The 106,169-nt window shown below is 44.0% G+C and carries 89 protein-coding genes; 54 read left to right on the top strand and 35 right to left on the bottom strand.

The window, feature by feature from the left end:
• Positions 1 to 10,722, top strand: a 10,722-nt coding sequence (locus R7P80_RS09160; RefSeq protein ID WP_225491575.1) for a cadherin-like domain-containing protein, incomplete at its 5' end; no start/stop codon positions are given.
• A gap of 183 nt (positions 10,723 to 10,905) precedes the next feature.
• Here R7P80_RS09160 and R7P80_RS09155 read toward each other — a convergent pair.
• The 3 genes from R7P80_RS09155 to yccS form a co-directional block, all read right to left on the bottom strand.
• Positions 10,906 to 11,208 carry a hypothetical protein gene (locus R7P80_RS09155; protein WP_176311502.1) on the bottom strand — a complete coding sequence of 101 codons (303 nt, stop codon included), beginning with the start codon at positions 11,206 to 11,208 and terminating at the stop codon, positions 10,906 to 10,908.
• 80 nt (positions 11,209 to 11,288) lie between these two features.
• Complete coding sequence (locus tag R7P80_RS09150; protein ID WP_005376575.1) at positions 11,289 to 11,519, bottom strand: hypothetical protein; 231 nt, start codon at positions 11,517 to 11,519, stop codon at positions 11,289 to 11,291.
• Positions 11,520 to 11,708: 189 nt separating this feature from the next.
• Positions 11,709 to 13,862, bottom strand: a complete 2,154-nt coding sequence (gene yccS, locus R7P80_RS09145) for a YccS family putative transporter (protein WP_005376573.1) — start codon at positions 13,860 to 13,862, stop codon at positions 11,709 to 11,711.
• 324 nt (positions 13,863 to 14,186) lie between these two features.
• On the opposite strand from yccS, the gene helD reads away from it, so the two are divergent.
• Positions 14,187 to 16,256 (top strand): DNA helicase IV, encoded by a 2,070-nt coding sequence (helD, locus tag R7P80_RS09140; protein WP_005376572.1) that lies wholly within the window; start codon positions 14,187 to 14,189, stop codon positions 16,254 to 16,256.
• Positions 16,257 to 16,333: 77 nt separating this feature from the next.
• Here helD and R7P80_RS09135 read toward each other — a convergent pair whose 3' ends face one another.
• Both R7P80_RS09135 and torT read right to left on the bottom strand, forming a co-directional pair.
• Positions 16,334 to 16,789: a methylglyoxal synthase gene (locus R7P80_RS09135; protein WP_005376571.1), complete on the bottom strand. Its 456-nt coding sequence runs from the start codon at positions 16,787 to 16,789 to the stop codon at positions 16,334 to 16,336.
• 64 nt (positions 16,790 to 16,853) lie between these two features.
• Positions 16,854 to 17,903 carry a TMAO reductase system periplasmic protein TorT gene (gene torT / locus R7P80_RS09130; protein WP_080960073.1) on the bottom strand — a complete coding sequence of 350 codons (1,050 nt, stop codon included), beginning with the start codon at positions 17,901 to 17,903 and terminating at the stop codon, positions 16,854 to 16,856.
• A gap of 43 nt (positions 17,904 to 17,946) precedes the next feature.
• Here torT and torS point away from each other — a divergent pair, with 43 nt between their 5' ends.
• On the top strand, positions 17,947 to 20,910 hold the full coding sequence (gene torS, locus R7P80_RS09125) for a TMAO reductase system sensor histidine kinase/response regulator TorS (protein ID WP_064369292.1): 2,964 nt from the start codon (positions 17,947 to 17,949) through the stop codon (positions 20,908 to 20,910).
• A 50-nt stretch (positions 20,911 to 20,960) separates the two neighbouring features.
• Here the strand turns inward: torS and R7P80_RS09120 are convergent, their stop codons facing one another.
• The 3 genes from R7P80_RS09120 to R7P80_RS09110 all read right to left on the bottom strand — a co-directional run bounded on the left by R7P80_RS09120 (position 20,961) and on the right by R7P80_RS09110 (position 23,992).
• On the bottom strand, positions 20,961 to 21,152 hold the full coding sequence (locus R7P80_RS09120) for a hypothetical protein (protein ID WP_005376565.1): 192 nt from the start codon (positions 21,150 to 21,152) through the stop codon (positions 20,961 to 20,963).
• 18 nt (positions 21,153 to 21,170) lie between these two features.
• Positions 21,171 to 23,525: a fatty acid cis/trans isomerase gene (locus R7P80_RS09115; protein ID WP_225491576.1), complete on the bottom strand. Its 2,355-nt coding sequence runs from the start codon at positions 23,523 to 23,525 to the stop codon at positions 21,171 to 21,173.
• Positions 23,526 to 23,605: 80 nt separating this feature from the next.
• Positions 23,606 to 23,992, bottom strand: a complete 387-nt coding sequence (locus R7P80_RS09110) for a winged helix-turn-helix domain-containing protein (protein WP_225491577.1) — start codon at positions 23,990 to 23,992, stop codon at positions 23,606 to 23,608.
• Positions 23,993 to 24,298: 306 nt separating this feature from the next.
• Here R7P80_RS09110 and R7P80_RS09105 point away from each other — a divergent pair, with 306 nt between their 5' ends.
• Complete coding sequence (locus tag R7P80_RS09105; protein ID WP_005376560.1) at positions 24,299 to 25,846, top strand: arylsulfatase; 1,548 nt, start codon at positions 24,299 to 24,301, stop codon at positions 25,844 to 25,846.
• A gap of 135 nt (positions 25,847 to 25,981) precedes the next feature.
• Here the strand turns inward: R7P80_RS09105 and R7P80_RS09100 are convergent, their stop codons facing one another.
• On the bottom strand, positions 25,982 to 26,839 hold the full coding sequence (locus R7P80_RS09100) for a LysR family transcriptional regulator (protein WP_025767859.1): 858 nt from the start codon (positions 26,837 to 26,839) through the stop codon (positions 25,982 to 25,984).
• Positions 26,840 to 26,979: 140 nt separating this feature from the next.
• Between R7P80_RS09100 and R7P80_RS09095 the strand changes: the two genes are divergently transcribed.
• From R7P80_RS09095 to yegS, 11 genes are all read left to right on the top strand, one after another.
• Positions 26,980 to 28,506 (top strand): arylsulfatase, encoded by a 1,527-nt coding sequence (locus R7P80_RS09095; RefSeq protein ID WP_017635363.1) that lies wholly within the window; start codon positions 26,980 to 26,982, stop codon positions 28,504 to 28,506.
• Positions 28,507 to 28,612: 106 nt separating this feature from the next.
• A complete protein-coding gene (locus tag R7P80_RS09090; protein WP_033906479.1) occupies positions 28,613 to 29,914 on the top strand; it encodes an anaerobic sulfatase maturase in 1,302 nt (433 codons plus the stop codon).
• An 85-nt stretch (positions 29,915 to 29,999) separates the two neighbouring features.
• Positions 30,000 to 30,983 carry an AAA family ATPase gene (locus tag R7P80_RS09085; protein ID WP_213961550.1) on the top strand — a complete coding sequence of 328 codons (984 nt, stop codon included), beginning with the start codon at positions 30,000 to 30,002 and terminating at the stop codon, positions 30,981 to 30,983.
• Positions 30,984 to 30,995: 12 nt separating this feature from the next.
• Entirely contained in the window at positions 30,996 to 31,958 is a 963-nt protein-coding gene (locus tag R7P80_RS09080; RefSeq protein ID WP_046875998.1) for a DUF58 domain-containing protein, read from the top strand.
• Entirely contained in the window at positions 31,959 to 32,537 is a 579-nt protein-coding gene (locus R7P80_RS09075; protein WP_054729304.1) for a DUF4381 domain-containing protein, read from the top strand.
• The gene (locus R7P80_RS09070) at positions 32,530 to 33,600 is read left to right on the top strand and encodes a vWA domain-containing protein (RefSeq protein ID WP_104980600.1); all 1,071 of its coding nucleotides are present in this window, start codon (positions 32,530 to 32,532) and stop codon (positions 33,598 to 33,600) included. The genes R7P80_RS09075 and R7P80_RS09070 overlap by 8 nt, the downstream gene beginning before the upstream one ends.
• Positions 33,593 to 35,323, top strand: a complete 1,731-nt coding sequence (locus R7P80_RS09065; RefSeq protein WP_225491578.1) for a VWA domain-containing protein — start codon at positions 33,593 to 33,595, stop codon at positions 35,321 to 35,323. Before R7P80_RS09070 ends, R7P80_RS09065 begins: the two co-directional genes overlap by 8 nt.
• Complete coding sequence (locus tag R7P80_RS09060; RefSeq protein ID WP_213877263.1) at positions 35,320 to 36,621, top strand: BatD family protein; 1,302 nt, start codon at positions 35,320 to 35,322, stop codon at positions 36,619 to 36,621. Before R7P80_RS09065 ends, R7P80_RS09060 begins: the two co-directional genes overlap by 4 nt.
• A 49-nt stretch (positions 36,622 to 36,670) precedes the next feature.
• Positions 36,671 to 37,096 carry a bifunctional diaminohydroxyphosphoribosylaminopyrimidine deaminase/5-amino-6-(5-phosphoribosylamino)uracil reductase RibD gene (locus tag R7P80_RS09055; protein ID WP_132937209.1) on the top strand — a complete coding sequence of 142 codons (426 nt, stop codon included), beginning with the start codon at positions 36,671 to 36,673 and terminating at the stop codon, positions 37,094 to 37,096.
• A 172-nt stretch (positions 37,097 to 37,268) separates the two neighbouring features.
• Positions 37,269 to 38,174: a LysR family transcriptional regulator gene (locus R7P80_RS09050; RefSeq protein WP_053349403.1), complete on the top strand. Its 906-nt coding sequence runs from the start codon at positions 37,269 to 37,271 to the stop codon at positions 38,172 to 38,174.
• Between the two features lie 8 nt (positions 38,175 to 38,182).
• Entirely contained in the window at positions 38,183 to 39,085 is a 903-nt protein-coding gene (gene yegS / locus R7P80_RS09045) for a lipid kinase YegS (protein ID WP_053303508.1), read from the top strand.
• Between the two features lie 81 nt (positions 39,086 to 39,166).
• Here the strand turns inward: yegS and R7P80_RS09040 are convergent, their stop codons facing one another.
• The 4 genes from R7P80_RS09040 to R7P80_RS09025 form a co-directional block, all read right to left on the bottom strand.
• Complete coding sequence (locus R7P80_RS09040; protein ID WP_225491579.1) at positions 39,167 to 39,502, bottom strand: YgiW/YdeI family stress tolerance OB fold protein; 336 nt, start codon at positions 39,500 to 39,502, stop codon at positions 39,167 to 39,169.
• 15 nt (positions 39,503 to 39,517) lie between these two features.
• Entirely contained in the window at positions 39,518 to 40,165 is a 648-nt protein-coding gene (locus R7P80_RS09035) for an AcfA family outer membrane beta-barrel protein (protein ID WP_172563767.1), read from the bottom strand.
• Positions 40,166 to 40,328: 163 nt separating this feature from the next.
• On the bottom strand, positions 40,329 to 41,942 hold the full coding sequence (locus R7P80_RS09030; RefSeq protein ID WP_225491580.1) for a VRR-NUC domain-containing protein: 1,614 nt from the start codon (positions 41,940 to 41,942) through the stop codon (positions 40,329 to 40,331).
• A gap of 67 nt (positions 41,943 to 42,009) precedes the next feature.
• Positions 42,010 to 43,242 (bottom strand): OFA family MFS transporter, encoded by a 1,233-nt coding sequence (locus R7P80_RS09025; RefSeq protein WP_005388232.1) that lies wholly within the window; start codon positions 43,240 to 43,242, stop codon positions 42,010 to 42,012.
• Positions 43,243 to 43,820: 578 nt separating this feature from the next.
• On the opposite strand from R7P80_RS09025, the gene R7P80_RS09020 reads away from it, so the two are divergent.
• Positions 43,821 to 44,177: a hypothetical protein gene (locus R7P80_RS09020; protein ID WP_005376535.1), complete on the top strand. Its 357-nt coding sequence runs from the start codon at positions 43,821 to 43,823 to the stop codon at positions 44,175 to 44,177.
• Positions 44,178 to 44,279: 102 nt separating this feature from the next.
• Here R7P80_RS09020 and dcuC read toward each other — a convergent pair whose 3' ends face one another.
• The gene (gene dcuC / locus R7P80_RS09015; protein ID WP_170896952.1) at positions 44,280 to 45,647 is read right to left on the bottom strand and encodes an anaerobic C4-dicarboxylate transporter DcuC; all 1,368 of its coding nucleotides are present in this window, start codon (positions 45,645 to 45,647) and stop codon (positions 44,280 to 44,282) included.
• A gap of 359 nt (positions 45,648 to 46,006) precedes the next feature.
• Positions 46,007 to 47,131, bottom strand: a complete 1,125-nt coding sequence (locus R7P80_RS09010) for an acyl-CoA desaturase (protein ID WP_225491581.1) — start codon at positions 47,129 to 47,131, stop codon at positions 46,007 to 46,009.
• 271 nt (positions 47,132 to 47,402) lie between these two features.
• Between R7P80_RS09010 and R7P80_RS09005 the strand changes: the two genes are divergently transcribed.
• Positions 47,403 to 47,951: a GNAT family N-acetyltransferase gene (locus R7P80_RS09005; protein WP_005376525.1), complete on the top strand. Its 549-nt coding sequence runs from the start codon at positions 47,403 to 47,405 to the stop codon at positions 47,949 to 47,951.
• Positions 47,952 to 48,040: 89 nt separating this feature from the next.
• Here the strand turns inward: R7P80_RS09005 and R7P80_RS09000 are convergent, their stop codons facing one another.
• Positions 48,041 to 48,658 (bottom strand): HAD family hydrolase, encoded by a 618-nt coding sequence (locus R7P80_RS09000; RefSeq protein ID WP_054701759.1) that lies wholly within the window; start codon positions 48,656 to 48,658, stop codon positions 48,041 to 48,043.
• 363 nt (positions 48,659 to 49,021) lie between these two features.
• Between R7P80_RS09000 and R7P80_RS08995 the strand changes: the two genes are divergently transcribed.
• Positions 49,022 to 51,067 carry a response regulator gene (locus R7P80_RS08995; RefSeq protein ID WP_033906489.1) on the top strand — a complete coding sequence of 682 codons (2,046 nt, stop codon included), beginning with the start codon at positions 49,022 to 49,024 and terminating at the stop codon, positions 51,065 to 51,067.
• Positions 51,068 to 51,170: 103 nt separating this feature from the next.
• On the opposite strand, the gene cqsA is transcribed toward R7P80_RS08995, so the two are convergent.
• Together cqsA and ylqF are read right to left on the bottom strand one after the other, a co-directional pair.
• Positions 51,171 to 52,352 carry an alpha-hydroxyketone-type quorum-sensing autoinducer synthase gene (gene cqsA / locus R7P80_RS08990; protein ID WP_225491582.1) on the bottom strand — a complete coding sequence of 394 codons (1,182 nt, stop codon included), beginning with the start codon at positions 52,350 to 52,352 and terminating at the stop codon, positions 51,171 to 51,173.
• Positions 52,353 to 52,689: 337 nt separating this feature from the next.
• Positions 52,690 to 53,634 (bottom strand): ribosome biogenesis GTPase YlqF, encoded by a 945-nt coding sequence (gene ylqF, locus R7P80_RS08985; protein ID WP_005376521.1) that lies wholly within the window; start codon positions 53,632 to 53,634, stop codon positions 52,690 to 52,692.
• 447 nt (positions 53,635 to 54,081) lie between these two features.
• Here ylqF and R7P80_RS08980 point away from each other — a divergent pair, with 447 nt between their 5' ends.
• From R7P80_RS08980 to R7P80_RS08960, 5 genes are all read left to right on the top strand, one after another.
• A complete protein-coding gene (locus R7P80_RS08980; protein ID WP_225491583.1) occupies positions 54,082 to 57,747 on the top strand; it encodes an ATP-binding protein in 3,666 nt (1,221 codons plus the stop codon).
• A complete protein-coding gene (locus R7P80_RS08975) occupies positions 57,731 to 58,897 on the top strand; it encodes an EAL domain-containing protein (protein WP_025767844.1) in 1,167 nt (388 codons plus the stop codon). Before R7P80_RS08980 ends, R7P80_RS08975 begins: the two co-directional genes overlap by 17 nt.
• Positions 58,890 to 59,486, top strand: coding sequence for a response regulator transcription factor (locus R7P80_RS08970; RefSeq protein ID WP_025767843.1), 597 nt, complete (start codon positions 58,890 to 58,892; stop codon positions 59,484 to 59,486). Before R7P80_RS08975 ends, R7P80_RS08970 begins: the two co-directional genes overlap by 8 nt.
• 9 nt (positions 59,487 to 59,495) lie before the next feature.
• Complete coding sequence (locus R7P80_RS08965) at positions 59,496 to 60,866, top strand: GGDEF domain-containing protein (RefSeq protein ID WP_005376517.1); 1,371 nt, start codon at positions 59,496 to 59,498, stop codon at positions 60,864 to 60,866.
• A 157-nt stretch (positions 60,867 to 61,023) separates the two neighbouring features.
• A complete protein-coding gene (locus tag R7P80_RS08960; RefSeq protein ID WP_025767842.1) occupies positions 61,024 to 61,911 on the top strand; it encodes a LysR family transcriptional regulator in 888 nt (295 codons plus the stop codon).
• Here the strand turns inward: R7P80_RS08960 and R7P80_RS08955 are convergent.
• Positions 61,908 to 62,516 carry a response regulator transcription factor gene (locus R7P80_RS08955; protein WP_025767841.1) on the bottom strand — a complete coding sequence of 203 codons (609 nt, stop codon included), beginning with the start codon at positions 62,514 to 62,516 and terminating at the stop codon, positions 61,908 to 61,910. The two genes, R7P80_RS08960 and R7P80_RS08955, sit on opposite strands and share 4 nt — an antisense overlap.
• A 683-nt stretch (positions 62,517 to 63,199) precedes the next feature.
• On the opposite strand from R7P80_RS08955, the gene R7P80_RS08950 reads away from it, so the two are divergent.
• Complete coding sequence (locus R7P80_RS08950) at positions 63,200 to 64,180, top strand: chemotaxis protein (RefSeq protein WP_025767840.1); 981 nt, start codon at positions 63,200 to 63,202, stop codon at positions 64,178 to 64,180.
• Positions 64,181 to 64,229: 49 nt separating this feature from the next.
• Here R7P80_RS08950 and R7P80_RS08945 read toward each other — a convergent pair whose 3' ends face one another.
• Positions 64,230 to 64,760, bottom strand: coding sequence for a prepilin-type N-terminal cleavage/methylation domain-containing protein (locus R7P80_RS08945; protein WP_042520741.1), 531 nt, complete (start codon positions 64,758 to 64,760; stop codon positions 64,230 to 64,232).
• A gap of 444 nt (positions 64,761 to 65,204) precedes the next feature.
• Here R7P80_RS08945 and R7P80_RS08940 point away from each other — a divergent pair, with 444 nt between their 5' ends.
• The 4 genes from R7P80_RS08940 to R7P80_RS08925 all read left to right on the top strand — a co-directional run bounded on the left by R7P80_RS08940 (position 65,205) and on the right by R7P80_RS08925 (position 68,058).
• Positions 65,205 to 65,927, top strand: a complete 723-nt coding sequence (locus R7P80_RS08940) for a sulfite exporter TauE/SafE family protein (RefSeq protein WP_042520743.1) — start codon at positions 65,205 to 65,207, stop codon at positions 65,925 to 65,927.
• Positions 65,928 to 66,030: 103 nt separating this feature from the next.
• Positions 66,031 to 66,936, top strand: coding sequence for an EamA family transporter RarD (rarD, locus tag R7P80_RS08935; protein WP_170890129.1), 906 nt, complete (start codon positions 66,031 to 66,033; stop codon positions 66,934 to 66,936).
• A gap of 208 nt (positions 66,937 to 67,144) precedes the next feature.
• Entirely contained in the window at positions 67,145 to 67,531 is a 387-nt protein-coding gene (locus tag R7P80_RS08930) for an MAPEG family protein (protein WP_005376510.1), read from the top strand.
• Entirely contained in the window at positions 67,525 to 68,058 is a 534-nt protein-coding gene (locus R7P80_RS08925) for a DNA mismatch repair protein (protein ID WP_158173471.1), read from the top strand. The genes R7P80_RS08930 and R7P80_RS08925 overlap by 7 nt, the downstream gene beginning before the upstream one ends.
• Positions 68,059 to 68,342: 284 nt before the next feature.
• Here the strand turns inward: R7P80_RS08925 and R7P80_RS08920 are convergent, their stop codons facing one another.
• The gene (locus R7P80_RS08920; RefSeq protein ID WP_170890128.1) at positions 68,343 to 69,707 is read right to left on the bottom strand and encodes an endonuclease/exonuclease/phosphatase family protein; all 1,365 of its coding nucleotides are present in this window, start codon (positions 69,705 to 69,707) and stop codon (positions 68,343 to 68,345) included.
• Positions 69,708 to 70,101: 394 nt separating this feature from the next.
• Here R7P80_RS08920 and R7P80_RS08915 point away from each other — a divergent pair, with 394 nt between their 5' ends.
• The gene (locus R7P80_RS08915; RefSeq protein WP_005376506.1) at positions 70,102 to 70,416 is read left to right on the top strand and encodes a DMT family transporter; all 315 of its coding nucleotides are present in this window, start codon (positions 70,102 to 70,104) and stop codon (positions 70,414 to 70,416) included.
• A gap of 79 nt (positions 70,417 to 70,495) precedes the next feature.
• Here the strand turns inward: R7P80_RS08915 and R7P80_RS08910 are convergent, their stop codons facing one another.
• Positions 70,496 to 71,401 carry a DMT family transporter gene (locus tag R7P80_RS08910; RefSeq protein ID WP_005376505.1) on the bottom strand — a complete coding sequence of 302 codons (906 nt, stop codon included), beginning with the start codon at positions 71,399 to 71,401 and terminating at the stop codon, positions 70,496 to 70,498.
• A gap of 168 nt (positions 71,402 to 71,569) precedes the next feature.
• Here R7P80_RS08910 and R7P80_RS08905 point away from each other — a divergent pair, with 168 nt between their 5' ends.
• The 3 genes from R7P80_RS08905 (at position 71,570) to R7P80_RS08895 (ending at position 74,243) form a co-directional block, all read left to right on the top strand.
• Entirely contained in the window at positions 71,570 to 72,028 is a 459-nt protein-coding gene (locus R7P80_RS08905) for an NUDIX hydrolase (RefSeq protein WP_005376504.1), read from the top strand.
• Positions 72,029 to 72,132: 104 nt separating this feature from the next.
• Positions 72,133 to 72,705: a GNAT family N-acetyltransferase gene (locus R7P80_RS08900; protein WP_054574614.1), complete on the top strand. Its 573-nt coding sequence runs from the start codon at positions 72,133 to 72,135 to the stop codon at positions 72,703 to 72,705.
• 125 nt (positions 72,706 to 72,830) lie between these two features.
• On the top strand, positions 72,831 to 74,243 hold the full coding sequence (locus R7P80_RS08895) for a coniferyl aldehyde dehydrogenase (protein WP_054577837.1): 1,413 nt from the start codon (positions 72,831 to 72,833) through the stop codon (positions 74,241 to 74,243).
• 175 nt (positions 74,244 to 74,418) lie between these two features.
• Here R7P80_RS08895 and R7P80_RS08890 read toward each other — a convergent pair whose 3' ends face one another.
• The gene (locus tag R7P80_RS08890; RefSeq protein WP_054577838.1) at positions 74,419 to 74,898 is read right to left on the bottom strand and encodes an aminoacyl-tRNA deacylase; all 480 of its coding nucleotides are present in this window, start codon (positions 74,896 to 74,898) and stop codon (positions 74,419 to 74,421) included.
• Positions 74,899 to 75,054: 156 nt separating this feature from the next.
• Here R7P80_RS08890 and R7P80_RS08885 point away from each other — a divergent pair, with 156 nt between their 5' ends.
• From R7P80_RS08885 to R7P80_RS08870, 4 genes are all read left to right on the top strand, one after another.
• Positions 75,055 to 76,596, top strand: coding sequence for a glutamate synthase-related protein (locus tag R7P80_RS08885; protein WP_225491584.1), 1,542 nt, complete (start codon positions 75,055 to 75,057; stop codon positions 76,594 to 76,596).
• A 186-nt stretch (positions 76,597 to 76,782) separates the two neighbouring features.
• On the top strand, positions 76,783 to 78,957 hold the full coding sequence (gene katG / locus R7P80_RS08880; protein WP_225491585.1) for a catalase/peroxidase HPI: 2,175 nt from the start codon (positions 76,783 to 76,785) through the stop codon (positions 78,955 to 78,957).
• 153 nt (positions 78,958 to 79,110) lie between these two features.
• Positions 79,111 to 79,563 (top strand): antitoxin Xre/MbcA/ParS toxin-binding domain-containing protein, encoded by a 453-nt coding sequence (locus R7P80_RS08875; protein WP_005376498.1) that lies wholly within the window; start codon positions 79,111 to 79,113, stop codon positions 79,561 to 79,563.
• A 1-nt stretch (position 79,564) separates the two neighbouring features.
• The gene (locus R7P80_RS08870) at positions 79,565 to 80,035 is read left to right on the top strand and encodes an RES family NAD+ phosphorylase (RefSeq protein ID WP_005376497.1); all 471 of its coding nucleotides are present in this window, start codon (positions 79,565 to 79,567) and stop codon (positions 80,033 to 80,035) included.
• Between the two features lie 79 nt (positions 80,036 to 80,114).
• Here R7P80_RS08870 and R7P80_RS08865 read toward each other — a convergent pair whose 3' ends face one another.
• Positions 80,115 to 81,965, bottom strand: a complete 1,851-nt coding sequence (locus tag R7P80_RS08865; protein WP_225491586.1) for an acyltransferase family protein — start codon at positions 81,963 to 81,965, stop codon at positions 80,115 to 80,117.
• 241 nt (positions 81,966 to 82,206) lie between these two features.
• Here R7P80_RS08865 and R7P80_RS08860 point away from each other — a divergent pair, with 241 nt between their 5' ends.
• On the top strand, positions 82,207 to 82,482 hold the full coding sequence (locus R7P80_RS08860) for a nitrogenase-stabilizing/protective protein NifW (protein ID WP_033906505.1): 276 nt from the start codon (positions 82,207 to 82,209) through the stop codon (positions 82,480 to 82,482).
• A gap of 117 nt (positions 82,483 to 82,599) precedes the next feature.
• Here R7P80_RS08860 and R7P80_RS08855 read toward each other — a convergent pair whose 3' ends face one another.
• Entirely contained in the window at positions 82,600 to 83,700 is a 1,101-nt protein-coding gene (locus R7P80_RS08855) for an alkene reductase (protein ID WP_225491587.1), read from the bottom strand.
• An 11-nt stretch (positions 83,701 to 83,711) separates the two neighbouring features.
• A complete protein-coding gene (gloA, locus tag R7P80_RS08850; protein WP_005376490.1) occupies positions 83,712 to 84,098 on the bottom strand; it encodes a lactoylglutathione lyase in 387 nt (128 codons plus the stop codon).
• A 211-nt stretch (positions 84,099 to 84,309) separates the two neighbouring features.
• Between gloA and R7P80_RS08845 the strand changes: the two genes are divergently transcribed.
• Positions 84,310 to 84,738, top strand: a complete 429-nt coding sequence (locus R7P80_RS08845) for a PaaI family thioesterase (protein WP_225491588.1) — start codon at positions 84,310 to 84,312, stop codon at positions 84,736 to 84,738.
• Between the two features lie 26 nt (positions 84,739 to 84,764).
• Positions 84,765 to 85,154: a MazG nucleotide pyrophosphohydrolase domain-containing protein gene (locus R7P80_RS08840; RefSeq protein WP_005376487.1), complete on the top strand. Its 390-nt coding sequence runs from the start codon at positions 84,765 to 84,767 to the stop codon at positions 85,152 to 85,154.
• Positions 85,155 to 85,197: 43 nt separating this feature from the next.
• On the opposite strand, the gene R7P80_RS08835 is transcribed toward R7P80_RS08840, so the two are convergent.
• A complete protein-coding gene (locus R7P80_RS08835; RefSeq protein WP_225491589.1) occupies positions 85,198 to 86,073 on the bottom strand; it encodes a universal stress protein in 876 nt (291 codons plus the stop codon).
• A 215-nt stretch (positions 86,074 to 86,288) separates the two neighbouring features.
• Here R7P80_RS08835 and R7P80_RS08830 point away from each other — a divergent pair, with 215 nt between their 5' ends.
• Positions 86,289 to 87,632 carry a magnesium transporter gene (locus tag R7P80_RS08830; protein WP_225491590.1) on the top strand — a complete coding sequence of 448 codons (1,344 nt, stop codon included), beginning with the start codon at positions 86,289 to 86,291 and terminating at the stop codon, positions 87,630 to 87,632.
• Here R7P80_RS08830 and R7P80_RS08825 read toward each other — a convergent pair.
• A complete protein-coding gene (locus R7P80_RS08825) occupies positions 87,609 to 87,833 on the bottom strand; it encodes a hypothetical protein (RefSeq protein WP_225491591.1) in 225 nt (74 codons plus the stop codon). The genes R7P80_RS08830 and R7P80_RS08825 overlap by 24 nt on opposite strands.
• Positions 87,834 to 87,922: 89 nt before the next feature.
• On the opposite strand from R7P80_RS08825, the gene R7P80_RS08820 reads away from it, so the two are divergent.
• The 5 genes from R7P80_RS08820 (at position 87,923) to def (ending at position 92,005) form a co-directional block, all read left to right on the top strand.
• Positions 87,923 to 88,459 (top strand): AAA family ATPase, encoded by a 537-nt coding sequence (locus R7P80_RS08820; protein ID WP_170890120.1) that lies wholly within the window; start codon positions 87,923 to 87,925, stop codon positions 88,457 to 88,459.
• Positions 88,460 to 88,572: 113 nt separating this feature from the next.
• Complete coding sequence (locus R7P80_RS08815) at positions 88,573 to 90,018, top strand: AGE family epimerase/isomerase (protein ID WP_170890119.1); 1,446 nt, start codon at positions 88,573 to 88,575, stop codon at positions 90,016 to 90,018.
• Positions 90,019 to 90,437: 419 nt separating this feature from the next.
• Positions 90,438 to 90,767 (top strand): YceK/YidQ family lipoprotein, encoded by a 330-nt coding sequence (locus R7P80_RS08810; protein WP_017820979.1) that lies wholly within the window; start codon positions 90,438 to 90,440, stop codon positions 90,765 to 90,767.
• 32 nt (positions 90,768 to 90,799) lie between these two features.
• Positions 90,800 to 91,264 carry an ABZJ_00895 family protein gene (locus R7P80_RS08805; protein WP_017635325.1) on the top strand — a complete coding sequence of 155 codons (465 nt, stop codon included), beginning with the start codon at positions 90,800 to 90,802 and terminating at the stop codon, positions 91,262 to 91,264.
• 234 nt (positions 91,265 to 91,498) lie between these two features.
• Positions 91,499 to 92,005: a peptide deformylase gene (gene def, locus R7P80_RS08800; RefSeq protein WP_017635324.1), complete on the top strand. Its 507-nt coding sequence runs from the start codon at positions 91,499 to 91,501 to the stop codon at positions 92,003 to 92,005.
• Positions 92,006 to 92,077: 72 nt separating this feature from the next.
• Here the strand turns inward: def and R7P80_RS08795 are convergent, their stop codons facing one another.
• On the bottom strand, positions 92,078 to 92,485 hold the full coding sequence (locus R7P80_RS08795) for a helix-turn-helix domain-containing protein (protein ID WP_021707542.1): 408 nt from the start codon (positions 92,483 to 92,485) through the stop codon (positions 92,078 to 92,080).
• Positions 92,486 to 92,569: 84 nt separating this feature from the next.
• On the opposite strand from R7P80_RS08795, the gene R7P80_RS08790 reads away from it, so the two are divergent.
• The 4 genes from R7P80_RS08790 (at position 92,570) to R7P80_RS08775 (ending at position 96,213) form a co-directional block, all read left to right on the top strand.
• Complete coding sequence (locus tag R7P80_RS08790; protein WP_170890118.1) at positions 92,570 to 93,073, top strand: DUF2938 domain-containing protein; 504 nt, start codon at positions 92,570 to 92,572, stop codon at positions 93,071 to 93,073.
• A 226-nt stretch (positions 93,074 to 93,299) separates the two neighbouring features.
• The gene (locus R7P80_RS08785) at positions 93,300 to 94,328 is read left to right on the top strand and encodes a phospholipase A (protein WP_213867688.1); all 1,029 of its coding nucleotides are present in this window, start codon (positions 93,300 to 93,302) and stop codon (positions 94,326 to 94,328) included.
• A gap of 93 nt (positions 94,329 to 94,421) precedes the next feature.
• A complete protein-coding gene (locus R7P80_RS08780) occupies positions 94,422 to 94,880 on the top strand; it encodes a hypothetical protein (RefSeq protein WP_005388759.1) in 459 nt (152 codons plus the stop codon).
• Positions 94,881 to 95,208: 328 nt separating this feature from the next.
• A complete protein-coding gene (locus R7P80_RS08775) occupies positions 95,209 to 96,213 on the top strand; it encodes a metal-dependent hydrolase (protein WP_225491592.1) in 1,005 nt (334 codons plus the stop codon).
• 40 nt (positions 96,214 to 96,253) lie between these two features.
• Here the strand turns inward: R7P80_RS08775 and R7P80_RS08770 are convergent, their stop codons facing one another.
• The 3 genes from R7P80_RS08770 to R7P80_RS08760 all read right to left on the bottom strand — a co-directional run bounded on the left by R7P80_RS08770 (position 96,254) and on the right by R7P80_RS08760 (position 99,687).
• Positions 96,254 to 96,646 carry a hypothetical protein gene (locus tag R7P80_RS08770; RefSeq protein ID WP_053307648.1) on the bottom strand — a complete coding sequence of 131 codons (393 nt, stop codon included), beginning with the start codon at positions 96,644 to 96,646 and terminating at the stop codon, positions 96,254 to 96,256.
• A gap of 492 nt (positions 96,647 to 97,138) precedes the next feature.
• Complete coding sequence (locus R7P80_RS08765) at positions 97,139 to 98,899, bottom strand: ABC transporter ATP-binding protein/permease (RefSeq protein WP_085569061.1); 1,761 nt, start codon at positions 98,897 to 98,899, stop codon at positions 97,139 to 97,141.
• Positions 98,900 to 99,072: 173 nt separating this feature from the next.
• A complete protein-coding gene (locus R7P80_RS08760; protein ID WP_225491593.1) occupies positions 99,073 to 99,687 on the bottom strand; it encodes a PolC-type DNA polymerase III in 615 nt (204 codons plus the stop codon).
• 356 nt (positions 99,688 to 100,043) lie between these two features.
• Here R7P80_RS08760 and R7P80_RS08755 point away from each other — a divergent pair, with 356 nt between their 5' ends.
• The 4 genes from R7P80_RS08755 to R7P80_RS08740 all read left to right on the top strand — a co-directional run bounded on the left by R7P80_RS08755 (position 100,044) and on the right by R7P80_RS08740 (position 103,180).
• Positions 100,044 to 100,904, top strand: a complete 861-nt coding sequence (locus tag R7P80_RS08755) for an immunity 49 family protein (protein WP_053307651.1) — start codon at positions 100,044 to 100,046, stop codon at positions 100,902 to 100,904.
• Between the two features lie 137 nt (positions 100,905 to 101,041).
• Complete coding sequence (locus R7P80_RS08750; RefSeq protein WP_053307652.1) at positions 101,042 to 102,118, top strand: threonine aldolase family protein; 1,077 nt, start codon at positions 101,042 to 101,044, stop codon at positions 102,116 to 102,118.
• Positions 102,119 to 102,200: 82 nt separating this feature from the next.
• Positions 102,201 to 102,461: a DUF5062 family protein gene (locus R7P80_RS08745; protein ID WP_005376453.1), complete on the top strand. Its 261-nt coding sequence runs from the start codon at positions 102,201 to 102,203 to the stop codon at positions 102,459 to 102,461.
• 224 nt (positions 102,462 to 102,685) lie between these two features.
• Positions 102,686 to 103,180 (top strand): YcxB family protein, encoded by a 495-nt coding sequence (locus tag R7P80_RS08740; protein ID WP_053307653.1) that lies wholly within the window; start codon positions 102,686 to 102,688, stop codon positions 103,178 to 103,180.
• Positions 103,181 to 103,299: 119 nt separating this feature from the next.
• Here the strand turns inward: R7P80_RS08740 and R7P80_RS08735 are convergent, their stop codons facing one another.
• The 3 genes from R7P80_RS08735 to R7P80_RS08725 form a co-directional block, all read right to left on the bottom strand.
• On the bottom strand, positions 103,300 to 104,040 hold the full coding sequence (locus tag R7P80_RS08735) for a helix-turn-helix domain-containing protein (RefSeq protein WP_025767812.1): 741 nt from the start codon (positions 104,038 to 104,040) through the stop codon (positions 103,300 to 103,302).
• 105 nt (positions 104,041 to 104,145) lie between these two features.
• Entirely contained in the window at positions 104,146 to 104,607 is a 462-nt protein-coding gene (locus R7P80_RS08730; protein ID WP_025767811.1) for a carboxymuconolactone decarboxylase family protein, read from the bottom strand.
• 198 nt (positions 104,608 to 104,805) lie between these two features.
• Entirely contained in the window at positions 104,806 to 105,717 is a 912-nt protein-coding gene (locus R7P80_RS08725; RefSeq protein ID WP_025767810.1) for a DMT family transporter, read from the bottom strand.
• A 93-nt stretch (positions 105,718 to 105,810) separates the two neighbouring features.
• On the opposite strand from R7P80_RS08725, the gene R7P80_RS08720 reads away from it, so the two are divergent.
• A complete protein-coding gene (locus R7P80_RS08720; RefSeq protein WP_225491594.1) occupies positions 105,811 to 106,122 on the top strand; it encodes a LysR family transcriptional regulator in 312 nt (103 codons plus the stop codon).
• Positions 106,123 to 106,169 lie beyond the last annotated feature (47 nt).

Raw genomic sequence — 106,169 nt, 5'->3', positions numbered from 1 at the left:
ACCATTGTGGATGATAAGCCGACCATTACCGATGTCGATGCGATTACCGTTGATGAAGATGACCTAGGCACGATTGGTTCAGATCAGACTGGCCCGATTTCAATCGATGGCAACTTCACTACCACACAAGGCTCGGACCGAGTGGTAAGTTATCAGCTTGACGCGTCTGCAACACCAGTGGCTGGCCTTACATCACAAGGCGTGGCAGTCACACTGACGGAAACCGCAAATGGTGATGGCAGCTTTACTTACGAGGCGACAGCGGGTACTGAAGCGGTCTTTACTCTGATAGTGAATACTGATGGTAGTTACAACTTCACGCTTGAAGGTCCAATCGACCACGCAGTAGATAGTGATGAGTTGACACTGAACTTCCCAATCATCGCAACAGACTTTGATGGCGATACCTCTGCTGAGACAATTCCTGTCAAGATCGTTGATGACAAGCCGACACTTGGTGGAATCGAAGCAACAAGTGTGCAAACGGTTGATGAGGATGATATCCCAACAATCGGATCTGATGGTACACAGTCGAACAGCATTGCCGGTAACTTCATCGCGACTGATGGTTCTGATGGCATTGTCGAGTACAGCGTTTCTGACCTAACGACGCCAGTACAAGGCCTGACCTCTGGTGGTCAATCTCTGGTTATGGTTGAAGTATCAAACGCAGGTGGCGTTTCAGTTTACGAAGCTCGTATTGATGGCACGACGACACCAGTATTCCGTGTAACCCTCGATGCCTCTGATGACAGCTACACGTTCGATTTGCTCGCTCCTCTCGATCATCCAAATGCTGATGGCCAGAATGAACTGATCATAAATTTACCGATAAACGCGACTGACTTTGATGGAGACGTGTCGAACAACATCACCTTACCAATTACGGTTGTGGATGATGTTCCGACCATTGATGGTTTGCTAGCAGGCAGCGAACAAACCGTTGATGAAGATGACCTACCAGCAGGTACGGATGCTGCAAGTGCAGAAGATACTGTTATTTCAGGTACTTTTGATATCACCGAAGGTGCTGACCAAGTTGCTTCTATTCAGCTGAGTGACCTGACCACGCCAGTTGCGTCACTGACTTCAGATGGTGACGCTATCACCTTAGTTCTGTCTTCTAGCGCAAACGGCGTGAACGTATACCAAGGTGCCGCTGGCAATCCTGCTGAAGTGGTTTTCGAACTGACGTTGGATGCAACGAACAACACCTACGAGTTCGATTTACAGAAGCCGCTTGATCATCCAGATGGTAATCAGCAAAACGAGATTGTTATTAACCTCCCTGTGACGGCGACAGATAATGATGGTGATACTTCACCAGCCTTCACATTGCCAATTACCGTTGTGGACGATGTTCCAGTTGTTACCAATATTGAAAGTCTACGTGTCGACGAAGATGACTTACCTCTTGGTTCTGATGGCACTAAAGAGCCGTTAACGGTATCAGGTGAATTCGAAGTCACTAGCGCAGATGGTATTGATGCTTTCGAATTGGATCTGAGCTCAAATCCTATTCCGAACCTGAAATCGGGTGGAGAAGAGGTAACACTTTCTCAAGACGTTGGCGCTTCAACTGCTGACGCGCGTGTTTACGTGGGACAAACTCCGGGTGGAGTGACGGTCTTCACGTTGACACTTCATCAAGATGGTAAATACGACTTTGAGTTATTTGGTCAGTTAGATCACGCGGTTAACTCTGATGAGATTTTGTTGAATCTACCTGTGAAGATCACGGATGGCGACAACGATACCATCACTGCGACCTTGCCAGTTACGATCGTAGATGACAAACCAACCATTGATGCTATTAGCTCTGGTAGTACCTTGTCTGTGGATGAGGATGATATTCCAAGCCAAGGTTCGGACGACACGCCAGAATCCAATATCATTGGTGGCAACTTTGACGTTACTGATGGTGCCGACTCTATCGTTAGCTTCCAGTTGGATAGTTTAACATCGCCTGTTTCTGGCCTTACCTCAGGTGGTCAACCGCTTGAGTTGGTTGAGTTTTCAAATTCAAACGGTGTGATTGAGTACCGAGCTTATGTACAAGGTACGACGGACACCGTCTTTAAACTGACGCTAAATGGTTCAGCAGACAGTTATGAATTTGAACTGTTGGGTGCACTTGATCATCCTGCGGGTAACGATGAAAACTCGTTGGTCATTAACTTCCCAGTCAACGCGACTGATTTTGATGGCGATGTGTCCAATAACATCACCTTGCCGATCACCGTGGTGGACGATGTCCCAGCTATTGTGAAAGTGACAGACTCTAGCCAACAAACCGTTGATGAAGATGATCTTTCCGGTGGCTCTGACATGACAAGTAGTGATTCAACGGTATTGAACGGCGGATTTGAGGTCGTTGCTGGTGCAGACAAGATTGTCAGCTACCAAGTTTCAGACCTCGATGCAGTCGTGTCTGGTTTAACGTCGAACGGCAGCAGCATCGAGTTGAATCTAGTAAGCACGAATGGTGGAATAACCAGTTACGAAGCGGTTATTACTGGCACATCAACTAAGATCTTCACGCTGTCTCTTGATGCGAATAATGACAGCTACCAATTTGAGCTGTTGGGACCAATCGACCATGACGCTGTTCAAGGTGAAAACAACCTTGTCATTGATATTCCAATTACAGTAACAGACTTTGATGGTGACACGTCATCATCACTGAATCTTCCAATTACCGTAGTTGATGACATTCCCGAAATTAAATCAGCAGATGCTTTGGCTGTTGATGAGGATGACCTTGCCAACGGCTCTCAGGCAACCAACAAAGACAGCCTAGAAGCAACGGGCAATTTCGATACGGTGGAAGGGGCAGATACCGTTGTCTCTTATCAGCTGGATCTTACTTCTAACCCGATACCAGGAGTAACTTCAGGTGGTTTTGCGGTGACGTTAGTTCAAACCGCGGTAAGCAACAACAACTTTACTTATCAAGGTCAAACACCTGATGGTAACTCAGTGTTCACACTAGTTTTGAACGCTGACGGCTCTTACAAGTTTACGCTTGAGGGTGCGCTAGATCACTCAACTCAAGGCGAAGATACACTCATACTTGATCTCCCAGTCTTTGCGACCGATGTCGATGGTGATACGGCAGGTATTAACTTACCAGTGACGATTACCGATGATGTTCCAACCTTGCACGATGCATCTATTTCGCGTGTTGAGGGGCAAGGCAGCCGCACGGTTCGTTTATTCCGAGACCCTGTAGAGGGGGATGATGACCTTGGTGCTGACGGCGCACAAGTGACTTCATTCTCGGCTGATGATTCAGGCATTTACTTTAAGCAAAACGGTGTTGATTCTGATTCTGTCGATTTGAACGGCAGCGACCAAGTCGTATTTGTTCACAAGGTTCTTGACGGAGTGGATACTGAAATCGGTCGTTTGGTTGTTCGAACCGATGGCAGTGTGTCATTCCGTCCGAATGACGACCTTGACCATACCGAAACCGACTCGATTGATTTCACCATCAACGTTGTTGCAACCGATGGTGATGGCGATATCGCAGATGCCGATGTGGATATCTCGATAAGAGACCGCAATGCGCAAATTGACACGTCTACCGTTACTGCGTTCGAAGACCAAGGGCGTGATGGTGTCGTTGTGGGCGTTGACTCTGCAAATACTCAGGACAACTTGTCGACGCTGGATGTTAGCCCTGCGAAAGTCGACTTGGTTATCAATTTACACGATATCGACCGTAACGAGAGCTTAGGTGACATCACTATTCGAGATGCTGATACTCACAACGGTACGTTCTACTACAGAGACGGCAGTGGCAACTACATTGAATTAACATCTGTGGGCAATACGGTTGTTCTCGACGCATCAAATGTTGAGCAGTCATTCAATGGTGAGCTTGTCTCGCTAGATAACTTGTACTTCGTACCAGATCGTCATACATCAACCGATCCTTCTGGTATCGATCCTCGTATCCGCGTGGAAATTCTTAACAATGGTACGCCAGATCATACGATTAATGGTCGTTTAGACATTGAAGTTGCTGCCGTTGCAGATATTGCAACGTGGACGGCAAGCAGCGAATTTAACTACTCGGTTGATGAAGATGGAAACAATGTCGCACTTAACATCACGGCTGAAACCCAAGACACTAGTAACCCTGAAGGCATTGTGTACGAGCTTGTCTTTACACAAGGAGAAGGTAACGCAGAGTTAGTCTATTCAGATGGTAGTGCGATACCAAAATCCAGTGGTGTTTATCTGGTGGATGCAAGCCGAATTGATGAAGTTCAAGTTGATCCGATAGATAACTTCTCGGGCGAAATCAGAATTGATGTCACCGCTATTACGACGGAAAACAACAATCCACTGCTTGGGAAAGATACCGCTCGCTCAGAAACCGAAACCATCATTATTGATGTAAACCCAGTTGCGGATAAAGGTAGTTTTACTGTAAACCGAATTAATGTGTTTGAGGATAATGCTCGAACTCAAAATACGGTAGACCCTGTCACTGATCACGACCCACTCCAATTAAGTGAAGTGATCACCATGAAACCATCAGCGGACTTAGATGGTTCTGAAGCGTTATTTGTGCGCATTTCTAACTTCTCAATTGATGGGGTTACTTTGGTGTGGCTGGACTCAGCAAACCCAAGTCAGATAGTAGAAGTGACCGACTCAGGCGGCAATGTACTTTATTACGAAGTGCCAGAGTCTGAATTAGCGAACGTCGAAGTTCTTCCTCCGTTGCACAGCAATGATGACTTTACTTTCAATGTCGAAGGCATTGTGAAAGACACAGCATCATTGTCTACCGGTACGACAGAAGATGTGTTGTCACTGGGCAGTAAGACTGTCATCGTTGGTGTAAAAGGTGTTGCTGACATACCAGACACGGTATTAATTGACGCGGGGAACGTTTGGAACCGATTCGTAGACGGAGATGTGGCCGGGATAGAGACGACTATTGAAGAGAATGGTGTTGTAAACCTCAACTTCTCGGTTGTATCAGGTGAAGTTGCCGATAGACCTCTGGATGATTCAGAAGCCATTACTGTTATCCTGTCCAACATCCCCGATGGTGTTCGTGTCGTAGATTCAGACGGTTCAAGCGTTGACCTCACCTTTGTTGGCTATGATGGTAACGGTCAACCGATTTACGAAGCAAACATCACTGGGCTGAATTTTAATTCCGGTATTCAAATTATTCCAGAAGCCTCTTCAACCGAAAACATTGCGATTACAGGGACGATCATTGTTACCGAAAATGATGGTCATAGTCGTGTGATTGAAAGAGAGGTAAGGATCAAGGTCGAACCCGTTATTGACGCTCAAGATAACTACGTTGTTCGATCTGAGGGAGATGAAGATACGCGCTTTGACATCGATTGGAAACCGACGCTCGTACAAAGCCCTGATACCGATGAATTCTTTAGTGATGTAACCATCTCTGGATTTCCTCCAGGCAGCACGGTCTATGTAGATGGTGTGGCACAAACGCTTGTTTCTGGAACACTAACGCTTTCACCGCAAGCCGGTGAATCAGAGCAAGATTTTTCCGCTAAAATCTCTCAAAGTGGCTATGTTCAAGTCCAGTTGGAGCAGGATTCAAGTACTGACTTTGACTTGACCACGACCGTCACTGTGAAAGAGATTGACCATGAATATGTTGACGCTTCGAATCCCGGTGAAGGTATCGCTGAGAAAACCATCAATGGTACGGTGAATGTCCAAGTTAATCCAATCGTTGAGCCAGAGGATAAAACGGGGGCAATAGATGACCAAACCCGTCTGCTTGTCACTGAAAGTGGTGGTGGTGCTACCGATATCGTGAAGTCAGACGATCAAGGTAACATTGACTTTACGATCAACACTTCTATGGGGGGCGAATCTGGTGCTCATATCATTAAATATCAAGAGTTTGATGTGTCTTCAGATGAAGTGGTGACTCAACTTGTTGTTCAATTTCACAATGTGGACCCTGAGATCCTCAACCAATTGGTTATCGTCGGTGCACTAAATGAAGGTGGAGGTCGTTGGACAGTAACCAATGAAGACAACTTCTCAATTAAAGCGCCGTCTGGACTTGATTTAACACCAAACGATGACAGTGACGATGGCGATAACGGTGGTCTCTCTCAAATTGGCTTAACCATTTACGCAGAAGTAAATGATTTGGGCGAAGATTTGGGCAACGAAAAAGATGCGACGGTCGTGCGTCAAACGGATGTGACACTAGAGTTTCCAACCGTCCTCACACCGAAAATGAGTGTAGCGGCAGAGATTCAGGTGGCTGATGATGTCCAAATTCAAGCGTTGGAAGACAATTCTATTAACCTTGGTGCTCAGTTGACGTCGAAAGTCGATGCGATTAATGCAGATGGTGTGGAAGATGTCTTAACTATTATCGTCGACCCGACAGCTCCTGGCATTCCTCCTGGTTTGGTGATCACGGGGACGGATGTTGATTTTGTCAATGGTAAATACGTGTTCCAAGCCCATATCGATGCGAGTGGAAATATTACTGGCCTTGATGGCTTGACGATGCACTTGGCAGAAGATTACGCAGGTGATTTCGAATTACCAATTCGGTTTGTCACTAAAGACACTGAGTCCGGTGATGAAAAAGAAAATAATGTCCAGTTTCCAGTTCAGGTTTTACCGGTTGCAGACGTTCCGAGTTCAGCCGGGGATCAGCCGTTGGATAGCGATGTCACACCAAATGTAAGAGTAGATATCGTCGGTACTTTCGGCTTGGATGCAAACAAACAACCTGTAACTGATCTAAATAACGACGTTCCCACGGCGGATGGTGTTGGTTACGAAGATGGCTTAATCCAACTTAACTTGAGTGTTGATTTTGCCGATCAATTTAACAACACTCAAGGTGGTCGAGAAACACTAACGAACATCAAGTTAGAGCTTGATGACACAACATTAGGTGAGTTTGTTGATGCCAATGGTAACAGCTTAGGAACCAGTATTGAGTTTAATGAAGCTGAGATTTTAGCTGGTGCGCTTGACAATGTTCTGTTTAAGCCAAAAGAAAATTACCCCGTAGGTGGTGGCCAAAATACCGTCAAGATTAATATCGAGGGAGAAATTACTGATGAAGCTGTGTTTGATCAGTCTATCTTGAATAACTCTGGCGATAATATAGATGTGAGAACCTTCACTGACGATGTCACATTTGAAGTTACGCCAGTCGTTGATGACATTACCATTACAGGTGCCGATCCGACGCAGCCAATCACGGTGATTGGTGACGAAGATACTTTAATTTCGCTGAATCAATCGGGCTCTGGTGTTTCGATCAGCCTGAACGATAATGACGGTTCTGAGAGTTTCGTTTCACTCAAGTTAACGGGGCTTCCTGATGACTTTATCGTTAAATCCAATTCCTCTGATTATGTTGTTAAGAACAACGGTGGGGGCGAATGGAGTATTCAACTAAAAGATCTCACTCAGACGTCCATTGACCTGAGTGACATCCAAATTAAACCGCCAAAACACTTTAGTGGCGAGGCTGAGATAGGTATTACGGTCTTCATTCAAGAGGAGTTGCTACAAGTTCCAACGGAACGAAACAACAACTTTACGCTTATTGTCAATCCTATTGGTGATGATGTTGATGTGAATCCCGATACTTCGGCTGCAGGTAATGAGGGCGAAGACATTGTTATTAATGTAAATGCGTTAGTGGTTGATAACAAAGAGTCCATCGGAGATGGTGCAAACTACCAGGAAAATGATCCAGAGACGCTGAGAGTTGAGGTCTCCAATGTCCCTGATGGGGCGAGTGTTTCATTACCTGATGGGACAGTGTTTACTGACCAAGGCGGCGGCATTTTTGTCTTAGAAATCAATGCTCAAGACTTGGATCAAGTGGTGTTTAATTCTGGGGATCGCAACGATAACTCATGGGATGGTTCGCTGCATTTCAAAGTGCAAGCCGTTGATACTGGGCTCGATGGCAGTCAAAGCTTGGGCTCCGCAGAGGAGTTTGATGTCACTGTTGATGTTGAAGCAGTGAACGATCGTCCAGAGTTCGTCAATACCGTGGATGTGGAAACACCAGAAGATACGCCAATGCTGCTTGATGGTTTCAGCATTACCGATATTGATGCCGTACTCGATGATCCGAATGCTGAATATGTACTCAATGTGAACGTCGACAGCGGTATCTTGGAGCTTAATCCAACGCTCATCGCTACTTACAACCTAACCGTGAGCGGTGATGGTACGGACTCCGTTGAACTGAAAGGTACAGTGGCCGATCTAAACAATGCCATTGCAGACGGTCTGATTGAGTTTAATCCAGACCTGAACTTCTTTGGTGACGTTCAGGTGGACGTGACAGTCGATGACCAAGGTAATGAAGGTATCGTAATTGGTGGGGTAGATGACACCCTAAATACCAACAGCAGCAGCTTCAATATTGAAGTGACAGCGGTGAATGATACCCCAGAAACTACGCCAGTGACGCTACCGGATATTGAAGAAGATAGTGGTGTGTTCTCCATCTCTGAAGCGGATCTTATTGCGAATGCGACAGACGTAGAGAACGATAACCTCACGGTCAGCAATGTTCAGTTAACGGATCCGAATTCGGGTAGCATTACTTTCAACAGTGGTACGGGAGAGTGGGAATTTACCCCAGCACCAGATTACAACGGTCCAGTTGAAATCACGTACACCATTACAGATGATGGCACGACAAGTGGTGCATCCGATCCTAAATCGGTTAACGGCAGCGCATCGTTCAACGTAACGGAAGTCAATGATGCTCCAACGACGTCTGAAGTGGTACTTTCTGATATCGCAGAAGACAGTACGGCGGTTGAAATTACCCAAGCTGATTTGTTAGCGAATGCTTCTGACATTGAAAACGACACCTTGATGGTGAGTAATGTCCAGTTGGTTGACCCAAGCAGCGGCACATTGGATTTCGAAAACGTAACAGGTACATGGGCATTTACTCCTGCGCCTGGCTACAACGGCAAGGTCGATCTGACCTACGACATTACCGACAACGGTACAACGAACGGTGTTTCTGATCCTCAAACGGTGTCAGGAACGGCGACCTTCGAAGTCACTGAGGTGAACGATGCACCGGTAACATCAGAGGTAACGTTGAGTAGTACGGAAGAAGATGGTGGTTCGGTAACTATTACGGCTACTGAGTTGCTGAGCAACGCAAGTGATCCTGAGTCAGACAACTTGACCGTCGATAATGTTGCGTTAGTGGACCCAACTTCCGGCACGTTGACTCAAGTGAGTGCGACAGAGTGGACGTTTGAACCCGCAGCAGATTTCTTTGGTGACGTTAATTTCACTTATGAAATCACAGATGACGGAACCACTAACGGCGCTCCAGACCCAATTACAATCGCGGGCACAGCAGTGTTGAATGTTGAAGCTACCAATGACGCACCTGAAATCACTGCAGCGTCGGTAACGGATACGATCAATGAAGCTGATGGCCAGAAAGTAACGGGTATTAGTGTGAGTGACGTCGACTTTGCGGGCGCACAAGCAAATGAAAGCATGACCGTGACTCTTACAGTTACCGAGGGCGACCTTCGTGTCGAGCCGCCAGCAGGTAGTGGTGTGACTGTTGGGGCGGGGATGGCTGGTGAAATAACCCTAATGGGCACACCAGATAATATTAACTCCGTTCTTGGAGCAACAGACGCTTCTGAGGGTGTATTTGTGGATGCAGGAGATGTCAACGCAGCTTCAATCACTTTATCGGTGAAAGTCGAAGACAACGGCGTGTACTTCGCAAATGCATCGGGTACCGCATTGGAGGCGAATCAAGACTTCACTATCAATGTGACACCTGTAGCTGATGCACCTACATTGAGTATCAATCCTCAGTTTAATTACATTCGTCAAATTGCGGCTAGCCAAACCGCGAGCAGTCAAGGTTTAGCGATTGTCGGAATCATGGCGGCGCTTACTGATGTTGACGAGGTGCTGTCTTTGGAGCTAACGGGCGTACCAGCTAGTGCTGAGGTAACAAGTGGCGTTTCTCCATCAGGCATTAGCTTCGATGGTACCACTTGGACAGTACCAAGCGATGAAATTGATACGCTAGAAATTGTCGCAACAGATACTAACAGTGGTATTGATGTCGGTTCTTACGATATTTCGCTTACGGCGATATCAACGGAATCTAATGGCGATGAAGCGCAGTCTTCACCTGTCCAAATTAGTTTGGATGTGAGTAGTGATAGCGACGATATTGACCAGTCAACCGCAGTGGACGACAGCTATTTAGTCAGCGGAGACACAGGTACCAACTTGATTGGTGGAGACGGTGACGACGTTATTCTGGGTGGTGATGGTGATGACGTGCTTATCGGTGGCTTAGGCTCAGATATCTTAACGGGTGGAGACGGCAGCGATATCTTCAAGTGGACGGTAGATTCCGTTGATGAAGGGGCAGTGGATACCATTACTGACTTCACTGTTAACGAAGACAGTATCGATTTACGTGAAGTTATCTCTGATCTCAATAACTCAATGATCGACATGGATGATCTGCTTGGTCACATTTCGGCAGACTACGATGCATCGACGGAAAGTGTTTCTCTGAACATTACGACGGATGCAAATGTTCAACAGACTATTGTCGTGGAAAACTTAGGTACTTCAATCGACTTCAACGGTCTTAGCTCCAACGAGATTGTAGAGTCATTGCTCAACAACGGTGTTATTGATAACGGATAAACCTGTATACAACACAAAAATGGGCGGCTCTGATAAGCCGCCCATTTTTTTCGGGAAAGCTTGATTTTAAACAGGAGTATTTGAATCGAAATAGAAATAAAGTGCGAAGCAAAGGGGTTATCTTGTTACGACGTTATAGTGATAGTTGGAAATTAAAATAGCGATAATTTGACGTTAAATCGCCTAAACGTGGATGTCTAGCAAGCTGCCAATGATTTCATTGTTTTTCTCTATGACAGACGCGCCAACTCGGCTATAACCAGCGGCTTGTGCGAGGTTGATGAGAGATTCAACTTTTTGAGAGGGAAGGCTAGGTGTTGAGGCTGTTATTGCGACATCCGCAACCGCAGCTAAATCGATGTTGTGATCAGAAAGCTCTTCTTTTACCTTACTTACATTATTGCTAATGCCATGTGCAGCTTTCTCGGCCATTTGTTGTGACATCTGAACGATGTGGTATCCAGATTGAATTCCCGATACAGGCATATCACTACTCCCAACATTATGATAGTGAGAGCATAGGTGGAGTTTATAAAACGTTCAAGTGTTTTATATCAATGACTTGATTAGGCAAACAGTTTGGCAAGCATTTCTCTTTCTTCACCAGATAGAACCGGTTTTTGCGCTTTATTTAGTTTCACGCTGATCTCACCTTGTAATGACTTTAACTGACTTGCCGTTAAATCACTGAGCTTTTGTTTAAGTTCATTAAATTGTTGTGCGTTCATCTCAATACCTTCGTCGTGATTCGGTTTATCCGTCGTTGCCCGAAATTCTTCATCCTTTGGATACAACATATTTATTCAACCAAAATAGATTAGAATTTGATCGATTGCTTTTTGTCCGAATATTGTCAAGGTGTGTTAAGTGATACGTCAGATTTTTCCTAAGAAGGTACATAATTACCCACTTTGGGGTAGATGGAAGCGTAAAAAGAAAAAGGGAAGCGATATAGCGCTTCCCTCTTACATATGGTTTGAATGTTACTAACTTACCCTGACGGCAAACTTACTAGCAAGTGAATGAAGCTCTGGGAGCATGCGATAGATAAGATGAAGTTGCTGCAATACCATGCGGGCAGAGCTGTCGTCTTCATCGCGCCATTCGTTTAAGCGTTGCTCGAGTCCAGCATCATCAATATTAGATAGGTCACACTCCTCACAATGCTGGTGAAGCTGTTTATGAAGTACATCCAGATGCTGATGAATACAACGGTGAGCATCTAAAACGAGTTTATGAATTGACTCATCTTCGATGCGAGTTCTGTGCGCGCCTAATGCAGAAATATAGTTCAACATTGCGTGATTTAACGTTAGGAAGCGAAAACTTTCATCAACAGCTGCGCGATATTTGCCAGGCTCCGCCAGCATCGTACTAATCGCAGAAGAGAGTGAGGCATCATTATTGTGGGCCTGGCGGCGAGCGATACGGTAACTCAAATTGTCTTTCTTGCCGATTCTATACTGACCAATGATCTGATCGAGATACTGCTTGTTCGCCTCTATCGCATCCGACATAACTTTGTGAAGCCTTCTCGACTGCCAGTCGGGCAAAATAACTAATACAGCTCCTACTGCAAGCACACACCCGATGAGGGTATCTGCTAGTCGAGGAAGGACAACTGCGTAACCTTCACCTAGTTGATTAAATAAGAAGAGGACGAGCAGTGTAATAAAACCAGTCGCGTACCCATAGTTGTTCATCCGGAAGGCGAAAAACATCACACCAGAGATAACGATAAATACTAACTGGCTTTCTTGAGAAGGGAAAAAAGTCAGCAATGGTACACCAATCAACAAACCAGCTAATGTACCTATTACTCGCGCCGTCAATTTTTGGCGAGTGGCACTGTAGTTCGGTTGGCATACGAATAAAGTGGTTAAGAGTATCCAGTAACCTCGGTCGATGTTGAATATTTGAATGATTCCATAGCCAATCGTTAAGGCAATTGACATACGTAATGCATGCCGAAACAGCATCGAATCTTTGTGTAAATTTGCTGATATACGCTGCCACATCGCTTTTAGCGTGTGTGGGTTGGTATCGGCGAGGGTATCTTCTTCGAGGCCTTCAACATCTGGGTTGTTAATGTTATTAAGTTGTTTTTCTACCGTCGCTAAGTTATTGAATAAATATGTTAACTGCATCAGCAGACGTTTCCAGTGCCCTTGCTTTTGTTCTTCTAGATAAGCAAGAGAGTTTTGTACTTCAGCTAATGCCAGAATAGATTGATCGGTATGGGAGTATTCATTTCCTAGCTGAATGGCTAGTGCAATATCACGACACGCTTGGGCTTGAGACTCCAAAAGATATTTAAAACGAAACAGCACATCAGAACGTTCAAATTCGGTCGCTAAATCCTGATAGCGATAATGGCTAGAACTGACGCGTTCGTGAATGTCTTGAGCGATGAAATAAATATTTAAAAATCGGTCACTAGGCCCATCAATGTGACCCCGTTTCGATCGGTTAAGTAATGTGGTTTTACAAGCGTTTAGTGCCGTAACCGTGGCAGCATTGCATTTTGCAGCTTCAATCCGCAGCGGTTGTGGCGTCAAGTTGGTCACAGGGTGAAAAAGCTTGGCTTTCGCATCAAGATAATTCGCCATTTGGAAGAACACATTGGCTAAGCTTTGTTGCACCGGTTGAAGAGGCCAAAATATCTGCCAAATCATGGACATGAAGTAATACCAGGCGGCACCAGTCAAAAGCAGTAGTGGCTGAAACCAAATGTTGGTGCTTTCATGTGCGCCAAGCATAGTATAAATAGCGATCAGCAACGAACCAAAAGCAATACTCGCGTACTTAGGACCTATCGCCCCAAGAATGATGAAGCCGAAGGTTGAGATAAATAATCCCAACGCAAACGCCCATGGGGTATCGAACAAGATTTCAATTGAAAAAGCAGCAAGCGCAAAACAGAGAAAGGTGAGAATCAGAGCCTTGATGCGTCCAGTGAAACTGTCATCACTTTCAGCCAAAGCAGCAGCAATAACGCCTAATATTAATGGCGTTATCAGCGTGTTTTGCTCGAAGTACCAAGTTGGGATAACCACACCCAGTAAGGTAATGAGGATAAGAACGCTGTAATTTATCGTCTTGTTTGCCCAATATAGCCGAAATTTAGAAGTTGCTTGCACAATGCGCCTTATGTTTCCGATGAAGAACAGGGGGAATACTACCAGACCCACTATAGCGCGTTTATGATTTACTTTAAGAAAAATTCGTGGTTGCTGATAAAATCAGCAGGGATGTCATTGACTTATATTAAAGCTGCCAGGTCATGTATTGAGGATTGTAAAGCCAGCTTCAAATAACCTCAGCTTTAGGTTATTAAATCGACAGTAATGTGAATTTTATTAAAGAATAGAAGAAGAAGCTTACTTAGGAGCTCGCCGTTGCTACAATTTAGCGCCTTAAAATGATATAAATCGACAACTTCTAAACTAAAAGGCGCACGTTTCATGCAGCTTACTGCCACTAGCAAAGCACAGTTTTTTATTCAAAATGAGTACCATCACGTCGAAATAAAAGAGAACAGTGTTTTATTAAGCTCGATAGGCAGTGAAGAACATATTCCTTTTACGATCTGGAATGGCAAAGTTAGCGTAAAGCGTGGGTTATTATGGAGCTCTTTACAGTTTTTTGCTCATGAACACGAAGGCAAACAACAAAGCTGGCTAGTCCAAGGTTTACCGTGGCCACAATGCCGAAAGTTCGCGCTTGAGGCCGTTCGTCAATATCAAGAGTGGCACAACACTCAGTGCCGAAAACTGGCTGAGTATCTACCTAAGTGGGAAGAAGAGCTTTACAAACTAAAGCACTTGCCTGCTTACTTATCGCATTCTCAAGTGGTCTCCTGGGTTGAAAGTCTTAACCAAGAGTTAAGCGAGATGAAAACCACCCTAGAAGAAGCCAAAATGCGAATGCCGAATCGTATGTCGCAAATAGAGCCTTGGCTCATTGATACCTCTGAGGCGCTTGGTGAGCGTAATCGCGATTGGCTAGAAGCAGAACGTCCAAATTGGGAAGTGCTGTTTAATCAAATTGAATCCTCTCCTTTGAATTTATCCCAGCAATATGCGGTATTACTCAACGACGACCACAACTTAGTTCTTGCTGGTGCCGGCTCGGGCAAAACCAGCGTTTTAACCGCACGAGTTGCCTATTTGTTGCAAAGCCATCAGGCTCAAGCAGAAGAGCTTCTCATGTTAGCGTTCGGTCGTGATGCGGCGACTGAAATGAAAGAACGCTTAGTAGATAAAGTGGGCATGGCGGCAGACGGTGTGCGCGTCAACACATTCCATCAGTTGGGCTTGTATATTCTTAAACAAGTCGAACAGCAACCTGTCGAAATTAGCCCTTTAGCGTTGGACGAAAATCAACGAACGGCATGGTGTGTAGACTGGTTGAAAAAACATTGGATGACACCCACCAACTTTAAACGTTGGCAAAAACATTTAGACAAATGGCCGATTGCGTACCTAAAAGGGGATGATGAGTTAGGAAGCCATTCAGAAAATCCAAAACTGATCGCTTGGCTAGATTCGCAGCTGTCTCATTTAGCGGCGGTAGGGTTGACCAAAAAGCAAGTACAAGAAAAGCTCGTAAACCACCAAGACTATACGCGTTTAAATAGTGAACTCGCCTTATGCTGGCCATGTTTTACAGCGTGGCAGAAAATGCTTAAAGAAAGCAACCAAGTGGATTTCCCAACCATGATCAGTCGTGCGACAGATTATGTGAATAAAGGGAAGTTTGTCTCGCCATGGCGCTTTATTATGGTCGATGAGTATCAAGATATCTCTCCAGATCGTCTGGCATTGATTGAAGCACTGTGTGAATCCACTCAGAAACAAGCAGGTGCCACGTTATTTGCTGTTGGCGACGATTGGCAAGCGATCTATCAGTTTGCAGGAGCGGATGTAGATCTTATCACTGGCTTTAAAGAACGCTTTGCTCACTCTACCGTTCATCACTTAGATACAACTTATCGTTTCAACAATCAGATTGGTGATGTAGCGAATACATTCGTGCAGCAAAACCCATCGCAGTTGCCGAAAACACTAAACAGCCACAAACAACGCAAGCAGAAGAGCGTACATACCGCGCCGAGCAATCAAGTGGAAAAGATCTTGGATCACTTGAATCAACAAGCCAAGCAAACCAAGTCAGTTTTATTGCTAGGACGTAACCATTATCATAAGCCCGATTTGTTCGACGATTGGTTGCGACGTTTCCCTAATCTCGATATTCGCTTTATGACTTGCCATGCGAGTAAAGGACGCGAAGCTGACTTTGTGATTATTCTTTCTGTGGATGAGGGGCAATTCCCCGCTAAGAAGAAGCAAATTCACATTGATGGTGCGTTGACGGAGTCCAAAGACAAATTCCCTTACGCAGAAGAGCGCAGGCTATTTTACGTGGCGATTACACGTGCGAAAGAGAAGGTTTGGATCACGCATACTGGTGCGGGATCTGCATTCGTTCAAGAGCTCGTTAATGGTGACTATCCCATAGTGACTTCCCGTTAAATGCAACGTTTAGAATGTTAAAAACAGCAAGGGCGATACTTGGTATCGCCCTTGCTTTATTTGGTTGGCATCAAAGCTTACATGCGCTCAGCAAGATAGGCTTCGTAATCCGGTACTTCGATGTCTACTTCTTGCTCAAGAAGAGGGGAGTTAAACAGGAACTTAGCGGTGGCTCGGTTCGTTGCTACAGGAATATTCCAAACACTAGCAATACGAAGAAGCGCTTTAACATCTGGGTCGTGAGGTACGGCATTCAGTGGATCCCAAAAGAAAACGAGAACGTCGATTTTGCCTTCTGAAATGAGAGCGCCTAGTTGTTGATCACCGCCCATCGGACCACTGATCATGCTCTTGATCGCAAGTCCAGTTTCTTTACTCAGCATGTGTCCTGTCGTGCCAGTTGCGTAAAGGAAGTGACTCTGTAGCTTTTCTTTGTTTTCTTTTACCCAGCGAAGTAGCTCAGGTTTGCAGTTGTCGTGAGCAACCAAAGCCACATGTTTATGGGTTGGCATGGTACGAATGGTTTTTTGCATCAAGATGTTTCCGTTTGTATGATTTTAAAATTGTTGTGACTCAATAGAACACGTTTTTGGTCTTTCAATCAACAGCCTTAACACGGAATGTCGGCCTATATTCTGACGGAGATAACGATTCTTCGATCGTGTCGTCATGAAGCGTCTTCGGAGTCAGTGGTTTGATGGTTGGTGAGGCATGTTTGTCATAAGCTTCACCTCTTAAGTAATGCGTTGCTTGCATCACGGAAAGCCGACCTTGCTGCACCATTTTATCTGTTGGTGCGAAGAGTACTTTGTTACGTAACAGGCCTCGATATACACCATGACTTAAGTACACAGAAACTAAACCGATCTCCTCGGCTTTGCCGGCACTGCGCAGCTCACTGATGGCCGCTTCAATCGCCACTGCACTGCCAACAATGTAATCTATATTTCCCATATCGATCACACGTTGAACTAGGTTACGTTGTAACTCCTTGTCGTTGTCTGCCCAAAATGAGTCAACAATGTTGATATCACTTCCTTGTATCGCTTCATAAAATCCGGCAGTAACGGGTTTCGTACCACCACGAGTTCGCGGCCCCAAAAGTAAGGCAATGTTGGTTTTTCCTGACCCCTTTGGATGGCGAGCTGCCAAATATTGACCCGCTTCGTATCCCATCCAATGCCAGTCAACACCGACAGTCCCTTTTAGCAACTCACTTTGTTCTTCATCCAAGTCGAGTTGGTTCACAGTAGCAAAAACGGGAGTATTCCCCACCCAATTTTTAAGTGAATGCTCGTAAGCCTGTGGGTCCACGGTCCCAAGGATAACCGCATCTGCTCCCCATTGGTTACACAGTGCGAGTTGTTGTTCTTGACGGGTTTTGTTTGGGTAGCCGCCCGCTTCAAGGACTCGTAGCTCGACACCTTCTCTTTTCGCTTCGGACACCATTCCATAGTTTACTGACAACCAGTATGAATCCTTTAGGTGAGGGTATATTGCACATATTTTCTCTGCGGCAACCGCTGGCAAAGAAGCAACGAGGGTTAAAGTGGCTGCAGAATGTTTGAAAAATGTGCGAAATGCGTGTTGATTTTTAACCATGAAATGAAGTTCGTTGGCATAGATTAAGTAAACACTGCAAAATATAACGTAATATGTCGCTGAACACGAACATTAAGGTCATGAAAATATGCTGCTAGCAACTGCAAGCATCGGTCGTAAACTTTTGTTGTCTTTCATTGCGATGGCAATACTGGTCATGTTATCGGCACTTATTGGTGTGTCTGGATTTTCTTTGGTTGCCAAAACCGAAAGAAATGTCGTGGATTCTGCGATTCCCGCCATGATTGAGGCGAGACAAGTCTCTGAGTTGAGTACTCGTATTATTTCGTCTGTACAAATGTTGTCGAACGCAAGAAACGAGCAGGAAAGAAAGGAGTCAGGGCGAGTGCTGTTCGAACAGCTCGAGTCTTTACTCACTCACATCAAGGAGCTCGGGAGTGAGTCGTTCGATTCTCAATTGTTAGAAGCTTTAGAGAATAACGTCCAGAACGTTATCGACAATTTGGCAGAACTCGGTGTTTCGGTTGAAAAAAAGCTGTGGCTTGCAAAAGAGATAGATACTCGTGTTGAAGAAATGCGTCTGCTCAGTGAAGAGCTAGAACAACTAACTCGTACGCAAGTTCAGAATACAAGCACCATTGCTGTTGCTAACGTCACGCATATTTATGACTTATTAGAATCGAATAAAAAATCGCAAGTTTATCAGGCGCTAGATGCACTGGTGGAGGTCGATCTTGATCTGACTGAGCGATTGCATGAACTGCACTTGTTGGCCTTTAAAATGTTGAATCAGATTGAAGAGGCTCGGACATTAACGAATATTGAGCGAATTCAACAGGTTCAAAGTGATTTCGATAGCAACCTCAAAATCATGCAACGCCGTGTACTCGCTGTGGAAGATCCTACGCGCTCTAAGCAAATGAGCCAACTGCTCATAGAGCTTGGTAAGCGTCAGGTCGTATTTTCTATACTGATGCAGCAATACGAGAATAACGAACAGTCACAACAACTGATGCAAAAGACATTAGAGTTGTTCTCAGAGCTTAATGGCACGGTCAACAAATTGGTTGATGATTCAAACAAAACCACTACCGTCGCTGTAGACCAATTGACCAGCACACTGAAATTCGCTCAGTGGTCTCTAACCGTTATTTCAATTGTTGGTTTGATTGTATTGGTGCTGATTTTATGGCGTGTGGTGTACCTTTCTGTTGTGAAGCGGTTAGCTGAATATTCCGCTGCGTTGCTGTCTGTGGCGCAGGGTAATTTAGCGGTTGAGTTGGAAGTGAAAGGCAAAGATGAGTTGGCGCATATGGGGCAGGCCATCATCACGGCTCGTAATACCGCGCAAGCACTAAAAGTGGTAGCAGAGGGTGAAGCTCAAGCCAAGCGAGAGCTTGAGGAGCATAAAGAGCATTTAGAAGAGCTCGTTGAGCAGCGCACTTCGCAGTTAAAACAAGCAAACCGCCGTTTGAATGAAGAGGTTTTGAATCACGCTAAAGCTCGCAAGCAAGCAGAGCAAGCGAGCCGAGCAAAATCGGCATTCTTGGCGACGATGAGCCATGAGATAAGAACGCCAATGAACGGAGTGTTGGGGACAGCACGCTTGTTGATTGACTCAGGCCTCAACCCAATTCAAAAGCGTTATGCGGAAATCATTAATCGTAGTGGTAAAACGTTGCTCGCGATCCTTAATGATGTACTGGATTACTCCAAGATTGAAGCGGGGCATTTAGAAATTCGTCACATGGGCTTTGATTTACACCAAATGGTGGAGGACACTTTCCAGTTAATGAACAGTCGAGCACAAGAGAAGAAGCTGCTGTTCTCCTACCATATTGAAAGTGATGTTAGTCGCTACTGGAAAGGGGATGTCACCAGAATCAGTCAGGTGCTGAACAATCTTGTTGGTAACGCGATTAAGTTCACTGACGAAGGAGAAATTGATATCTACGTTAGCCTGAACCCAGAGGACGAGTCGCAAGTCCTATTTGAAGTATCAGACACTGGAATAGGAATTGCCAAAAAATACCAGAGAACGTTGTTTGATGCCTTCACGCAAGCTGAAGGTGGGATGAGCCAAACTGGAGGCACGGGGCTTGGACTTGCTATCAGTAAGCGAATCATTGAAGCGATGGGCGGTGTTTTAGAAGTCGATTCCGAAGAGGGAAATGGTAGCCGATTCTGGTTCTCTATTCCGTTAGAGGAAAGCGAACCTGTTGAAACAGGAACCGTGGCAACCGCACGTTGCAAAGTGAAAGCAAAGGTCTTGCTGGTAGAAGATAATGAAGTCAACCGAGTGGTCGCGGAAGGTTTTCTAGAAAGCATGGGGCATCAAGTCGTGATGGCAGAAAACGGCTCACAAGCAGAGCAACTGATCAGCACACAAGATTTTGATATCGCTTTGGTCGACATCAACCTCCCTGATTGTGATGGAACTGAGTTGATCCAACGCTTAAAGCGGATTGAGTGTGATAAGCCGGCCAATAAAGCGCTTGCCGTCACGCCAATGATTGCAGTGTCTGCGCACGTTTTTGCGGAAGAAGTTGAGCGCTATCTAGCCGCTGGTTTTGACGGATACTTGCCTAAGCCATTGGCAAAAGAGGCACTCGCGGCATTGATTCAGGATGCGCTAGACGGAAAGCCGTTGTTGTTGCCACAAAATGCCGACTGTACCCCGTTTGATCAAATTTCGCCTCAAGAACAAGAGCTACAATTAAAGGTCGTTCAAGCACCTAAAACAAAGGAACCCGATGTGGTTATCATTAATCCGAGCGTGATTGAGTCCGATATGAAAATCTTGGGCAGAGATAAGATGTTGCACATTATTAATCTGTTTAGAGCCACCAGCACCGATGTATTAAGCAAGCTGCAAGCGTCTGCTGAGGACAATGATAGTAAAGAAGTAAAGAACCTTGCCCATAAATTAAAGGGCAGTGCAGGAAGTTTAGGACTAACTGCGCTAATGAACGCTTGCCAAGCAATTGAAGCCGCGCCTCAACCTCTAGATACCTATAATGCGACTAAAGATGATTTAGTTTCTCAAGTGTCTGCATCAATTCAAGCTCTGGATGAGTTAATGGCGAAGTAATCCATCGAGCATTGAAAATAAAAAAACCTCCGGCTTTCCGGAGGTTTTTTCTATTCGGTCATGTCATCTTCCCACTCGAATCGAGTGTCTAGGGCATAAGGGTCATCATCAAAAGGATGTTCCACTTTGCCACGTAAGTATTCGAGTTGATGCTCAAGCATATTGACCGTTTCGTAGTCTCCCTCAGAACAAGCAACGTAAATCTGTTGTTCAAGAGCGGCAATGTTATCTCGGATACCCATGAGAACCCCCTTAAATCATCATCGATTCTCAAAACGATTATAGTCAAGTAATCCAAATTCGATCGGTTGTTTTGTACGGTACCAATTGTGTAAACGATCGCTAAATGACCAGAATTTTTCTGAGCTTCTACGAATCGCAAAATTATCCAATAACTTAACGTAATCGGACTCGTTTTGGATGGCACTAAATTGATCGACAAAATCTTTTACTTGGTTTTCGTTGATCGAGAAAAATGCCGCAGGGTAGCTTCCCACAACGCCGCGTACAATGGTCATATCATCGTTAGCAAAGTCACGGTTACTTTCTTCATCAAACAAGCTAGAGATGTTTGTGTGTGCATTGTTGTGAAGTAAGGTGAACAGTTCATCTTCCCCTGATTGACTTCTCACCATAAGCATAGTGATTTGCGGAACGGTTTTTAGGCCTTCACCACGAACGTGGTCAATACGTTTTAGTTGCTTTTCACTACTCGCAGAAAGAGCCGTGTCTTGAATTTCGTAGCGAGGCAGAAGCACATCTGAAACATGTTCGCTCAACAACTCCACCAACTCCGTTTTTGGATCGTCACTCTTATACTGAACGCTGGTTGGTTGGTTAAACGGCTTCACATTTCGTTGTAAAAAGTCACTCAACTGCGGGCTTTGATCTTTATACCAGCTAGATTGAAGTTCATGGCGCATATCGGCGGGTAACAACGAGATAAAGTTACTTTCGCCTTCTAGACGCAAGAAGTCCATAAACATTCGTGTCATGAGCTGATGGCCGAAGTTACCGTAAACGTCAAACCCAGCAACAAGCAAATAGTGGATACGCTCTAGTAGCGCGTAGTCAAGAATCCACACTGTTTTAGGCTGCTCACCAACTAACCCTTGAACAACAGAAGCACTATCAAAATGGCGGAATATCGTTAATGCCGCATTATGGTTGGTGCCATTACCATCCCAAATTACATCGGTGGATAGGTTTTCACCTTCTTTAAACCAGTTATTAGTGAACTCAGATTTAGCCTCTAGGTAGCGAGCTTGTTGACGCGCGTACTTGACCCAGTTGGTAACAGGTAGCGTGTTACTTTCTTGCTCTGCCGGTAGTTTTAGATTATCAGCCTGAGATCGGTAAAACTCATTTACTTCTGGGATGTCTGCTTTATCTGGATCAAGGAAAAACACCCAAAAGCGATCATTGATAACATTCAATGCCAGTTGGCCACGACAAACTGGGCCTTTGATGTATGCCATTATTGTATTTTGTGCATTATCTAGCATGAACTTAAAGCGCGACTTCACTGGAAGGTCGATGAATGATGTCATCGGGTTTGCAGCAACTTCTGGTTCATAACTCGGTAGCTGACTAACCATGTAATCAGCATCAATAAACCAAGTTTTCCAGTTCTCTATGCGTTGCTTGTTTAACGCGAATGGCATGTGAGTTTTATCTACTATGGTCCCTTGCTCTGGAATAATTCGATAAAACACACGTTCAACCCCTGGATCCTCGTACGGGCGACGCGTTGAAATACGTTTGACGGGCTGTCCTGGTGGTGTAGCAGAGCGGACGAGCGTGAAGAATCGGGGATCTTCATCGAGTTCCGAAAAGTAGAGATGAGATAAAAACAAATGCTCATATATATACCTAGCCATCAGCTGATTTTTCAAATCAGAGTGGTTAAGTAATGCTTCGTACTTATCTATTTGCGCTTGCTCTTTCTCACTAACAGGTCGGTGAACGTTCATTATTGCGCCGTTTTCCAACCAAGTCATGAGTGTGTGGTATTCACTGTTTGATAGGTTTGGCATACCAAAAGGCATTCCCCAGGTCGGGTTATCCTTTTCGTATTGCTCGTATTCTTCAATCGTTGGACAGGTTTGCTCTCGGTCTATCGAAAAGTCAAAGCCTTCTAACTGGACTTGGTCAGGCAATGGGTGGCGCTCTTTTTGTTGTAGCAAACGTGCGATAAGGCCTGCATCAATGTTGGCTGCCATGCTTTGATCACGTTCGTTGAGAACCGGATGAAAACCCGCATCGCGCCACTCTTGGGTTGTTTCTGCATCTTCGAATAAGCGTGTTGGTGCTGCGGCTGTGAGTCTTGTTCCTTCATATACCAGTGCTTTACTCGCACCACGGTCAATGCCCTCAACAGAAGAGAGCTTAAGTTGACATGGTGCATCGTAGCACGCGTGGCAGACGACACAGCGGTTATCCATAATGGGTTTAACTTCGCTTTGGAAGAAGTTTGCTTGAGGGGTTTCCACGTCAACTGTGCGTTCACGCACGAGCTGTGGACCAAACAGTTGGTCATAGTTAAGACCAGCATAGGTTGCACAGCCGGCAAACAAAGTAGCAATGCAAAGTGTAAAAATTAAGCGCAAATTCATTGAGTTATTTTACGTGATTCGAATTTGCATTAATTAAAGCAAAATAAGCGGTCAATTACCAAAAGTTGGGCCAATTAGCGTTAATTTTTCTGTTGATTGTCTGAGCGCTTGAAAATGTAACCCTGGCGGTGGACTGTCTGAATTCTGTCTGTTGGAACGCCTTCGTGAACTAGACGCTTTCTCATTCTGCTCATGTGCATATCGAGTGCCCGATCATGTTCAGTAAATTCACGTTTTAGTACTGTTTCGTAAAGAAAAGGCTTACTAAGCACTTGATCTTGATGGTGAGTGAGAGTTTGTAGCAGCTTAAATTGAATGCTTGTTAACTGAACAGATTTCTTGTTTGGCAAGTAATTGAGTACCACAGAGTGAGTGCGCTTATCTAGTAATAGCTCCTCATCATTATGGTGAACGTCGTTGTGTTGGCATTGGTAAGTTTTTCCATTTGAAACCTTGGAGTCAAGCACGCGGGCACCTTAATTATTAATGGTAGTAAAACGTATTATCATTAATATTTATATAAAAGCAATCAGGTACTTTATGGGCACTGTGATATGAGTAGACAATCTTAATATTTGAGATTAACAGTAGTGATGAATGGTGCGATGGCGCTCTGAACTAAAGTGCTATTGGAGTGCGTATTAGCTACAAATAACGGTGTAATGTTAGGCGAAGATAGAAAGAATTCTCATTTAGTAAATTCGCTTATCCGCCATTTGTGAACTATACATTCTGTTGCAGGAAGCACTTTTCTAATACACACAGAGGTTTATATGACAGCGAAATATGGCGTTAAACGCCGATTAGCGATTCTTGCCGCCGCTTTAATCGGTGCGACAAGTAGCAGTATCGCAGCAGAGAAACCAAATATTCTCGTCATTTGGGGTGATGATATTGGCCAGTCCAATCTCAGTGCTTACACGTTTGGCTTGATGGGGTACAAAACACCAAATATAGACAGTATCGCCAAAGAAGGCATGATGTTCACTGACTATTACGGTGAGCAATCTTGTACAGCGGGCCGTTCTACTTTCATTACGGGCCAAACCGTTCTTAGAACAGGTTTGAGTAAAGTGGGGCTTCCAGGTGCTGATCTTGGCTTGAAGGAAGAGGACGCAACCATTGCCGAAATGCTGAAGCCGATGGGCTATATGACAGGGCAATTTGGTAAAAACCACTTAGGTGATAAAGATGAGCACCTTCCTACTAATCACGGCTTCGATGAATTTTTTGGCAACCTTTATCACTTGAACGCCGAGGAGGAGCCAGAAAACGTCGATTATCCTAAAGATCCTGAGTTTCGTAAAAAGTTCGGTCCGCGCGGCGTTATCCGTTCGTACGCTGATGGCAAAATTGAAGATACAGGACCTCTAACTCGCAAGCGCATGGAAACCGTGGATGAAGAGACGTTAGATGCGGCACTCGACTTTATGGATCGTGCAGTCAAGGCTGAAAAACCTTTCTTTGTCTGGTGGAACGCGACTCGTATGCACTTCCGTACTCATGTGAAAGAAGAGAACTCTGGAAAAACAGGCATCAGCGAGTATGCAGATGGTATGGTCGAGCATGATAATCATGTAGGTCAGCTGCTGAAAAAAGTGGATGATTTGGGTATTAAAGACAACACAATCGTCTTTTACTCCACCGATAATGGCCCACACATGAACTCGTGGCCAGATGCAGGCACAACGCCATTCCGTGGAGAGAAAAATACCAACTGGGAAGGTGCGTACCGAGTTCCTGCGATGGTACGTTGGCCGGGTAAAATTAAAGCTGGCTCTGTTTCGAATGATATCATGCATCACATGGACTGGATGCCAACGTTCGTTGCTGCCGCGGGTGATGACAATATCAAAGAGAAATTGCTCAAAGGTTATAGTGCGAATGGTAAGAAATTCAAAGTTCACCTAGACGGCTATAACTTCCTACCATATTTGACTGGTAAAGAGGATAAGGCCCCACGTGAAGAAATTTTTTACTTCTCAGATGATGGAGACTTAACTGCACTTCGTTATAACAAATGGAAGCTGGTCTTTATGGAGCAACGAGCAAAAGGCACGTTGCGTATTTGGGCTGAACCATTCACCACACTTCGTGTTCCTAAGATCTTCAACTTGCGTATGGATCCTTACGAAGTGGCTGATATCACTTCTAACACTTACTACGATTGGATGCTAGACCGTGCTTACATGCTTGTTCCTGCGCAAGCTTACGTTGGCAGATTCCTTGAAACGTTTAAAGAGTTCCCACCAAGGCAAAAAGCAGCAAGCTTCTCGCTCGATCAAGTGATGGAGAAACTAAAAGAGAACCCAAATAAGTAGGAAAAGCTAAGTGAAGTATCACATATAGAAAGAGGCTCATTAACGTGAGCCTCTTTTTTTATCTGTAAAATTCTATCTATTCAGGTTTGTAGAAAGCTTGATGACGAAAACGCCTAACGCTTCAATTGACAAGAGTTATAAACAAATTGGTTCGTAGTGGGCTGCCGTTAAGTTGGCTTTGATTTTTTCACGTAGAGCGATGTGGGCTGGGTTGTTTACCTCTCGCTTATGGTAAACAAACTTGTAAGGGATAGAGCGTATCGAAATGGGGCAGGGCAAAATTTGAAGTTTGAGCGCTTTGCTCCACTTGTTTGCAAAAGATTGAGACACGATCCCTAAACTGTCTCTTTGGGCGACATACAGCGCCATGCCCGCTAGCGAAGATGTGATCAAGTCGACTTTTCTTTCTTGAATTGTTTCCTTTGCTAGTTGCTCGAACCCCGACATGTTGTTCCATTTTCCTGAAAATAAACAGTGAGTTTCCTCATAAAATTGCTCTTTTGTGAGCGTGCCGTGTACACGGGGATGGTTCTCACGACAGATAACCACGGCTTCTTCCTCATAGGCATCTTCAATAATAAACGCTGCATCTTTCGTGATCACCGTATCGATTACTAGATCGACTTTTTGTTGTCTTAACAGCTCAAATAATAGGAACTTTTCGGGTGGTGATTCATAAAAAATAGTGTTCTTTATTGGGTCCATAATGTGCAACAAAATTTCCGAACAACACACTTCAAAATGATTTTTATCAGATATCGCATTGTCAATAATATTAACCGCTTGCTGGAATTGCGGCAGTAATTGATAAGCGGTGGAGGTTAGTGCGATCCCTCGTCCTTTTTTAACGAATAATTGCTTATCTACGACTTGCTCTAAACGCTTTATTGCAGCGCTCACAGCAGGTTGTGTAAGCCCTAATTGTTCCGCGGCTTTTGTATAAGATTGAAACTCCGCAACAACAAGAAAAGTTTGGATCAAATTCAAGTCCATAACGTCACTCATAAATTTAATTTATAGGTTAACTAATTTTGACTGCATTTATCGCCTGAAATTAGTGCTTTATCTTATATCAACAATGGTATTGAAAAGCGAATACCATTTTTACGCACTAGCGAACTCTTGGAGATAATATGAAAAATGCGACCAAAACGAGCAGTAAAAAACTCGTACTTAACGCATGTACGTTAGCTTTGGGCGCTGCATCTGCAGTTGCACATGCAGCGGACAAACCCAACATTCTTGTCATCTTTGGTGATGATGTTGGTTACTGGAACCTTAGTACCTATAACCAAGGCATGATGGCGTACAACACGCCAAACATCGATAGCATTGCTAAAGAAGGTGCGAAGTTCACTAACTTCTACGCACAGCAAAGCTCGACAGCAGGCCGTTCTGCATTCATCACTGGTCAAATGCCAAAACGTACAGGTCTATCAAAAGTGGGCTTACCAGGCGCTCCGGAAGGTATCTCGGAAAAAGATCCGACGATTGCAACCGTGCTTAAACAAATGGGTTACGCAACCGGACAATTTGGTAAGAACCATTTAGGTGACCGAGACGAGCATCTTCCTACCAACCACGGTTTTGATGAATTCTTCGGCAACCTATACCACTTGAACGCAGAAGAAGAGCCAGAGAACGTGGATTACCCTAAAGATCCGGAGTTCAAGAAGAAATTTGGCCCTCGTGGCGTTATCCATTCTTACGCTGACGGCAAAATCGAAGATACCGGTCCACTAACGCGTAAGCGTATGGAAAATGTTGATGGTGAGTTTCTTGATGCCGCAGAGAGCTTCATAGAAAAGCAAGTAAAAGCGGACAAGCCGTTCTTTACTTGGTTTAACACCACTCGCATGCACAACTTCACACATGTTCCTGAAGAATACCAAGGTAAAACAGGTGCCGGTTTCTACGCGGATGGTGTTAAGCAGCACGATGACCAAATCGGTCAGCTACTTAACAAGATCAAAGAGTTAGGTGTGGATGACAATACAATCATTGTTTACACCACTGACAACGGCCCTATGGTTGATTTGTGGCCGGATGCAGGGATGACACCGTTCCGCTCAGAGAAAAACACTGGCTGGGAAGGGAGTTTCCGTGTGCCAATGTTGATTAAATGGCCTGGAAAAATTGAGGCAGGTAAAACATTCAACGGCATGATGTCATTAGAGGACTTTTTCCCGACACTAGTTGCTGCGGCAGGTGATACCAAAGTTAAAGACGAACTGCTAAAAGGCAAAAAAGTTGGCGATATGGACTACAAAGTTCACCTAGACGGTTACAACCAACTGCCATATTTAACGGGTAAGTCAGACAAATCCGCACGAAATGAGTTCGTTTACTGGAGCGACGACGGCGATCTTGTGGCATTGCGCCAAGGAAAGTACAAGTTCCACTTTATGATTCAAGAGAATGAAACGGGTATGGATGTATGGCGTAAGCCGTTCACTAAACTTCGTGTGCCACTGATCTTTGACTTGAGCATTGATCCATTTGAACGAGGCGATCAAGGCATGGGTTATTCTCGTTGGATGTACGAGCGTTCATTCTTAATGATGCCAGCAATGGATACAGTGAAAGAGGTGATGGGTACATTCAAAGAATTCCCGCCTCGTATGGAAGCAGGTTCGTTCGTACCTAAGTCTTCTAAGTAAATTAAGATTATATAGCGCTTTTTGGAGCGCTATATACCCAAATAGCTTCACTTTTGCTGTACAGCGCTCACGAGGTTATTTGGGTATATGTAATAGTGAGAAACGTATGAGTAAGATTTCCCCTCGCCATTCTACTACTATGCCTATTGTTCCTCTTAAAACGGCGTCTAAAGCGCCTGTTCTGGGCGCGTATGACCGTCGATTCCATGTGATGGCAAAGCCAGGCGGAGCAAAGTGCAACATCGATTGTCAGTACTGCTTTTATCTGCATAAAGAAAATCTACTGCACCAAGAAAAGCAGCCAAAAATGGACGACGCAACACTGGAAGCGTTCGTGAAAAGCTATATCGAAAGTCAGGATGGCGAAGAAATTGTATTCTCATGGCAGGGCGGGGAGCCGACGCTGCTTGGGTTGGACTATTTCCGCAATGTCGTAGCTTTGCAAAAGAAATATCAGCCGAAAGGCGTTCGCATTGAAAACGACCTTCAGACCAACGGCATTTTGCTAAACGATGAGTGGTGTGCGTTTTTAAAAGAGCACAACTTCCTAGTTGGCTTGTCGATTGATGGACCACGAGAACTGCACGACAAATATCGCAAAACCCGCAGCGGTAAGCCAACGTTTGATCTCGTGATGAAAGCGGTAGATAAGCTCAAAGCGCATGGCGTGAAATTCAACGCGTTGGTCACGGTGAATCGTCACAATGCGAAATACCCGCTCGAAGTATATCGATTTTTAACCCAAGAATTGGGTGTGACTTATATTCAGTTTGCGCCGGTGGTAGAAGCCAACAACTTCCAAACAACCGCGCCGCAGTTTTGGAACGAACAGATGATCCCAACCAAAGGCAGTGATCTGGCTAAACCGGGGCATCCAATGTCGATTGTAACGGATTGGTCAGTCGATCCTGAAGACTGGGGACGCTTTTTAATGGCGACCTTTGAAGAGTGGGTGAATAACGATCTTGGCCGTGTGCTGGTTAATCTGTTTGAAACCGCGGTGGCGCAAGTAATGGGGAAACCGTCTCAGCTTTGCGTGACGGCGGAGTTTTGTGGCAAAGGGTTGGCGATTGAGCACAATGGCGACGTGTTCAGTTGCGACCACTATGTGTATCCAGAATACAAACTCGCCAACATTCATGAACACTCACTGAATGAAATGGCCTTCTCTACAAGACAATATACTTTTGGCATGGCAAAACGCGATTCATTGCCGACGTATTGTAAGCAATGCCCTTACTTGCCTTATTGTTGGGGTGAGTGCCCAAAAAACCGTTTGATCAAAACGCCGAATGGTGAGAGTGGTCTAAACTATTTGTGTTCGGGAATCAAAATGTTCTTTGATTATGCGTTACCGATGTTGGTTGGTCTTGCACAACTTCTCCAATCTCAAGAACCGCAAAGATAACATAGTGAATATAACCTTAAGTTATTTCATTTGTTCTTATACTTAACTATCGAAAAGACGGCTTAAACCATTGAAAAGGTATCCTATGAACCACGCACAACAAGCGATAAAAGAACTCATCGAACAAACAGAAAAAAGCGTCATTGGACAAAGCCACGTGGTTCGAGCTTTAGTCATCGGGTTATTAACAAATGGGCATATTCTGCTAGAAGGTTTACCGGGAACGGCAAAAACACGTTCCGTAAAATCGTTGGCGAACTTGTTAAACACCAGTTTTGGTCGAATCCAGTTTACGCCGGATCTTTTACCATCTGACGTGACGGGTACTGAGGTTTATCAAGAGCTGGATGGTAAGCCGCAACTCCACTTTCAACCTGGGCCCATTTTTAACAGCATTGTACTTGCTGATGAGGTCAACCGTGCACCAGCCAAAGTACAAGCGGCACTGCTTGAAGCCATGGCCGAAGGCACAATAACGGTAGGCGATAAAACTCACGTATTGCCAGACTTATTTATGGTGCTTGCAACGCAAAACCCTGTAGAGCAAGAGGGCACGTACCCGCTGCCAGAAGCGCAAATGGACCGCTTTATCATGAAGGTTACCGTCGATTATCCAGAAGATGACGCCGAACGTGACATCATTCGTTTGGTGCGCAGTGAAGAATTGGGTGCGGAAACCAGCAGCGAAATTATTACGCCAAAACACATCGAGCCAGACGTGGTGCTAGAAGCGCGCCGTCAGTTACCAAACATCGTGGTATCGGACCTAGTGGAAAACTACATCGTTGCGTTAGTGATGGCGACTCGTAAGCCAGAGTGTTATGCCGATTCAAACTTAGCAAAATGGATTGAGATTGGCTCTAGTCCTCGTGCTTCCATCGCACTCGACAAATGCGCTCGTGCGTATGCGTGGATGCAAGGACGTGACCATGTGACTCCTGACGATGTGCGTGCCATGGTTCCGTCTGTATTGGGCCACCGTTTTTCTTTGACCTACGACGCACTAGCAGACGGAGTCAATCACCAACGAGTCGTACAAGAGCTGCTAGATTGTGTAGAAATTGGGTAAGTGGGAGGCATTATGGCTAAGCCAACTCTTGCGCCAAAATCACAGGGGATGGATCCCCGTTTGTACTGCGATTACGCTCGTTTAGTACGTCTGCAAGCACAAGCAGAATCATTCAGTTTACTTCCTCACCTAAAGGCGGGTAGCGTACTCTCTGGCCGACACAATTCGTTGTTTCGCGGTCGTGGATTGAACTTCGAAGAGCTGCGCCATTACCAATTGGGTGACGATATTCGTAACCTTGATTGGAAAGTTACGATGCGTACGGGTAAGCCGCATGTACGCAGTTATACAGAAGAAAAAGATCGCAACGTAATCGTGTGTGTCGACCAGAGAAGCACAATGTTTTTTGCTTCGACGCAAGTAATGAAATCAGTTGTCGCGGCAGAGATCGCAGCGATGTGTGGGTGGCGAGTATTAAAAGATGGCGACCGAGTCGGTTTTGTCATCGCATCCCAGCAGGCGTTGTTTCACAGCAAGGCACAGCGTTCGCAAAACGATCTTCTGGCGCAACTTAAACGTCTCGCTAAAGCCAATCAATCGCTCAATGTGGACTCCCGCAATTCCGAAAAAGTAACGTTCAGTCAATGGATTGAGCTTATTAAACGCATGAAGCTCAAGCAATCCACTTTGATTTTTATCAGCGACTGGAGCGACTGCGAGGAGCACCACCTTGATCACCTTAAACAGCTACAACAGCACAACGATGTTCTTGCAGTGATGGTCAGTGACCCATTAGAACAAGCGCTACCAGACGATTTGGCAAAATCGAAATGGGTGGTTGGTGATGGGCAGTATCAACTCAATTTAGACAGCAAAGCAAAGGTAGAAGCTGCGAGCGCAAAGCTTGAGGCTCGAACTAGCTTACAGCGTCAATCACTCTCTCAACTTATGGCGATGAAACACCTTCCGCACATCGAACTCGATACGACAGGTGAGCACATTAAACAATTCCAAAAACTGGTAGGAGGGCGTTAAATGAGTGATCTTCCTACGCCTCCGAGTACCTACATACTCAGAGAGCTGCATGATGTGGCTGTACCACCCAGCGTGAGTTGGTACCCGCAAACTATTGGCTGGAAAATTTTAGCGGCGGTTGTGCTCATTGCATTGGTGTATGTCGTATATCGATTGGCTCGGCAATGGTGGCATAATCGTTACCGAAAAGAAGCTCTACTGGCGATTTCGCAAATCAAATCGAGCGACAAAGACATGCCAAAAGTATTGTTCTCTGTGCTTAAAGTAGTGCTGATTCATATTGATAGCCGCAACGCGAAATTGTTTGATACCGCCTTTCTGCGCAAGCTCGATGCGCTGTATCCGCAAACCGAAGATTCTCAAGCAAACTCGCAAATGGTTTTTAACGATGAGCTTTCAAAGTGCTGGCTACAAAGTATTGTTGACCCAAGCGTTACGCTAACCAACGAAGAGCGAGTAACGCTTATTGCTCGTGCGAAAAACTGGGTGAGTGAGCACCGTTGTGATGCTCAAAAAAGCGCGGCAAATAAATCACCACGATTGAAACGCAAAGCACATCAGGGAGGTCAACATGAATGATCTTCTTGCATCGATAACTGGTTTGTCTGGTTTTGAATTTGCTCACCCAATGTGGTTTCTGGTTTTGCCCTTGCCGTTGGTGGTGTACTACTTGGTGCCCGCATATCGCACTAAGCAAATGGCGATCAAAGTGCCGTTTTTTAGTCAGCTGGTGGAAGCGATTGGCGAGACGCCATCAGAAGGTGCAAGCCAGTTGACCCCGAGTTGGTGGCAGCGAGCAACGTTAATTCTTTCATGGCTTTTGGTGGTGTGTGCGATGGCAAAACCCACCGTGTTAGGCGAGCCTCAAGTTCGCGCGAGTTTAGGCCGCGATGTGATGGTGGTGGTGGATCTTTCGGGCTCCATGGCCGAGCCAGATTTCACCTCACGTACAGGCGAAAAAATTTCTCGTCTTGATGCGGCAAAAGAAGTGCTGTCGGAGTTTGTTCAGTCTCGTAAAGGTGACCGATTAGGCTTGGTGCTTTTTGGTGATGCTGCTTTCGTGCAAACGCCATTTACCGCAGACCAAAAAGTGTGGCTCGAACTGCTTAACCAAACCGATGTGGCAATGGCAGGGCAGAGTACCCATCTTGGTGATGCGATTGGCTTAGCGATTAAAGTTTTTGAGCAAAGTGATAAGTCGCGTGGTGCTTTAGAACAAGACCAAAACCGTGAAAAAGTCGCGATTGTATTAACCGATGGTAACGACACGGGCAGTTTTGTTGAACCGATTGATGCGGCGAAAGTTGCGAAAGCCAAAGGCGTGAGAGTACACGTCATTGCGATGGGCGATCCGGAAACGATAGGTGAAACCGCGTTGGATATGGACACGATTCATCGCATTGCGAAAGAATCCGGCGGTGAAGCGTTTGAAGCACTCAACCGTGATGAACTATCGGCTGCCTACGATGAAATTGGCAAACTGGAACCTCAACTTTACGAAAGCACCACATACCGCCCAAAACAAAGCCTTCACCATTACTTGATGGCGTTAGTGGTCATCATGCATTTGCTCGCGTTCAGCGTCGCAACACTTAAAAGAAGGGCTGTTACACGATCATCATTAGGAGAGAGCGATGTTTGATTCTCTTAGTTGGACGCAATTCTTTACGCAGTTTCATTTTATTCGACCACTGTGGTTACTGGCTTTGATCCCCATGTTTTTCTTGGTGTGGTTACGCTGGCGAGAAGAAAGCGAGCCAAGCTGGAAGGATATTCTGCCCGAACATTTACGCAATGCTTTGACGATAGGTGAGCGAGGCTGGCGTAAGCAACTGCCGCTTAAGCTCTTGATGCTGATTGTGTTCATCGCCATTGTGATTTGTGCAGGCCCAACGTGGCAACGAGAACCTTCTCCCTTTGGCGAAGATAAAGCCTCTATGCTTGTGGTGCTTGATAACAGCGACTCGATGCTGCAAAAAGATCTCCCACCAAGCCGCCTTGAGCGTTCCAAACAGAAAATACGCGATTTGCTAGCCGCGCGAAAAGGCGGAAAAACGGGTTTAGTCGTGTTCGCGGGCAGTGCTCATGTCGCAATGCCTATAACTCAAGACAGCAAAGTATTTGACCCATTTTTGGCGGCCATTACGCCAGAGATTATGCCCGTGCAAGGTAAGCTTGCCGAAAAAGCCTTGCCGTTAATTGATCAACAATTGCAAGGTCAACCAGGCTCCACCGTTCTGTTGGTGAGCGACGGCGTGAACCCGGCCACGATTGAGCAATACCAAGCGTATTTCTCGGGCAAACCTTATCAACTGTTAATTCTTGCGGCAGGGAACGCTGACATTGTGAGTAACAACCCAATGGATTTGGATTCTCTACAAAAACTGGCCAGCCAGACCAACGGTCGATTGGTGGAAGTGACCGTCGATAATAGTGATATCGAGCAACTGAATCGATACGTTGAGCGCAATATGCAGCTTAATGGCGAATCTTCAATGCCTTGGAAAGACATGGGGTATCAACTTCTGTTCCCAATCGCGCTGATCATGATGCTGTGGTTTAGAAAAGGGTGGTTAGTGCAGTGGTGCGTGATTGTAATGGTGAGCGGCACGTTATTGATGCCAACAAGTGCGTTGGCCGAGAATATTTCAGTTAAAGCCGAGCAGCCACAAGTTGTGCAAAAAGTGACGGCTTTCGACAAGGTGGCGCAATGGTGGTGGGATTTGTGGCTGACGCCAGACCAACAAGGACAGCGTTTGTTCAACCAACAAGCGTATTTAGAAGCTGCAAAACACTTTGTCGATCCATTACGCAAAGGCACGGCGTACTACTACGCTAGCGAGTTTGAGCTCGCGCACAGCGCGTTTTTGGAAATGCAAAACGACCCGTCCGAAGAGGTTCGAGATTACGGTCTTTATAATGCGGCGAGTGCATTGGCGCGTCAGCGTGAATATTTGGCTGCACGTGACTTGTTAAAATCCCTAGCCAACAAGCCAACGTTGAGCGAGAGGCTAAGACCGGATGTTGAGCATAACTTGAAAGTGATTGGTGGTATTGTAGAGGACATCAACCGGATGAGTGAGAGTCAGGCAGGAACGGAGCAAGAGGCGTCAACCGAGCTAGGCGATAACCCTCAAACCGCAGAAGGGGCGGATGAAAAAACGTCAGCGGAGTTGATGATTAAAGAGACGTTAAGTGCAGACGACATCTTAGGTAGCCAAGAATTAGCCGACAAATGGTTAAAGCGAGTCGAAGCGGATCCTAAATACTTCTTAAATGCGAAGTTTCAGATTCAATTGCGTTCAATAGAAACCGGAGAATCAACCTCTACTGCGAACGAAAATACAGAGGAGGCGGTGCAATGATGAAAAGCCACCGTTTTACGCACTTTGCTTTACCCTTGTGGTTAGTTATCTGTTTCGGCTTCCTCCTGAGCAGTAGTGTGTTGGCTCAAGATATTCGTGACGTTCAACGAAAGCATGGAGTTGAGTTACAAGCGTGGGTTGGTAAACAACCAACGGCTGGAGAGAAGCGTAAAACACCAAGTTTTAGCGTCAATGAGCAAGTTATTTTAACCATCGAAGTGGCAACGCCGCGTTGGTTTACGGGTGGTACGAGAATTGGCAATATTGAAATACCCAATGTTATCGCCAAACAGCGTAATCAACTAGCAACCAACTTTACTGAGCAAAAAGAGGGGCAAACTTGGTCGCGTCAACGCTGGGAAGTGACTTTGTATCCTCAAGCTTCTGGTGATTTTGTGGTTCCACCTGTCGCAGTGGGCGTTCAGGTGTCTGCGCCGGACGGCGAGAAGGTATCAGGCACACTTTACACGCAGCCGATTAAGTTCAAAACCGTCTTGCCATCGGGCCTGCTGAGTGGTGAGACACCTTGGTTTGCTGCAACAGATGTAGAGGTAAAGCAAGAGTGGGATACCTCCACTGAGTCACTCAAAGTTGGGGATGCAATCACGCGTAAAATCACCATTTCGGCTCAAGATTCACTATCTGTGTTGCTACCAGACTTGTTGAAAGGAGAATCAACAACCCGTTACCAAGCGTACCCTCAACCACATCGTCTTACAGATACGCAAACACGTGGTGATTACCAGTCAACACGCACAGAAGAGAGCGTGTACGTGATTCAACAAGGTGGTGAATTAACCCTGCCGGATTATGAGTTCCGTTGGTGGAACAGTAAGACTCAGCAAGTGGAAACGGTGATGTTAGAGGGCAAAACTTTTGCCGCGAAGCACACGTTGAAGTCCTTCATCAGAACGTACTTTGAATGGATTGTTTCCACGCTTGTGTTGCTGGGTTTTGTGATTATTTCATTGGTAGCCATTAAACGTTACTACCGCAACAGACCGACACCAGCATGGCTGACGTTCCACCGTTTGTTAAAGGCTAAACGTTGGTCTGAAGCAAGGACCATATTGTACAAACAATTGCGTTTAAATACGGCCGAGCTAGAAATGACCAAAGCCGATACGAGTGAATCGTGGCAAAAAAGTGCGTCGCGAATGCAAAATGGTGAAAATAGCGCTCATTTACTGAAGTCGATGTGGCGCAAAATCCAGACCAAACAAAAACGCTTTAAATTCCGTATTCCGCGAGCGTTACCAGAACTGGACAAAGTCATTGGAAGAGATGGCAATGAATAAAACGGGGCGCTAATATAGCGCCTCGTTTTTATTAGAGAATAGAGTTCAAATGAGCCAAGAGTTTATGCGCCGCGCATTGGAAGTGTCCAAAAATGCGCTTCCTGAATGTCAACCCAACCCGCCGGTTGGCTGCGTGTTAGTGAGAGACAATCAAATCGTTTCTGAAGGTCATACTCAAGCGATTGGTGGCAATCACGCGGAAGTGGAAGCGCTGAATGCGTATCAAGGCTCGTTAGAATCGGTGACGGCATACGTTACGCTGGAACCGTGTTCGTTTGTTGGTCGCACGCCAGCTTGCGCGGTGACATTAGTCAAATCCGGCATAAGCAAAGTCGTCGTAGCCATATTGGACCCCGACCCGCGCAACAGTGGTCGAGGTATCGAGATTCTAAAACAAGCAGGTATAGAGGTAGAAACGGGTTTGTGCGGCGAGGAAGTCAGCGAGTTTCTTACCCCTTACCTAGGCAAAGCCTAAGTCAAGCTTTACGTTGCACTATGGTGCCAGTTTATGTGGTGAATGAAGTGCGTCAAAATTGAGTTAAAACTCATTAAAACAAGCGATACCGCCCATTTATTGCACTTGGCTACGTGAAGGATCATGCTGTTAGATTAAAATAGAGAAAGTGACTTTTGAAAAATTTAATAGCATGAAACCGACCGACCTTAATCTTATTCCCATTTTCACTGCCATCTATGAAGAGCGTAACTTGTCTCGGGCGGCGGCGCGTTTAAACATCACCCAGCCTGCGGTGAGTAAAGCGCTAGCAAGGCTACGTGATATCTACGATGATCCATTGTTTCATCGTTGCGTTAAAGGTGTCGAGCCTACCTCGTTTGCGATGGATATTTATCCTGCTCTTCTAGCTTCAGTACAAAATTTCACTTCGACATTATCGGCCTCTAGTGAGTTTGACCCTAAAGTGTCGAATAGAGTGTTTTCTATTGCCTGTGTGTCCGTTGCGAGCTTTGAGTTGCTACCTCAAGTCATGAAACAAATCCGTGTGTCGGCGCCAAATGTTGCATTAGAAGTACATCCGCTTTTTACGGAAGATTTTGAAAGTGATCTGCGGTTACAACGATACGATTTGATCATTGATATCACACCAAGAGCAAGAACGGTGCTAAAACTGGAAACTGTACTTACGGAGCGTTTGGTGGTGGTATGTAGCGAAACGCATCCACGCCTGAATGACGAGATTACGGCTGAACAATTTTTTGAAGAAGAACACGTAGTGGTTTCGCAGTGGCAGAGTCGTAAGAGCTTGTTAAACGCCGATGACATTGTCGACTTGGATAAGAGAAAGATTAAGTATCGAGCCTCAGGCGTACTAGAAATGCTCCCAATTATTTGTGGTAGTGAATACATTGGTTTAATGCCAGAGTCGATGATCAACTTGTTCAATAACACCTATCATGTTAAATCTTTATCAATGCCATTTGATGAACAAATGTATGAGCTTTGCACAATCTGGCATCCTAGTCGCACAAACGACAGCGCCCATCAATGGTTGCGTTCACAGATTAAGCAAGCAGGAAAAGTCATCAACCAATAGGAAGTGCAATGAAAAAGACAATACGTGCCATCCTTAACGGAAAAAAAGCTGGGAATCCAGAGTTAAGAGATGCAATCATGAAAATGAGAGAAAAAGGCATCGACGTACAGGTGCGTGTGACGTGGGAATCTCAAGACATGCCGCGGCTAGTGAAAGAAGCGGTTGATGAAGGCATTGAACGTATTGTTGTCGCTGGAGGCGATGGAACCGTCAATGAGGCGGCTTCTGCGGTTATTCAAATTGACGAAGAAAAACGCCCTGAGTTAGCCATTATTCCCCTTGGTACCGCCAATGACTTTGCTACCGCTATTCAAGTACCTAATTCCATTAAGGCGTCTTTATCTCTTGCTGTTGAGGGGCAGTCCGCCTTGGTCGATTGCGTCAAAGCGAACGATCGCTGCTTTATTAACGTGGCAACAGCAGGGTTTGGCGCAGAAGTTACAGCAGAAACGCCTGTTGAACTCAAAAACTTTCTTGGCGGTGGAGCTTACACGCTAACTGGTGTTGTAAAAGCACTTGGCTTTAAACCATATGACGGAACAATAACGATTGAAGGTGGTGCGTATCAGGGAGAAATGTTGCTCGGTGCGTTTTGTAATGGGCGCCTTGCTGGAGGTGGGCAAGAGTTAGCTCCAAAAGCGATGATTAATGATGGGCTGATGGATCTAACATTGGTGCGCCCATTTTTACCTCATGAGCTGCCTAAAGTAATCGACGAGATCAATAACCCGAGTGAGAAAGGAGAGTTTGTGAAGTACACAAGAGCAAGCTGGTTGGAGATAGACTTCCCGAATCCATTGCCTCTTAATTTAGATGGAGAACCTTATCATTCGAGAACCATTAGATTTGATGTTCAGCCTAAGAGTATACGATTAGTCGTACCGCAAGATTGTCCTTGCTTGACTAGCTAAACGAGCGTTTTCCATGATTATTGCTTAACACAGCCACTAAAATGTGGCTGTGTTGTTTTTGTTGAGGTATTAGTCAACTTCTTAACGTTTTTGAATGGTCTCAACGTCTATCTGCGTAGCTGTCCAATCTGAATCAACCTCTCCTCGAATCATTACGGTATCTTTTGGTGTCACTTCTTGACCCATCCAATCTTCGTTGTCGATCTCTACTTCGATCTCACCAGTGTTGTCTTTGAACAAGTAAGTCTCGTTACCAAATGATTGAACAATATGCCCGGTTAGCACTACAGCGCTGTCGTCGGTTGCGTTGCGCGCCTCTTTCACCGTATTGATTGCACTGACTTCTGGACCATTAAACGCGGCGAAAGCCGAGCTTGAAAGTAGAGCAAGCATGGATGTTAAAAATACTCTTTTCATTATCATCTCCTTATATTAGAAGTAATAAGTTGTGCCTACGTTAAAGGATGCAGTGTTTGCGTAGCTGTCTAGTTGGTATTTAGCGTTTGCGCCAATGGTGAGCTTTGGCAACACTTGGTATTCCGCGCCCACAGAGAACATTGCGCCTAACTCGTTGCTTTTCTCCGAGCTATGGAAAAGCGTGTTGGTCATTTCCACATCGTCGTTCGTGACAAGTTCGTATTCTTGATGTTTAGAAACCTTGGCGTTGTATTCCGTGTACGTTAGACCCGCTTTGAATTTTGTTGTCCATTTATCATTTAATGCATAGTTAAACACAGGAGCCAACGACACTTGCTTGGCTTTGATTGACGCATCCCAATCCATTTCATGATGGTAATCTTTGCCATCGATTGACTTGATACCTAGGTTTTTTGAACGACTATCATCAAGGTCAAACTGGCTGTAACCCAGTTCCAATGCCCAGTTGTCATTAAATGCGTAACCGACAAAGCCTGAGAAAATACCGTCTTCAAGCTCAGGGTTGAGTGTTACGTTGTCAGTTGAAAAGTGAGGTTCCAAATCATGGTCAGTGGTGCCTAGTCCATATTCCAGACCTACATAAGGAGCCGCAGATACCGAAACTGAGCAGGTAACAAGTAACGCAAGAAGTGTTTTGTTCATTTTATTTTGCCTCTTCAAATCAACTTAGTGAGTAGAAGCGCATTGTGTGTGATGAAGCGTGAAGTGATCGTGAAGAAACAAAAATATTTCAGAAAAAGAGCAAGGTGCGGTAAAAAAGAAATTGTTTTAATGAATATGCGCCAAGCTCTTTATATAAAGAGAGTTAACTTGCGGCGACGTAACACACCGCAAATGGCACATTAAGGCGAGTAAACTCTTTAATCCAACGCCATTGGTTGTCTTGGAGTTTATCGCCCGGCCCTTTTACTTCAATCCATTCGAACTCGTTTCCTTTAAAAGCAATCAGATCAGGCATCCCATTGCGGTAAAGCTTTAGGTCACTCAATTGTATTTTAAATAGCGCCATCAACATGTTAGTTGGGATTGTATCGAGTGCTGTTTCGAGTAGTTCTTTACTTATTAAGCTCCAATGCACAAATGGATTGCTGATACCAAACTTCTCATCGTACTTTGTCAATAACGTATGAGTGTTACCCGTTTCCAATTCGTCAAACGCCGCATCTATCAAAGCTTGGCGCTTGGTAACAAAATCAGAATGGTACAAATCCAGAGGACGATGCTGATAGGCATTGATGAATGCGCCTTCGATGGGAGCGAAAATCGCATCCCAAAAAGTGAGACCAAGTAACGCATTAAGCAGTGCATTTTCGGTGTAAAATACTGTCCAGCCTAAGGACTCAAAATACGCTTTGCTGGCGAGTTCGACTCTCTGTTGAGATAAATCCAGTTCAAGGCGGTATTCCGTACAGGTTGGCTTCGTCACTCTTGGCACTTTCTCGCCTTGTTTTCGTTTTAACCGTTGCTCAAGTTTTTGTGCAACTTCGAGCTCAGACACATCGATCGGTGAGTGAAGTATATCTGTGACAATGTCACCAAATAAATCATCATGGTTTAATTTGTCATAGATACGTGCGCGTCGTTCTCGGCTCGGTGTGAGTTGAGTTTGCCCAAATAGAGATAGGGCGGTCTCTAGATCATTAAGCCGTTCGTAATCACGTGCTATGTCATTCAACATGTGATCGCGTTTACGATCTACGTAACGGTGTTTAACGGGCTGAGGCATTGCCTCAATTAATAAGTCGAGATTGGCTTTGTCTTTTCGGTCAAATTGCCAGTACAGGTTGGTCAACTGGCTCAGTTCAATTAAACGGTCTATTTGCTCACGTGAATCAAAGAAACGGCGCACTTTACTCAATTGATATTGCTCGAACTGATGCAAACCTAAGTCATCAAGCACAAACTGACTTAAGTCTTGATGGGTGTTGGCAAAAAACAGAGTGAGCAACACGTCGATCATATGAGCTGAATTGAGTTTGACGATCGTAAAGTCAAGCTTCTCTATACGATCAAATTCCGCATTACTCAAACGTTCGACAAGGGCGTCTTTCTTGAGTGATTTCGGCAGTTCGGGATAAAGCGTGGAGATTTCTGGTTTGGTCAGTAAATTGGCCGCTAACTCTTGATGAGAAAGGGGTGGGGAAAGGGCTACAAACTCATGTTGACTCAATTCCGCCAGCGCTTCATTGATAGAAGGTATTTCTTGATAACTCAGCTTATCACTTCGAAACCAACATCCCTTTCGGCTGTATAAACGTACCAAAAGGCACTGGGCGTGTTTGCTCAAAGAATCAAACGAGCAAAGCCATGCGTGTTCTTCCTTGGTCAGTAAATCGCTGTACCAAGTTACTGCGTGATGAGTCAGCTTAAAGAAGTTCTCTAGATAGTAGTCTGGTGCAAGTTCGATAGGGCTTTCCATAAACGACCGATAACAAAAAAGGCTTAACCCATAGGTTAAGCCTTTTTGCTATCAAATCAATTCGCAATTATGCGTTTTTTAGCTGTGCTACTTTCGCTTCAGACAATGGCTTAGTGATGAACGCTAGTACGATACATACTGCCATCATTGCTGAAGAAATTGTGTAAGCCAAGGTGTAGCCGTCGCCATTTGTCATCGAGAAACCAACAACCGCTGCGCCGATTGCACCACCGATACCCCATGCAGTGTAAAGTACGCCGTAGTTAGTTCCGTAGTTTTTCAGACCGTAGAACTCAGCCGTTAGAGTAGGGAATACCGCTAGAAGTGTGCCGTAACCTACCGCTGCGATTGCTGTACCGATGATCAGTGTAAACTCAGAGTCGAACGTCGCGAACAGCACCATGTTTACGCCTTGTAGAACGAACGCGAGTAGAAGCGTACGAACACCGCCGATTTTATCTGCAAGCATACCCGCGGCAACACGACCGCCAGAGTTAAATACAGCAAGAATAGACGCTAGGTAAACCGCGTTTGGCAAGTTTGCTTGAACGCTTGCGATGGTCGTGATGTTACCAATGATCATTAGACCAACAGAAGCTGCAAACGCGTACATGATCCATAGAGAGTAGAACTGTGGCGTTTTCAACATTGCTTTCCAAGTTAAGTCATCTGACTTTTTCACCGCTTTAGGTGCTTGGCCTTCTTTTACTTTAGGCTCCGCAGGTGTGTAGTCTGCTGGTGGGTTGTTGATGGTTGCTGCAAGAGGAACCGCAATCGCTAGGATACCAACACCAAGAACCATAAAGCTAGTTTGAATGCCCATGCTGTCTATTAGCGCAGAAGTTACTGGCGCAAGGTAAATAGCCGCTAGACCAAAACCTGCCGCAATAATGCCGTTAACCATACCTTTCTTCGAAGCATGGAACCACTTCATCGCAGAAGGTGATAGGCATGCGTAACCAAAACCGATACCTGCACCTGTGATCACGCCGAATGTAATGTTCAACATTAGTGGAGAGTTCACAAAGCCAGAAGCGATCATGCCCAGACCTGTAAGAACAGTACCTAGGATAAGGATCATTCGAGGGCCCATGCGGTCTTGAAGAATACCTGCAATAAGAAGACAGATAGAGAAAGTGATGGTTGCAGTTGCGTAAGGTGCAGAAGCTTCTGCAGCACTCCAGCCTGATTCAGTTACCAGTGCCTTGTTGAATACACTCCAAGCATACAGGATGCCAAGACAAAGGTTGATACAGAACCCTGCTAACAGGATGCGCATAGCTTTATCAATCTTGCTCATTTTTATTCTCAGTTTTTCCTCTTATTGGCAATGCCGCAAAGAAGGTTGGTTTAAAGATGTTTTTTTCTCAAAATTAGTTTGCGTTTTTCAACGTTTAACGCAATGAGCGCGGATTATAACCAATAAATATGTGATTGGAATCTCTTTTTACGGTTACTGATAAAATAATTTGCAACATTAAAAGTGGATGTGAATTCATGGTTTTGTATGTAGTAAGAACGTTGTAAAAAAGTGACATTTTTTGTTCACTAATAACGAATGATGAGTCAAGACAGAGAGGTTTTACGCTGTTGAGTGCACAGTTCACATTTCAAATAAAAAATTTCAAAATGTTTCCATGTTAACCATCTGTAACAAAAAATGGCGAATTTATCATCTGACTGTCGTAAGTATCAGATGCAAAGGGTTTCTTAATTTTTAATTGTTAACCTTTTGTAATAATTGAAGCTGATTAGCTTTTATGTTCATTAAGTGAGCAAAAAAGTAACTTGTAATTGCTGATTTTAGGCGCAGAATATAGTGAAAAATGAGTTTTCATTTATGAAGGGATGCTTTTTAGATTTGTTGTGAGGTGACTTATGAAACTATTCCTATTACTCATGGCTTCGGTATCCGCTGGTATCGCATCAGCAGACCACATCCATTCATTTATGTTGGGCTTATCTATTGCTTCTTTAGCGGTAGGTAGCTGTTACTTCTTCGCATTTCGCAGCTCGCGCTTTCCACAGCTTGCTTTATTCCTACTTATTTGCGGCATGCTTTCTAAGTTGACGATAACCGTAGTCGGTGTGATGTGGGGAATGTCCGCGGAATTAATCACGTCTCCAATCGTATTCGCACTTTCATATTTATTCTTTTCGCTTGCCGTTACCTACTTATGGTTTAGCTACAGAGAGAGCATCACTAAGATTCCTGACCGATTTAAGTCAGCGTAAATCAACACATTAGAATAAGAAAACGCCAGCACATTTGCTGGCGTTTTTAATTAAACGTAATTTTGTTCGGATATTGCTTTTAGTTTGATCGTGGCAATACCGTTAGGCACTCATTGGAACAAGCACCATAGTACCAATAATCACCGTGATAAGGCCTGCTAGAACTGGAACGGATGTGCGTTTTACAACCTCAAACGGGCTGATGTTTGCCATACCTGATGTCGCAACGATTACGCCAGATACTGGTGAGATAGTACGGCCTAGGTTTGATGCTTGAAGCATCGGGATAATTAGGAACGCAGGGTTTAATCCCATTTTAGTAGCTAAAGATGGTGCTAACTCCACGAACGCATAGAAAGGCGCGTTGCCCGAACCCGTTGCAATTGCTGCTGCAACTGTCAATGCAGTTAGAATAAGCATTAAAGCAACGCCGCCTGCACCAGCATTGTCTGCGAGATGAAGTAGGTTATCGATAGCGCCGATAGACATCAGACCTTGTGCAAAAACCCCTGCGGCAACCAAAAGCATCACAACGCCTTTAAACGCGTCAGCCATGCCCGCGTAACAAGAATCTAAATCTTCTAGTGATTTCTTACCATCGAACTTATTTACAACATAATGGATCAGAGCTCCAAGGAAAATCGAACCAACCACAATAGTGTAGATGTCTAGACTAAGTCCTGGAATGGTACGACCGTTGAATAGGAAAACGCCGATGATAGGTAGAAATGGAAGAGCTGCATAAAACGCTGGTGCGTCAGCTTTGATCTCTGATACATCAATTTTTTCCATTGGCGTATTTTCTTTCTTATCTAAGTATTTGTTCCAGAAGAACGCTGCCGCTGCCATGACGATGATTGCGCAAATAGAAACAGGCAACACAGTTTGTACCGCAAACACATCAAGCTCTAAACCAGACTTTTCTGCTGCGATAACAACATCACCAGAAGTAGGAGAAAGGATGATTGCCGCTGGAGAGGCACACACTGCAACGGCTGCTGGACGAGAAATGCCCATCGCGACCATCATTGGGAATAATGTCGCCATTAATAGTACGCCAAGGCCTGTTGCAGAACTTACCGCAAGAGACATTAAACACGCCACAATGTAAGCCGCTACCAAAAGGACGTAAGGAGACTTGATGACAGAAAGCGGTTTAGAGAACTGTTTCACTACCACGTTGTTCGCGCCGATATGAGTCATGTATGACGCAAAACCACAAAGCAGCATGATTTGCATACCAAGACCGCCACCGCGGTATTGAAGCATGTATTTCACGTATTCAAGCGCATCTGTCACCATGTTACCAGTTGAGGTGATTTTTGACGGCAGCACGTCGTGCCCTAAAACGCCAGTCATAAGAAGTAAAGCAATACCAGCTGTCAGTAACACGCCCGCAGCTTTATAGCCTTTGACAATAAAGTAACCCACCGCAATGGTAACCACTAAGCCAATTAAGAGCTCTAACATAGGGATCTCCGAATGTTATGTAAAAAAGAAAGAAACTGTTTCAGTTTATGACAAGGAATTTACAGAATTCTTAGCTGTGGCACGAGACAAATATGGGGCTTGCATGATCTGAGACAAATAATAATTTAATAAATAATTTCGTTAGATTGTATTGTTGGAATTTGGTTTTCTAAGTGTTATATGCTGGTTTGAAGCTATTTATAGGAAGGAAAATATGACTAGGAAAGTGAATGAATAATGAGTGAATTGATTCACAATAGGAAAAAGACTTTACTCAATAAGCAATTATTGGAAAACACTCTTCACAACAAAAAAGCTTCGCCGAAGCGAAGCTAAGTAATCGTAAGAATGAGGATAAACTATGCGTATCGACGAACCATAAGGTTCCAACTACGCTGCTGCCGTTCGAACTCTGCTTTAATTTGCTGATACTTCATTTTTGTTACAGAACATTCGTATTTCTTTACCACACTGGCAGTTTTGGCACCGAGTACTTCTTTGCGCATCTCGTAGTATTCCTGCATGTGATGAACTAGAGTATCAAACTCGTGCTGTAGCTGATCGAGGATTGTTTGCGTGTTCGGTTTCGATTCTAGCTTTTCTCTTGCTTTCTTCAAAAGTTGACTCGCACGGGCTTTTTCAATTCTAAATGTAGGCGTTGTGCGCAACTTAGATGTGAGTCCTAGCCAAGAACATGACTTTATCAACCACTTCGTTGGGTCGTAATGCCACCAATACACGCCATTGCGATAGTCATTCTCGAAAATATGATGGAAATTATGGTAACCCTCTCCAAATGTGAAAAAGGCGAGTACACCATTATCGCGAGCAGTGTTTTTGTCTGTGAAAGTTTGCTTACCCCAAATATGTGCGAGGGAGTTAATGAAAAAAGTCGTATGGTGACTCATAAAGAGTCGAGCCGCACCAACGACCAATAACATCCCCCAGATATCACCGTAGATCAGTCCGAGCATGACTGGGAAACCAATATTAGTCAGTAGGGCAAGTGGAACATAATACTTATGCTGCCACATGACGATTTTGTCGCGCTTTAGATCACGGCAGTTTGTATATTCGTTTTCCTTTGATTTATTGTAATCACGTAACATCCACCCAATGTGAGAATACCAAAACCCCCGCTTGGCTGAGTACGGATCTTTATCGTTATTGTCGACATGTTTGTGATGCACACGATGATCAGAAGACCAATGTAATGCACTATTTTGCAAAGAAAATGCTCCTCCAATCGCAAAAATGGCGCGCAAAATAGGATGAGCTTCGTATGTTTTGTGGCTCCAGAGACGATGATAGCCTGCTGTAATAGAAAGGTTAGTAAAACTAAATGCAATCACTCCCCAAATTAGATGTTCCCAACCCAGTCCAAAATGATATGCATACCAAGGCATTACAATAAAAGTTAGAACAAAACTGGCAGAAAATATTAATATATTCAACCAGATAACAGGTGGTTTGTTTTGAGTCACAGGTGTATCCCTAACTTTGAGCTAACAACTGTTCGCCAGAATATCAGCGTACACATGTAAGTCAAATTAAAGTTAGACAAATGTGATGATTCCTTTGGGTGTAGATTAAGGAACTTGATGGGATATTTTGCTTTTAATTGAATAATGAGTAGTATTAAAAAATGAGCTCTGGCTTAAGGTGTATAAAATCTGCCAAGAAACAAGTGTTATAAAGGTGGAATATACCGAGACTCTATAAAGAAGCAAAAATGTAAGAAAATAGGAATACGTAATGGATTTACGATTAGCGGAATATAAGGACTACGAGCGCATTGCGCATCTTCATGCGGATAGCTGGAAGCGTCATTACCGTGGCATTCTTAGTGATAACTATCTTGAGAAAGAAGCGATTGACGACAAACTACTGATTTGGCAAACCCGTTTGACCAACCCACCATTCAATCAGCACATTGTCTTGGCGGAGGAGGGAGGTTTGCTACTTGGCTTTGTTTGTGTGTTCGGCAACCATGATTTCGAGCGTGGAACCTTTATTGACGCATTGCATGTCGATGACAGTTACCGTGGTCGTGGGATTGGTAAGCAGCTATTACTTGCTGTCGCAGAATGGCAACAGCAGTACTTTAAAGACACAGGTCTTTATTTAGAAGTTGTGTCGCAAAACATTTCTGCGATTGAATTCTATCGCCACATTGGTGGACAAGAGGATCAAGAGCGAACTTGGCGCGCACCTGATGGCAAAGAGGTGTTAGAAAAAGTATTCCGTTGGAAGAACGCCCAGTCATTAGTTAGTGGGATTGAGGAAAACGTGATTTACTCCTAACCTAGCGTTCTAAAACATTAGATAAGAGCAGTCTCAACACTGCTCTTTTTTGTTTATGCACCCTAACGTTATGTTTTATTACAAGCTTTCTAGAAGTTAACCCCCATGGCTTTTAGTTCGAGCTCACATTGCTGAGCATTTTCAAACTGAATAGCAGCCATTCCAACTGCTCGGGCACCTTCAACATTGTAAGGCATGTCATCAATAAATACTGTCTCTTCGGGGTTAAGCTGATACTTTGAAAGTAGAGTTTGGTAGATCTCCGCTTGTGGTTTTAGTAATTGAACTTCAGAAGAGATGATTGCTCCATCAAACAGTGGCCAAAACTCATAGGTAGTACGAAGATGTTCCACAATTTCGTTGATGTTGTCTGTGAGCGCATATACGCCATATCCGGCACTTTTTACTCGTTTTAACAGCTCTATACTGCCGTAAAGTAGTATTTGAGTGTGTTTTACATAATAAAAGAAGCGGTCCATTTCTTCCGTCGTTACTTGGTGTTCACGTTGATAACGCTGTTTTGCTTCCCTTTCGGAGATCGTCCCTTTATTTAAATCTTTCCAGATTTGTGATGAAAATAGCATCTGAGCCATTTTCTCTGACTCTACGGAACCACCAAATGTTAAGCGAACGATTTCTACTGGAGACCAGCGTACCAATACATTACCTACATCAAAAATGACATTTTTTATCCGGAAAGAATTCATGACACACCCCAAGCCAATTGTTTGTCACCGCGGTATATGCGGTGAGTGCTGTTTTTAAATCGTTGGAAAGCCGTGCCAAAGGCGCGACTTAAGTTTCTGGAACAAAATGAGATTAACATCCAATTGGATACAGAGCGATTATCGCAAAATTACACTAAACTATATGCAACTTTGTTTATTTGGTTGTAAATCAAGTGCAGCTGTCTTAAAAGATTGAAACTAAAGATAAGTATTGCGAGCTGTTTACGTCATTTCGCGCTGCTTATAAATGATGATTAATATATAATTAGTTAATAATAAAATGATAAAAGTGAATCAAAATCACATTGTTGTGCGTCAGGCGGAGTAAGCAAAACAGATTATATGGACTCGATACGTAAGGTTTATCAATATGCAGAACCAAACCTAACTCTCGTTGGCTGGATGGGGTTTCTTGGCTTTCCGCTGTACTACTTTGTCTGGGAGTTTGCCTTTCCACAGGCTTATGAAAATTTACCTCTTAGATTGTTTTGCTCGTTATTGTTTTTCGGCATCATTTTTAGAAACCGCTTATCATCGACTTGGAGAGATTATGTTCCTATTTACTACCAAGTGACGATAACGCTGTGCTTACCGTTTTTCTTTTTTTATATGTTACTGATGAATGACTGGTCCAATGTATGGGTTATGTCGTTTATGTCTGCAATTTTCTTACACATTTTACTGGTTCATGTTACTAGGGTCATGTTTGCTCAAACCTTTGCTGGGATAGGTTTAGCAACATTCTTCGCTTGGGTTGCAAAAGGGTTCCATCTTGACTTGACCATGGATTGGACTCATGTGCCAATCTTTCTGTTTATTTATGTCTTCGGTAATTTGTTCTATTTTCGTAACCAAGTTGAACATGAAGCGAAAGTCTCGCTGGCAAAATCATTCGGGGCAGGGATTGCACATGAAATGCGTAACCCGTTGAGTGGGCTTTGCACTTCAATAGATGTTATCCAGTCGATCTTGCCCAACATGAAAGAGGCAGGAAAAGAGCAGTACGTCATGAGTGTAGAGGATGTCACCTTATTACGTGAAGTGAGTCAGGATGCAATGAACATTATCCAATCGGGTAATGAAACCATCGATTTATTGCTAACTTCGATTGATGAAAATCGAGTTTCTCGTTCTAGCTTCAAAAAATATTCAGTTCACTCGGTCGTTGAACAGGCAATTGAAAGCTTCAGTTATAAACGTGCCACTGATCGATTTGCCATATCGCTGGATGCGAGAAGTGAGTTTGAGTTTCTAGGTAGTGATACGTTACTTAAATACGTTATGTATAACCTCTTCAAGAATGCCTTCCATCACCGTAAATCTGAAGATTTTCACATACATGTATCCATGATAAGTTCAGAACGCTTTAATCAAATTGTTGTAACCGATAATGGTGCTGGCATTGCTCCTGATGTTCTACGCAATATCTTTCAAGACTTTTACACCACTGGCAAATCAGGAAGTTATGGTTTGGGCTTACCGTTTTGTAAAAAAGTCATGCGTTCATTTGGGGGGAACATTGAATGTCAATCTCAGTTAGGGGAGTGGTCTCAATTTACGTTAACTTTCCCACTAACGACATCTGATACCGTTACTGAAATAAAAAACGATCTGACTAAACTCAAAACCATTCTAACGGTGACTAGCCAAGATATCTTGGTGTCTAAAGTAACAGATATTAGCCGTTTTATGGGCTTTGACTCGACGATTTTAGATGCCAACCAAGTACTCAAAAAGAAAGAGTACGAGTTCGAATTCGATCTGATTTTTATCGATCTTGAGAGCTTAGATCCAAGAGCAAACCAATTGGATAGATTAGAATCTCTCTTGTCTTTCACTGAAGCACGCATCGTTTATCTTTTTGAGCATCATCCGACTCAGAGAGCACGTAAGGCTGCATATGAACCTATTTGGATCGAAACGCAAGCCTGGTTATTGAATACTAAACCAACTATTGAGCGTCTCTTATATGATTCAAGCTATGTATCGACACCAACGGCCTCGGTGACGTTAGATAATTCAAATAAGCGTACAATTATGGTCGTGGATGATAATGAATCTTTGCGTAAATTCACGGCAATGTTACTTGAAAAGCAAGGCTTTGAAGTGATTCAGAAAGAAGACGGGCAGCAGGCTCTGGATACACTAGAGCAAGAAGATGTTGATCTCATTCTGATGGATATCGAAATGCCAATTATGGATGGTGTAGAAGCGTCTAGGCGAATTCGAAGCTCGGATAAAAACTATGCGTCGGTACCTATTATTGCACATACAGGGGATAGTTCACCTGTCACGTTGGACAAAATTGGGTCTTCGGGTATGTCTGACTTCATCGTAAAACCGGCGGATAAAAATCGCTTGTTCGATAAAATCGCAAACTGGATCTAATCATTCGCGACTTGTTTTCTTGAGGCGAGTTGCTCACAACGAATAACACGAATAAAGAGCTCAGCAAAACTGTTGAGCTCTTTAGTTTTATCTACACACTAACTTACACAAACTCTAAGTCAGGGTGTGCGAATGCTTGTTGGCAGACAGTGAGTACATGATCAACTTCAGCAGCTGTCATGTCTGCATTGACTGAAAAACGGATGATGTTTTTGTTCCTTCCAGTTGCAGGGCGGCAAAACACTGCGCCGTAAACATTTCGCTCTTCGAGAAAGTCGCGGACTCGCTCAGTGTTTCTCTCGTTACCACATTCTAATGCGATAATTTGTGATTCACTGCGAATAGTAAATCCAATGCGTTTTAAACCAACGGCTAAAGACTTGGCTCTTTCAAACAGAATATCTCGCTTATCATCTGATTTTCTTATGACGTCTAGTGTTTTCTCTAGCCGAATGATCTCTTGCGGTAATACGGTAGAACTAAATATTGCAGGGTACGCCACAAACGGAAGCGTCTTCGCCAGTTTTTCTGGGCCTAAAATCGCGCCAGCACGATAAGCAAATGTCTTGGCAAGACTAACGGTAATAAAATCTACCTTATGAGTTAAGCCAAGACCCTGCAGTATCCCCGCACCTTGTGGACCGTGTGTACCTAAAGAGTGTGATTCATCTACAACCAGGCCGCAGTCAAACTCCTGTGCTATTTCGTAGATATCACGTAGAGGAGCGATGGTCCCGATAGTGCTGTAAACCGAATCCACAATAATGATCCCTGAACCGTGACGTGAAATCTGCTTTCTTAGGTGACTGGTGTTGTTATGCATGAACGGATGAATTTGTGCTCCGGCAATACGTGCGCCTTCCCACAAAGACATATGTGCAAAGAAATCAATGTACACAGGTATGTTCGGTGCACAAATAGTCTGCAATAAACCGACATTCGCAGCCCAACCAGATTGAGAAAGTAGACAACTAGGCATACCAACGAAACTGGCTAGTTGCGTTTCAAATACAGGTTTCGATTCATCGTTTTGTAAGAAAATCGCGGACATCACGACGTTGTCATCGTGCTGGGAAATCGCATCACGATGCGCGTTTTGAATCTCCTTATTATGAGACAGTGCAAGGTAATCATTGCTTTGCAGGACAACGGCATTACACGGTGGGCGTTTACCAAGAACAAGGTGTTTTTTGTTCTCATTCGGTTCGATTAGATCTTGAATATAAAAATCTAGGCGTTCCTCGATAAAGGAGGGAAGTGGTTTGCTTTGTATAGTTTCACTCATAATAAATCTCTTCTTCATATGGAAAAACGCCAGCGCTGACACTTATTCATATTGCGGATTTTGGGGAGAGTGTCACTAACCAGGTTGCATAAGTTTGCAGACCCTTGCAAACTCGACATTTGAGGGTTGGATGGTGGCTGTAACTCTATAGGGGCCCGGGGTCTAAACTAGTTTGTGCTTAAAGTTTATACGGCGATTTTGCGGTGTTTTTTCGTGCTTCATATCTGGGATTTTGGATGAGGAATATAAAGTTTGAAAAGTGAAAAAAATGGGCGCATTAGATAACAAAAAAGGCGCGAAAATCGCGCCTTGAAACATGAGTAGATAAAAGACAAGCTTATCGCTTATTACGTAAATAGCGCTTACGACGCTCTTCTTTACGCTTCGCTTTTTCTTCTTCTTTACGGGCGGTCTCAATCTCGACTTCAATCAGTTCTTGAGTGATCATTTCTGGGCGTTCTAATGTAATTTGGCCCAAAGTGCCTTGGCGAAGTTCGTGCAATAAGATCTCTGATACTTTGTGCAAGTCAACACGTCCACCTGCACGTAGTGCACCGCGGCGACGACCAATTTCTTCCATGATCTCGATATCTGATTCTGGAAGCTCTTCAATTTGATAACGCTCTTTAAGCTTATCTGCATAATGAGCTGCTAGGTATTCAATGGTATAGAATGCGACTTCGTCATATTCCATCGCTGTATCTTTTACCGCGCCAGTAGCCGCAAGGCGGAAGCCACTGTGTGGATTTTCCACTTTTGGCCATAAAATCCCTGGAGTATCAGATAATACGATGCCATTTTGCAGGTTGATACGTTGTTGACGACGTGTAACCGCGGGTTGGTTACCTGTTACAGCGATTGTTCGACCTGCGAGGGTGTTAATGATCGTCGACTTTCCAACGTTTGGGATGCCCATGATCATGGTGCGAATGTTTTTACCAATTTCTTCTCGGTGTGGGGCAAGTTTGCGGCAAAGCTCCATGATTCGATGCACTTCTTGTGGTTCAGAAGTCGTGATCGCCATTGCTTTTACATGTTGCTCTTGCTCCAAGTGCTCAATCCACAGTTGAGTTAACTCTGGATCGGCCAAATCACGTTTGTTCAAAACTTTAACGACAGGTTTGTCACCACGGATTTGAGAAATCAAAGGGTTTTCACTACTGAAAGGAATACGAGCATCCAGTACTTCGATGATCACATCCACTTGAGGGATTGCTTCTTCGATCTCTTTACGTGCTTTGTGCATGTGGCCAGGAAACCACTGGATTGAGTTATTAACCATTTGAATTTAATACCTTAATTTTTCTAATGCTCCAGCGGTTGTAAAAGTAGCAATGTGAGTCTTGAGTAATACAATACTAGAACGCATTTTCTAAAACTGTGTTTACTTCAAGCTGCTCGAAACCGCGGAGTTGAGCTTTCTTTCATGTTAATACGCCAGTTTATCATGGAATGATGATGAATCATTCAAGATGAAAGTAAAAAGCTATGGCGTGCAAACCTAAAAGCACACATCCCTTATGTATACCGACTCGCAGTGAATATCCGTCTGGGTGAGAGACCGAACGCAAACGCTGTGTAGTCAAAGGTGGATTGTGTTGTCAGATTGTTCTGACGAATTTTGGTTTTTTACTTTTATATCAGAGTGTTATTTTTATTTCACTATTGAGCTAAGTTTGACTTTTATCTGACAAAAACTAGTCTGAGCTTCCATTCAGAGGAAGCAGTCATGCTCAGTATTCTTAGAAGTATTACGGTATCGTCCGTCGCCTTAATTTTTTTAGCGAGTTCTTTTTGCTCAACGGCCAAACAGAGTCCTAAACCGAAGGTCATCGTTGGTGTTATTGCGCAAGACGAAGCTAAAGACTCGTTTGACGGTAGCGTTGGTCCTTCGTACGGAATTAGTCTTGAGTATTTGTCTAACATTACTAAAGCTCTGGATTATGAGTTAGAACTTCGGACTTACAAGCATATTCCGTCTTTACTTGCGGATGTCGAAAGCAAGAGGATTGATGGTGCGGTTGGATTTAGTAAAACAGCAGCAAGAGAAAAGCGTTTCTTGTTTTCGATGCCTTTTTTTTCGAGCACTATCGCTGTTTGGTATCGGAATGCCACTTACCGAGATAGTGATGCGCGTGATCTTAAATGGGTGTGTGTTGAGGGCAGTGTATATTGTGACAACCTCACTGAACGCGGTATCGATAAGATACATTACGTTAAAACACGTTTAGAGGCGTTTAATGAAGTTAAGCGAGGTAAAGCGAACGCGCTGATTTACACTTATGTTGGTATTACCCAATATTTGGATTTGAATGACATTGTAAAAGGGGTTGTCGATATTCCCAGTTGGTTGAAAAACGAAGAGGTGAGTTTTATCGCTTCGTTGGACAAACAAAGTCTGATCGATGACATCAACAAAATCCTTCAGTGGGAGCAAAATGGAAAAAACATTCGCTCCGTCGCCTCGAAAAATCCTTACCATATCAGTGATAAGTTATTGGTAGATTACCGACGTAATCATCAAAACAAACTAGTGATAACTTACAGCAGCAGTGACGAAGCTTATCCGTTTCTCTACCGAGATTCGCAAACGGGCGAGTTAGATGGCTTCTTTCCAGATTTTGTCGACTTATTGCAGTCTCGTACTGGCTTGAGCTTTAAGTATGTGAAGCCGACGTCGAGCCTTTCTAATGGATTAACGGCATTTGATGCCGATATAGTCCCCATATCTTATGTGGGTGAGCTACCTAAGTCAGATTGGTTGTTCACTAAACCATTCATGCACAGTAATTACGTGGCTATCCAAACGGAGCAGAGCAAGCGCGATAAATCTGCACTGAAAGAAGCGGGTATTCTGCTCACTTTGAAAAAGCAAGGGTTAGTTCATTTGGGCACTTGGCAACAAGGCCAAGTTGATCATTATGATGATTTGAAAAAGCTGCTTACCGATTTGAAATCGGGCGTTTTGGATGTGGCTTACATTCCTGACGACATCGTTCACAACATGATTGCACAAGATCAAGTCGATGGCTTGGTGATCAATGCGGAGGACGTTTTGACGTTCTCTAATGCATTTGCGGTTGCAAACCACAATACACAACTTCAACACATGTTGAACAGCATCATCGAAACCATTGATTCTAACGAGATCGAAAAACTGCTGCGTTCTCACCGAAGCTTCAAACTGACTTATGGCTATGACGCGGAGCAGATCGCTACATTTGTTGTTGCTGGTTCATTCATATTCTGTCTCATGTTAATTGCGGCGTATTTCATCTTATCTCACATGCGACTTAAAGTGAGGTTAGCCGAATTTAATGCTGACAATGAGGAAGCGGAAAAGCAATGGCTGATGGACATCATCAAAGAGATCAATAGCTTGGTTTTTATCCATAGTGAAAATAACCATATGGAGATGAGCAATTGTGCCAACTACAACAGTAAACAGTGCCAACAATGTAAGTTGAAAAGTGATTCTGCGCACGCTCCTCTGGTGAATAATTTTGATGAACTAACCACTGTTATTGCTGGAAAGCGTATCTCAGAAGAGGTTGCCTCGTCGGGCTGTGAACTTGATATTAAACATGTATATCGAGAACGCAAAGTCATCGCTTCTCCTAGCGGTAAGAACAAGTTTGTACTGACTGTTATTCAAGATATTACCCAGCAAAAAGAACGTGAGCAGGCGTTAATCGATGCGCAAAAAGAAGCGCAAACCGCGGTACGTGCGCGCGAAAACTTTTTGGCAACCATGAGTCACGAATTAAGAACGCCATTGTCGGCAGCACACGGCATCCTCGATTTGCTAAATCGCCAAGTGACGGCAGATTCAAATCGCGAGTTAATTGCCCAAGCCATACGCTCGCTCAATCATTTGAATACGCTAGTAGACGAAGTACTGGATTATTCAAAGTTAGAGGCAGGGCACTTAACCGTCGCCCCAGTTAAGACCGACTTGCTTAAAACCTTGTGCGATGTGTTTCGAAGCTTTGAACCACGAGCGCTTGCGAAAGGTTTGGATTACAAAGTGACAATCAAACCATTTTCGAATGCTTTCATTGAAATCGACGCGCTGCGATTGGTGCAAATTACCACCAATCTGCTCTCCAATGCGGTGAAATTCACTGCCGAAGGAGAGGTTGGAATCAGTGTCATTCTTCATGAAAAGCAGCTTATTTTGAAAGTGGCGGATTCAGGTATCGGCATGACGGATGACCAACTCGAAGGCATTCTCAATCCTTTTGTTCAAGCGGATGACACTATTACGCGTAAATATGGCGGTACTGGATTGGGGCTAAGCATTGTTGACCGATTGATCGACAGCATGGGCGGCGTGCTCTGCATCGATTCACAATTTGGCTTGGGCACGACGATTACCGTCAGACTGCCAATTGAGCATTGCGACTCTGAGCCAGACGTTTGTTTGAACTGGACGTATAGCGAGAGCTTACCACTTAATGTTCGCCAGTGGTGTGACGCGTGGAAAATGCGTCCAGCGACGTTAAAAACAATGGTGGCGAACCTTCACCCTATACACGACAGCGATGCCAGTTTTAATGGCCTAATGCTGCGTGACGAACAAAGGGTACTTGGCAGTCTTACGCTAAGAGAGCTTCAATATCCAGATACATTGTTCAATTTGCTCAGCCAAACGCAGCAAGAAACCAAGCTTAGTGACGCAAATCAAGAAGTGGTTTCTTGGGTTCTCGGCACGGTACTGGTCGCAGAAGATAATCCCATTAACCAAAGTGTGATAGCAATGCAGCTTCATGAACTTGGAATCGAACCTGTCATTGTGAATAACGGCCGCGAAGCATGGGAATACATCAACCAAGATGAAAACGTTGTGTTGCTGCTGACCGATTTTCATATGCCAGAAATGGATGGCTATGAGCTTGTTAGGCACGTGAAAAACTCCGAATTTAAAGCAATTCCAATCATCGGTGTGACAGCAGAAGATGCTCGTCTTGCCATTGAACGTACACAGGATATCGGCATTGATGATGTGCTCTACAAGCCCTATGACCTTAATCAATTAAAAACCGTTTTGATTCCATTTATTGGCGAAAAAGAGAGGGGTAGGCTGCCCGGCTGGATTAAACGGTTCAAAGCACAGGACGCAAAAGAGATTGCGCGCGTGTTTAGTCAATCAATGTCTACAGATATAAAAAACTTAAACGCCGCATCGACTGAGCGAGACAAAAAACGGGTCATTCATGGCATCAAAGGAGCGGTTGGGGCGATAGGGGTAAGCATGCTGACTGAGCTTTGTATTGAGGCAGAACGAGTTAGTGCTGCGGAGTTTGACAGGCGAACAGCGGAGCTAATTTTACGAATCGAGCAGGAGATCGAAAACATAAACTATTGGGTAGAGACAAATGAATACACAACTTAATGTGATGGTGATTGATGACCATCCGCTACAAACCACAATACTTTCGCAAATATTGGATCGCTATTGCGCGCAAGTCATCCCCTTTAACTGTGTGGATGCTGCTATTCAGAGTGTGCAGGAACAACATTTTGACGTAATTTTTTGTGATATCCAAATGCCCGGAAAAGACGGCATCGATATGATGGAAATGCTCGATAAAGTCCAGTACCAGGGGCAAGTTGTACTGGTCAGTGCAATGGAATTGACCATTATTTCTGCGGTAAGAGCCATGTGCGAGGGATTTAGTTTTGAAGTATTAGGGAAGCTGCCTAAGCCATACGATGAAAATGAAGTCGTTGATTTGTTAGGTAAAATAAAAGATGAAAAAGCGAAACAAGTCAGCTTTGCGCAACCTATTGAAGTGGAAGATCAAGAATTCCTGTTTGCTCTGGCTGAAGGGCGCGTGAAAAATTATTACCAGCCTTTAGTCGATGTGCAAAGTGGGAAAGTGCTTGGGTATGAAGCGCTCGCGCGTTGGAATCACCCCATTTATGGTGTGTTAGCACCTCATTATTTTTTGCCAATTGTAGAGCGTTGCCGCCTTTCAGGAGAGTTGTTTCAAGCTGTATTGAGTAATGTTATCTATGACATGAAACACCGCGGATTGACGCAAAACGTATCCATCAATGTAGACCATGAAAATTTAGAAGATACGGCGTTCTCTCACTACTTTTTACAGCAATGTTCAGAGAGCGAGATTGACCCATCACAAATCACCATTGAAATTACAGAGCGAGATACATTTCAGACTAGCGCGTCCCTGTACAAGAATTTACTCAAGTTGAGGATGAACGGTGTCACTGTCTCAATAGATGATTTTGGCACGGGTTCATCGACGTTTGAAAAACTGGCTCAACTGCCATTCAACGAGTTAAAAATCGATCGTTCGTTTGTACAAGGTGTCGAATGCGACATCAAAAAACGCAACATCGTTGTTGCTATTTGCGCGTTAGCGAAAAGTTTGAATATACGACTGGTCGCGGAAGGTATTGAAGACGAAGTCACACTGCAAGCGATACGTGAGTATGGGATTGATCTTTGCCAAGGCTTTTACATTGATAAACCCATGCCACTAGAAGCCATAACCATACTAAATGAAAGATATGAATAAATTGAATTACTTGATCTTTGACGATCATCCTCTCGTTTGTGTTGCAATCAAGTCGTTGTTGGAAGAGTTAGGTAAAACAAATGGGGTATTTACTGCAACATCAGCGAAGATGGCATTACAAATATTGAAAAAGGAAGAAATTCAACTGTTGATCTTAGATGTGAACTTGGCAGATTGCGATGGGTTTGATTTCTACAAACGTATCAAATCCCATGGTTATGAAGGCAAAGTCATTTTCTTCTCCGCTGAAACTAGCCAAATGTACAGCCAAATGGCTTTTCGTTCTGGCGCTGATGGCTATGTGTGTAAATCGGAAAATCACGACATTCTTAAAGACGCGATAGAAGCGGTAGAGAAGGGGTATACCTTCTTCAAATTTAAGCAAGTTGTTAACAGCGTTCGAGAAATGTCACAACTTTCAAGCAGAGAAAGTGCAGTAATGAAGTATTTACTACAAGGAAAGTCCAATAGAGAAATCGCTTCAGTGCTATCAATAAGTGATAAAACAGTCAGCACATACAAACGCCGTCTATTGGATAAATTTAACGTAAAGAACATTGTTGAGCTAACAAGAGTGGCGGGGGCGTAAGACCGCATCATGACACTTAAAAGTATCGCGTTGTCTCTTTTCATCGCAACATTACTATTCGTCACTTCTGTCACAATGATTGGTGCGGTGTTAATTTCTTATGAAGTAAAGCAGTTCAACACTTACGCGAATAATTTAGCCAAAATAAAACAAAAAGTAATTCTCATGGGGCTATTGACGGAAGCGCAGCTCGAGCAATACAAAGGCATGAGCGTGAGTGAAGTAGAAGCGCAAACAGAGCTGAGCTTTCAAGATGCGATTTACTCCCTGTCACCTTATGAAAAACTTAATTACGTTGAAGCTGTTGCACGGAAATCGCTTCATCAGGCTGAAGCGTATTTATCAAATGCGTTCAATCGACAAAATGCCGTTATGTATTTTCGTTCTTATACTGGAAACAAACTCATCTTAGAGAGACCGATTGAAGCGTTAGAGGGAGTGAAAGCCACATTTGATGTTGATTGGTGTAAAAGTAATTATTCTTGTGTGTTAGCTGCGTGGAAAGAGCAACTGACGGACCGGGTATTGTTTTCCCTACCATTTAAAACGACATACTCCGATGACATGGCGATAAGCATCATGAGTCCGGTTTACTTTCAAGGTGAGTTAGTGGGGGAGTTCTCGGAACAATTGTACCTCTCGCCGCTTTACAATGATGGGAAAGCGGTAGATGTTCAAATAGCGAATGGGAACAAGCAAATGGTGATTTATTTCGCTGGCTACCCCTTTCCATCATTCGCGTACACCCAATCATATGTCGCAGACAACAACAATCTTATCGTTTACATGTACCCATTCAGTAAAATTGTATTGGATTACGTGTTCTTGTTTATCATCTTCTTTTTCGTAACCTTAGCGTATTACAACAAAGCTTATGAATCTAAAGAGAGCAAACTTCGCCTCGCGAAAGCACTGACGAACGTGACGAAAGATGATTTAACGGGATTGTTTAACCGCAGAGTCTTTCAAGATAGCGAATTCAAACGTCGTTTGGAAACCGCGCCATATTCCGTCATTGCAATAGATGGCGATAGGATCAAGCGAATCAATGACCATTACGGTCACCATGTAGGGGACGAAGTTATTGGGATTATTGCTGATGCTATGTCTAAAGTGTTTCGAAATAGTGATTATCTAGTTCGAACTGGTGGTGATGAGTTTGTTGCGATTCTGCCGGGTTGCAGTATCAGTCAATCTTCAATATTGGCGAAGAAGCTTCGTAGTGTCGTTAAAGATAACCGACTAAAGACCTTGGATATCGAAGTTAGTGTGAGTACTGGTATCGCGGCGAATGAATTACACGAAACGCTTCAGGACGTTATTGTACGTGCAGATGAAGATCTCTATGAGATGAAAAAACACAGACAAAAGTCCCATTAAGCAGGTCTAGTATTGACTAAATGTTAAGTTACGGAACATAACCATGACATAACTGTTTGATTAATTTGACCAAACAGAATGAGTGGTCTTTTATATTAGAGCAGTCAACAAATAGTGATTGCTCTATTTATTCTCGACCTTACATCTGGTGTCGCACGTGAACAAAGATCTCGACTTAAACTTACTTAAAATACTTGTCTTACTGGATAAGCACCGTCAGCTCAAGCCCGTTGCGAAAGCGATGGGGAAGAGCGAAGCGTCAATTAGCAAATACCTTGCCCGATTGCGACTCCAGCTAAACGATGAATTGTTTATTCGGCATCCTCACCACATGGAACCGACGGACTATTTAAAACGTCAATTACCTAAAATTTCCGATGCACTCGAGAAGCTTGAAACTTGTCTAATTAGAGATGAGTTTGAACCGGAAAATTACGAAAAAGACATCACCATTTGTTTACCGCAAACCGCTCAATACTCATTTGGGCATTTACTTGCAATGGATTTAATGGCGCTGTTTCCCAAGGCGCACATTTCGATAGCAACGATTACAGAGTATACGATAGAAGAGATAATCCTAGGCAAAGTGGATGCGCAATTACATTACTTCAACGAGGATGTTCCGAAATCTGTTTATCAGAAGTTCATCGGCTATGCGCCTGCTGTGTTAGTTGTCCCTGAAGAGCTGGGAATTACCACCCTAGAAGAAGCAGCCAAACTTCCCTTTATCATGTTAGAGATTATCGGTTGGAAAGAGAAAGAGCAGCTCGTTAAGCGTGCGATGGAAAGCCACGGTATGGTCATCAACCGTATTGCGGCTCTAGACAACGTAAGCAGCGTATTGAAGCTAATTAAGCAAAAAAGCGCCGCAACCGTGCTACTTGAATATCAGGCGCCAATTGATGGATATAAATTTATAAGAGTGCCAGAGCATTTTTACCCAGATGGCTGGCCAAAAGTGGTTGTACAGGTGAAGCAAAGCTTAAGACATGATGCAATGCACCAGCTGTTAATCGGTGCTATTGCAAAATACATGAGCGCTTAGCGGCAAAACTCAATGTTTTCTGACTGAGGAATAGTATGCAGAAGTTCAATCAACGTGTCCGCATGGTACTTCTTCAGAATACGCGTTTTGTAGGTGCTGATTGTTTTAGCGCTGAGTGAAAGTTGTTCAGAAATCTTCTTATTAGAGTAGCCTTGTACAAGATAATGGAACACCATGGCTTCGCGATTTGAAAGTGTTACGTTACCCGACGATGGTGTGTGAGTCGACTTAAACATTGAGTAACCGCGTGAAACACTCACAATTGCGTCGATAATGGTCTCTCTTGTTTCATGCTTGCTTAAGAAGCCGTTTGCGCCCATTTCGTACGCTGCTTTAGAAAGACTCGAGTAGTCACGTGAAGAAACAAATAACAGTCGGCCACGATATCCTGTCGCTAAAATGTTTTTGGCTAAACGCATACCATCGCGGTCGCCAAGCACTACGTCTAAAATAATCAAATCAATCTTTTGGCCTCGGACAAGATCCATCACTTCCGCACTGTCAGTGGTTTGAATCACTTCAGCTGTGTTGACTACAGATTCAACTAGAGAAGCAATAGCTTCGCTATACAATGGTTGAGCGTCGATAATAAGAACATTATTCAAAGTTAACCTCACCTAATACATCAACTAGTGTGCTGTCAGGCGACAGCGCAATTGGATGAATAGGATTGTAGGAAAAACCTTGCTAAGAGGAAGGAAAATGACTCTTTCCAAAAGTGAAAATCAGTGTCTTGATTATGGGAATAGCGATGTCAGGTATTGAAATACCTAGTGATAGGATGATTGCTTAAAACTTACGCTGACAGAAAACTAACAAACTGAAAGTGTTCTTTCAGTGTTCTATGCCTTCAGATTTTCTTGCGATGCCTCTAGCGCTTCGATTTAAACCCGTGTGTTCACAAGCGCAGTTTTATACCATGCCACTTGAAGAGAGCTTGTTATACACCAGGCATGAGCACAGTAGCCAACTTTGTACTGATATCTGTTAGATAGGTTTGGCTATTGACGCTGAACATCACTTCAAATTATTTCTAAACTTTTCATTGACTCTGCCGCTAAAAGTGGAGGTGTTAATTCGCACTTTGGCCACTCATAATGTCGTGTTCAAAAATGAGACAATTTTACATGGTTTGGTATGGAAATGTGCGTTAGCCGTCCTTTTGATGGTTTACAAATTTTGTTGTAACGACTAAAAAGGACTTTTGGATTTTTAGCCAGAGAACGGCTTCTCATGGCGTTTGCATCAAACTTTTCTGATGCGTATTTTTGGTTGGATAATTGGCTTTATGAGTAACGTAACCAGCACCATTTTGACAGAAAGTGGTACCAATGAGCTTGAAATCATCGAGTTTCATTTAGAAAAAACATTGCCAGATGGCAGCACAAAAACTTGTTATTACGGCATTAACGTTGCGAAAGTACGAGAAGTGATTCGCGTGCCAGAAACAACCGATTATCCAAACGCACAACCGCATATGATTGGTGTGTTCTCATCCAGAGATGTACTGACGCCTTTAGTGGATTTAGCTGGTTGGTTAGGTGTGCCAACACGACAAGATCTGGAGCGCAAGTTTGTAATCGTTACGGATTTCAACAAAATGACCAATGGCTTCTTAATTGACAGCATTTCGCGTATTCATCGTATCTCTTGGAATGATGTGGAATCACCAAGTCAGTTTTTGGAAGCGGGCGAACAAGATTGTGTAGTAGCCGTTGTCCGTAAAGAAGGCAACCTGATCATGATTCTCGACTTTGAAAAAATCATCGCAGACATCAACCCAGAACTGAGTATGGAAAAATACGATGTGAAAGGGGACAAGTCGGTGGATCTCAACCAGAGAATGGTCGGTAAGCGTAATGCTAAAACGATCATGGTGGTGGATGACTCAGCATTTATTCGCTCTTTGATCCAAGATACATTAGCTTCTTCAGGTTACAATGTGATCACATGTAAAGACGGTGGTGAGGCGCATGAGAAGTTGATGAGCTTGATCGAGGTCGCGAAAGAAGAAAACTTGCCAGTTAAAGAGCTATTAGATGCGGTGGTTACGGACGTAGAAATGCCTCGAATGGATGGTATGCACTTAGTGAAGAGACTACGAGATACCGAAGCGTTTTATGAAATGCCGATCATTATGTTCTCGTCATTGATGAGTGAGGATAACCGAGCGAAAGCACTATCTCTTGGCGCAAATGATACGATTACCAAGCCAGAGATTGGCCGCATGGTGAATATGATGGATAAATACGTGTTTAACTTTGCGTAAAAAACCGATCAGATGAAACAAATAAGGCTGCCGATTGGCAGCCTTATTTTTATTGAGGGCAGGGAAGAATCTCTAAGGTGTAACTCTCGTTTGGAGTCTGCGGTGGCCCATATAAAATTCCGCATTGTGTAAGGCTAGCTCTTTTTTCGTCGGCTGCAGCAATGACCATTTCGCGAGTTGTTGAACCAGCCGGGTGATGAAATGTTTTCCAATCCGAGTCTTCTTCGTTCAGTCCTTGCACGAGTAACTTCATCGATTCGCTATCAGAATCAGGATATCCATATAAAAAAACACAGCGCTTTGAACCACCAATATTACAGCCGTCAAATGGTAAATCTGCCATTAAAGCACTGTCTACGAAGTTTGAAACGTAAGGCTTGCTTTCCAATCCCGCAATCGCCATTTTCCCATAACCCACGCCTAATGCTGACGCAATAGCGCCTTTCATTCCTTCCAAACGTGCTTCACGTGCATCGCTTTGAAGGTTTAAAAAGCGTGGCGCGGCAGTGACAGCAAGAATACCGAGCACGACAATAACTACGACTAACTCTATTAGAGTAAATCCCGTTTGTTTTTTCATATTATTTTCACAGCAAGTTAAAGGTAGAAAAACACTGACCGTACACTTGTTTATTGTGTAAATAAGTACGGTAATGATAAATCGATCAGTAGTATAAAGAGGTGAGTTGTAAAGTGCTATACCGACGCCGCACTAATTGACTGAATCCATTAAATGCAATGGAGAATTCACGGGTCTAATTCTGCTAGATTTTAAGAGGTCATTAATTCCGCTGAAGAAATGCTGCGTGAACAGGCGAGCATGAATCCTCTTCGATGTAAGCAAACATGTACATCAGCGGAATGAAATACAAAATGCAAATGAGGGCGAACCGCACAAATGGATTGTCTTTTTATTCACTTTGATGAATGCTACGCGGAATTCATATCGCAGTATGCCTGAGGTATTCATCATGCGAATGTGCTTTGGTTTTGTGTTTATTTTTCAAATATAAGAATAATCTAAATGGAATTCGATTCGATAAACTTCCTTGCAATAGGTTTGATATTTCTTGGCTCTTATGTCCAGACCGCAATCGGTTTTGGCTTGGCTATTGTTGCCGCACCTTTACTGATTCTTTGGGCGCCAGAATATGTTCCTGCGCCAATCTGTTTAGTCGCGTTATTTATTTCGTTGATGAATGCGATGAAGCACCGCAGTAGTGTTGAAATCGGCGGCTTAAAGATGGCGTTGATTGGGCGAGTGCCGGGATCAATTGCTGGTGGCTTGCTACTCTTTTTTGTATCTACACAAACTCTCACGCTTTGGATTGGTTTGTTGGTGCTGTTTGCAGTCGTGGTGAGTGTTTTACCGTTTCGGGTTGAGCCTACGCCTTCGCGTATGACATGTGCTGGTTTCTTTTCTGGGTTGTTTGGTACCAGTTCTGCGATTGGAGGCCCTCCGATGGCGTTATTGTTGCAGCATCAAGAAGCAAATCAGTTACGCGGCAACTTATCGGCTTTTTTTGTTTTCAGTTCGATTATTTCACTAATAGTACAAATCCCAGTGGGCTTCTTCACATTGCATCATTTGGTCATTACTATTCCTCTATTACCTGCTGCGGCGCTTGGTTACTGGCTAGCAATGAAAACTACCCAGTCGTTACCAAAAGAAAAGATTCGGTTTGGGGCACTTATGTTGTGTTTTGTGAGTGGCTTTACCGCCGTCGTACAAGCGTTGAGCCAATAATGCCATCTGCATCATAAAGTCACTGCGGGATTGCATTCCTTTTTATGTATGGCGGACTTGTTTACTTACGCCAAATTTGGTCGTTTAGATGGGCGATAGTTTTATGAATAACACTCGTTATGGCACTTTTATGGCAGCATTCTCCTTTGTGATCTGGGGATTGCTACCAATTTATTATCGTTATTTACCAAATGCTTCTATGGATGAGTTGCTAGCATGGCGAATCATTGGGTCTGTACCTGTCGGGTTTCTAATTGTACTTGGGATAACCCGTCGAGGGTTGAATTGGAAAGAAATCTGGCTTGATAAAAAATCCTTGTGGTACACGTTTGTGGCGAGCAGTTTGATGTGTATTTCTTGGAGTGCGTTCACTTGGGCTTTGACCCATCATCGGGTCATTGATGCCAGCTTAGGCTTCTTTATTGGGCCATTAGTATCTGTTGCACTAGGCGTATTTATTCTTGGGGATAAGCTCTCAAAAGGCAAACTTATTGCAATCGTGCTGGCAACAATTGGTGTTATGTATCAAGTGATTCACTATGGTCAGCTGCCCGTTATCGCACTAACGATGGGGTTGTTCTTTGCTTTGTATGGGCTTTACAAGAAGAAGATAAATTATGACTGGAGTACAACCTTGTTTGTTGAGGCGTTGTTACTGACTCCAGTTGCACTCGCATATTTGCTCTATAAACAATGGGCAACTGGTGAACTGGCTTCGGGCACAGATACCAAAACATTGCTTTTGTATTTTGGCAGTGCACCTATCACACTTTTACCACTTGTATTTTATTCTATCGCAATACGTATAACTAATTTATCAACCGTCGGTCTAATGCAATACATCGAGCCAAGCTTGCAGTTTGTGTTGGCAGTTATGTTTTTTGGCGAGTTGTTTGACGAAGTGAAAGCGGTGACCTTTGCATTTATTTGGGCAGGGCTGTTGTTCACAATTTTTGAAAGTATTATCAAAGGGCATCGGCGCAAAAAGCTGGTCAAACACCCCTTATAGTGGTTTCAATATTCTCACATATTAGCTTCTTTATTCTTATGCCCTCCATTCGAGGGCATTTTTAATGTCATGAAGCATTGGCTTTCGTTTTTTTCCGAGTAGAAATCATAACTTGAGATTATTTGACGCATTATCATAATGATACCGCTATAGTTATAGCCAAGTGACACGCTTATATAAGTGAAAACCAGATCAAGAAGGACGACATATGATCACAGCTCTGTATGCCAACATTCTCGCAATACTCATTATTTGGTTGGCTGTTCAAGTAATTAAGCAACGTCGCTTAAATCAAATTGCTTATGCAGATGGTGGGGTAGAGGCACTACAAATTGCTCGTAGTGCCCAGAGTAATGCGACAGAATATATCCCCATCACCCTGATTTTAATGGCACTTTTAGAATTCAATAGTGCTTACCCAACATGGATACATCTCACCGGTATTATTTTTGTAATTGGTCGAGTTATTCATGCTAAAGGCATATTGAAAAAAGACTTGAAAAAGCGCATTAGAGGGATGCAGGTGACATTTCTGGTGATACTTTCATTGGTTGTGTTAAATATGATTTACCTGCCATACGATAAGTTATGGTAAGTCTGCGACGTTACATTCCACCACCTTGGGTACTCGTTCTGATTGGATTAGTACTGAATATTGGCGCGATCATCGTTACTAGCTTAGTCCTTGATAAGTTGGGTAAACAGCAATCGCAGCTCGCAGAGCAAACAGCAAAAAACTTGTATTCCATCCAACTCGCATGGAACAGTGTGGAAACCCTAGAAAGGAAAAGAGAAGCTTTACTGCTGCATGTGCACATAAGTCAGAGCGTAGCGATACCTTTAGAGCTAGAAGAGGTATTAGCAGGGCATTTATCTTCTTGGGTTCATAACGAGTCGGATGAAATAAAAATTGATCAACTTCCTCAACTAATGTCAAAGATAAATCAGGCACAAGCTTCGTATAGAGACCGCATCGATAATTACTACATTGAGAATGTAGAGCTCAATGAGGTAATGGCAAAGCAGGATGAAAAGATCGCTTGGTACAAGAATATCGGACTCTTCTTGCAAGTATTCGGACTTGCGTTAATCCTTGCACGCGACTTAGCTAGGAAGCAATAAAAGCAAGAGCTAAAGATCAGGTTTATTGCGAAATGCCAATGGTAGTTTGCAAATTGCAATTTATTCTGTGAGCAAACAGTAGCTATTGGTTAAGTTTTAATGAAAGTGATTAAATAACAACCTGTTTTTGTGCACTGAAAAGTTGGCACGCCTCATGCTTTAGTATGAGTGACCCTTTCTAAGCCGAGGGTCACCTAGCCAACTGACGTTGTTAGTGAACCATCTTGTTCACAAATATATACAGCCAATCACGACTCCTTGTGGTTGGCTTTTTTTTATGCGGTCTAGAACTGTGCTTTAATCCAGATCATGCGATGGTCGGAAGATACATCCTTACCATCGCCATACTTACCGATACGTGCATCGTTAAATAGTTTATGGCCTTCTTCATAAGACGCTGACCAGTACACACCAGAGTCTATTACATTCAAATTTGCTGAAGGCAAGGCATAGTCTACCCCTAAGCCAAACGTTGAAGTGATGCGATTCGGATATGGGTGAGTTGAACTGCGGTCAACAGCGTGTTCAGCTGCACCAAAGCTTGTTGGGTAAAGCTCACCATTCATCACGGTTTGATTAACCAATGGATCGTTGTGCAGCTCTTGCATTACAGAGCTAATACCGTCACCAGCCACTGGATCAAGATTTTGATCACCCATCATTACGAATTTAGTGCCGTTCGTTAAGCCACCTGTTTTACCCGCATCGTCGTAAAAATAGTCTTTGCCTTGAATGTAATGATGCCAAAACTCCACTTCTGCTGCGTTTTGCGCTTTGTTTTTACCGGTGTCAAATACTGGTGGAGTAGGATGAGACATCAACAAGTGTACAACTTCCTCGCCATTGCGTGTTGGAATGATGATTGGCGCGTCGACGTGATTTTTCGAAGATAGACGCACTTGATCCCATTCTTCCGCTGAGTACCATTCATCACCACACTTCATGCCGTCTGGAATCTTTTGCGAACCGTCACAGATAGTAATGGTTGGAATTTTCGCACCTTCCATATCTTTCCATTTAAATGCTTGGAATGTACGTGTGTTTGCCGTGTCAATTTTATACTTAGACATAAGGGCAAATGCATATTGACCATGGTACATGCCAAAGCCCCATGCATCACCTGGCATTTGACCTGCGGTTCCGTTGTTGTCGAGATCAAACTCACTCAACAACCCTGTATTGGTTGAATAAGATTCAGCATAAGGGTATTCAATAGGCTCAAGGTTTGCTTCACCGCCCGCGCCATTGATGCTTTGCGCGACAGACAAGTAGTTCTTCTGGAATCCTTCAATGGCTGCTTTGTTTTCGCCTGTTCCCTCGTTGTTGTATTCCGCCATCATAAGAACATCAGGACGATTCTTTTGAATGATTGCTGCAACGTTACGAATTTGAATGACTTTTTCCGCAGTGGTTTTGTCTTCGGCTGCGATTGAACCGTCTAAATAAGAGGTGACCAACGCAGCTTGCTGCGTTGGTTCAATTTGCATTTCATCTACCAAAGTTTCGAAGGTAGCGCGGTCAAAAGAGAGGTTGTAAGTCGCTATTTTTACTTCTTTAGGCTGAACATTGACGTATTCAGTATCGTCATTACATCCAGATAGTAGAGCGGCGCCAACAAGGACAGCGATAGAGGTTTTGATTGCTTTCATGGGTACGTCATACCTTATAATTAATTCGGCTGAATATTAAAGTCATCAGTCATTGTTTTAAGCGATATTAGTCACACAAACGTTTTCATATTTACATGTTCAATTAGTTTTTGTGTGATTTGTGCAATAAATGCAACACTTTCAACACCAGAAGGTTATATGTAAATTGTTAAAAAACGGTGTCGTTATTGATGCGAAATAGAGAGTCCGCCACCGTTAAAAAGAAAAGCGTAGAATTTAAGCGTGCATGAGATGTTTGAGTTGTATGCTTATCGCCGTGTTTTATTTTTTATGTTTAGATTTCCGTATATAATAAGCAGTCAATCAGAAGTGAGGACGACCTCACCGCTCTATCTTTTCTCGGGGACGACCCCATCTCGTTGGGAAATGTGACATGGCTTGGGGAATTCTCTTCATTGCGGGCTTGTGTGAAATCGCATGGGCTGTCGGTCTTAAATATTCACAAGGGTTTACCAAATTCGGTGCTTCGGCATTCACTATTGTCTTTATGTTATTGAGCTTTTGGTTGCTTGGCATTGCGTTAAGAACCTTGCCTTTAGGCATTGCTTATGGTGTATGGGTAGGGATTGGCGCAATAGGCACGGCAGTCGTGAGTATTTATCTGTTCAATGAGCCAGCAACACTTATCAAAGCCTTAAGCTTGCTAATGATTGTCGCTGGTATCGCAGGGTTAAAAATATCAGCTTAACGTTAGGCTAAACACAAAACAGCCAGAGTCACTCTGGCTGTTTTTCTAAATGTCGTGTTTACGGTTCTGGCGAGGTATATCAAGCGTTGCGCTTAATAAAAGGTAACCGTAAGTGATGACCAAACGCATTAATTAATGCGCCTGTAACAATCAGACCGCCACCGACGTACGTCCAAATGATCGGAACCTCGCCAAAGAAAATGATGCCCAACAACACAGAAAATACGATCTGGATATACGAATAAGCGGAGGCTTTACCCGCTTGTTGAGTTTGCATCGCTTTGGTTAACCCCAATTGCCCTATTTGGGTAAAGACACCAACTAGAACCAACATGAAAGTCAGATATAGATCGGGCATTACAAAATCGTCGCCAATCAGTAAGAGTGAAGCGGGGAGAGCAACCAACGGGAAATAGAAAATGATCACTGAGCTGTCTTCTGTCTGACTCAGTTTTCTGACAATGACGTAGGCAATTGAGCTACCAAATGCGCCTAAGATCGCAATCATGACGCTAAACATTGGTAAAGCGCTATCTGAGCCTTGCCCAGTTTCTGGGCTTACCATGATATAGATGCCGAGTAAGCACAACGCAATACAAAGGAAAGTTGACGGCTGGATGCGCTCTTTCAAGAAAAATACGGCGAGTAGTGCAGTAAATACCGGATGAATATATTGGAATATCGTCGCTTCTGCCAAAGGTAAGGTGGTCACTGAATAATATACACACATCAGAGCCATCGTGCCCACAGCACCGCGTGCAAATAGTAATGGCTTATTATTGCCCCATACAGAAATTCGTTTTCGCTTTACATCGAAATAACTAATGATAAGTGAAACGAGCGCTCTTGCTGCAACGATTTCAAAAACGGGGATACCGTAGTTGCCGACGTGCTTTACTGTAGCCGACATCAGAGCAAAGCCGAACGCGGAAAGCACCATAAAGCGCACACCGATGGGAATCATAGTGTTGAATGAATTGGACATTTTACTGCTCATTTGTTGCGACAGATCTCACTTTAGCATACTTAGTTAGCGATTAAATCCTCTCAACTCAAACACTTCTGTCGACAAGATGAATAAACAGTAGAATACGTAGCAATTAATCTGCCTCTCTCAGCGTAACAATAAAAACTCGATATTTAAGGAGCTTACATGATCCCGATAAAAGCAACGCATGTTTCAGGCGTTGTCATTTCAAAAATTGATGGCATAGAAAAAATGCTGTTACTCAAACGCGTAAAAGGTGGCTATTGGTGCCATGTTGCAGGTGGTATCGAAGCGGGTGAAGCCGGGTGGCAAACCATTTTAAGAGAGTTAAAAGAAGAGACACTAATTGACCAAGTTGAGTTACATACAGCAGACTTTCTAGAGCAGTTCTACGAAGCAAAAAATAACCGTATCATGGTTATCCCATGTTTTGTGCTATTTTGTCCGCCTAACCAATCAGTTGTTCTTAACGAAGAGCATACAGAGTATCGCTGGTGTACGCTTGAAGAAGCTAAGCAGCTGGCTCCGTTTGCCAATCAGCATCACCTCTATGAACATGTATGGAAGCATTATGTAGATGTGGCATCACTAACGCCATTTACGCTGATCGATCAAAAGGGCTAAATGAACGGCAACGGCTTTGATTAGTTTTTATAGAGAGGTTTGTTCTCATAAAATGAAGCGTTAGGATTTGCGCTGAGCGTTCACAATAAAAAGGAATAACATCTATGGATGAAGTCACATGCCAAGAGACGTATCAAGGAAATCACTTACAGAAGCGTTTTTCCGTCTCGCAAAGGATCTCAATTGAGCCCCTCAATACGAAACACGCGTCCGCTTTACTAGAGGTTGTGAACACTCACCGAGAGAGCCTTGAGGGCTATCTACCTTGGACGGATTCTGTCACGAATCATCGAGAGGCCGTGAACTACATTTCCCAGCGAGTGAACAGTAACGCGCTGGATTCCCACTGGTGTGCAATTTATTTTGATGAGCAGCTTACGGGTGTTATTGGCATTAAAGGTGTGGATTCACATACGCGTGTTACTGAAATTGGCTACTGGCTTGCCAACAATGGGCGAGGCCATCGTGTGATTGACCAAGTGCTCGCAGTATTGATCCCTTTTTTGAAGCAGAAAGGGCACGCACAATTCATTCAGTTCCATTGTATGGAAGATAACATCGCTAGCATCAATATTGCTGAGCGTGCAGGCGCCACATTAAAAGAATACGTTGATCATGAGTTCGATATGCTTGACCGCTCTCAACGACTAGGCATTTATGAACTACGTTTGATGTAGTATCCACCCCAGAAATATTTTAATCAGAGTTCGAACTCTAACTTCACGAGCGCTACAATAGTAACATTGTTGCGCTCGTGTTAACTTGGGGCGTCATTGGCAGAAACTAGGCTAGGAGAAGCATCATGAACGCAATCACAGAGGTTGAAGTAGATAACTTGTTACAGCAAAGCCTCGAACGCTTAAAAGCGGCATATGCAGCCGAGCCTTATCCTAGTTTGGATGAACGTAAACAGCGCCTCGTTTTGTTAAAAAAATCGCTGCTTGAGAACAAACAAGCGCTGGTTGAAGCGTTAAGTGACGATTTTGGCTATCGCTCAGAATTTGATACCGCTATGACCGACGTTTTGCCAACGGTCTCGCATATTAATTATACCCTCAAACGACTAAAAAAATGGTGCAAACCCAGCAAGCGCGAATCCGGCTTATTGCTCGCACCTTCTAAAGTCACCGTTCAGTATCAACCGTTAGGTGTCGTCGGGATCATTTCACCGTGGAACTTTCCTGTGATTTTGAGCCTTGCGCCTTTAGTGACAGCATTGGCTGCTGGCAACCGCGTGATGATGAAGCTCAGCGAATTTACGCCAAAAACCAATAAAGTCATCATCGATATTTGCCGTGGGTTGTCTGAGTATGTCGAAGTTTTTGAGGGTGAAGCAGACGTCGCACAAGCATTCAGCCAACTGCCATTCGATCACCTTTTGTTCACGGGTTCTACGAGTGTTGGTCGCGCAGTGGCAAAAGCGGCAGCGGAAAACCTTACGCCGGTGACGTTAGAGTTGGGTGGAAAGTCCCCGGTGATCATTGCAAAAGATGCAGACATGAAGAAAGCCGTTGATGCTATCTTGTTTGGTAAATGCATTAATGCAGGCCAGATTTGTGTCGCGCCTGACTACGCATTTGTACCGCAAGAACGTGTCGAAGAGTTCATTTCGCTATTCTTAAAACGTTTTGAAAAGCTCTATTTAAAATCCAACAAGAATCAAAAGCTGACCCATATTGTCAACCAACGACAATATGATCGTTTGACTGCGCTACTTGAGGATGCAAAAGCGCAAGGTGCTAACCTTCACACTGTTGAAGCGTCGCCCCAAGAGGAACGACTTCTGTATCCTCATTTGGTCACGGATGTGTCGCCGAATATGCGAATCATGCAAGAGGAGATCTTCGGGCCATTTCTACCTGTTAAGCCCTACAATGCGGTTGATGAAGCGATTGATTACATTAATCAGCGCCAAAGACCACTTGCGCTGTATGTTATGTCGGACGACAAATCGACCATCAAACATATTGTACGCAACACCCACAGTGGTGGCGTCGGCGTTAATGATACGGTTTTACATGTTGGCGCTGAAGATGCGCCTTTTGGTGGCGTTGGTGAATCGGGTATTGGGCATTATCACGGAGAGGAAGGATTCAGAACTTTTAGTCATGCGAAAACCATTCTTCACACACCGAAATGGTTGCCAAGAACGAGCGTATTAATGCGCCGTAGGGCTATGGCGATAAAAGCGATCCAAAAGATCTTTGTTCGATAATAATTATGATTTGATTGATAAAAAACCGCCCGAATAGGCGGTTTTTTGTTTCTATATGCTCTGAAACGCTGGGCACCAAAGTCCGAGAAACTTCCATCGCGTGCTACCAACAAAACAAAGAAAGGCTCTTGTTGAAAGAGCCTTGTTCAGGAAATGTCGAAATATCTTGGCAAGTTTAATGCAGAACTTCACTGCTGAATCTTAGATATCTACAGTCGTTCATCAGTTCTTTAAACGCCTTTCGGTCCAGCTTAATCAGAGTTTCATGATCGCCAGCTTCAAGGTAGACATGTTCCAAGTTTGCTAGTCTTTCATCGCAAACTGTCGACATGTGGTAAGGGCTACCAATCGGTGGAATAGCGCCGTGTTCACAATCGGTGAAGAGTCGGTAAACCATACGCTCTTTCACCAAGTGGAAGGTGGCATTAAATTCGTCGTTTAATCTCGACAAACTGATTTTGTTGTTGGCAGGTAAGACCGCCATCATATGACGCCCTTCATGATCCTCAAGAATCACACCTTTTGCGATATTCATTAAAGGCACACCTGCTGCAACACCACTTTGTAGCGAGCTATGACTGTGGCTGTGATTCACGGTTTGAAAGTGAATGTTATGCTCAGTCAAATATTCATCTAATCGGGTTGCAATCGCCATATAGCCTCCACGTGTATGAGACCCATAAAAAGTATAGGTTAGTCGGGCGACAATCGCGCATTTTACTCGGCGACACTGACGCTCTTTACGCTCCTGTTCTACGCTTATTGCAAGCCAGCGAGAAAGCATGGTTAACAATAATAAATAGGGGGCAACATGAGCAAGCCAATCATCGCTGATAACAAGCCGATCAAAGTAGAGTTGAAAGCTGGGCAAGAATATTACTTCTGCCGATGTGGGCGTTCTAAAAATCAACCTTACTGCGATGGGTCTCATTCGGGAACCGGCTTAAAGCCAATGAGCTTTAGTGCGGAAAAAGACGAAGATGCCTATCTCTGCCAATGTAAGCATACCGCCAATGCTCCTTTTTGTGATGGTACACACAAGCGATTTACCGCAGAGCAAGTCGGTAAAGAGGGACCGGAACAAAAGCGAGAGAAAAGAGACAAACCAACGGCGTCTGCTACTCAAGAAGAACCAACCCTCGAGTTTATCCACCAATTAGCGAGAGAAGGACTCTCTAAACTCGGTCATCATGGTCCGATGGCTGCAATGGGGGTTCCTAGGCATTTGCTACCACATTGGGATGCTATACAAATTATGGTGGCGCAAATGGCGACACAACCGTTGTTGGAAGACGTTCCTGTGTCTACCGAGTTGATTGTGGGACCAAACGCGCGTAAGCCGCTCAGACTCGCCATTCCTTTGTTGGTGTCGGACATGAGTTTTGGCGCACTTTCTGAAGAGGCGAAAATTGCACTAGCAAAAGGTGCAGAGTTGGCAGGGACTGGGATTTGCTCTGGTGAGGGTGGCATGTTACCGGAAGAACAAGCCGCTAATTCACGGTATTTCTATGAGCTTGCTAGTGCTCAATTTGGCTACGACGAATCTAAGCTTCTTAATGTTCAGGCGTTTCACTTTAAAGGTGGGCAAGGAGCAAAAACGGGCACGGGTGGTCATCTGCCTGCAAATAAAAATGTAGGTAAGATCTCTCAGGTGAGAGGCATCCCCGAAGGACAACCAGCGATATCACCACCAACGTTCAAAGATCTTCACACTACTCACGATTTCAGAAAGTTTGCTGACAGAGTTCGTGGCATCACAGGCGGTATTCCAATTGGATTTAAACTCAGTGCCAACCATATTGAGCAAGACATTCAGTTTGCGCTTGATGCTGGGGCTGATTATATCATCTTAGATGGTCGCGGTGGTGGCACGGGTGCGGCGCCAACTATGTTCCGTGATCATATTAGTGTTCCCACCATCCCTGCATTAGCTCGTGCACGTAAGTACTTAGATGAAAAAGGCGTAAGTGACCGCGTCACATTAATCATCACCGGTGGGTTGCGAGTTCCTACGGATTTTGTCAAAGCGTTGGCACTTGGAGCAGACGGAGTAGCGATAGCAAACAGTGCGATGCAATCGATCGGTTGTGTCGCGGCTCGCATCTGCAACACCAATAATTGCCCGGCAGGCATTGCGACACAAAATGCCGATTTGAGGCAGCGTCTCGACGTTGGAAAGTCATCCCAGCAACTGAAAAATTTCTTCGAATCCTCGGTCGAGCTCATGAAAGTCATGGCGAGGGCGTGTGGTCATCACGCTCTGAATGAATTTAGTCATCATGATTTAGCGACCTGGGATCACAACATGGCGAGGCTGTCTGGGATTAAGTATTCAGGTATGGACTTAAACTGATCTCTATCCATATTTTCTGCATATAGGTACATGTTTGATAACAATTATTTATTCGCTGAAATGTTTGAAATTTTGACTTGGCGTTAACTAAAAAAACAGTGTATGAACTACGCTGTTTGAGGTGGATATTCGATTTATTGAATAACAAAGAGTGGTTACCACAACCACGACACGAAGGAGCATTATATGAGCAAAGCAAACGGCGGTTCGGTAGGTAAATGTCCAGTTATGCATGGTGGGCAAACATCTACAGATAAGTCGGTGATGGATTGGTGGCCGAATGCCTTGAACTTAGACATCCTGCATCAACACGACTCCAAAACCAACCCATTTGGCCAGGACTTTAATTACAAAGAAGAACTGAAAAAGTTAGATGTCGAAGCACTTAAAAAAGATTTAAAAGATTTAATGACTGATAGCCAAGACTGGTGGCCTGCCGACTGGGGACACTACGGTGGTTTAATGATCCGAATGGCATGGCATGCAGCGGGCAGTTATCGTATTGCGGATGGCCGTGGCGGTGCTGCTACAGGCAACCAACGCTTTGCTCCTCTCAACTCTTGGCCAGATAACGCCAACCTGGATAAGGCTCGACGCCTTTTATGGCCAATCAAGAAAAAATATGGCAACAAACTAAGTTGGGCAGACCTGATTGTCCTTGCCGGTAACATGGCGTACGAATCCATGGGCTTTAAGACCTTTGGCTTTGCGTTTGGACGAGAGGACATCTGGCACCCAGAAAAAGACACTTACTGGGGCTCTGAGCAAGAATGGTTAGCCACAAGTGACGCTGATAACAGCCGCTACTCTGGTGAGCGAGATTTAGAAAACCCGCTTGCTGCGGTAATGATGGGTCTTATCTATGTGAACCCTGAAGGGGTAGACGGTAACCCAGATCCTCTCAAAACAGCGCATGACATGCGAGTGACCTTTGCGCGAATGGCTATGAACGATGAAGAAACCGTCGCTCTCACAGCTGGTGGTCACACGGTGGGTAAGTGTCATGGTAATGGTGATGCCGCAAACCTTGGCCCAGAGCCCGAAGCAGCAGACGTTCATGAGCAAGGTCTTGGCTGGATTAATCACAAAACACGTGGCATTGGCCGTGACACGGTAACGAGTGGTATTGAAGGTGCTTGGACAACACACCCTACACAATGGGATTACGGATACTTCCACCTACTATTTAAGTATGACTGGGAACTGAAAAAGAGCCCAGCAGGTGCATGGCAATGGGAGCCAATCGACATTGAAGAACAAGACAAGCCTGTCGATGTTGAAGACGGTTCTAAGCGCTACAATCCAATCATGACCGACGCCGATATGGCGCTCAAAATGGACCCTGAATATCGTAAGATTACAGAAAAGTTCCAAAATGACCCTGCGTACTTTGATGACGTTTTTGCTCGTGCCTGGTTTAAGTTGACACACCGCGATCTAGGACCAAAATCATGTTATTTCGGCCCTGATGTGCCAAGCGAAGATCTTATTTGGCAAGACCCAACGCCCGCAGGTAAGACAGACTACGATGTTGATTTAGTAAAAACAAAAATCGAAGCAAGTGGCCTATCCATTAGTGAGTTAGTAAGTACGGCGTGGGATAGTGCGCGTACTTACCGTGGCTCTGACCGCCGAGGCGGTGCAAATGGCGCGAGAATTCGCTTGGCTCCGCAAAAAGATTGGCAAGGGAACGAACCTGAACGTCTAAGACGTGTTCTTGCGGTGTTAGAAAAAATAGCAGCAGAAGAGGGCTGTAGTGTTGCAGATGCTATCGTGCTTGCTGGTAACGTAGGTATTGAACTGGCTGCGCGTGCCGCAGGTCATGATGTATCTGTGCCATTCACGCCAGGCCGAGGTGATGCCACCCAAGAGATGACGGATGTTGAATCATTCGAAGTACTTGAGCCTGTTGCTGACGGTTTCCGAAATTGGTTGAAGAAAGACTACGCGGTTAAGCCAGAAGAGCTTTTATTAGATCGTGCTCAGCTTATGGGATTAACGGCGCCAGAAATGACGGTACTTATTGGTGGTATGCGCGTTCTAGGCAGTAACTACGGCGGTGGAAAAGAGGGCGTATTTACTGACCGAGTCGGCACTTTGTCGAATGATTTCTTCGTGAACCTTACTGACATGGCATATACGTGGAAACCAGTGAGTGCTAATCAATATGAAATCCGTGATCGTAAAACCGACGCTGTGAAGTGGACGGCAACCCGTGTGGATCTTGTCTTTGGTTCAAACTCGATCCTGCGTTCGTATGCGGAAGTGTATGCGCAAGATGATAATCAGGAAAAATTCATCCATGACTTCATCGCCGCATGGACGAAAGTCATGAACGCGGATCGTTTTGACTTGCAATAAGTGAAACGATGCCCGTCGGTAGATGGGTTGATGAATAAGTAAGAGAGGCGGGCGAAAAGCTCGCCTTTTTCTTTACCTATCTTTTTACTTTGATTGAAAGTTAAGCTCATTTGAACCATAATAACTGGACCATATGAACCATAGGAGCTTGATATGGCAACTGCAGCATTAAAAAGCTTCAAACCGAAACAACCTCATAAAGCCAATTTCTGGTTTATGTTGGGTATTGAAGACGCTGAAACAGGTCGCACTGATGCGGTTCACAAAGGCTTTGAGCCAAAGGTGTATCGCAATATTGTTGAGCGTGTGAAGCTTTCTCAGAGTGAGTTTCAAAACGTCACATTGATACCTGTCAGCACGGTCAAGCGTCGTCTAAAAAACGATGAACGCTTCAATACGCAAGAAAGTGATGCAATCTATCGATTAGCGATGTTATTGAAACTCGCGACAGAACTGTTTGACGACGAAGAGCGCGCGTTAAAATGGATGAGAGAGAATGTGTATGGCTTAGGTGGAAAACGTCCACTTGATATGGTCTCGACCACGGTGGATTTTGAAATCGTAAAAGATTTGATCGGCCGTTTAGAGCACGGGGTATTCTCGTAATATGAAGCTCTATCGTCTCACACAAAAGAAATTTGCTGACACGCCATTCAGCCCCGTTGGCGCAAAGTTATTTGGAGGGCGATGGAACTCAAAAGGAACCGAAGCCCTCTATTTCTCTGAATCGGAATCCCTTTGCTCGTTGGAAGTGTTTGTTCACGTAAACAACGATCCTGCTATCACCAAACTTTACGATTTATATCGTATTGAAATGCCAGAATACCTCATCGCCACCTTAGATGAAGAAGATCTCCCTGTGACGTGGCGAGCAATACCGGCGAGCGAGTCTACGCAGTACATTGGTGACCAGTTTCTCAATGATCCTCATCCTGAGTTTGCCGCGCTGCAAGTGCCTTCAACGATTTCACCTCGTGATAAAAACTACGTGGTGAACCCAAATCATCCCAAAATGAAAGAGATCATCAAGAAAGCCGAAAAGCTCGATTTCGCGTTTGATCCGCGCATTTTCAAATAGACGCCTAGCTTTGTCTTGCTTTAAAGCATTCAGCGCTTACCTGAGATAAGCGCTGAAGCATAAAAGTTTATTTCCTTGGTTATTGTCGGTCGTAAGTGAACTGTTGCGCTTCATTTGTAGTGTTGAGGTAATGCCCAAGCACCAACTCAGCACCTTTGTAAGATAAATGGCTGTCATCCGTATACATCGCATTGTTTGCTCCAACTCTCATTCGACATACGCCATTTCTGCAAATGGCATCGGTCAAGTCGACAAACTCAACGTGCTCAAATTGCTCAAAGTAGTTCACTAACTTCGCCACGTTTTGAGGGTGATGTTGTTTGGGAGAAAAGTCGCAGGCAGACTCTTCTGTCTCGCCAAACAAACGCGCTTTCCAAAGGCATTCTCCTACCGCAAACGGTGCAGAAGGGGTTGGACCGAAAACGACCACTTCCTTTCCTTTCAGTTCATTCAATAATTTGGTTAATGATGCTTCATAATCGGCTTGTGAAAGCTCTTTATTGAAATTAGAAGAGATAACAACGCGACGAATGGAAGGGGTACTTAGAATGGTATCGACAGCCTCATTGAAGAACTGTCGGCAAGGAACTGAGCCAGCACCTTTGATGGTGTCGACATAACCGACCGCACAGGAATCTTGAGTAAGTTGCACCACGCCAGTTGGTGTTACTTCAGATAGACGCTTCACGTAAACCATGCTGTGACTATTGCCTAACACAGCGATGGCGGGCTGCGGCGCAGACGAGCACACATCGTTAACGTTGGTGTTGCCGTTGCAATCTAAACCATAACCGTTGTTAACGCGCATGGCCTCGAAAAATGCGCTTCTTTCTGGAAAACCACCGTTTTGATGACCGATAACGCCGAGCGTTAGCAAGGGCAACGTCAACAACACAATAACCGCGGACACAGTGCGCATGCTCATGGCTTTTCGGCTACGGAACGGCTTTTCAATAAAGCGCCAAGTGAAGTAAGACAGTACAAAAAGAGCGATAACGTAAAGCGGGATATTGACGTCTTGTGTTGTGTCCAACATGTAGCGGTAAAAGACAAATAATGGAATGTGCCACAAGTATAAGCTGTAGCTGATTAAGCCGACGAACACGACCCACTTTAGGCTCAGTAATCTACCGCAGACATTGTCTTTAGAGGCAAACAAAATCACCAACGCGCTACCGATGACCGGCACCAGCAGCGTAATGCCCGCGCCATCTTGCGATTTTTCAAACAAAAGCGCGGAAGCCAATATCAAAACGATGCCAATGGTTGCTAGAGTATCGTTAGATTGAACTTGGACTTTTCTCATCACTAATGCGAGTAATGAACCGCTTGCCAGTTCCCAAGCGCGAGAGAAGATCATGTAGAAGGCGAAATCAGGGTCGTTGCTCGCGTAGACAATAGTCATCAAACTGAGCACAAATACCGTGATAAAAAAAGTCAGGTAAAACGCGTTTTTACCACGAGCGAGTAGCATGAGTAGCAAAGGAGTGACAATGTAGTACTGTTCTTCAACGCCCAAGCTCCATGTGTGGAACAGCGGGTTGGCTTGATCTTCTAAACCGAAGTAATTGTGGCCTTTTAAATACAGAAGAATGTTGGATGCGGAAAGAATGGAAGACACTGCAAATTGACCAACGTCTTTGTGTGCTTGCGGCAAAAATAGCCACCAAGACATCAAATAGCTGACGGCGATCACCACCAGTAAGAGGGGGAGTATGCGACGAATGCGTCGCTCATAAAAATCACCAAGGCTGAACTTCTGGTTTTCTAAGTCGTTAATCACGATGATAGTGATCAAATAGCCGCTGATCACAAAGAACACGTCGACGCCAATAAAGCCACCAGCGAATTGCTCAACTCCTGCATGAAACAAAATCACCAACGTGACAGCAATCGCCCTTAATCCGTCTACTTCTGCTCTGTAAGTCATATCGTGTTGCTCCAACATTCCGTTTAATGAAGTAGAGCAAAATATGAACCAGAAATAATGTTTATTTAAATCAGTGCCTTAAAGTGATTGTCAAAATGAAAATGCTAGGTGGGTTAACGAATTCCCAAATTGAATTTCAATATGGAAAACCCATAAAGAATGATCTTAAGAAGCGCTAAATCAAAGAACGTAAAGCGCGAGGCACTTAGACTCCATTGAAAATGATTACGCTAAAGAAACGATGACAGAGAATACGATTCAGGAAAAAATTGCCAGCTTTACTTGTATCGAAGAGGCTTTGAATTACTTCGACATCGAGTTTGATAGCCGATTTATCGAAAACAATCGAACCGAGTTGGTTAAGAGGTTTCACGGCTACTTAATCCTCACTAAACCGGATGATTGGTTTTCAGGTCGTCGTGCCTTAAAGAATGCTTACTGTAAAGTACAACGCAGTTTGCTCAGTAAAAAGACGCGCTCTGCGTGTCGAGGTTGTACATCTTGTCAAAGACGTTAATTCTGATGGCTTGCCTAAAAAGAACCCTGCATCTTGGCGTTACAGGGGGAAGAGCAAGGTTCTTTTGGTTTCGCTATTGGTTTGTCGCGAGTTGCGAATCAGCTTTACGTAGATGAATTAACCCGCGTGGTACGCAGGGTAGTCCACTAAGCCTTTTTCACCGCCGCCGAACAATGTGGCAGGGTCATGTTCTGCCAGTGGATAGCCATGCTTGATGCGGCTTGGTAAGTCGGGGTTTGCAACAAACGGACGGCCAAAGCCAATCATGTCAGCTAAACCACTTTCGATCGCGTGTTGCGCCTTTTCATCGTTGTAACGACCGGCATAAATCAGTGTACCTTTGTACGCCTCACGAACTGCGGTTTTAAAGTTGTGCGGAGTGTCTGGCGCGTCGTCCCAATCCACTTCTGCAATGTGAATGTAAACCACATTGAGTTTATCAAGCAGCGCTGCAGCGGCGGTGTAGGTTTCGACTGGCGTACTATCAACGGTGCCATTTAACGAAGTGAATGGTGCAAGACGAACACCAACGCGCTCAGCGCCAATAGCTTGCGTCATCGCTTCTATCACTTCACCAAGAAAACGCAGACGGTTTTCAATAGAGCCACCGTATTCATCGGTGCGGTTATTCGCTTCAGAATCGATAAACTGGTTAACCAAGTAGCCATTCGCTGCATGAAGCTCGATACCATCGAATCCGGCTTCCATCGCGTTTAGTGCGGCTTGGCGGTACTCTTCAATAACGTTCTTGATGTCTTGTTTGGTCATTTCACGTGGCACAACCACGTCGACAAAACCCGGTTCGTCTGTGCCGTTATCGACAAATACTTTCACGTTTTCTGCTTTTAGCGCAGAAGAAGAAATAGGTTGCTCACCGCCAATGTTATCAGGGTGAGTCACACGACCAACGTGCCATAATTGCGCGAAGATAACGCCGCCTTTCTCGTGCACTGCATCAGTTACTTTTTTCCAGCCAGCAATTTGCTCTGGGCTGTAAATGCCTGGTGTCCATGCATAGCCTTGACCCATTGGCGAAATTTGTGTGCCTTCAGCAACGATTAGGCCCGCTTCAGCACGTTGAGCATAGTAGGTCGCCATCATGTCGTTAGCGATATTACCTGGTTGAGAAGCACGAGAGCGCGTCATCGGAGGCATAACGATACGGTTTTTTAATGAGAGAGAGCCAAGTTGAATGGGTTGAAATAATGCGTCTGTCATAGGAAACCTCGTTATTTTTGAGTTTGGATGAGTTCGATTTGGTAACCATCGGGATCTTTAATGAACGCGATGTGAGTTTCTCCGCCTTTCATTGGACCTGGCTCGCGAGTAACGTTGCCACCAAGCGCTTTAATTTTTTCGCAAGCGGCGTAAATATCTTCAGACCCCAGTGCCATGTGTCCGAATGCGTTACCCAAGTCGTAACTGTCGGTATCCCAGTTATAAGTTAGCTCGATGGTCGCGCCATCTGGTTGATCAGGGTTACCAACAAACACCAGTGAGTAACGGTATTCTTGGTTTTCAAAACGATCCAAAACACTCATTCCCAGAACTTTTGTATAAAATTCGATAGATTTGTCTAGGTCAGCTACACGGATCATCGTGTGGAGAAACTTCATAAGTCGCCTTTTCATAACGTTGCGTAATCACTATGCAAACCATATCGTCACTCTAAATAAACTGGAAATTATCGTTAATTATTAAAATGATTATTTAGTGTTATGAAAAGCGAGGTTGCTGGCCCTGCAACATGCAAACAAAGATTACTCGCCGTTTCTTTTTAATTATTGGCATATGCTAATTACTCTTTTGAGAAACCGAGTAACTATCATGTCCACAAACAGCTACTGTCATTACACTCACGAGTCTCATCATCAATGTGCGGTTTGTTCTTCAATTAATGTGAATCCGAACTCTTTGGCCGTGAACTACCAATACCTAGCCGATGGCTCTGTTGTCGGAGAGTTTCACGTTTTACCGCGTCATCAGGGTTACACCGACCTGTTGCATGGTGGCATTGCGAGTTCGCTGCTCGATGGTGCAATGACGCACTGTTTGTTATTTAGAGACATTCAAGCCCTTACCGCGCAGTTGGATGTGCGCTACCATGCACCTATTGAGTTAGATGAGCACGTCACGATTACTGCACACTGTGAAGGTGAACGCCGCGGTATATATCAATTGGTGGCTCAATTGCTGGTCAATAATGAAGTTAGAGTGACGGCAAAAGGGAAGTTTATTCGTCCTAAAGAGGCGTAAATAAAAACTCGTTCTACGGAGAGATAATGAAGAAATTTGATGAGTTGTACGCAATTGCGACGAGAAAATCTCAATATGACCAAACCAACACTTGGTTTAAAGGCGTAGAGACTTATCTGGAGGCCATTGGCAAAGAAGTTGATGAAGTCCGCGAAGAGATTCGTGAGGATCGCCTTTGTCATTTGGAAGACGAGTTAGGCGATGTGTTGTGGAACTATCTTAACGTATTAAAAGCGCTGGAAAGAGAAAAGGGGATAGATCCTGAGAAAGTACTCGAAAGAGCCTGCAACAAATACGATCAGCGTGTATCTGCGATTGAGTCGGGACGCAGTTGGGATGAGATAAAACAGCAGCAGAAACAAGCCTTGAACGCAGAGCATGAAGCCGCGCAGTTAGAAGATGTAAAGAGCCAATAACTGCGCTTGGTATTGAAAGGATAGGTTAATAGAGAATACCTAGTCAGCCCTTGGAGCTGTTGACCAACAGTAGGTCACAAGGTGGTTGATCAAGTAACGTGTCTACAGTGCTGCCAGACCAAAATTGGGATGACATGCTTCGTTTACATGCACCCATAATCAAAATCGCTGCTTGTGATTGCTTAACTGCTTTTGGTAACGCCGTTTCAGGGTTTCCTTCTGGCAGCAGTAGTGGTACTCGAGTTAACTTTTGCGCAGTAATAAAGTCCGTAATGCCTGCTTTTTGGTTGCTTAATATCTCTGCACGATAGCGAGAGAGGTATGGCGCGACGTATCGGCAGTAAACGAGCGTCATTTTCCCGCTTAAGGTTTGTTCTAATTTTGAGCCTCGCGAGACGATGGCTTTATCTACTATCGACTTTTCATCCCCTCGATGAAGTGGGTCGATTGCACAAAGCATGTTGGCGTGAGAAGGCCATGAACGCTCACTCAGTAGCAACAAGTCGCAATCTTGTTGTGCTAGTTCTGTGAGCATCGTTTGAATCTCGTGTTTGTTAAAGTGTCCCACGAGCAGTAAGTCGGTGTGGTCAACAAGCCGTTTCGCAACTTGCTCAACCCAATGGCTCCCTTTGAAATGCTCGTAAGAGAGCGTTGGTGTTTCAAGCTCTTCTTCTTCACAAAGTTCGACAATTAATGCGTTTAACTTTAAGGTCCAAGCTTCAAACTCAGCTTGTCTTTTTTCTATATGGTCAGAGTTGAAACTGAGAAAATGAGCGAATGCGTGATCTTCACTTCGGCGATGGTCTTCCACTAAAACCACAATAGGCTGAGCCAACGCTGTCGAAAATTGAATCACTTTACGAAGCACCTTACGACTTGGTAAGGCGGCCTGCTGAGTCAGAAAAAATACAGGTGCCATTGATTACTCCATTATCAAACAAGGCGAATGAGCCTGACACACATTCAAGTCTATACCATGAACTGATGCAGAGGCGTTTTGTTTCTGCGAGCGAAATATAAATTCCGCAATTAAGTCAACTATCGCCTAGAATTTTAACATCAAGAATTCATGCCTTCGGATAGCACATATCGTCAATGCGGCGAATGTGGTAGTGAAAGCTATAGGTAAAAGTAATGATAGATTCCAACCAATTGCAAATTAACCGCAAAGTGCCACATTTGCTTGCTGAGATCATTAAAGCGATAGAATCGACCGAAGACTTGAGCTTTTTGAAAGACTATCAAGAAGCACAGATTGCGAACATTTTGGAATCGGTCAACATTGCTTACCGTAAACGTGTCATAGAAGCATTGCCGCCTGAGAAGTATTGGACGGTATTAAATTTGCTCCGATACGACACCGCCAAGCACATTCATCAATCACTCAATAAAGAATTACAACATGAACGCTTGGCGTACATAACGGATTCAGAACTGATCATATTTGCGGACTTTCTACCGACCGAATTTGTAGATGAATACCTTATTGATCAAAGTGAAGAGTCTGTCGCGCATATCCAACAAGCATTGTCGTATGAAGACAACAAAGTTGGACGTTATGCCGAGCCTCACTTTCTGGTCGCAAACCCTAAAAACAGCGTAGGAGGCATCAAAACCGAGCTGCTAAAACGCGGGCAAAGTCCAGTGCGGTTGATTATTGTGCGTGATGCAAGTGGTGTGATTGGTACGATAGAGCCGCAAACCCTGTTGCTGCACGAGAATCATATCAAACTTACCGACTTGACCGTAGTTACGCCAATCCTAGAAGATATTCAAACGATTCAAAGTGTCAGCAAACAAGTCTCGATTGATGGTGGCGCACATTGGTTTCCTATCATGGCTGGTGGCAAAATTATGGGCGTCTTGTCGATGGCGACCATCGCGATTACGTTGCGCGAACTCAGCCTACAAGCTGTAGTGGCAGAAAACGTACGAAGCGAAGAAGATTTGTTCACACCATTAAGCGTGGCGACAAGGCTAAGAGCACTTTGGCTGGTGATTAACTTGCTGACCGCTTTTGTTGCCTCTGCCATCATTGGTATTTTTGATAATGTGGTCGAGCAAGTCGTTGCGCTTGCGATCTTAATGCCTGTCGTGGCGAGCATGGGCGGCATCGCGGGTAGCCAAACCTTAGCGGTGGCCATTCGAGGTATCGCACTAAACCACTTGCACCAAAGTAACTTGAAGCTATTGGTGAATAAGGAATTAAAAATCGCCACCATTAATGGTTTAATTATGGGATTGGTGATCGCGGGTGTCGTTTACATGGTGTTTGACTCTTGGCCATTGGCACTTATTATTTGCTGTGCCATTTTCCTCAATAGTTTGGCGGCCGCGGCATCGGGTACGTTGATACCATTCACGTTGAAGAAGTTTAACATTGACCCCGCCGTGGCTGGCTCGGTAGTATTGACGACCGTTACCGATGTCGTCGGTTTCTTTGCGTTCTTAGGCTTAGGTGCCATTTTCTTGATATAGATATCCAATTGACGCGTTAACCATCAGAACCAATCGCACCACTTCCCAACCCAGTATTTTGGGCGAGCTTGCTTCGCTCAGCATTCCTCCGTTTTCCATAACCGATGAACACGTCGTTTCGGTTCTTACTTTGTAAATCTCTTCACTGCTCAGTTCTATTCCCCCAAATTTCCCACTACCGATCTCGCTTAACGTTAGCATGCCAAATTCCAATTTCAAACGCCAAATGATGCCAATTTTCTTGGCTGTACACGCATTACTTCACTCAAACAAAAAATAAGGAAAAGATTTTGAACAAACTCATCGTATTCACTGGTGGTCCTGGTGCAGGGAAAACTTCGGTAATCGAACAGCTAAAAACACAAGGCTTTATCTGCGCGCCAGAAACCGGCCGTCAAATAATACAAACGCAGGTTGCCAATCACGGTTCAGCATTACCTTGGAATGACAAACAAGCTTTTCGAGACGAAATGATGAAGGTAGAAGTGAGCAATTACCGAGCTTTCAATGTCCACCAAGGGAATGTGTTTTTTGATCGCAGTATTGTGGACGTATATGGCTACAGTAAGTTGGAACAACTGCCAATCTCGCATGAGCTCATCACGCATTGCCAGACGCTTCGTTATCATTCTCAAGTATTCATTTTTCTACCGTGGACGTCGATATTCAGCAACGACGAAGAGCGAAAGCAAGATTTTTCTGAAGCGGTGGCTACGTATCAACAGATGGTCAACGCTTATCACAAATTTGGTTATCAATTGATCGAAGTGCCCAAAATGTCAGTCGAAGACAGAGTAGCGTTTATTCGCGGCTCAATCATCGAATAAGGCTGAAAGATGATTGATGCAAACAAATGCGTAAGGCGATTGTGACCACGACGACAATATGCGTAAAGGGAGTTATTTATACTGGATAAAATTCAATAACTTAATTGAGTGTTATGTCTTTTAAATATCTTACCTTATTGCTCGCAACGACGAGCATGAGCAGCTTTGCTGATGTAGGCCTGCCTTCGGGGGATGATTGGTTAAACCATGTGACGAATGGCCTAGCCCCATATTGGATGATGGAAAGCGCGCATGGACAACCTGCGGGGAATTTTCCGACTTTTCGTTGTGATAACGGTGTCATTCTCGACCCACAAAAGCCGTGTGAAGAATTAAACAAAGAGTGGATTAGCCCGCACTTCGATCGCGAATACACCCGCATGAAATCGCGCCAAACTTACGCTTATGGCGTGCTTTTTCATCTTACGGGTGACAAGCAAGCATTAGAGCTGGCAAAGAAAGGGGCTTATTACCTGATTGATCATCTACAAGATGAGAAAAACGGCGGCTTTGTGAGCTTTACGCGTGGTGGAAAACCGGGGATGGAGTGGCAACAACGAACTTCTCAAGACCAAGCTTACGCCTTGGTGGGGTTGGCGATGTACTACTACTTGACGCAAGATCCAAAGGTTGAACAAGCGCTTATCGACCAGCAAGCGTTTATATTTAAACAATACCTACGAAGCGATGATCGCGGTCTGGCTTGGGTTTTGAAAGACGGTGATGGGGAAGGTGCGAAGCAGCAAGAGCTAGTCGCTCAACTTGACCAGATCAATGGCTATCTGTTGTTAACGGCGCCACTTTTACCACCGCCAGCGCAAGCCAAGTGGAAGCAAGATCTGCAATGGCTGACGCAAGTGATGATAGATAACTACCATTCCGTCAAAGAGCAGCGCTTTTATGGCGCGATACACCACAAAGCGGTAATGATGCCAGATGCGAAACACAATGATTTTGGACACACCATCAAGGCGTATTGGATGACGTATCTGACAGGTCAGTTGTTGGAAAATTCAAAGTGGACAGAGTTTGGTTTCAAAGGAATGAAACACACGCTTAAACAAGCGCAATACCAGCAAAACTTTGAGCAAGTCAAAGCGCTCTTCTCTCCAGAATGGCAGGGTAAATGGACGCAAGAGAGCATTCCTGCTTGGCAATCAAGACCGCACAAGCATTACAGCTCGTCTTGGGAATGGGCAGAGCTCGATCAAGCGGCAATGACAGTTTCCCTTATTGATGGTTCGATGAAAGAAACGCTTCAATACACGTTACCCACTTTTATGGACGTATGGGTGGATCATCAGTACGGAGGTGTTGGTCTAAGCCCTAAATCAACCAAAGCGTTCCATTGGGGAAATGGTTACCACCAGTTTGAACATGCGTTGGTCGGGTATTTGTACGCGCAACAAATGGCAAAACAGCCCGCCAAGCTTTACTACGCGCGACCAGCAGAGAGCAAAATGCCACTTAATCCATATTACTTTAGCGCAGACGTAAAATCGTTGTCGTCACAAAGTGATGGAGTCACCATCGCGACATTCACCAATATTCGACCTTAGGTTGGTCGATGGTGATGTGTTGGTTAAAGTCCGCGTAAAAGCCAATAAAATCCTCCGACAGCAAGTGCGACTATTAGCTATCTAGGTCTGTCACTAGATAAGCTTCAAGCAATAATGGTGTAGGTAATGCCCACGGGGCGCTTACAAAAAGCCGTCAGAACCACTGGCTTTGACGGCTTTTTATTCTATGACAGGTAGAGGCTTCAATTTTCAGCGCGATAGGTCCATGAAAACTTAAGTGAGATTCCAATCACGTCGCATAATCTCACTAGTGTCATTGGAAATAAATGAATTGTTTCTGATACATAGAACGTATTAACATGGTTGCACTGGGCCCATATGAGTAAACTTATTGAATATACAATTTGAGAGAGAGGGGTTAGTTTTAAAAAATAACAGTTAGTTGGAATCTAGGTTAAATGAAAATAAAACTATTTAAAAAGCTACAAGTTGTATTTCTTGTGGTGTCAGCATCTTTAATGGTGGGGTGTTCGTCTATAGATGCGCATGCTGGTGGCGGATACGGAAAGCCGTTTTCAGGCACCGCGTTATCAGTCGCACGACAACCTTGCTATTTAAGAGCTGATATTACTTCTATCGCGTTATACCCACTATCATTGATTGACATTCCTTTGTCGTTAGCAACGGACGTTGTGTTTCTTCCTGTTGATTTAGTCATGGTAGTTACGCCAACAACGAGTTATGGCGGTGTTGTTTCTCTAGGTTGTCCAAGCGGAAGCATGATCTAAAACGCTTATTTTATTCAAATAAATGGAAGGAAATGAAAGTGGAATTAAAAAATAACTATTCAGAATCAGAAATAAACCAGCCACCATCGGTACTTCTTGTTACGTCTCTGTTGTGTCTGGCGTCCGTTTGTTGGGCTGCATTGCTGTTGGCCATTGAATATATTGTTGGGATAGAAATGAGTGGTACAGGCTTTCTTAGCACGTTAATCCCAGCCATGAGTGTTGGTTATTACTTCGGCTACAAGACTGGAGATGTAATGCCATCAAAAACAAGATGGTATGCTGTTTTACTGTGGACTTTAGCAAGTTTGGTAGTGTTCTCTCTTATCTTAATGTCGTTAGATATTTCTCCGTTTTATTTATTATCTGAGCTCGGTGGGGTAAGTATTTTTATTGCTATCATAATGCTAATAACGATTGGCATCGCCTACTTAATTTTAAAAAGTGGTGAGAAAATGGCGATTAGAGTATTACTCAAAGCCAAGGAAAGTCAGTAGATAAAATACAACAAACGATTCAATTAGGATCATGACAAGACGCCAGCCATAATGTGCTGGCGTTTTAGTTTCCTGTTTGTAGGATTTTTTGTTTAAAAGGCAAACCCATTTATTGTGTTGTCGTTTGAGTTAATGGTTTATGCCTTGTGCGCAAGATAGCTTAGCAGGTTTATGTATCGAGAAACGTGTGTATAATTCTCCACGAATTACGATTTATAGATATGAAAGGTAAGTATGGCAGTCCTCGAAATTCTCTCCATTCCAGACCCAAGGCTTAAAGTAAAAGCAGAAAAAGTCACTGATGTATCGACAGTACAAACGCTGATAGACGATATGCTAGAAACACTTTACGCAACGGGCAATGGTATCGGTTTAGCTTCAACCCAAGTAGGCAGAAAAGAGGCGGTTGTTGTCATCGATATCTCTGACGAACGCAATGATCCTTTAATCTTGGTTAACCCAGAAGTGGTGAGCGGAGAAAACAAAGCACTTGGTCAAGAAGGGTGCCTATCTGTTCCTGAGTACTACGCAGATGTAGAGCGTTACACGTCAGTTGTTGTTTCTGCACTAGACCGTGATGGCAACCCGATTACAATCGAGAGCGATGAGTTCTTGGCGATTGTGATGCAGCACGAAATTGATCACCTATCTGGTAACTTGTTCATTGATTACCTTTCACCGCTGAAGCAAAAAATGGCGATGAAAAAAGTGAAGAAGTACGTAAAAGCGAAAGCTAAGTAATATGAGAGGAAGTAACCCTCCATGTCGAGTTACTTCCTTTTAAATTAAGAATAGGACGGTAGTGAGAGCGGTTTATCTCTGCTTTTGGGGGACATAACGCTTTACGACCTTCATAAGCCTTTGAAATGAAGAACAGTCCATATGTGACTCATGAGGGCAGGTGGCAACATGGTTTAGGCTGTCTCGCACCGCTTTCAAACGTTTTATTTGCTCATCAATCTCAAGTGCCTTTTTCGTTAGTAAGTCACGATCGATATATGGCTTTGAAACTTCTGATTGATTCAACATTTCTGCCATTTCGTTAAGCGATATTCCAGCGATACGCCCCAAACTAATTAAATTGAGTGTATTGAGTACCTCTGGTGAATATTGGCGTCTCAATCCATTCCTTCCTATCGAGCGAATTAACCCCAGCTGTTCGTAGTACCTGAGCGTTGAAGTCGGCAATCCTGATTTTCTAACCACTTCTGCAATATCCATATTATTCCCCATTGACTTCAAGTTGGCTTTAAGTTGTAGCATGCAACTAAGACCTTAACAAATCAAAAACTTGAGGAGAGAAAAATGCTGCTTTTAATGGGATTGCAAGCGGTGCTAATAGGGGTTGGTGCCACTTTGATAATGGATTTATGGGCATGGTTACAAAGGAGAGTGTTTGGTATTCCTTCATTAAACTATGCGTTGGTTGCGCGCTGGGTTTTGTACATGCCCCAAGGAAAGTTTATGCATGCGCCAATTATGGCGTCAGAGGCGATGCCGGGAGAAAAGTCACTTGGCTGGTTTTTGCATTATGCCATCGGCGTTACTTTCGCTTTGGCTCACGTTACTGTTTTTGGTCATCATTGGTTGGTAGAGCCCAGTCTAATGCCCAGCTTAATTACAGGCGTGGTAACGTTGATCTTCCCATTTTTGGTCATTCAACCTTGTCTAGGATTTGGTTTTGCTGCGAGTAAAACCCCAACACCTTGGAAAGCCCGTTTTCTTAGCACATTGGCGCATTTGGGTTATGGTTTGGGTTTATTCATAGCCGGGTTTGCAATCAAAGTTACGAGCCAGTATTTTGCATAGAGAGCATGAGCATCATGCAAACGAGTGATTTTTATCTATGATGCTCAACTCTTGGTTGTTTTTTGCGCTTTGCTCATAGTTGGCCGATATGTTCGAAGTCTGTTGCATTTATCCAAGATGTAAAGTCGGCGGACATTTAACATTGTCTTAACGTCAGAATGGCAAGCGGTTTACCAAGAAAAACTAAAATTATCTGGTTTGACATAAAGAATATTAAGGGTTTCAGATGGCTTCAAAAGTGGCAGGGATATCAATACTGAGTTTATTGGCAGCGCCAGTTGCGATGGGAGAAACAGCCAGTGCTTATGATTTATGTTTGCTAGACAAAATAAAGCAAAGCAAAGGTGAGGAAACCATAAAGAGCATTCGCGGGCAGTGTGAGCTTGACACAGTAACCAGTACAGTGCCCGCTGATCCAGAAATTGAAGAGCCAGAAGAACTTCAGGAAAGCTTGGTCGACAAGCGTTTGGAATCAGAACGAGAAAACGCGTTTGAACCGTTTAGCCTAGTCGCGCATCGCGTTAACTATATTCTTCCGTTTACGTACAGTGATCGAGTAAATAAACGCGCGTATGCCGACACCAAATACGGCGATGAACTGCGTAAAGAAGAGGCGGAGTTCCAAATCAGTTTTAAAGTACCAATGAACTATGATGACTTGTTGTTTGATGGCGATGGTCTGTTTTTTGGAATGACTCTTAAATCATTTTGGCAGGTATACACGGGTGCAGCATCTCGTCCATTCCGTGAAACCAATTATCGTCCAGAGCTTTTTTACTACACCCCAACAGACTGGAAACCACTTGATGGTTCGACTTGGTTAGGTTTTGGTATTGAACATGAGTCTAACGGTCAGAGACAGGAGCTATCGCGCAGTTGGAACCGTGTCTATGCCAACTTAACCTTTGCAAAAGACAATTTTGCGGTTTCTATCCAGCCTTGGTGGCGTATACCTGAAGATGAAAAGACATCGCCTAATGATCCCAAAGGTGATGATAACCCGGATATCGAAGACTATATGGGACACTTTGAGCTATCGAGTGCTTACAAGTGGAATGGTTACGAGTTTACCTTTTTAGGTCGCCAGAACTTTCAAACACATAAGGGTTTTGCAGAACTGGGTGTGTCATTTCCGATTTGGGGCAAAGTTCAGGGGTACGCACAATACTCAGCTGGTTATGGTAAGAGCTTGATCGACTATGATCATAATCAGCAGCGGATTGGTGTTGGTATTGCAATCAACGGTGTTTTGTAGTTTTTCGTAGATGGATAGAAATTAACACTGGCAATTGAAATTTCAATATTTAGAATGCGAGGCTGAAATTGATTTCTAACCTAGAGTGATTTTATGCTTCGTGATTACACCTTCGATTGTCTTGTAACTATGCCTCGCCATGAGCTGGAAGAGTTTAGTGCTCGTATGATCAGTAAAATGGTGCCAGAAGACGTGATGAATGAGCTGTTCACTTTTGATCAAGAAGAAGTGGATAGTGAAGACCGCATGTTGTCTGCACGTCTTGATGCAATGCTACGCATGACAGCAATCGCACTGAGTGAAATTCAACAAGCGTTTGATGACTCAGACAACGCAAAGCAAAATAGCGAGCGAATGACGAGATTGGTGCTTTGGCATTTCTACGCGATCTCATTCCGTTTGGAAGAGGCCATCACGCTAGAAACACACTGTGCTCTAGTGGAAAAACTAATCGAAAATGCACCTTCGGATGTTTTTGCGTGGGTAAAAACATTGACGGAGCTGCTGCACACTTACGCTGAAATCAACGCGAAAGAGAATCCTCAAGACTAAACACCTTTCGTTTATCGTTCAGTAAATTAGAAACAAGGCGAGCCATTTGGATCGCCTTGTTTTTTCGCGTCAGATAAACCTTCGGGTTTGAAATACCAAACAAGCCTAGACTCAGATTTGTTCGTTCACTAGCGAACGGCGTGATTCCTTCTTACACTAAATCAAGGTGTTTGTTGCTAAACAAGCAAATGCATGACTAAGTCGTGTATTGTTTTCCACTTAAATGCGGATAATTTATGTCGAAGAACCTTCTGGTTTTTAAATTGGAACCGACTATTGAGCGTGTACGCTTTCCAGCTGAGCTTCATCTATCTAAAGGAAGTGAACGATGGATCCGTTAACGCAAGGTTTATTGGGTGCAACTTTGCCACTGGCCGTGAGCAACAAGCGAAACCTTGCAGTTGTTGGCGTGTTGGGTGTGGTCTCTGGGATGGCTCCGGATTTAGATGTACTCATCCGCTCTTCAACTGATCCTTTGCTGTATTTGGAATACCATCGCCAATTTACTCACTCGCTCTTGTTTATCCCGTTTGGTAGTTTCATTTGTGCTTTGTTGTTGTATCCATTGTTCGCAAAAAAGCGAGGACTAAGCTTCCGGCAGAGTTGGTTTTACTGCGCGCTTGGTTATAGTACCCATGCGTTATTAGACGCATGCACCAGTTATGGAACACAGCTTCTATGGCCGATAAGCAACACGCGTTATGCTTGGAACACTATTTCGGTAATCGACCCCGCGTTCACACTCCCTATTTTAATATTGCTTTTGTTTGTTGCACTGAAGCGAAGCCCAAACTATGCCCGCATTGCATTTTTATGGTGCCTGGCTTACCTAAGTCTTGGAACGATACAACGAGATAGAGCAGAAGTAGCTGGTTGGGAAATCGTCAAAGAGCGACAACACAACGCTATACAATTAAAAGCCAAACCAAGTTTCAGCAATCTTTTGGTTTGGAAACTAATTTATGAAACGGAAGAGAGCTACTATGTAGATGCCGTAAGGGTGGGGCGTTCAATAAAAATTTACCCTGGCGAATCAACTCCAAAGTTAAATATAAAAGAGCAATTTCCGTGGCTAAACCCGCAATCGCAACAAGCAAGAGACATCGAACGTTTCCGTTGGTTTTCAAACGGTTTTGTAGCGACGGATCCGAATAATGAAATGCGAATTGTTGATATGCGTTATTCCATCGTACCAAACCAAATTAATGCGTTATGGGGCATCAATCTATCCCCAAAAGCCAACGCAGAGGCGCACGTTGAATACACTGCTCATCGAGGAAGTACTGCAGAAGATCGCCAAGTTTTTTTCAACATGCTTACGGATTTTGAGTGATGGTTTTACTTTGGATGTCGATGCGGTGTCGTAATAACCATTACGCAGACTGAAAGTCCTTTACTAGGGTTGGCTTGCTGGCGAAGAAAATTTTGCCAAACAGGGACTTGTACTTCCAGCCAAGAGACAAAAGCCGTTTAGCTAAGTTCTTGTTTTCAATGATTGCAACCTCAACACCTTGGTAGTGGTATGGATTGCTTTTGATGTAGTCGATAAATGCAGTAAGCACGCCTTGCCCGCGAACGGAGGGTGCAAAGTTGACTGCTACAATAGAAAAGCGTTGGCTACCTGCTGGGCAACGGACTAAACAGTGCCCAAGAGGATGAGTAATAGTCTCAGAAAATTCAGGAAAAGGGCGAGACTCAAGCTCTTGAGAAAGCGCATCGTATCGCTGACATAGATAAGAAAATAGTTGATTCGCTTCGCTGTTCATATCGGTGCCGCTTTTGTGTTGCTTGGTTTAAAGGCATTGATGTCTCGAATATTGTAACCATAGATAGCAACACAAAACGCGGTAAACTTTTTCAGTAATGATTTCCTATTTTTGAAACCTGAATTGTTACAAATGAAGTTGATTGGGTTTTATATGGTAGTTGTGAACGAGTATTTCTAGTTGAAGGGAGAATACGCTGGTTACTGGATTCTTACTGGAATTCCTTTGTTAAAAGGCGAGCTGCTTGGTTTAATGCCGCTCGTTTAACTGCGAGTGGCATCTTTTGTATTTCGTCACCTTGTACAGCGACGATGGGACATGATGTGGGATCTTCTATCCTAGCTCTTCATGGTCTAAATTATCTCATTAACCACTCAGAGCTAGATTCTTAGTCTCGCCAAGGCTCGCTGGACTGACACAAAAACATCGTTAAACTCCTGTTATTAAATTATTTGGTCCGCCTTTGCTTACTTTTGAACGCTTAACTAGGCGTTACTCCAAGTGCTTAAATTGCAATGCCACAAGTCGCTGATACAACTCACAGCTTTGCATTAATGATTGGTGGTTACCGACATCGACTAACTCGCCATTGTCGAGCACCGCAATTTTATCCGCATGTTGGATAGTCGAAAGACGATGAGCAATAATCAGCGTTGTGCGTCCTTTCATTAGAGCTTCAAGTGCTTGTTGAACGTGATGTTCACTTTCACTATCAAGGGCGCTGGTAGCTTCGTCTAGCAGTAAGATTTTTGGATCTTTTAGAATCGCGCGAGCAATCGCAATACGCTGCTTTTGTCCGCCCGATAGCCTAACGCCGCGCTCCCCTAAAAAGCTGTGATAGCCTTCGGGAAGCTTCTCAATAAACTCATGGGCATGGGCTTTTTTCGCGGCTTCGATAACTTGTTCATCCGTCGCTTCAGGATTACCGTAGCGAATATTATGGAAAACATCATGGCTAAACAGCGCTGGTTGTTGTGGTACGAGCGCCATTTGACGTCGAAGCTCGTTTGGGTCGAACTGTCGAATATCTTCACCACCAAACAACACTTGCCCTTGCTGTGGGTCATAAAATCGTTGCAGTAGTTCGAATAGTGTTGTTTTACCTGCACCAGAAGGGCCGACTAACGCCAGTACTTTTCCTTGTTCAGCGGTTAGATTTAATTCTTTGATTGCTGGTTGATTTAGGCGAGAAGGGTAGTTGAAACTCACCGAATTAAAGTTAATCTCAGCAGGCATGTCGGAACGGACAGGCAAATGGTTGCTTGGCGCTTTAATATCACTGTCTACTTGAAGGATCTCAATCAGCCGTTCGGTAGCACCTGCGGCTCTTTGCAATTCACCCATGACTTCGGAAATGGTTGCAGTCGATGAGGCAACCATAATGGCATAAAACACAAATGCGGCTAGGTCACCCGCAGACATTTTTCCGTGAATCACATCGCTGCCGCCTACCCAAAGCATACCTGCAATCGCGCTGAACACAATCACAATAACGCCTGATATCAGGATCGCTCGCTGCTTTACTCTCTGTCTACCTATTTCATAAGCTTTTTCCACCTCGACAGCGAAAGCCGCTCGTTCATGCGACTCTGAGCTAAAACTTTGCACGGTTTTAATATGTTCTATCGCTTCTCCAGCGTAGCTTCCGACATCGGCCATTGAATCCTGACTTTTGCGAGAGAGCGCACGCACGCGTCGTCCATAAAACAAAATTGGTACCAAAACCAAAGGCACAGAAGCAAGCACAATCAGCGTGAGCTTAACGTTAGTGGCAAACAACATTATGATGGCCCCAAAGCACATCAAAGCGCTACGCATCGCCATCGAGAACGATGAACCAATAATGCTTTGCAGCAATGTGGTATCGGTAGTCAGGCGCGACATAATGTCGCCACTACTGTTGGTCTCAAAATAGCTCGGATGCAGCGTAATCACATGGTTAAACACCGCAAGGCGAATATCCGCACTAACGCGCTCACCTACGGAAGAGACAAGGTAAAAGCGAAAGAAAGTCCCAATGGCAATACACAATGTGACACCGACAATAAACTGAATCGCATTGGTAAGCTCTTGCAATGATTGCTGAGCAAAGCCTTGGTCGATAAGTATGCGTACTCCATAGCCAACGGATAACGTCAAACTTGCTGTCGCAACAAGGGCAACCAAGGCCGCCGCAACCCGCCATTTATACGGTGCAATAAAGGTGTTGAGTTTAAGAAGAATGCTGAGATTTTTGTTATTTTTTCTGCTCATGAGTGACTCACAAAGCGTTTTAGGTACCTGGCATAGTAAGCCAGTTTGGTTGGTGAGACCAGCGAACTACCGCTTTCGGATTAGGAAGTTCACTGGGATAACCAATATCGCATGTATATCGAAAATCACTTAAACGTCGAAGAGACTAGAACCAGCTTTTAGTTCGGAGGGGGTTACGCACGGCTTTTGGCGAGTAGCAGGTCGACTTTTCCTTTGGCTGTTTTACTAACTGTTTGCATCAACTGAAAACTTGGTTTTTCGACGCCTGAGTTTTCTATCCCTTCGACCATTAAGAGCCAAAGCTTGGCTGTCATTTGCGCATCGGCTAGTGCACGGTGGAAAACACCGTCGTTGTCGATATTTTTATAGCGAACAAGTTCACCTAGCTTATGTGATGGGGCTTCTTGAATGAGCCGTCTTGCTACCAGTAAGGAGCAAGCAAACTCACCCGAATAACCACAGTTGATTCGTTCAAGCTCTGCATCTAAAAATCGTTTATCGAAGGACGCGTTGTGAGCGATAAGGTTCTCGCCAGCAATGAACTCACTAAATGACGCCATTACCTCTTCGCAGCTTGGTGCCGATCGCAACATATTGTTGGTAATGCCGGTGTAGTCCTCAATAAAAGAACTCACTCTGAAACCGGGATTCATGAGTTGCTGAAAACTATCGACAACCTCGCCATTGACTAACTTTACTGCACCAATTTCTATTGCGCGATCACCTAAAGCAGGAGAGAGACCTGTGGTTTCAAAGTCGAGTACGACCACAGAGTTTGCTTGAGGCATAAAATTTTCCAGCTGAGTAATGTTGCGCAAGAGTATTATCGAAAGCGACAGAAAAAGAAAGGCGAACACAATGGTGAATATCTGTCTATCTTTACTCCACAAAGTCAGTGTTCGTCGTCCACTGTTTATGGACAGGTACGTTCTGGCTTACCCATCGCGGCTTGTGCGGTAGCCTTATATTTCAAATGTTTTTCGGCTTTTCGATTCATTTCAATTAAGCATTAACTTTCGATGCAACATACTGATTATAAATTGATTTTATAAATCAACTTCGGCATCATTCACGGCTTGATTTTGAGGATGAATATCATCACAGCAAAAAATTAGAACAACTTATAATGCGAGGCTAGGGAACGATGGAAACAATAAAAAATCACTATTTAGATATACCTGAAGAAAGAAAATTGCGTATTTTTCGTGAGGAAGATGAAGATTTTTACAACTTCTGGGAAGAAATGCTTGATGAAAAACAATCTTTTTATCAGCAACCTCTCAAAAGAATGAAAGGCGACGCTTGGTATTCGCTTGATTCATTCTTCACTGCTTCAAAATACGGACAACATCAGGCCTCGCCAGCTTATATAAAAAGAGCGCTTGAGTTACTGAATAACGTGTACTTGCTGGCCAATCATTCAGACAAAGTGGTTGAATTCTCCGTAGGGCACCGACATTTTTCGGAAGTAGGTAACCGTTCTATTGCAGGGGGAACGATGGATGCTTGGTTGGATGAAATCTGTTTAGCGATGGCCGCGAGAGATTGGCGCTGCGTAGAGCTGATGACCATCATGGATGAGTCGTTAGTGCGTTTAAAAGATCCATTCGATGTTGCGCTAGTCGAGTTCGTTAACGGTGTATTTAGCAATTCATCAGCGTTACCAGAGTTATTGCAAACTGTGATGGAGAAATCCTCCCCGCAATACTTAGAATCAACCAGAGTGCCATATGTACACTCTTTGTTTATTCCATTTGTGAATGTGTTTGTTGCCATTATCGATGGCGATGAGGCACATTATCAAGAGGCACTGAGGGATGCGTTAGAGGCGCATTACCAGTTCTACATAAATGAAGATGTTCGCTATTCGCCAAAAGGAAATGTTTCTCTGAAACTGACTGGTCTTGCTGCATTAGCATACGATAAGTATGGCTGGACGATTCCAGAAGCAGCATATTTACCTAAATGGCTTGTTTACGGTGAGCATGATCTTTGTTCTGCGTAAATCACTCTTAAGTTAAATCTATATCTAACCGGAGGTTCAGCACCGAGGCATACGCAGAAAATACATCGCGAAAATGCAGTTTACGCCTCCGTTTTAACAAGTTACATTGTTGAAGCTTTGATTCAAAGGACAGAACAATGAGTGCCCACCTAAAACAGCTTTGTCATATCCATCTCTCTGGTAATAAAGAAGATTCTCCAGCCGAACACTTTGCGAAAATGGCAAAGTGGTGCGAAGAGAACAACGTAAATCACGATGTCTACGGTGAGGGAGAAACGATTCAAGCGTTCGAGCAAAAGGTTGCCGATCTGCTGGGTTACGAGGCAGGGCTTTTTGTTGTAACAGGGACGATGACGCAGCCAACGGTGCTTGAAATTGTCACAAGACAAAAGCGTAATCCTATTGTCGCCATGCACGCATCTAGCCATATTCCGGTGCATGAAAAACAAGGCTATCAGCTTCAACATCGCTTTAGTATTTTGCCAGTAGGGAACCCTTATCAAACATGGAAGCTTGAGGATCTCACTGCTTGGCCGGATGAAATCGCAGCCGTTCTTTATGAACTCCCGATGCGAGAAATTGGTGGTCAGCTACCTTCATGGCAAGAACTGGAAGAAATCAAAGCGTACTGCGCCGAAAACAAAATTCATCTCCATATGGATGGCGCAAGACTTTGGGAAACCGCAGCTTACTATCAGAAAGAATACCGCGAGATCGCCGCTGGTTTTGATACGACCTATGTTTCACTTTACAAAGGCATCAACGGCATGGGGGGATCTATGTTGCTTGGCTCAAAGTCGTTCATTGAACTGGCTTCATTGTGGATGAAGCGGCAAGGTGGCAACCTGTATCACAGAACACCTTATGTGGTGTCTGCGGCAATGCAGTTTGATGAAAGGTTGTCACAAATGCCGGTTCTATTTGAGCGAACAAAACAGATCTACAGGATCATTGAAGAGTTCCCACCTTTGGCGGTAAGACCAACCCAGCCTCAAGCAAACATGTTGCACCTTATCCTGCCATTTAGCTGTGAAGAGTTGAAAGAACTCCAATACACGTTTGCCACGGAAAAGGGCATTTGGTTTGGTAACCCGCAAGTCACGGCACATCCAAATCAATCGATTGTTGAATGGTATGTTGGTGACTACCTGCTCAATCTTGGTGATGACGAATTAAGGTCGTTTTTCAATCAGTTACTCGGTAAGAAGGCATAAACTTATCAATATGCGAGCTTACTAACACGCCATACGTGACACTTCATGTATTCTTAATTGAAGCGAAGAAGAGGATTTATCAATGTCAAAAAGCTCCAAGCTTCACAATGAAGACAAACTGGTTAAGAAGGCACTAGAGATTGGTGGGAAGATGGCGAAGCTACAAGGTTTTGACCTTCCTCAGTCACCACAACCTCTAAGAGTAAAAGCGATTTACCTATTCTTGGTCGATGCAAAACAGATCACGCCATTGCCGGAAAGCAAGCTAGACGGCGCAAGCATCAAACACCGACTGGCAGTATGGATACACAGTGCGTTGCCAGACAACGACCCTCTAAAGTAGAAAACCTCAACAAGTCACACAGGTTGTTAATTAGCAAGGCGAGCCAAATGGTTCGCCTTGTTTGATCTTGGCGAGAGCACCGAGGTCTTTTTGCGTGGCGGTATCATTGATTTACAAAACAGAATCAAAAGGACTAAAGATAAATCCCGAGAAGCGCTACAATGCATGCGTTGCGAGAGTGCAACCAAGAATACTCATTTATAGAAGCCTTGAAGTAACCATACATGTCTAAAGATTTCGAATTCACTACAGAATACACACTCGACAAGCCATTTTTTGCTGAGTGTTATGATCAAACTAGCCAGCCAACGAAGTTCCCACAAGCGTACCTAAAAGGGATGCTGTTTCTTATCTTTGGTGTGGTTTTATTGGAGTTTGAACTGCTACCTAACGGTTACGTCGGTTGGTTCTTTATCGTATTGAGTGTGATTGAAGCGTGCAGCGTTTACTTCAAAAGAACTTGGTGGCTGTGGCGTCAAACCATCAGCTCAAGCCGCGGCAGTAAAGTGGTGTTTGAAGTGAATGCAGATGGCGTGCGCTACAAAAGCGGTAAAGTTGACCGCAGCCTCGCTTGGAATGAAATCGACCAACTCGAACAAACTGATTTGGGCTTTATCCTTCACCTTGGTAAACAACGCCAATACATCAGCAAATCTTGCTTAAATGAAGAAGCGATCGCGTTTATAGTAGAGCGGCACGCGGCATCAAAAGCGAGCTAACAAACTCATATCAAGCTGGAATGAGCGATCGAAAAAGTAGGTGGTATATGATCGAACATTGTAACAAGTATATGGTCGATTCTGAATCAATGGGGTTTGATGTAGAAAGCTAATAAGGTTTAGAGGTTTCTCTTTCGGACATACTGCTTCGGTGTCATGCGCGCAATCTGCTTACACTCTCTAGTCATGTGTGCTTGATCGGAAAAACCTTGCTCCAGCGCCAACTCCGATAAAGTAAGATCGGGTTGCGCTCGGAGTTGCTCTAAAGTGTGCTTCACTCGTTTAATGCGTTGGTAATGTTTAGGAGTAATCCCCAACCATTTCTGAAAATTGCGCTCTCTCTGGCGCTGACTGATGGTCCCTGTCGGTTGGTCAATAATGTGGCCGACATACTGCGGTTCATATTCCTCAATCAGTGTTTGAACCCAGCGATATAACGTAGAAATCCTTGCATATGGCGAACGCGCTGTTTGCAGAGACTCAAATGTTGCTAGTGCAGAAGAAGCCAAAGGGTGGTCGTCTTGAATCCGCAATAGCTGTTCTAGACGTTTACCAAATAGTTGATAACCAACAGCAGGATGAAAGCGTACGCCAGTCATCACCGCGCCTGGCGGTAGGCAGACCTGATGTGCCAGAATGCTTATAGGCAGTAGGACAACCCCTGGTGTTTGCCACTCACCATCCATTTGTACTTCATTCTGTAAAATGAATACCACACCTGTACCAGCATCACTGAGTAATTGTTTACGTACGGCTTGCGTCGTATCAGGTTTGACGGATGCTGACCAAATGGCTTGAACATAGCCAGCTAAAGCCTTTTGAGGTTTTAAAATATCAAATTCTAAGTTCAAATGAATCATCCTATTTAACCTCAACTTAAAATGAGATAGTGATACACATGTACTTTTCATCATATTAAGTTGAGGTATAAGCAGTGACTTATAAGTAAAAACTGTCAGATAGAATTATCTAGGCTTATAGTCTCCAACCTTTGGCTTAAATGCCTTAACTATTCGGTTCCAACTATTGATCGCGTTGATCGCAATTGTTAGGTTGACCATAGCTTCTTCTCCGAAGGTATTCAAGGTCAGCTGATAGGTATCATCATCTACTGGTAGGCCAGCAGTTAGTAATTCAGCCCAGCCTAGTGCAACGTGTTCTGCATCGCTGTAGAATGGCATATCTCTCCATGCACTAAGCCCCCATATGCGTTCCGGCTTTTCACCTAACTTAAGCGCATCTTTACTATGCATGTCGATACAAAATGCACATTGATTGATTTGCGATATGCGTAACTTAACCAGTTCCCATATGATCATGTTCATGGTTTCTGATTGGCTAAATTGTTCATGGAAGTAAGCTTCCTGAGCGTACAGGATTTCTATTGCCTTTGGCGCTACTTCAATATAGTTGAGTCGTTTTTTCATGGTCATTCTCCTTTGTTTTTTACATAGTAAAAAACGCTCTTAGCAAAAGATTGAAGATTTTCGACATGCACTCAATAAAATTAGATAAAAGAGTGAACGACGAAAGCGAAAAAGTGTACCTATTGGAAACCAAGAAAACTCATGCCAATTAACAAAGTATTGCGCATAAATAATGCGACTTAAGGTTGGCGTCTATTTTTACTCCACCACCTTCCGTAAACGAGCAAAAGGTGCTGAGTTACCTATATACACACCAGCCGCAACGATAAAGACGCCTAAAACATTTTCCCATTGAGCCTGCTCACCAGAAATGAACGAAATCAGTAGAGTGAATACCGGCATAATATTAAATAATGGAGACATCTTATCTGGACCAAGAACGATAGCGCCTTTCATCCAAAAGTAATAAGCAATCAAAGTTCCAAACAGGCTCATGTAAGCTATTAATGCTAGGTCTTTAAATGTTATGGCATTTAAGCTACGGCTAAAGTCGCCGTGGTACATCGCTATAGCGACCATTTGAATGGCACCAATACTTAACACCCAACGTAACTGCTGAGTTACTGGGATATGAGATGTTAAACGCTTCGCTAGAATTGTGTATAAACACCCACTAATTAAAGCAAATAACATGTATAGATCACCAATATTACTATTGCTGCTAATAGAATGAATATTTCCCCCTGTAATGACGATTACCACTCCACAAAAACTGATTAGTGCACCTAAAATAGTTTTAACCGAAATGGAAGTCTTGAGAATAACGCCCGACAACAAGATAGTGACAAGTGGTAGGTTTGCCTGAACAACCGCTGCGTTAACTGGGGTAGTAAATCTCATTGCAGAGAAAATAGAGAAGTTTTGGATAGTTACACCCACGGTTGCTATAACAAACAACGACAACATACTTTTTCGTGTGAGTTTGGCTCCATATGGAGAGCGTTTAGTACCTCTTATCAGTAAGAGTATTAAAGCTGCAACGGAAAATCGTAACGTCGCTGAATCCAAAGGAGAGACATCGCTATTAATAGCCTTTATTACGTTAAAGTTACTAGACCAAAAAAAGATAGCGACAACAACACCGCACCAAATTGATAAATGCTTAGACATAGATCTTCCTGATAAAAATTAACTTGACGCGATAATGCTATATATTTCATATTTGATTTTTAATAGCCAAATTTAAGAGGGTTAATCCCAAATATGGAACGTCACTCTTTGGATGACCTTTTGTTATTCGTTTCTGTTGCTCGCTATCAAAGCCTAACACAAGGATCTGAGCGTCTTAATGTCCCGTTAGCCACGCTAAGCCGGAAGTTAAAAAGGCTGGAAACAAACTTAAATTGCAGACTATTTAACCGCAGTGCACACCACTTTGCGTTAACAACTGATGGCGAAAAATATTATCAACTCTGTGAGCCGTTACTTCTTAGCTTAAATAATGTGACATCGAGAATTGCGACTGAGCGTCAGTCTTTAAGCGGAATGACCTTTCCCCCTAAATTAACACCATGACTTTGATGAGATTTCTAATACACTAGAAACAGTGGAGATCTGAAAAT

Origin of the sequence: Vibrio sp. 2092 (genome assembly GCF_033339635.1) — a bacterium.
Lineage (GTDB): Bacteria > Pseudomonadota > Gammaproteobacteria > Enterobacterales > Vibrionaceae > Vibrio > Vibrio alginolyticus.
This window is presented reverse-complemented; position numbering and strand designations above follow the sequence as displayed.

What these genes read in the sequence shown, in the direction of transcription:
- R7P80_RS09155 (WP_176311502.1), bottom strand. Translation starts at nt 11,208, where the DNA reads ATGCCTGTATCGGGAATTCAATCTGGATACCACATCGTTCAGATGTCA.
- R7P80_RS08905 (WP_005376504.1), top strand. Translation starts at nt 71,570, where the DNA reads ATGATCCCGATAAAAGCAACGCATGTTTCAGGCGTTGTCATTTCAAAA.
- ylqF (WP_005376521.1), bottom strand. Translation starts at nt 53,634, where the DNA reads ATGGTTAATAACTCAATCCAGTGGTTTCCTGGCCACATGCACAAAGCA.
- R7P80_RS09085 (WP_213961550.1), top strand. Translation starts at nt 30,000, where the DNA reads ATGAACCACGCACAACAAGCGATAAAAGAACTCATCGAACAAACAGAA.
- R7P80_RS08975 (WP_025767844.1), top strand. Translation starts at nt 57,731, where the DNA reads ATGAATACACAACTTAATGTGATGGTGATTGATGACCATCCGCTACAA.
- R7P80_RS09020 (WP_005376535.1), top strand. Translation starts at nt 43,821, where the DNA reads ATGAAACTATTCCTATTACTCATGGCTTCGGTATCCGCTGGTATCGCA.
- R7P80_RS09090 (WP_033906479.1), top strand. Translation starts at nt 28,613, where the DNA reads ATGAGTAAGATTTCCCCTCGCCATTCTACTACTATGCCTATTGTTCCT.
- R7P80_RS09040 (WP_225491579.1), bottom strand. Translation starts at nt 39,502, where the DNA reads ATGAAAAGAGTATTTTTAACATCCATGCTTGCTCTACTTTCAAGCTCG.
- R7P80_RS08725 (WP_025767810.1), bottom strand. Translation starts at nt 105,717, where the DNA reads ATGTCTAAGCATTTATCAATTTGGTGCGGTGTTGTTGTCGCTATCTTT.
- R7P80_RS08755 (WP_053307651.1), top strand. Translation starts at nt 100,044, where the DNA reads ATGGAAACAATAAAAAATCACTATTTAGATATACCTGAAGAAAGAAAA.
- R7P80_RS09060 (WP_213877263.1), top strand. Translation starts at nt 35,320, where the DNA reads ATGATGAAAAGCCACCGTTTTACGCACTTTGCTTTACCCTTGTGGTTA.
- R7P80_RS09150 (WP_005376575.1), bottom strand. Translation starts at nt 11,519, where the DNA reads ATGTTGTATCCAAAGGATGAAGAATTTCGGGCAACGACGGATAAACCG.
- R7P80_RS09105 (WP_005376560.1), top strand. Translation starts at nt 24,299, where the DNA reads ATGACAGCGAAATATGGCGTTAAACGCCGATTAGCGATTCTTGCCGCC.
- R7P80_RS08775 (WP_225491592.1), top strand. Translation starts at nt 95,209, where the DNA reads ATGGATCCGTTAACGCAAGGTTTATTGGGTGCAACTTTGCCACTGGCC.
- R7P80_RS08780 (WP_005388759.1), top strand. Translation starts at nt 94,422, where the DNA reads ATGCTTCGTGATTACACCTTCGATTGTCTTGTAACTATGCCTCGCCAT.
- R7P80_RS08980 (WP_225491583.1), top strand. Translation starts at nt 54,082, where the DNA reads ATGCTCAGTATTCTTAGAAGTATTACGGTATCGTCCGTCGCCTTAATT.
- dcuC (WP_170896952.1), bottom strand. Translation starts at nt 45,647, where the DNA reads ATGTTAGAGCTCTTAATTGGCTTAGTGGTTACCATTGCGGTGGGTTAC.
- R7P80_RS09120 (WP_005376565.1), bottom strand. Translation starts at nt 21,152, where the DNA reads ATGGGTATCCGAGATAACATTGCCGCTCTTGAACAACAGATTTACGTT.
- R7P80_RS08855 (WP_225491587.1), bottom strand. Translation starts at nt 83,700, where the DNA reads ATGACAGACGCATTATTTCAACCCATTCAACTTGGCTCTCTCTCATTA.
- R7P80_RS08840 (WP_005376487.1), top strand. Translation starts at nt 84,765, where the DNA reads ATGAAGAAATTTGATGAGTTGTACGCAATTGCGACGAGAAAATCTCAA.
- R7P80_RS09000 (WP_054701759.1), bottom strand. Translation starts at nt 48,658, where the DNA reads ATGAATTCTTTCCGGATAAAAAATGTCATTTTTGATGTAGGTAATGTA.
- R7P80_RS08745 (WP_005376453.1), top strand. Translation starts at nt 102,201, where the DNA reads ATGTCAAAAAGCTCCAAGCTTCACAATGAAGACAAACTGGTTAAGAAG.
- R7P80_RS08845 (WP_225491588.1), top strand. Translation starts at nt 84,310, where the DNA reads ATGTCCACAAACAGCTACTGTCATTACACTCACGAGTCTCATCATCAA.
- R7P80_RS08805 (WP_017635325.1), top strand. Translation starts at nt 90,800, where the DNA reads ATGAAAGTGGAATTAAAAAATAACTATTCAGAATCAGAAATAAACCAG.
- R7P80_RS08945 (WP_042520741.1), bottom strand. Translation starts at nt 64,760, where the DNA reads ATGAAAAAACAAACGGGATTTACTCTAATAGAGTTAGTCGTAGTTATT.
- gloA (WP_005376490.1), bottom strand. Translation starts at nt 84,098, where the DNA reads ATGAAGTTTCTCCACACGATGATCCGTGTAGCTGACCTAGACAAATCT.
- R7P80_RS08835 (WP_225491589.1), bottom strand. Translation starts at nt 86,073, where the DNA reads ATGGCACCTGTATTTTTTCTGACTCAGCAGGCCGCCTTACCAAGTCGT.
- R7P80_RS08865 (WP_225491586.1), bottom strand. Translation starts at nt 81,965, where the DNA reads ATGACTTACAGAGCAGAAGTAGACGGATTAAGGGCGATTGCTGTCACG.
- R7P80_RS08890 (WP_054577838.1), bottom strand. Translation starts at nt 74,898, where the DNA reads ATGGCGATTGCAACCCGATTAGATGAATATTTGACTGAGCATAACATT.
- R7P80_RS08910 (WP_005376505.1), bottom strand. Translation starts at nt 71,401, where the DNA reads ATGTCCAATTCATTCAACACTATGATTCCCATCGGTGTGCGCTTTATG.
- R7P80_RS09030 (WP_225491580.1), bottom strand. Translation starts at nt 41,942, where the DNA reads ATGGAAAGCCCTATCGAACTTGCACCAGACTACTATCTAGAGAACTTC.
- R7P80_RS08925 (WP_158173471.1), top strand. Translation starts at nt 67,525, where the DNA reads ATGGTAAGTCTGCGACGTTACATTCCACCACCTTGGGTACTCGTTCTG.
- R7P80_RS08760 (WP_225491593.1), bottom strand. Translation starts at nt 99,687, where the DNA reads ATGCCTCAAGCAAACTCTGTGGTCGTACTCGACTTTGAAACCACAGGT.
- R7P80_RS08795 (WP_021707542.1), bottom strand. Translation starts at nt 92,485, where the DNA reads ATGGATATTGCAGAAGTGGTTAGAAAATCAGGATTGCCGACTTCAACG.
- R7P80_RS09115 (WP_225491576.1), bottom strand. Translation starts at nt 23,525, where the DNA reads ATGAATTTGCGCTTAATTTTTACACTTTGCATTGCTACTTTGTTTGCC.
- R7P80_RS08765 (WP_085569061.1), bottom strand. Translation starts at nt 98,899, where the DNA reads ATGAGCAGAAAAAATAACAAAAATCTCAGCATTCTTCTTAAACTCAAC.
- R7P80_RS08750 (WP_053307652.1), top strand. Translation starts at nt 101,042, where the DNA reads ATGAGTGCCCACCTAAAACAGCTTTGTCATATCCATCTCTCTGGTAAT.
- R7P80_RS09070 (WP_104980600.1), top strand. Translation starts at nt 32,530, where the DNA reads ATGAATGATCTTCTTGCATCGATAACTGGTTTGTCTGGTTTTGAATTT.
- R7P80_RS08895 (WP_054577837.1), top strand. Translation starts at nt 72,831, where the DNA reads ATGAACGCAATCACAGAGGTTGAAGTAGATAACTTGTTACAGCAAAGC.
- R7P80_RS08860 (WP_033906505.1), top strand. Translation starts at nt 82,207, where the DNA reads ATGACAGAGAATACGATTCAGGAAAAAATTGCCAGCTTTACTTGTATC.
- katG (WP_225491585.1), top strand. Translation starts at nt 76,783, where the DNA reads ATGAGCAAAGCAAACGGCGGTTCGGTAGGTAAATGTCCAGTTATGCAT.
- R7P80_RS09080 (WP_046875998.1), top strand. Translation starts at nt 30,996, where the DNA reads ATGGCTAAGCCAACTCTTGCGCCAAAATCACAGGGGATGGATCCCCGT.
- R7P80_RS08970 (WP_025767843.1), top strand. Translation starts at nt 58,890, where the DNA reads ATGAATAAATTGAATTACTTGATCTTTGACGATCATCCTCTCGTTTGT.
- R7P80_RS08730 (WP_025767811.1), bottom strand. Translation starts at nt 104,607, where the DNA reads ATGAAAAAACGACTCAACTATATTGAAGTAGCGCCAAAGGCAATAGAA.
- R7P80_RS09135 (WP_005376571.1), bottom strand. Translation starts at nt 16,789, where the DNA reads ATGCAAAAAACCATTCGTACCATGCCAACCCATAAACATGTGGCTTTG.
- torS (WP_064369292.1), top strand. Translation starts at nt 17,947, where the DNA reads ATGCTGCTAGCAACTGCAAGCATCGGTCGTAAACTTTTGTTGTCTTTC.
- R7P80_RS08915 (WP_005376506.1), top strand. Translation starts at nt 70,102, where the DNA reads ATGGCTTGGGGAATTCTCTTCATTGCGGGCTTGTGTGAAATCGCATGG.
- cqsA (WP_225491582.1), bottom strand. Translation starts at nt 52,352, where the DNA reads ATGAGTGAAACTATACAAAGCAAACCACTTCCCTCCTTTATCGAGGAA.
- helD (WP_005376572.1), top strand. Translation starts at nt 14,187, where the DNA reads ATGCAGCTTACTGCCACTAGCAAAGCACAGTTTTTTATTCAAAATGAG.
- R7P80_RS08930 (WP_005376510.1), top strand. Translation starts at nt 67,145, where the DNA reads ATGATCACAGCTCTGTATGCCAACATTCTCGCAATACTCATTATTTGG.
- R7P80_RS08810 (WP_017820979.1), top strand. Translation starts at nt 90,438, where the DNA reads ATGAAAATAAAACTATTTAAAAAGCTACAAGTTGTATTTCTTGTGGTG.
- R7P80_RS08950 (WP_025767840.1), top strand. Translation starts at nt 63,200, where the DNA reads ATGAGTAACGTAACCAGCACCATTTTGACAGAAAGTGGTACCAATGAG.
- R7P80_RS08790 (WP_170890118.1), top strand. Translation starts at nt 92,570, where the DNA reads ATGCTGCTTTTAATGGGATTGCAAGCGGTGCTAATAGGGGTTGGTGCC.
- R7P80_RS09005 (WP_005376525.1), top strand. Translation starts at nt 47,403, where the DNA reads ATGGATTTACGATTAGCGGAATATAAGGACTACGAGCGCATTGCGCAT.
- R7P80_RS09095 (WP_017635363.1), top strand. Translation starts at nt 26,980, where the DNA reads ATGAAAAATGCGACCAAAACGAGCAGTAAAAAACTCGTACTTAACGCA.
- R7P80_RS09035 (WP_172563767.1), bottom strand. Translation starts at nt 40,165, where the DNA reads ATGAACAAAACACTTCTTGCGTTACTTGTTACCTGCTCAGTTTCGGTA.
- def (WP_017635324.1), top strand. Translation starts at nt 91,499, where the DNA reads ATGGCAGTCCTCGAAATTCTCTCCATTCCAGACCCAAGGCTTAAAGTA.
- R7P80_RS08885 (WP_225491584.1), top strand. Translation starts at nt 75,055, where the DNA reads ATGAGCAAGCCAATCATCGCTGATAACAAGCCGATCAAAGTAGAGTTG.
- R7P80_RS08830 (WP_225491590.1), top strand. Translation starts at nt 86,289, where the DNA reads ATGATAGATTCCAACCAATTGCAAATTAACCGCAAAGTGCCACATTTG.
- rarD (WP_170890129.1), top strand. Translation starts at nt 66,031, where the DNA reads ATGAATAACACTCGTTATGGCACTTTTATGGCAGCATTCTCCTTTGTG.
- yegS (WP_053303508.1), top strand. Translation starts at nt 38,183, where the DNA reads ATGAAAAAGACAATACGTGCCATCCTTAACGGAAAAAAAGCTGGGAAT.
- R7P80_RS08965 (WP_005376517.1), top strand. Translation starts at nt 59,496, where the DNA reads ATGACACTTAAAAGTATCGCGTTGTCTCTTTTCATCGCAACATTACTA.
- R7P80_RS08770 (WP_053307648.1), bottom strand. Translation starts at nt 96,646, where the DNA reads ATGAACAGCGAAGCGAATCAACTATTTTCTTATCTATGTCAGCGATAC.
- R7P80_RS08720 (WP_225491594.1), top strand. Translation starts at nt 105,811, where the DNA reads ATGGAACGTCACTCTTTGGATGACCTTTTGTTATTCGTTTCTGTTGCT.
- R7P80_RS09065 (WP_225491578.1), top strand. Translation starts at nt 33,593, where the DNA reads ATGTTTGATTCTCTTAGTTGGACGCAATTCTTTACGCAGTTTCATTTT.
- R7P80_RS08920 (WP_170890128.1), bottom strand. Translation starts at nt 69,707, where the DNA reads ATGAAAGCAATCAAAACCTCTATCGCTGTCCTTGTTGGCGCCGCTCTA.
- R7P80_RS09075 (WP_054729304.1), top strand. Translation starts at nt 31,959, where the DNA reads ATGAGTGATCTTCCTACGCCTCCGAGTACCTACATACTCAGAGAGCTG.
- R7P80_RS08785 (WP_213867688.1), top strand. Translation starts at nt 93,300, where the DNA reads ATGGCTTCAAAAGTGGCAGGGATATCAATACTGAGTTTATTGGCAGCG.
- R7P80_RS08870 (WP_005376497.1), top strand. Translation starts at nt 79,565, where the DNA reads ATGAAGCTCTATCGTCTCACACAAAAGAAATTTGCTGACACGCCATTC.
- R7P80_RS09050 (WP_053349403.1), top strand. Translation starts at nt 37,269, where the DNA reads ATGAAACCGACCGACCTTAATCTTATTCCCATTTTCACTGCCATCTAT.
- R7P80_RS09055 (WP_132937209.1), top strand. Translation starts at nt 36,671, where the DNA reads ATGAGCCAAGAGTTTATGCGCCGCGCATTGGAAGTGTCCAAAAATGCG.
- R7P80_RS08735 (WP_025767812.1), bottom strand. Translation starts at nt 104,040, where the DNA reads ATGATTCATTTGAACTTAGAATTTGATATTTTAAAACCTCAAAAGGCT.
- R7P80_RS09100 (WP_025767859.1), bottom strand. Translation starts at nt 26,839, where the DNA reads ATGGACTTGAATTTGATCCAAACTTTTCTTGTTGTTGCGGAGTTTCAA.
- R7P80_RS08815 (WP_170890119.1), top strand. Translation starts at nt 88,573, where the DNA reads ATGTCTTTTAAATATCTTACCTTATTGCTCGCAACGACGAGCATGAGC.
- R7P80_RS08825 (WP_225491591.1), bottom strand. Translation starts at nt 87,833, where the DNA reads ATGCTAACGTTAAGCGAGATCGGTAGTGGGAAATTTGGGGGAATAGAA.
- R7P80_RS08940 (WP_042520743.1), top strand. Translation starts at nt 65,205, where the DNA reads ATGGAATTCGATTCGATAAACTTCCTTGCAATAGGTTTGATATTTCTT.
- R7P80_RS08875 (WP_005376498.1), top strand. Translation starts at nt 79,111, where the DNA reads ATGGCAACTGCAGCATTAAAAAGCTTCAAACCGAAACAACCTCATAAA.
- R7P80_RS08740 (WP_053307653.1), top strand. Translation starts at nt 102,686, where the DNA reads ATGTCTAAAGATTTCGAATTCACTACAGAATACACACTCGACAAGCCA.
- R7P80_RS08995 (WP_033906489.1), top strand. Translation starts at nt 49,022, where the DNA reads ATGGACTCGATACGTAAGGTTTATCAATATGCAGAACCAAACCTAACT.
- R7P80_RS09025 (WP_005388232.1), bottom strand. Translation starts at nt 43,242, where the DNA reads ATGAGCAAGATTGATAAAGCTATGCGCATCCTGTTAGCAGGGTTCTGT.
- R7P80_RS08900 (WP_054574614.1), top strand. Translation starts at nt 72,133, where the DNA reads ATGGATGAAGTCACATGCCAAGAGACGTATCAAGGAAATCACTTACAG.